Below are 115,343 nucleotides of genomic sequence, written 5' to 3' on the forward strand. Positions count from 1 at the left end.
CTCGTACGAGGCGCGGGTGACCTTGCTGCGGAAGACGTAGTCCTCGAGGAACGTCACGGCCCCGGCGTTCTCCATCGCACCCGCGTTGAACTCCGGCACGAACAGCTGGTCGTACTTGCCGAAGGCATAGGGGACGCCGAAGTTGTTGTGGTAGAAGCCGAATCCCTGCTTCGTCTCGGTGAACAGCCGCTCGGCGTCCATGAACTCGGCCAGCGAGCGGCGGCAGAACAGGCCGAGCGGGATCTCGCCGTGCTCGTCGCGGTACAGGTCGTCCCAGCGTGCGTACGGCCCGGCGATGAGCGCGACCAGATAGGTGCTCATCCGCGGGGTCTGGACGAACACATGCGTCTTGGCGGCGTCGTCCGGACCTGTACCGGTGCGGCTGGCTTCCAGCGCGCCGTTGGACACCACCTCCCAGTGGGCGGGCGCGGTCACGGTCACGTCGAACGTCGCCTTGAGGTCGGGCTGGTCGAAGCAGGCGAACATGCGCTTGGCGTCGGCGGTCTCGAACTGGGAGTAGAGGTACACCTCGTTGTCGACCGGGTCGACGAAGCGGTGCAGCCCCTCGCCGGTGTTCGAGTACCGGCAGTCGGCGTCGACGACGAGTTCGTTGCGCTCGGCCAGGTCGGCCAGCGGGATGCCGGTCGACTCGTCGTAGCCGGACACGTCGATGTCGCGGCCGTTGAGGGTGGCTGTGCGGATGGTGTCCGCCGCGATGTCGATGTAGGTGTCGGCGCCGGCCGTCGCGTCGAACGTGACGGTGGTCTTCGAGCGGAACGTCTTCTCACCGGGTGCGCCGGCACCGTCGGTCAGGTCCAGTTCGATCCGGTAGTTGTCGACGGTGATGAGCGCCGCGCGCTCGACCGCCGCCTCGCGAGTCAGGTTGGGGAGTGCCACACCCCCCAACCTATCGGGCTGCGGGGAACCTCGTCGTCTGCAGCCAATTCAGGAACGTGCCGTTGCCCACCGACGAAACCATCTGCGGGCAGTACATCCGGATCGCGATGCCCGCGAAGAACGCCGCGAGCTCGGGCGGGACACCGTCGTTGCGGACCGTGGCGACCACTTTCGCGAAGTCCTTGCCGGGCTCGACGAGCATCGGGCACACCCGCTTGCCGAGCGCGACGGTGTCGACGGGATTGTCGTAACGCACCCCGGCCCGCTGCAGCGCGGAGAGGAACGCTTTGTCCATGGGGTCGACCGGGTCGGCGCCCGCGGCCGGCGCCGATATCAGGGCGCCGGACATCAGGGTGGCGGCGATGGTGGTGGCGGCCACCATCCACCGGGCTCGAGCTGTAGTGGACATGGTGCTCCTCGTCTGTCCACTGCCACACTGGTTCACTCGTGTCGCAGGAACAACACGGTTCGGTCAAGGTTGTCCCACAGCCGTGTGCCGCGGAGCCCGCGTGGGCGACGGCGTGTTGGGGAACACCAGACCCGACTCCGAAGTTGTGCCGCATGGAACTGTGTCCTCGTCACCGAAAGGATCCCGCTGATGGCTGAGAAGTCGAAGGCCGATTTCTGGTTCGACCCGCTGTGCCCGTGGTGCTGGATCACCTCCCGCTGGATCCTCGAGGTCGAGAAGGTCCGCGACATCGAGGTGAATTTCCACGTCATGAGCCTCGCCGTCCTCAACGAGGGTCGCGACCTTCCCGAGCAGTACCAGGAGGCGATGAAGCGGGCCTGGGGCCCGGTGCGCGTCGCGATCGCCGCCGAGCAGGCGAAGGGTCCGGAGATCCTGGCGCCGCTCTACACCGCAATGGGCACCCGCATCCACAATCAGGGCTACGGCGAATCCGACCCCGAGTTCACCGCGGTCATCGCCGAATCGCTGGCGGAAGTGGGCCTGCCTGCAGATCTGGCGAACGCCGCGACCTCCGACGCGTACGACGACGCGCTGCGCAAGAGCCACCACGCGGGCATGGACCCGGTCGGCGAGGACGTCGGCACTCCCACCATCCACGTCAACGGCGTGGCGTTCTTCGGGCCTGTGCTCTCGAAGATCCCGCGCGGTGAAGAGGCCGGCAAGCTCTGGGACGCGTCGGTGATCTTCGCGTCGTATCCGCACTTCTGGGAGCTCAAGCGCACCCGCACCGAGCGGCCGTCGTTCGACTGAGGGCCGTCGCCGGGGCTGCGCATCGAAACGGCTCCGACCGGGTATGAATGTGGAACCATCGGTACCGCCCCGCCAGGGGCGGTACCGAAACCCGCCTCGAGCCCCCGGAGACGACGATGTCCATCGACAGCACAGAGCGGCCCGGCACGACGTCAGCGAATGTCGCCACGATGTTCTTCGACCGTGTCGAGAAGTCGGCGCAACACGAAGCATTTCGCAGACTCGAGAACGACAAGTGGGTCTCGCTGACCTGGCAGGAGGCCGCCGACCAGGTCGAGGCGCTGGCCGCAGGCCTGCTGGCGCTGGGTATCGAACCCGAGCAGCGGGTGGGCATCGCCTCGGGCACCCGCTACGAGTGGATCCTGGCCGACCTGGCGATCATGTGCGCCGCCGCCGCCACCACCACGGTGTATCCGACGACCAACGCCGCCGACACGGCCTACATCCTCAGTGACTCCGACTCCCGGTTCGTGTTCGCCGAAGACGAGACCCAGCTGGAGAAGCTGCGGGAGAAGCGCGACGAACTGCCCGACCTCGAGAAGGTGGTGCTGTTCGACGGCGCCGGTGACGGCGACTGGGTGCTGAGCCTGGACGACGTCATCGAGCTGGGCCGCAAGCACCTCGACGAGCACCCGTCCGCGGTGCGCGAGCGCTCGGCGGGAATCGCCTCCGACCAGCTGGCCACGCTCATCTACACCTCGGGCACCACCGGAAAACCCAAGGGCGTCAGGCTGGCTCACCGGGCCTGGGTGTACGAGGGCGACACCATCGCCGGCTTCGGCATCCTCGACGAGAAGGATCTGCAGCTGCTGTGGCTGCCGCTGGCGCACGCCTTCGGCAAGGTGCTGATCTCCGCGCAGCTGGCGTGCGGCTTCGCCAGTGCCATCGACGGCCGGGTGGACAAGATCGTCGAGAACATGGGGACCGTGAAGCCCACCTTCATGGGTGCCGCGCCGCGCATCTTCGAGAAGGCCCACGCCAAGGTGGTCAGGTCGCAGCACGGCGTGAAGGAGAAGTTGTTCGACGCGGCGTTCGCGGTCGGCCGCGACGTGAGCCGGCGACGGCGGGCCGGGAAGTCGGTGCCGCCGCACCTGGCGTTGGCGCACAGCCTGTTCGACCGTCTGGTCTTCAGCAAGGTGCGGGACGTGTTCGGCGGCCGCATCCGCTTCATGATCTCCGGTTCGGCACCGCTCAACCGGGACATCGCCGAGTGGTTCCACGCCGCCGGGCTGCTGATCCTCGAAGGCTACGGGCTCACCGAGACCGCCGCGGGCGCGTTCATCAACCGCTTGGAGAACTACCGGCTCGGCACGGTCGGCCAGGTCTTCGACGGCAGCGAGGTGCGGATCAGCGAGGACGGCGAGGTCCAGGTGAAGGGCCCGTGCGTGATGGACGGCTACCACAACCTGCCCGACAAGACGGCCGAGACGCTCACCGAGGACGGGTGGCTGCACACCGGTGATCAAGGCCGGCTGGACGACGACGGCTTCCTCACGATCACCGGTCGGATCAAGGAGCTGTTCAAGACCTCCGGCGGCAAATACGTTGCGCCGCCTGCCATCGAAGGCAGGTTCATGGCGCTGTGCCCGTACGCCGGTCACATGCTGGTGTTCGGCGAGTCCCGCAACTACTGCGTGGCGTTGGTGACCCTGGACCCCGACTCGATCTCCGGCTGGGCCGACGAGAACGGCCTGGGCGGCAAGTCCTATGGCGACCTGGTGAAGTCCGATCAGGTCCGCGAACTGATCGGCGGGTACATCGACCGGCTGAACTCCGAGCTCAACCGGTGGGAGACCATCAAGAAGTGGGCGATCCTCGACCACGACCTGTCCATCGAGAACAACGAGCTGACGCCGTCGTTGAAGGTGAAGCGTTCGGTCGTCGAGGAGAAGCAGAAGGACCTGCTCGACTCGTTCTACGAGTGAACGGCGCCGTCCCACACGCGGTTCGAGCGCGCGGTGTCGATCCGGTAGTCGGTGACGCGGATGGCGAACAACCTGGCACCGAGGTCGCGCGCGCGGGCTAGCGGGTCGCTGGGATCGTGGACGATCTCGCCGCGGCTGTTGGCGTTGCCGACCACGACGCCGACCAGGTTCTGGTTGAGGTACCGGGTCAGCTCCTGGAACTGGGCGGCCACGCCCTGGGTGGCGCCGACGTAGCTCTCCTCGCAGGAGATCAGCACGCCGACGTTCTTGCCCGTGATGCCGTCGACGACGACGTCCTGCTCCGGTGCGCTGTTGGCGGTGTAGCAGAACAAGCGGTCGAACACGGTTTTCAACCGGCCGGGCATCCCGTAGAAGTACAGCGGCATCGCGAACACGATCCCGTCGGCGGGCAGGATCTTGTCCAGCAGCAGTTCTGCGTACCGGTCGTCGAGAGAACACCGGCCGTCCTGCGGGCGCCGGCACATCCGGCAGTTGCCGAGCATCTGCTGCACGTAATCGTCGAGGAAGACGTGTTCGACGTCGTGGCCGGCGTCGCGGGCGCCGTCGATCGCCGAGCGGGCGAGCGCATGGGAGTTGCCGTCGGCGCGCGGGCTGGCGCTGATCACGAGAATCTTCACGACAACGTTCAATGCCGCTGCGCGCCGGTTTGTTTCCGCCGGGTGGCTACCGGGCGACAATCGCTCACCCGGCCCCGCGGAATCGCAGGTGTTATTTTGGGCTGTGCCAAGTTCAGATCCGGTGACCAGCGTCGCCGACATGCTCGACGTTGCCTATGCCGAAGCCCGAAAAGGGCTGTCGGAGGGCGGTATTCCGATCGGGGCCGCGCTCTTCGACGCTGACGGCGTCCTGCTGGGCAGCGGCCACAACCGCCGGGTGCAGGACGACGATCCGTCGGTGCACGCCGAGACCGACGCGTTCCGCAACGCAGGCCGGCAGCGCGACTACCGGTCCACCGTGATGGTGACGACCCTGTCGCCGTGCTGGTACTGCAGCGGACTGGTACGGCAGTTCAACATCGGTGCGGTGATCGTGGGGGAGAGCCGCACCTTCACCGGCGGGCACGAATGGTTGGCCGACCTCGGTGTGAAGGTCACCGTCGTCGACGACGAGCGGTGCGTGTCGATGATGTCCGAGTTCATCGAGGCCCATCCGGAACTGTGGAACGAGGACATCGGCCGATGAGCGCTTGCGCGAAGAGCATCAGCGGAGTCGCCGCGTGATCGCGACGATCGATCTGTCCCGCTGGTACGCCGGGGGAGCCGAAGCCGACGCGCTGGCGGCCGAGGTCGACGAAGGACTGCAGCGCGCCGGCTTTATTCTCGTCACCGGCCACGGCGTGGACCCGGCGCTCGCCGCGGACGTCCGCGCGGCGTCCCGCGCGTTCTTCGCGCAACCGCACGAGGTCAAGCAGCGTTACTCGGTGCCCGTCGGCGGGCACGGCTGGATCGGTCCGGGTGCCGAGGCCAACGCCTACGCCGAGGGCACCGAGACACCGCCGGACCTCAAGGAGAGCTTCAGCCTGGGCGCCGACACCGCCACCGGTGACCCGGAGGTCGACCGGATCTGGTTCGCGCCCAACGTCTGGCCCGACGAGGTGCCCGTGCTGCGCGAGCTGGTCACCGCCTACACCGCGGAGATGCGTCGTGTCGCCGACGATCTGCTCGCCCTCTTCGCCCACGCGCTGCGGATACCGGCCAACCCGTTCGTCCAGCTGGCGAGCCGGCCCACGTGGACGATGAACATCAACCACTACCCGCCGGTCAGCGTCGTCGGCGAACCCGAACCGGGCCAGTTCCGCATCGGGCCGCACACCGACTTCGGCACCGTGACGATCCTGGACCGGGAGCCGGGTGCCGGTGGGCTGCAGGTGTTCTCGGACGCCGACGGATGGGCCGACGCGCCGTACCGGGCGGATGCGCTGACCGTCAACATCGGCGATCTGCTGGAGTACTGGAGCGGGCGGCGCTGGCCGTCGGGCCGGCACCGGGTGTTGCCGCCGCAGCCCGACGCCCCCGAAGAGGATCTGGTCTCGCTGATCTACTTCTACGAGGCCAACCACGACGCTGTCGTCACCCCACTCGGCCCGCCGATCGGCAAGGTGTCCGGGCTGGACCCCGTCACGTCGTCGGACTTCATCAAGGAGCGCCTCGACGCGATCACCGTCGGCTGAACCTGTCACAATGGCCGCCATGCGCGTCTACCTGGGAGCCGATCACGCGGGCTACGAGCTGAAGCAGGTCATCATCGACCATCTCCGCGACACCGGTCACGAACCGGTGGACTGCGGCGCGTTCGGCTACGACGCCGACGACGACTACCCGGCGTTCTGCATCGCGGCCGCCGAGAAGACGGTGGCCGACCCGGGCAGCCTCGGCATCGTGCTGGGCGGTTCCGGCAACGGTGAGCAGATCGCGGCCAACAAGGTGCCCGGCGCCCGCTGCGCGCTGGCCTGGAGCGTCGAGACGGCCAAGCTGGCGCGTGAGCACAACAACGCCCAGCTCATCGGCATCGGCGGCCGCATGCACTCCGAGGCCGACGCGCTCGCGATCGTCGACGCGTTCCTGTCCACCCCGTGGTCGGAAGCGCAACGCCACCAACGCCGTATCGACATCCTCGCCGAGTACGAGCGCACCCACGATGCGCCTGCGGTGCCCGGAGCGCCGGCGTAGCGGATGCCCGAGGGCCACACCCTGCACCGGCTCGCCCGGCTGCACCAGAAGCGGTACAAGGGCGCGCGGGTACGGGTGAGCAGTCCGCAGGGCCGCTTCGCCGACGGCGCCGCGATGGTCGACGGCCGCACCTTCACCGGTGCCAGCGCGTGGGGTAAGCACCTCTTCCACCACTACCGCGGTGGCCGCATCATCCACGTGCACCTCGGGCTGTACGGACGGTTCGACGAGTTCGTGTTGCCGGCCGACGAGCCGCCGCCCGATCCGGTCGGACAGGTGCGGATGCGCATCGTCGGATCGGAGTACGGCACCGACCTGCGCGGCCCCACCGCCTGCGAGGTCGTCGACGAGGCGCAGGTGTCGGAGATCCTGGCCCGCCTCGGACCAGACCCGCTGCGGCGCGATGCGGATCCCGCGCCGGCGTGGACCAGGCTGAACCGCTCGCGCAGGCCCGTCGGTGCGCTGCTGATGGACCAGGCGGTCATCGCCGGGGTCGGCAACGTCTACCGCAACGAACTGCTCTACCGCCACCGCATCGACCCCTACCGGTTGGGCACCAACATCGAACCCGGCGAATTCGACGCGATGTGGACCGACCTGATCGACCTGATGAAAGTCGGTGTGCGGCGCGGTCAGATCATCACCGTGCGGCCCGAGGACGACCACGGCGCCCCCTCGTACCGCACCGGCCGGCCCCGCACCTACGTCTACCGCCGTCCCGGCGAGCCGTGCCGGATCTGCGGCACCCCGATCAGCACCGCCGTGCTGGAGGGCCGCAACCTGTTCTGGTGCCCGACCTGCCAGCGCTGAGGTAACGCGGCGCCGCTCGCCGTTTGCGGCGACAATCTCCCGGTGGAACTGATCCTCGTCGTCGTCGGCGCCATCGTGGTCACGGCCATCGCTCACCGCCGCGGTCTGGAACCCGCCCTCGTCCTAGTAGTCGTCGGGTTCGTGGTGTCGTTCGCCCCCGACTTCAACGGCGTCGAACTCGATTCCGAGGTGCTGCTGTCGGTGGTGCTGCCCCCGCTGCTGTATTCGGCGGCGCTGAACTTCTCGTTCCCAACGTTCCTGCGCAACATCAAACCGATCCTGGGCCTGGGTGTCGGGCTGGTGGTGATCACGACGTTCGCGGTCGCCGGCCTGGCGTCCTGGCTGGTGCCGTCGCTGACGTTCGGTGTCGCTCTGATCCTCGGTGCGGTGGTGGCGCCGCCGGACGCGGTGACCGCGGTCGCGGTGGGCCGCCGGCTGGGCCTGCCGAAGAAGGTGATGGCGATCCTGACCGGCGAGAGCCTGGTCAACGACGCGGCGGCACTGTCGCTGTTCTCGATCGCGGTGGCCCAGGTGGCGGGCAGCCGGGCGTTCATCGAGAACCCGGTGCTGCTGTTCAGCTACAGCGCACTGCTCGGTCCGCTCGTCGGGGCCGCGCTGGGCTTCGTCACGCTGTGGATCCGGCGCCGGCTGGCCAACCCCGGCCTGGAGACGATCCAGGGTCTGGTGGTGCCGTTCGCGGCGTTCATCTCCGCCGAGCACCTGCACGCCTCGGGGGTGCTGGCCGTCGTGGTCGCGGGATTCGTGGTCGGCCACGGTTCGCTCGACGCGGGTTATCAGACCCGGCTGCAGGAGCGTTACGTGTGGAACTCGGTCGACGTGATGCTCGAGGCATTCGTGTTCGCCTACATCGGATTACAGCTGCGGTTCGTGATCGAAGACCTCAACACCGCGCACGAGTCGCTGGCCGAGGTGGCGGTTGCGTCCGGCGTGGTGCTGCTCGTCGTCCTACTGATCCGGCCGGTCTGCGTGTTCCTGATGTTCGGCCGCGGGGTGCTCTCGCGCAAGGTCGAGTCCAGGCTCAGCGTGCCGATACCCGAGGGCGGTCGCGGGGCGCTGGGAGTACGCCGACGAGGCCGGCCCGGCCGGCTGTCCGCACTGGGCGACCGGCGCTCGCTGACGTGGCAGGAGAACGTCGTCGTCTCGTGGACCGGGATGCGGGGCGTGGTGACGCTGGCCGCCGCGTCGGGCCTGCCGTTGATGACGGTCGATGGTGAGCCGTTCCCCGAGCGCGCCACCATCCAGGCGATCGCGTTCGTGGTCAGCGTCAGCACGCTGCTGTTGCAGGGGTGGACGCTGCCACTGCTGATCCGTTGGCTGCAACCGTCATTCGCCGAAGACCGGCATTCCGACGAGAAAGAGACGCGCAAGGCCGAACAGGTGGTGCACACCGCGGCCGACGAAGTGCTGAACCGGTTCGCCGACGCGCCGCCGCCCGGACTGGACGACGCGACGCTGGCCAACATCCGGCAGACGATCGCCCGGCACTCCCAAGACGCCGACGAGATGCCCGATCCGGAATCCCACACGCCCCGCGCGGAGGTGTTCTCCAAGCTCTACCGCGACGTGCTGTGCGCGCAGCGCAATGCATTGATCGCCGAACGCGACGCCGGCCGCATCGAAGACGAGGCGGTGCGCGCCATGCTGGAGCGGCTCGACCTGCAGGAGGCGGGGGTGTCGGCCCGGCTCGAGAGCCGGATCTGAGCGCGGCGGCTAGAACCCGCCGAAGTCGCCACCGCCGAAGTCGCCGCCGCCGAAATCGCCCCAGCCGCCGCCGCCGTCCCAGCCAGCGTCGCCGCCGCCACCGTCGTCGAATCCGGGGTCCTGGCCCTGATCGAAGCCCTGGTCATAGCCCTGGGCGAAACCCTGCTCGTAGCCGCTGCCGTGCATCCCGGAGAACAACGCGTCGAACAGCAGCACCGAGCCGAGGCCCCACGCGCCGGCGACCAGCGCCGGCTTCCACCACGGTTCGGAGTACCACCCGGCCGGCACCGGACGGCCCGCGACCCGGCCGCCCGGGTAGTAGTTCGGGGTGCGCTGCGACGGAACCGGGGACGCCTCGATCTCCCTGCCGTCGAACTGCACCCGGCGGTCCTCGGTGACCGCGCCCGCGGAGCGCTGCCCGGCGAGCGTCTCGAGTTCGGGACCGGGATCCATGCCCATGGCCGTGCGCGCCGCGCGGACGTAGTAGAGGCCTTCGATCGCACTCTCCTTGGCCAGTTCGGCCTGCCGGGCCGACGTGGCCTGGTCGATCTGTGATGAGGCGGCGGTGTAGCGCTCCGAGGCGTCGGCCAACGCCTGCTTCGACGCCTCGTCGGTGCCGCTGAGATTGAGCACCTGTCCGCCGAGCCGCTCGATCACCCGGCGGGCGTCGGCCTTCGCGTCGGCCAGCGACTGGGCGGTGCGCCGGCCCGACGCCTTCGATGAGCTGTAGACCGCCAGCGCGAGCGCGGCGACGACCACGATGATCAGGACGAGCAGGACGCCGTTCATGTGTCCAGCGTACCGACGCGCGGTCCACGTTCGCGGTGCGCGAAAACCGCGCACGCCCGCACCGGTCACAGCAGCTTAATGCGCGTGCAATTGCCGGGCCACAAACCTCGTCCTAACTGGTAGCACCACCGCAGCCCAGGAGGACCCCCGTGAAGGAACTCACCATCGTGCGCGGCGCCTGCCCGCACGACTGCCCGGACACGTGCGCGATGCTCTACCACGTCGAGGACGGCAAACTCGTTGACGTCCAGGGTGATCCGAACCATCCGATGACCAAGGGCAACCTCTGCGTCAAGGTCAAGAACTTCCACGAACACCATTACCAGTCCGACCGGCTGCTCTACCCGATGCGCCGGGTGGGACCGAAGGGCTCCGGTGCCTTCGAGAGGATCTCCTGGGACGACGCGCTCGCGGAGATCAAGCAGCGCTGGACGGCGATCATCGAGGAGTACGGCAGTCAGGCGATCATGCCGCACGCCTATCTCGGTCACCAGGGCGTGCTCAACGGATTGACCGCGGGTGACGCGTTCTTCAACCGGCTGGGGTCGACGGTGGCGGAGAAGACGTACTGCGAATCGGGTTCCTCGACCGCATGGCACATGACCGTCGGCGGATCCGGTGGCCTCGACGTCGAATCGATGGCCCACTCGAAGTACATCATCGTGTGGGGCATGAACATGACCAGCACGAACCTGCACGGCTGGCCGTTCCTGCTCGAGGCGCGCAAGAAGAACGGCGCGAAGATCGTCGTGATCGATCCGGTGCGCAACCGCACTGCGCGGCAAGCGGATTGGCACATCCGCGTCCGCCCGGGCACCGACGGCGCCCTCGCGATGGGGATGATCCACGAGACCATCGCCCAGGGGCTCACCGACACCGATTACGTCGAGAAGTACACGGTGGGCTTCGAGGAACTGGCCGCCCGCGCCGCGCAGTACCCACCCGAACGAGTCGAGGAGATCACCGGTGTGCCCGCCGACGACGTTCGCACGCTGGCGCGCGAATATGCGACCAGCCAGCCCGCGGCGATCCGCCAGGGTGTGGCTCTGGAGCGCAGCCGCGGTGGGGGACAGGCGATCCGGGCCATCACGTGCCTGCCCGCACTGGTCGGCGCGTGGCGACACGTCGGCGGCGGCACGATGGAGATGCCGATCTGGGAGTTCCCGACCAGCTTCGACAAGATCTGTATGCCGGAGTGGATCCCGGAGGGCACGCGTGTGGTCAACGAGCTCGACCTCGGGATGGCGCTCACCGGTGAACTCGAGCTCGACCCGCCGATCAAATCGTTGTTCGTCTACAACTCGAATCCGGTGTCCCAGGGCCCCGCGCAGGAGAAGACGATGCGCGGGTTGATGCGCGACGACCTGTTCACGGTCGTCAGCGAACATTTCATCACCGACACCGCCAAGTACGCCGATCTGGTGCTGCCGGCCACCATGCAGGCCGAACAACTCGACATCATGGTGACCTGGGGACACCTGTACATATCGCTCAACCAGCCGGCGATCGCACCGCCCGGTGAAGCCATCCCCAACGTCGAACTGTTCCGGCGGTTGGCCAAGACGATGGAGTTCGACGAGGAGTCGATGGCCTACTGGAACCGCACCGACCGCGAGATGCTCATCGACTTCCACGACTGGGACGCGCCTGCGCTGCAGGGCATCACGTACGAGAAGCTCGAAGAGGTCGGCTGGATGCGGTTGAACGTCGGCACGCCGGACACCAGGGCGCCGCATGCCGAGGGCAACTTCCCGACCCCGTCGGGGAAGTGCGAGTTCAAGTCCAGCCTCGCCGAGGGCGGCAACTTCGTGGTCCCGGTGTGGCGGTCGATGTACGAGGGGATGCAGCCCGGCGGATATGTGGACCCGGTGCCCGACTATGTCCCGCCGTTTGAATCTGCGCAGTCCAATCCACAACTGGCGCAACGCTATCCGTTGAGCATCATCTCGCCGAAGCCGCATGCGTTCCTCAACAGCCAGTACGGGAACGCGCCGGACAAGCAGCGCGTCCAGGGCGGGCAGCGGGTGTTCATCCATCCCGACGACGCCGGCGCGCGCGGTATCGCCGAGGGGGAGATGGTGCGGGTGTTCAACGACCGTGGGTCATTCGTCGGCCCCGCCGCCGACGAGCCGGACCTGATGCCGGGACTGGTGATGGCCAATGTCGGACACTGGCAGGGCGGCGGATCGGGGACGACGGTCAACGCGATCACCGCCGACCGGCACTGCGGGCTGGGCAACGCCGGCGTGTACGGCGACAACCTCGTCGAGGTGCAGAAGGTGGTGGGGGAGGCGGTCGCCAGCTGAGCATGGCGGCGGCCCGCCCCTCAGGAGGGACGGGCCGCCGCCATTGACTGCTCGTCGGTGCTATCCGCCGGTGCCGGTCCCTGCACCGTCTGTGCTGCCGCCGGTCGTGCCACTACCGGTCTCTCCGCCGTCGGTGTTATCGGATTCGTCGTCAGCTCCACCGGCAGTGCTTCCGCCGGTCCTGTTGCCGCCGCTGGTGATGCGGTCGACGACCCTGTCGATGCTCTTCGAGATCGGGTTGTCCCGGATGGCGCTGGAGATGTCGCTGAGACTCCGCTTACCGCTCGGCTTCGTCGTGGTCGTGACCTCGTCGCCGGTGTCGCCGCCGCCCACCCGCGCGGGGGCGAGGTCTGCGGCGGTCTCAGGCGCGGCAGGGAGACCCACGCCCGAGGGCAGCAAGCCTGTCGGGATCGAGAACGTGGGCCCGTCGAAGCCGGGGACGCTTCCGGGGCCGCCGGGACCGCCGGTCGCGGAGATGGGCGAGATCGCGCCGCCGCCGGGACCACCCGGGCCTGGGATGGGGCCGGGGCCGCCGTCGCCGCCCGCGCCACCGACTGCGGCCAGGAGTGCTTCCGCCCAGCCGCCGAAGCCGCCGGCGCCACCGATCAGGCCGCCGCCTCCGCCGTTGCCGCCGTCGCCGCCGAAGCCCAGGCCGAGGGCGAGAGCGTTCCCGCCGAAGCCGCCGAGGCCGCCGATCAGGCCGCCATCGCCCGCATCTCCGCCCTGGCCGCCCACCGAGAGGATGGAGTTCGGGAGGAACGGGAAGGTCGATCCCAGCGAGCCGGCGTTGCCGCCGCCTCCGCCGAGGCCGCCGATGAGGCTGCCGGGCCCGCCCTGACCGCCCTGACCGCCGGTCTCGATCGTGAAGTTCGCCGGGTCGATGCCAAGGAACCCGAGGTCCAGGCCGCCGAACAGACCACCCGGGTCGGTGCCGCCACCCGTGCCACCGCCCAGAAGACCGCCGAGGCTGAAGACGCCCGTGCCGCCCTGGCCGCCCGCACCGCCGATCAGGCCGCTACCGCCGTTGCCGCCGACGGCGTCGTTGTCGGTATTGATCAGTCCTGCGAGTCCGCCGAGGTCGCTCGGGTCGAGATCACCGATGTCGGCGAGGTCGATGAGGTCGAACGGATTCGAGTAGTACCTGGTGCCACCGGTGCCACCGCCGCCGCCGAAGATGGTTCCGTTGCCGCCGTCGCCACCGTCCCCCGCGTTGGCATGGCCGACGGGGAGGGCAGGAAGGGGAACCAGGGGAACTACCTGGCCGATGATCGGAAGCGAGACCGGCCCGAGGGTGAACTGCGCAGTGCCGTTGCCGCCGGTCGCGTCGCCCCCGTCGCCGCCGCGGCCGCCGAACAGCGTGTTGTTGACGCCGGGCAGGTTGCCCCCGCCGGTTCCACCGTCACCGGCGTTGCCGGTCAGACTGCCGGTCGCGTCGCCGCCACGGCCACCGCCGCCGCCGAGCAGACCGCCGCCGCCCGTTCCGCCCAGGCCGCCGTTACCTGTACCGACGGGAACGTCCGTCGCCTTGATCGGGACATTGATGGTGAGGGGGCCAATCGACAGCGGGAAGGTCGTGTCGACGTCTGCAGTGCCATTCGCAGTCCCGGTGCCCCCGGCGCCGCCCGTGCCGCCAAGGAGGGCTCCCGAGCCGGCATTCCCGCCGTTTCCGCCAGTGCCGATGAGACTGCCGATGCCTTCACCACCCGCACCGCCACCGCCACCGAACAACGCGCCGCCGCCACCGGTTCCGCCTGCCCCGCCGATACCTCGGCCGGCAGCACCGGTCGCCGCAAGCGGAATTGAGTTGGGAAGGTTAATCGGTAGCAGGTCTCCGATAATCGACGGAATCTCGAAATTCACCGTCGTCGGTCCTTCGGCGAGATTGGTGCCGGTGCCACCCGTGCCGCCGGTGCCGCCGAAGCCGAGCAGCGTCGCGAATCCGCCCTTACCGCCGGCGCCGCCGGTAGCAAGATTCGTAAATGAGTTCGCGGTTGCGTCGCCGCCGACGCCGCCGCCGCCGCCATTTCCGACGAGCCCGCTGGTGCCGCCGTCGCCTCCTACACCACCTTCGGCAGGACCGCCCACTAGGGCTGTTCCGAGGTCAGTGGGCCCGGCGGCGAGAGACGTTGTTCTCGGGTTCGTGCCTCCGAGAGCAAGAAGAGCGAGGCCGTCCTGAATTCCGCATGACGAGAACTTGCTGCACCCCGGCGTCCCCACTAGAGAGCCTACGAGTTTTCCGTCTTTCGACCCGCCTGCGTAATAGACGGTCTTGGTTTGTGTACCGGCCGTTGTCAGGGTCGTTGTCTGCTCGGACCCGGTGTTGATACCCGCGCCCCCCGCACCTCCGCTGCCGCCACTGCCAAAGAGGGTTCCGGCCGCGCCGCCTGCGCCGCCGCCGCCGCCCTTGCCCATGCTGAAGGACGAAACCGTCTCTCCGACACCGCCTGCGCCGCCTTCACCGCCCGCGCCGACCAGGCCGCTGGCGCCGCCGGCACCGCCTGCGCCACCGGTCGCGGAACCGGCGGCGACGCCTACTGTGCTGACAGTGGTAGTGCCCACCTTTTGGGTTACGGTCTTGATTCCCGGGATGCTGGTATCGGTGTCGGTCGTGCTGAACGGCACTGGGGTGCCGGGGACCGTAACGTCAACACCGCTGCCGATCGATTCGGCATCGCCACCCAGTCCTCCAGCGCCGCCGCCGCCGAATAAGCCGCCCTGGCCGCCAGCCCCGCCGGCGCCGCCCACTGCGGCGTTGGTCTTCGTCGTGACATCACCGCCGTTGCCGCCGGCCCCGCCCCAGCCTGCGAACAAGCCACCGTTCCCACCCGCGCCGCCGGTATTGCCGGTGACGGTGGTGGCGTTAGCCACACCAACGACGTTGTCGGTCTTCGCAAGGGCATCGCCGCCACGGCCACCATTGCCGAAGAGCCCGGCGTCGCCACCCGTACCGCCGTTCGCGCCTGCGCCGCCGTTTCCGAACAGCAGACCACCGTTACCGCCGTTGCAGGCAGTGCCGGTGCAGTCGGCGGCGGCGTCGACACCGTTTCCGATGAGCATGCCGCCGGGTCCGACCAGATTGAGCGGATCCAGGGCGTCGAAGCTCCCGAACGAGCCGGCCGCTGCACCGACCCCGGCACCGAACAGCGAGCCGTTCCCACCTCCGGTGAACTCGGCCACGGCCTCACCCGCCAGGCACTCGAAATCGTCCGACGCGCAGGGTGCGGCCGCAGCGGTACCCGTGTTGGCTCCCGTCGTCAGGCCGACAGTGAACGCCCCGGCGGCCAGCGCCGCACTGAACAGGGCGCCGGTCGTCAACCGCTTCGCCACGTTGCCGGTGGGTGTCGCGTGCTTCGGTTTGACGGCCCGGAGTGCCGCCGGGATGTCCGTGTGGGTGTGGTCTGTCATGGTGGCCCCCTCGCCCCTCGCTGGTTCGAACGTCGACGAGGCGTGGTCAGACCAGCTCCGTTGGCGCGAATTTAGCAAACTTAAGGGAAGCTGAGAAGGGGGTGTGAATTTATTAGTTGAGGGTGGAAATATCTGATCACGCATCCGGCTGAAATAAGTCCCGCACCTGCTAGCGCGGCTACGATGCCGCCCATGTCGGAGTCTTCTGAACCTGAGCTCCTGGCGCAGGAGCGGCGCCACCGAGTGTTTCTCGACTGGCGTACCGCCGTGTCCTTGGCTTCGGCGGTCGTTGCGGTAGTAGCGCTGTGCCTGGCTGGCTGGTCTTTGCTCAGAAGTGGGGACGACGAGACTGACGCCGGAAGTTTCAGCGATGCGCAGCGCGCAGAGGCCAAGGCCAAGACGTGCGGCGCGATTGAGCTCGTCCGCCGCGGGGTATCGCGCAACACCAACCTCGTCGTACCAGGTGGACCCGCCGATATCGCCGGAAACCTGGCGTCTGCTGCCAACGCGCGGCTGGCGCTCTACGATGGGGGTCAGTACCTCATCGATCGACTTGAGCCGGCGACGCCGTCGGACATCGCCGACGCTGCGCGAGGATTCGCTGACACACTCATGGACATCGCCGCCGCGGCCACCGCGGGATCCCTCGACTCAGACCCCAACCAAGTCGCCCGACGGAAGAGCGCGGACGAGGCGAATACGAAGCTCGGCGAGCTTTGCAAGTAAGTTACGAATGCAAGTGACCCTGCACGTGTCTGTCCTGTTGAGAGAGATTCGACTTCGTTTTGTGAGCAGTTCGCCGGGTAATCAGAGGTTCCCTACGCGGGCACATGACGCATTAGCAAACTATTTGAATTCCCAACAAGATACTTCAAGATCGACGAGCAGTCGGCGACGTGACCAGACATTCCTGAGGAGAGCCGGAGATGGTTGAAGCGGTTGACCGGTTGCGTGCCGACTACGACGCCGTCCCGTACGTGTCGCACGCATTCCCGCAGACTGCTCCCGGGCGCCTGGCTGCGATCGCCCACGTTTTCGGACTGGACGTCCCCAACGTGTCCACCGCCCGCGTACTCGAGATCGGCTGCTCGGCCGGCGGCAATCTGATCCCGTTCGCCGCATGGCATCCCCGTGCGCGAGTCGTGGGTCTCGATCTCTCTGCGGTGCAGATCGACCAGGGGCGCAAGCTCGTCGCGGCGCTCGGCCTTCGCAATGTCGAACTGCGACAAGGAGATATCGCCTCGATCGACCTGACAGCGCTGGGGCAGTTCGATTTCATCATCTGTCACGGTGTGTACAGCTGGGTGCCCCCGAACGTGCAGGACGCAATCCTGTCGGCGTTCAGCCGGTTGTTGGCCCCTGAGGGTGTCGCTCACCTCAGCTACAACGTGTATCCCGGCTGGAAGGCGAAAGAAATCGTTCGTGACGCCATGCTGTTGCGTGGCGGCGACAGAACGACGGCAGAGGAGAAGCTGAGTTACGCCCGCGGCATGATCGACTTCCTTCACGAGGTGGCCCCGGCCGACAGCGTTCTCGCCAAGGCGCTCGATGACTTCAAGGCGGAACGCAGCCACGCGAACGACTACTACGTGCTGCATGAACAGCTTGAGGCGTTCAACGCGCCATGCTATTTTCTCGACCTTGGTAGGCGGGCTGAACCCCATCGCCTCGCCTATCTCGCGGACGTGGAAGTGCAGAGCATGTTCGCCGTCAACTACGGCGACAAGGTCGCGGTGCCGTTGCTCAAGGAGTGCGGACACAGCCAGGTACTGGTCGAGCAGTATCTGGACTTCGTTGTCAACCGCACGTTCCGCCAGTCGCTTCTGGTGCACGGCGAACGCGGACCGCAGATCAGTTACCAGTTGGATCGCCGACGCTTCGATCGTCTGCATTTCGCCGCGCGCTTGCTGCCTGCGGACGGCGAAGTCCGACTCGACGACACCACCCAAGAATTTCGCGATGGCACCAGGAACCTCTTCACTCGAGACCCGGGGGTGAAGGCGGCGATCGACGCGCTCAGCGCGCGCTGGCCGTGGACGCTGTCACGTCGCGAACTCCTGTACGAGGTGCACGCCCACCTGGGTCGTGCGGGAGTCGCGGCTCCCGAGGACCAAGAGGCGAAGATCGATGAGTTGCTGGAGGCCTTGATCATTCGCGGCCTGGCGCGTTTCCGGCTTGATCCGGTATCGCCGGAGCCGGCCCGCACGCCGCTGACGATCGACGAGCCGATCCGCCGCATGGCAGAACTCGCGCGCGGACGCGCCGGCGGGTACTTGGTCAATCGGTGGCACGAAGGGGTGGCCCTTTCCGTGGTCGACAGTTACCTACTCCCGCTCATGGACGGCACACGCGATCGTGACGTGCTGGTCGAGCACTTGTACGCATTCGTCGTCGAGGACGCGATCAGATTCGAGCGAGACGGGAGACGGCTGTCCGGCGCCGACGAGTTGCGCGCCGCCGTGGCCGAGTGGATCGACACGTTGCCGCAGCGGCTGCCCGCACTCTGATCTTCAGCGCGGCAGGGTTGTGGGCCGGTGCGCAATGTCAGACCCGGCTGGCATACTCGAACACATGTTCGACGACCTCGATGACGCGGCCCTGGTGGCGGCCATCGAGGAGCACACGCGCGCCGAGGCGGCCCAGGGTGCCGCTCGGCTGGCGGCGATCGCCGAGTTGACCAGACGCCGCGAGCTCAGTGCCGGAGACGATCGGGTGCTGTGGGCGTGTGATGCATGGTCGGCGGCGTCGGCGGAGGTTTCGGCGGCCATGGGGATCAGTGCGCGGGCGTCGTCACGGGAGATGAGGATCGCGCTGGCGCTGCGCGACCGGTTGCCGAAGGTGGCCGCCCTCTATGCCGACGGCAAGCTCAGTTCCCGGATCGTCTCGACGATCACCTGGCGCACCCGGTTGGTCGAGGACGGCGAAGCACTGGCACGGATCGATGAGCGCGTCGCCGAACACGCCACGAGGTGGGGGACGCTGTCGGGCGAGAAACTCGAGCGCGCCGTGGATCTCTGGGTGGACTGCTATGACCCGGCCGCGGTGATCCGCACCCGCTTGGCGGCCCGCGATCGAGACGTCTCCATCGGTAGCTCCGACGATCCGACAGTGACGACCTCGCTGTGGGGGCGGTTGCTCGCGAGCGACGCGGAGGCGTTGAGGCGCCGCCTGGCGCAGATGGTCGCCGGTGTGTGCGAGACCGACCCCCGCACCCCAGGGCAGCGCCGCGCCGACGCCCTGGGCGCGCTGGGCGCCGGCGCGCAGACATTGGCATGCCAGTGCGGAACCGACTGCCCCAAGGCGGGCAGTGACGGTGGCGGCGATCACGTGGTGATCCATGTCGTGGCCAATCAGGCCGCCGTCGACCACGCCGCCGCAACCGACGATCCCGCGCTGTCCGGGGAAGGGCCGCTGATCACCGAGACCTCGCCGCCACCGCCTGATGCGGCGGCGGTGATCATCGGCGCGGGAGCGATTCCGACGCCGCTGCTCGCCGAATTGCTGCGCCGTGGCGCGAAGGTCACCACCGTCGCCGCGCCCACCGAGTCAGAACCCCGGTATCGGCCATCGACGGCGCTGGACCGGTTCGTGCGGGTGCGGGACGAGGCGTGCCGGTTCCCCGGCTGCACACGCGCGGCGGTGTTCGCCGACATCGACCACACGGTTCCCCACCCGGATGGCGCGACACATGCGTCGAACCTCAAATGCCTGTGTCGCGAACATCATTTACTGAAAACGTTTTGGACCGGTCCCGACGGGTGGGCGGATCACCAGCTGCCCGACGGCACCGTGGTGTGGCGGTCACCGGCCGGGCGTGAGTACCGCACCGCACCGGGTGCCGCGCTGTTCTTCCCGGACTGGGACACCACCACGGCGACGCTGCCCCGGCCCAAGCGCAGGCCGTCGACGGCGCAGCGCAATGTGCGAGTGCCCAAACGGCGTCGCACCCGCGAAGCCGAGCGCCGATCGCGCATCAAGGCTGAGCGCCAACGCAATCAGAACTGCATCGCCCCGCGCAGCCGCGCGCCGGCTCAGTCTTCTTGAGGCGTCGCACCGCGACGCCGCCACAACAAGGCCGCGGCAACAGCGAGGGCGGCGAGGACGACGCCACCGACGGCGATGGCCACCCTGCTCTGCCAGTCAGTGGTGTCCTCGGCAGCGATCGGCGCGGTATCTTCGGCCCCGATCGCCAGATTCGTGACGCGTCCCTCGGCGCCGGCGGCCAGCACATCGCCGGTCAGACTCGACCAGCCCTCAGGCTGCTGATCGATGTATCCGAAGAGCGGTTCGACCAGGGACCACGCGCCGCTGGTGGTCACGAGAACCACCGTGCGGTCGCGCGGCTCGTCGGCGAACGTCTGAATCGACCCCAGCCCGCGATTGATCTGCGCCCGCAATTGGTCACGCAGATCGACCTGGACATCGGAGCTCTCACCGCCGACCGGCGGCCGCATCGAGGTCTGTTCGACCGTCGCCGCATTCGCCACGATCAAGGCGCCCATACGCGCGTCCGCAGCCGCCTTCACGTCCACGACACGCGGCACCAGCACCGCATCGGTCAGCCGCGCGATGTTCGCGACCACCCGGGTCGCATAGTGCAGCTGATTCGGATTGCTGCCGTCGAGCGCGACGAGGAACTCCGGGCTGAACTCCGAAGGCACAGCGCCGAACCCAGCAAGGGGCGGGCCGCCGCGGCGCATCGTCAGCGTCGAACGGGGGTCGATCTGGAAGCTCACCGGCGCGATGGTCGGCGAACACAGCTGGCGCGGGCTGAACGTCAGGCCGAACGCGAAATTGACTCTCTGACCCAGGAACTCGCCCGGTACATCGAAAACGGTGTCGACGCGGCCGTTCTCGCCCAGCGGCGCGGTGTGCAGGGCCTGGCCGTTGACGCTGATGGTCACCGATGCCGAGTCGAGCGGCTGCACCGGCGTGTGTGTGGCCAGCAGGTGCACCTGCAGCCCGTCGACCCGCCCGGCGCCCAAGGCCGCCCGGTCGACCCCGACGGTCAAGGTGGCGGTCCGCAGCACAGAACTCTCGCCGGCGATGTTCACCTCGCCGAAGCTGACCTCGTCGTCATCGGATTCCCCTCGGGCACCGGCCTTCTCGACCCGCGCATCGGGGACCTGCACCAGCGACTGCATCTGGGTGGCGACCACCGACGCCTGAGCGGCGAGCTGGTCACCCCGCCCAGTCAGCTTCAGATACACGTCGCCCCGGTCGGGGTTCACGACGGCCAGCCCGGCGTCACCGTTCTCGACCACGACGGTCCGGGTGAACTGCGGTGCCGGCGGAGGAACGGCACCACGTGGCTGCTTGACCACCGTGACCGCCGTGGCCTGCGGCCGGTACATCCGCGCCACCGCGGAGGCCAGCGTGAGGACGGCCTGCTCTTCGCCGTCATCGGCATCGATCGGCGCGTAGATCGTCAGTCGTTGCAGGACAGCGGGAAAGAACGAGGCGACCGTCGTCGGCGCCGGTTCGATCCCGGCGAACACGGTGGTGAGGTCACTCAACCGGACCTGTTCGCCGAGGCCGCATCGTTCCGCGGCCGGCAACGCGGCCTCTCGCACGGTGAACGACAACCCGAGCTTCGATCCGCTCACCTGCGCCGCAGAGATGTCGACGTCGAACGGCACCACCGCTTGATCGGGCACGACGGCGGGCAGGTTGACCGTTGCGAGGAACCGGCCGGTGGTATCGGAGATCTCGACGAAGCCGGCCCCGAAGTCGACCGGCGCGTGGATCAGCCCGCGCAGCCGGGTGGCGGTGAAGCCGGTGGGAACGGGCACCGCGAAGTCCTGATTCGTATTGGCGCCGACCAGCGTCAAATCACCGGGCAGACCCAGCGTCCGCCACGGCAGCGTCGCCTCGCCAGCGGCGGACGGATCTGCGTTCAGCGGGGCGGCTTGAGCGGCGGCGGGCGCACCCAGTGCCGCCACCAACATCATCGACAGGCACAGACCCGCGAATCGACGGGCAATGGCACCGGTGAACCCAACAGACACGCCGCTCCAGTCTCGAGTCGGTGGGCTTTTGATGTCACCCCCTGGCGCCGGACGTTACCGGCAAAACGTCATCGCAAAAAGGGTGACGCGCCGCTCACCTCATTGAAGGGGCAACGTGTTTACTGGTCTTTCGCCGATACTGTGTCTGGCCCGGCGAATCCCACCGGGCCATTACGATATTGGTCGCATCGAGGGTCAGGATGGAGCGCCGCGGAGTTGTCTGCCAATGTGTCGAGAGTTCCGGCGCCCGCGGTCGGGTTGATTTCTTCGCTGGAATCGCGCCTGGTGAGGGTGAAATTTCTGGTGGCCGCACTCATAGGCATCGGCATCGGTGCGCTGATCGGCGGTGTGGCCTTCGCGGCACTGGGTACCGACACCACCGCGACAGCGTTTGTGCGTCTGCAGCATCCGGCTGATCTGACCGCGATCGCGGCCGGGGCCAGTCAGGTCACCCCCGACAATCAAGGCAATACGAGCAATTTCGTCGGCGGCGAGATCGCCTATCTGTCCGGGGAGGGTTTCGCCCAGGCGGTCGCCAGGAAAATGGCGCTCGACGAGCCGGCGGTGCTCAATGTGGCGCAAGCCAGCGAGTCGTCAGTCGTCACCATCAGCAATAGCAGCAAATCTCGCGACGAAGCCATCAGGACCGTACAGGTCGCGATCGATCTCTACGGCCAAGAGCTCGAGCAGCGGGTCGACGAGCAACTCCGAGGCATCCTCTCCGCACTGACGCAGTGGCAGCAGCGCGACACCGCGGACGTGACGAGGATGCAGGAACTCGCCCGCGTGCGGGAGAGCGTGGAACTCCAAGCAACGGAGGCTTCCACGTTGCTGGTGGTGCAGCCGCCGACACCGAACCACCCCAGTTCGCAGCAGTGGGTCATCGGGGTCTTCCTGGGCGGACTGGTCGGCGGCGCCTGCGCGATCGCCGTGGCGCTCACCCGGCGGCGGCGCTCGGGCCGCGGCGCGATGGCCACGACGCTGACCGACAACGTCGACGGAGTGCTCGTCCCCGCTGTCGATCTCGACATGAAACACCCCGGCGGGCGGCACGACGACGAGCAATTGCGACTCGCCCGCACCCTCTACTCCCAGACACCGTCGGCCGCGCCGGGCGGGGATCTCCTGGTGATCGGCGCGTCACCGTCGTCGGGCAGCGCCGAGGTGGCGGCCCTGCTGGAACTCGGCGCGGCCGACATCCGTTCCGCCGCGCAGCAGGATGCGGTGCGCGTCGTGCACGGCGGAGTCGTCGGCGACCCGGCCCTGACGCCCACGGTCGTCGGCGCGGCGACCGGCATCGTGCTCGTGGCCCGCCTCGACGGCGACAGTGCGGCGCAGGCGGTGGCCCTGCGGGCGGCGACCGCGTCCAGCGCGGCGCCGGTGGTCGCGGTGTTCACCTACCGACGACCCGCTGCTGCGTTCATGCGCAGACGCCGGGAGACCACAGAACCGCCATCACCGAAGAACGACCGCGAGCGGAGCATGCAGTGACGGTCGCGATCGTCCACGAACGATTGACCGAGATCGCCGGCTCCGAACACGTCGTCGCCGAACTCGCCCGGCAGTGGCCGGACGCGCCGATCCACATCCCGATCGTCGACCCGCGCGTCACCGCCGACTTCGTCCCGCGCGTCCAGACCGGTCCGCTGTCCTCGGCCTACCGGGCGGCCAGATACCGCACCTACGCACCCCTGCTGCCGCTCGTGCCGGGCTGGCTGAGACGCCGTGACTTCGGTTCGGCCGAAGCGGTGCTCATCAGTCACCACGCATTCGCCGCCGCCGCCGTCAACGCCGCGGGGACCACGCCGACGATCGTCTACGTGCACTCACCGGCGCGGTGGGCGTGGGACAAGAAGATGCGCCGCGAAGAGGCGCCGTCGCTACCCGGACAGCTGGCCCTGGGGATGCTGTCCCGGTTGGCGATCGCCGTCGAACGCTCGGCGGCACCGAACATTTCGACCATCGTGGCCAACAGCACGACGGTGGCCCAGCGGGTCAAGGACCACTGGAACCGCGAGGCTCAGGTCGTCCACCCACCCGTGAACATCGAGCATTACACGCCGGACCCGGCACAGCAGCGCGGTGACTACTTCCTCCTCGCCGGCCGCCTGGTCGCCTACAAGCGCCCGGACATCGCGATCCGAGCCGCCGTCGAGGCCGGCGTCCGGCTCATCGTCGCGGGCGACGGCCGCGAAGCCGCCCGGTGCCGCAAGCTCGCCGACGGCGGCGACGTCACGTTCGCCGGCCGCGTGTCGAACGAGGAGTTCCGCAACCTGTATCGCGGGGCCAGGGCGATGGTCATGCCGGGGGAGGAGGACTTCGGCATCACGCCCGTCGAGGCGATGGCGTGCGGCACCCCGGTGATCGCCCTCGGTGTCGGCGGCGCGCTCGACAGTGTGGTCGACGGCGTGACCGGTTCGTTCGTCACCGGTCGGACCGACGCCGAGATCGTCAGCAACTTCGCCGAGACCTTCGCCTCCTTCGACAACGGCCGCTTCGATCCGGTCGCGATTCGCGAACGCGCCGAACAGTTCTCGCCGGAGGTGTTCCGCGCCAGGATGGCCGACGTGGTGGCGCAGACGTTGGCGGCCCACCGCCGTGCCTGACAGCAGGCACCTGCACACCCTGGTGCAGGTCGTTGCGGGTCTCGCGCTGAACGTGTTTCCCGCGATCTTCATCGCCATCTACGCGCGCATCGCGCCGATCGAGACCCAGGGCTTCCTCGCGCTGGCGCTCGCCGTCGGCGTCTACGTTGCGCAGTTGTTCAACGCCTTCATCGTCGAAGGCCGGTTGGCGACGCCCGACGCCGAAGGCGAACCGGGCCTGCCCGGCTGGGTGGTCCTGCTCAGCGCCGCCGCGTGCGGGCTGCTCGTGATCGGTCCAGCCGTCGCGTCGTCGGCCGTCCTGATGGCCGGCGCGATCGGCGTGATGACCGGCCTGCTGATGACGCGCTCGATCGGGGTGGTCACCGGCGAGTGGAAGACCGAGGGGTTCGCCGCGTCGGCGTTGATCGTCGCCAGCGTGATCGCGCTCTGGATGGCCGACCAGCACAATCCACACTGTGTGCGGGTGTTGGCGGTGGGGGCGCTGCTCGCGGTGGTGGTGCGGTACCGGCCGCGAAAAGCCATGCCGCGAATGGGATTTCCGCCTGATGTCCGCCGATCGAGCTGGGTCACCGCCGAAACCGCGGTGGTCGGCGCCGTCCAGCCCGCGATCACCTCGATCCTGTTGGTGATGGTCGGTCCGGCGGCCTCGGTCACGTTCCGTGTCATCTCCACGGTGGCGGGAGCGCTGGAGCCGATCCTGGCCTACGGCCGGTATCGCCTTCTCGCGCATGGGCACCGGGGTGAGCTCAAGGCGTTCGTCGCGGTGTTCACGGCCGGCATGGTCGTGGTGCTGGTCGCCGCGTTCGGTGGCGTCGGCAGCCTAATCTTCGGTCCGGCGTGGCAGGGCGTCGGCGTCGCAGCGATGCTGCTGGCCTGTCTGTGGAAAGCCTTCATGCTCGTCTCCACCGTGCCGTTCGCCGCACTGCGCAAGGCGGGTAAGACCGTGCTCGTGTTCTGGATCCGGGGCGCCAGCACGGTGGTCTATCTGGCGATCAGCGTCGGCTTCCTCATGGTGTGGCAGAGCACTGCGGCCATCTTCCTGGCGTTCGCGGTCTCCGAGATGATCACCGCCGTCGTCTACCACTGCGCCGCGGTGCGGGGCGCACCAGACTATGCGGCGGCGTTCGGGATGCGACGGCTACGGCAGCGGCTGGGTCAGTGATGTTCAGCACCGACCGCACCGGACTCGCCGCGCTCAGAGACGATGGGTCGTCCCACCCGCCGGCGTGGTTCACCCCGGCGGTGTTCATCCTCGCGCCGGCCGGCATGTCGTTCCTGGCGTGGTCGGCGCTGTTCGCCCGCCAGCAGGTCGGATCGCCACAGGCCTCGTCCGAGGCGCTGACCGGGTTCTCGACGCCCGCGGAGGTCACCGGGCGCGGTGTCGCACTGCTGGTGCTGTGGTACTGCGCGATCGTGATGGTGTCGATGGTCGGATTCTGGTGGGGGACACAGCACTCGCGGTCGACGGCCGGTGCCGCACGGGCGGCCACCCCCCGGTTCGAACGCCGGTATTTCTTCCTCCTGCTGACCGCCGGCGTCCTCGGGGTCGGTTACTCGTTCTGGAAGGTGGGCGGTATCCCGGCGATCATCGCCTCGCTGAGCGAGCAGACCGCCAACGACTTCAGCAATGCCCTCTCGGGTTTCGCGGGCCCACAGACGTTGCGGTACGCCACGATCCTGGCGGCGCCGATCGGGGTCTACCTGTGGCGCAAGAAGGTCATCGGGTGGCCGTACATGGTCGCGGGTGTGCTGCTGCTGGTGGCCAACGCGATGATCGCCTCGCGGCTGGCGCTGCTGATGGCGTGCGCAGTGTTCCTCGCCGCATGGGTGCGGGGTCGTGAACCACGGCCTGCCACCGGCGGATCCAGCGCGCGCACGTGGATCGCGGTGGGGTTGATCGCGCTCACCGGTTTCGGGGTGCTCACCGCGCTCAACTACTTCCGCAATGCGAACTACTACCGGGAGGCCGGCGTCTCCAATCCGGTGGCGATGAACGTCTATCAGTCCGGTGCCTATCTCGCGGTGCCGGCGCAGGTCTCGCTCGGCGTGTCCGACGCGGTGGTCAGCGGCGCCTGGGAGAACCGGGGCGGCGCGGTGGCCTCGTTGGACGCGATCAAGCCGACGTTCCTGCAATTCAACAAGGTGGCCAAGGACGACAGCTGGAAGCAGTCGTCGGTGTACGGCTACTCGGTGACGTTCGCGGGCAACTTCTTCACCAACTCCGTCTTCGCCGACATCTACTCCGAACACGGCGCCTGGGGGTGGCTGTACACGATCCTGGCGTACGGGTTCGCCGGGTACGTGTTCGCGCGCATGTTCAGTTTCAGCCCGGTCATCGCCGGCTCGGCGGGCGTGGTGGCCTACTGCTTCCTGGAGGTCTGGCGGGTACAGATCCTCAGTTACGGCATCGTCGTCTTCCTGCTGCTGCTGACGGGTGGATGTGCGGTGCTGGCCGCCCGGATGAGCGGGTCGGTCAGGGACGCCGCACCGCGGCAGTCACGACCGGCGGCGTGACCGTCAGACTCGGTATGGCAAGTGGTGCGGACTGGCGCACCGGGATCCAGGAGCTCGGGGCGGCGGGCCAGCCGATGCTCAACTCGTAAATGACCCCGTCGGAACGGTCGACGACCACCACGTGCCCGGGGGCGGTCTCCGGCGGCTCGGACCGGGTGATCGCCACGCTCAGGTGATCGATGGCGAGCTGTCCGGCGTTGTCCGCCCGGAACGCCACCACCGGTTCGGCATGACGAATGGACATGTCCCCGAGGCTGATTCCGCGAGCGTTGGCGATGCCTACGCCGCCGTTGCCGCCCGTGGTCGAGGTGGCGGTGACGCTGCAGTTGTCGATGCGCAGGCCGCTCGTCTGCTGTCCGGTCAGCGACTCGGCCCGCACCGCCCAGGTCGCGCAGTCGTCCAGCTTCGCGTCGTGCACGTGGACGTCGAAGTCGGTGAACCGCTGATCGCCGGAGGCCCCGGGCCGGGCCAGCAGGTGAACGCCCATGTCGCAGTCGGTGGCGGTGACGTCGGCGAGGCGAACCGCCTTGCTGGCCACGTAGTTCCATCCGACGTCGGTGCCGGGTTCGGCGGAGTCGACCAGGAACGCCGAACCGGAGTGCACTCCGACGACGTCGAGGCCCTCGATGCCGACCCCGGTGGCGCCGGCCAGTCGCACACCGTTCGCCCGGCACCCGAACACGTTGACGTTGGAGACGGTGAAGTCCGCGTTGGACCACTCGGTCAGTTCGGGGAACGAAAACGTGTGCGACTCCTTGTCGAATGCGGCACCCGGGGCGAAGTACGTCACCAGCGCGAGTCCGTCGTCGCCGGTGTTGACCGCGCTGAACTCGTCGACCACGGCATGCCGGCATGCGTTGAAGTGCAAACCGTCGGCCCCGCTGTCGGTCACCCGCAGCCCGGTCACCTTGATGCCGGACACGCCCAGCATCACCACCCCGGTCTGTGGGCTCGACCGCACCGTGCACCCTGACACGGCGACCTGATCGACCGGTGTCGGCGGCCCGGACCACCCGTTCGGCGGATCGTCTCCGGCGGTGGGGAAGCCCTCTACCCGGATACCGTCGCCCAGCGACCGCTGAGCACCGTCGGCCCATCGGATGTTGACGTTGCGCAACGCGATTCGTGACCCCGGCCCGCGGACCAGCAGGCCGTGACTGCTGCCGGTGCGCTCGGTCGGGTTGAGGTTGTCCATGTACAGCTCGGCGCCGGGATCGAATTCGACTGCAACATCGGATATTCCAGAGATGACGATCGCTGCGCCACCCGGTGGCCACCGCTTCGCGAACCGGTAGACCCCGCGGGGGAACCGGAGAGTTCCGTTCGCGCGCAACGCCCCCGCGGCGGCCTGGATCGCTTCCGAGTCATCGGTGATGCCGTCGCCCTTGGCGCCGAAGGCGCGGACGTCGACGACAGTGCGCTGATCGCCCAGCGAGCACGCCGCGAGGACGGCGACGGCGCTGACAGCGGGTACGCGCGCCAGCAGTGCGCGCCGCGACAGCGTCACGTCGTCGCGGCGAGGTCGGAACAGATCGCGTCGGCTGCGGCGGTCGCGCGGATGCGCCGCTGGCGTGCCAGCACATGGTCATGGCCGCGTTCGGCCAGCTCGGCTCTCGCCGCGTCGTCCGTGCAGTAGGTGCGCAGCAGCTCGGCCAGCTGGTCGGGCTGGTGCGGATCGAAGAACTCGGCACCGTCACCGCACGTCTCGCGCAGCGCCGGGATGGTCGAGGACAGCACAGCCGTGCGCGACGCCATCGCCTCGAGCGGCGGCAAGCCGGCGCCCTCGTACAGCGAAGGCATGATCAACAGCTCCGCCGAGGCGACCAGCGCCCGCAGCGCCGCGAACTCCAGCTGCCCCGTCACCAGCACCCGGTCCGGATTGTCCTCGGCGAGGCGGCGGACCCTGTCGTCGAGAGTCCGCAGGGACGCACCGCCGCCGGCGATCACCAGCTTGTGGGGAATCTCGTCGCGTAGACCGGCGAACGCCTCGAGCACCAGCGGAAGGTTCTTGTGCCGCTTGGTGTTTCCGACGTAGAGCACATAACGTCCCTGGACGGGGGACAGGTCCGGATCGGCCGGCTGCAGCCAGACCTCGTCGACCGGGATCGGTGTGACCAGCACCCGCGCCGACGGCTCGATCTCCGTCAGGGTGACCTTGGTCGCCTCCGAGACGGTGAAGATCCTGCGACAGCCCTTGGCATCGGCCTTGAGCATCGCGCGGGCGTACGCGCGGCGGGCCCGGCTCTGTCCGCTGATGGCCTCGGGGAGCAGGTGGATGGTGTCGTGCACCGTCACATACAGCGACATCCCGCGCCGGCCGGGCAGAAGACGGGCCAACGGGTACGGGTAGTGCGGCAGCCAGACCGCACGCGGTCGCGTCTCCTCGAACGCATGACGCCACGCCGACTGTTCGGCGGCGGAGTACATCGGCGCCCCCGACGGGCTGGCGATGATGACCTCGGTGCTCGGCCGCAGGGCGGGGCGCGAATCGGGATCCGCAAGCACGGCCAGGCAGAGACCGTTTCGAGCCGCCGCATCCTCCAGGTGGGGAAGCTGCGTGCGGATGTACGTCCCTATGCCGCTCTGCCGGATGTGTCGGGCATCGAACAGCAGATCCACACGGCGGTCATTCCTCCGCGGATCTTTCACACGCCCTCCTGTTTGTTGCATTTCCAATCAAGGTTACGTCTCCGACGGAATGTCCCGGCTTCGTCACACCTGTTCATGCGCATTGCCAGGTGCTTCGGATACCGTTGACCGAATGACCGGCTCTCTGACTGGGTTCGACGAGTGGCTCAATCGTCTACTCGAAGAATGTGCGCGCGACGCGGGTGAGGACGTCGTTTCCTATGTGGCCCGCGCCGTGGGATCCCAGATGGTGGCCGATCTGCGGCGTAGCGGACGGGGCTCGGTCGAGGAGCTGATGGCCCATCTCAACGAGTGCAAGGTGTTTGCCGAAGCCGAGATGCCCAGCGTCGAAGCCGAGATCACCGACCCCGCTCGACTGCAGTCGCTCTATGCCACCGGACTGCTCGACTCACCTCCCGAAGAGGCATACGACCGCATCACCCGAGCGGCCGCTGCCGCCTTGGACGCCCCGTCGGCGGCCATGTCCCTGATCGACGTCGACCGGCAGTTCTTCAAGAGCGCGGTGGGAATGGGTACGTCCGAAGAAGAACGCCAGACCCCCCTCGATCGCTCCGTTTGTCAATACGCGGTGGCAAACGGCGCGGCGTTGCTTCTCGAGGATGCCCGCACGGATCCGGTTTTCCGGAATCACCCCGCGGTGCTCGACGGGACCGTTGTCGCCTATCTCGGCATACCGTTGATCGACCGCGAGGACAACGCGGTCGGAACCTTGTGTGTATTCGACGACAAACCGCGGTTGTGGGGCACCGGCCACGTGCAGATCCTCAGTGATCTCGCGCATCTCGCCGCCGAGCGGATGTTCGGCTCCGGCACTTCGCAATAGTCGCTGAACTCGGCGCCGCCGGTGGGCGGCTTCTGTGCGGCGGGCAAATTCCCACACGCCCGGGCCGTCGATTCCCTTCCGCCGTCGCTGCGGCTAATTTATGGTTGAAGCTGCAAAGGGTGCCGGGGGGAAGTGACACATGCATTCAGAGGCGAGGGCGGAGCGCGGATGACGTCCAGTAGCCAGGCGACGGTTCCGCGGCAGAGGGTCGCGTCGCTGTCGGTCCGCAATCAGGCCGTCACCGCGCCCCGCTGGGTCGAGCGGATGCGCGCGGAGTCGGGGTACATCGCGATCACGGTGGCGCTCGACGTCTGGGGGGCCGCCTGGGCCGTTGTGCTTGCGCACCTGTGGATCGGCAATCAGCAGGACAACCGCAACGTCCTGTTGATCTCGTGGTTGTTCGTGCCGGTCGTCGTGATCGTCTTGGCGACGCGGTCGATGTACAAGCGAAAGCTCAACCGCAGTTTCCTCGACGAGCTCGAACCGGTGGAAACCGCGGTCGCGGTCGCCGCACTCACCACGTTGGCGATCATCACGGTCCTGGTGCCGGCCTGGCAGCCGGGCGAACAGGTCGTGCCGCACGTCCGTCCCAGTGATCTGATGATCCGGATCTGGCTGTGTGCGGCTGTCGTCATGCCGGCGGTCCGGCTGATGCGGTCTATCGCGCAGCGCTACCTGCGGCGCAAGTACCGCTTCGGCACACCGGCACTGATCGTCGGTGGCGGTCCGATCACCAACCAGCTCATCACCAGGATGGCGCAGGTGCCCGATTACGGTCTGCGTCCGGTCGGCGTCCTCGACGAGGTGCGGCCCACCGATGCGGAGCCGCTCGACGTGCCCTACCTCGGGACGATCGACAACTTCGAGGTGGCCGTTCGCGCGACGGGCGCCGAAGACCTCATCGTCGCGCCCTCCGCGGTACCCGGCGAGCAGTTGACGCGCTGCGCACAGGTGGCGCAGAGCCTCGGCATGCGGGTACGGGTGGTGCCGCGGATGATGGACGTGGTCAACGCCCACACCCGGATCGAGCACCTGGGTGGCGTGCCGCTGATGGTCCTCGAACCGGTCGACCCCAAGGGCTGGCAGTTCGCCGTGAAGCACGCTCTCGGCAAGGCGATCGCCGCGGTCGTCCTGCTGCTGATCTCACCGCTCTTCCTCGGACTCGCGCTGCTGGTGAAGCTCAGTTCGCCCGGGCCGATCTTCTTCCGCCAGCCCCGTGTCGGACGCGACGGCAAGGTCTTCGACTGTCTGAAGTTCCGCAGCATGCGACCCGCCGCCCCGGCCGACGCCACCTTCGAGTTGAAGGAGGGGGCCGCGCCGGGCGGCGTGGAGGGCGACGACCGGCGCACACGCATCGGCAAGATCATGCGCAAGACGTCGCTGGACGAATTGCCCCAGCTGCTCAGCGTGGTCAAGGGCGACATGGCCTTGGTCGGGCCGCGTCCCGAGCGGCCGGAGTTCGTCGAACTGTTCGAGATGCATGTGCGGCGGTACGGCGAGCGACACCGGGTCAAGGCCGGTATCACCGGCTGGTCGCAGGTCCACGGATTGCGGGGGCAGACGTCGATCGCCGATCGCGCGGAGTTCGACAATTACTACATCGAGAACTGGTCTCTGCTGCTCGATCTCAAGATCCTGCTGTTGACCGTCTTGGCGGTTCTGCGCCCGACGGAAGATTGATTCGCTCGTTCACAAAGCCGCAATATCGACGGAGCAATTCAGCTAGTATCAATAAGTGGGGTTATTGCCGCGTGGGGGCCCGGCACATGTGGGTTTGATTCCCGATGGACTGCGACGCTGGGCGGACGCCAACGGCACTTCTTTGGCCGACGCTTATCGGCGTGGTGCGGAGAAAGTCGTCGAAATTCTGTCGATTCTGCAGGCGCACGGTGTCGGGACCGTCTCTGTCTACAACCTGAGCCGGGCGAATCTGTCCCGGGCTGATCATGAATTGGCTGCCGTGTACGCGGCCTCGGACCATTTCTTCACCTCATTGATTCCCGCTCATTTCGATCCCGCCGCGTGCAGTGTGAGATTGCACGGAGATCGGACCGCGCTGCCGCCCGGGTACGTGTCGGCCGCCGCCGCCCTCGAGGACACCATGCGCGGTGACGCCTTCCGGATCAACATCCTCGGCGCGTACGACGCGGCCGACGAACTGCGCACCGCCCACCGGCGCGCGCAGCACGACGGCTGTGACATCAACGAGGCCTTCGAGATCGGCGAGGTCGATCTCGTCATCCGCACCACTGCCGAGCCGTTGCTCAGTGGATTCCTGCCACTGCAGTGCCAATACGCTCAACTGGCTTTCCTGACCACCCCGCTCAACGACCTCGACCGTCGCCACATCGACGACCTCGTCGCCGACTATCGGGGCTTCCCGCAGCGTCGCGGACGATAGCCGTGTCGAACCGCAGCCCCATCATCATCGGTGCCGGCCCCGCGGGGCTCACCGCGGGACTCGAACTGGTGAGCAGGGGAGTGGCGCCGCGGCTGTTCGAGGCGTCCGGCCACGTCGGGGGGCTCGCCCGCACCCCGTGCGTCGACGGCTGGCGCGTCGATCCCGGCGGACACCGGTTCTTCACGAGAAGCGAAGCGGTGCTCGATGTCTGGAGGTCCCTGCTGCCGGCCGACCAGTGGGTCGCGGTCGCCCGCCGCTCCGCGATGCTGGTCGACGGTCATCACGTCCGGTATCCCCTCATCGGACGAGACCTGTTGACCCAGCTGGGGTTTCGAAGCGGCCTGTACGGTCTCGGCGCTCTGGGGTGGGCCAGGCTGCGCCGCCGGACGCGCCGCCGTGCCGCACCCGAGAGCTTCCGGGACTGGGGCATCGGCGAATTCGGACGTCACTGGTACGAGATCTTCTTCGAGGGGTACGTCCGCAAGACCTGGCTGGCCGAACCCGACGATCTGACCAGCGACTGGGCGAACCAGCGAATACGGCCGATCCGCTGGCGCGACACCGACGGTGCCGCCGCACGCGACGTGTTCCGGTACCCGCGCCTCGGGCCCGGCCAGCTCTGGGAGGCCGCAGCGGCGGCTCTGACGGACAACGGTGTGGCCCTGTCGCTGAACTCGCCGGTCGTGTCCTTGCGGTCCGGCAGCGGAGGCTGGACGGTGGAACTCGAGAACGGGCAGACCGCGTCCGGTGACGCCGTGTTCTCGAGCATGCCGCTGCGGGTGCTCGTGGAGGCGTTGGAGCCCGAGCCTCCCGAGCACATCCGGGCGGCGGCCGCGGCGCTCAAGCACCGCGCGCTGATCACCGTCGGTGTCGCGCTCGCGACGCGCCATGAGCTCCCCTTCAACTGGGTGTACACGCCGGGTCGCGACGTGCGCGTGGGACGCATCCAGAACTACACCCGGTGGTCGCCACATCTGTCGCCTGCGCATTGGCGCGGCACGCATCTGGGTCTGGAGTACTTCACCAATTCCGACGGCGACCTCTGGGCCGCCGACGACGAGTCCATGGCGCGCATCGTCGAGGCGGACCTCCGTGCGCTCGGGATCGGCGATGCGGTCGAGCGGATCATGTTCGTCCGCTCACCGTTCGCCTACCCCGTCTACGGTCCGGATCGAATGGATAGCGTCGCGCTGATCCGCGAATACCTCCGCACACATCACCCGTCGCTTCGGCCGATGGGCCGAAACGGTATGCACCACTACGACAATCAGGACCACGCGATGCTGAGCGCGATGGGCAGCGTCGCTCGGTACTTCGGCGAGGACGCCGATCCGTGGCGGGTGAACTCGGAGCTGCGCTATCAGGAGTCGGGATTGCTCAAGATGTGAGCGGCGGCGTGGTGTCGCCCCAGAAGCCGGTGCGCCACTGCGGTGAGGCCTCGCCCTGGTGTAGCCAGGTCGCGTTGATGTACCAGTTCACCGGACCGTACGGGCCGCCCTGGACCACGATGTCCGACCCGGCGGCGTCACGGCCACTGACGTACGTGACGTTCTGGATGCGGACACCGTCGCCGGCGATGTCCTCGGCCGGGTTGCCTCCGCCGAGTTCGACTGCCCACCAGGATGATCCGATGTGGTCGTCGGTGGTCACCACGATGTTCGCGACGTCGAGGTCGTACACCTGCAGCAGGCGCACGCCGTAGCCCTCTCCGGTGCCACGGCCGGGCAGGTCCGCCGTGATGGTGTCGAACGACGCGCTCTTCACGCGGAACAGTACGACAGCGCTGCTGTGCGCCCCGTGCGATGCCACGTCGCCGAACTCCACGCCGGCGATGTCCTGGATGAGAATCCGGCCCGGGCCTTCGAGCACGAGATCGTCGATCGTCAGATTCGACGACGGCAGGTCGGCGACGTCGTACTGGTTGCGGATCTGCGATGCGCCGAGCACGTTGATGTCGCTGGCGTGGACCGAGACCAGGTGCACGTTCTCGATCACAGAATCCCGCAGCGAGGCGAACAGGATTCCGCCGTTACCGCCGCCGAGGGGTCCGACGTTCGCGTCGACGTCGGCGTAGACGTTGCGCAGGCTGAGACCGGCGAACTTGCTCGTGGTCGACCCGGGTGTTTCCACCGCGATCGACCAGTTGCGGGCGTTGTGGATGGTGACGTCGGTGATCGTCAGACCGGAGAAGTCCCACCACATCGACGCCTCGGTGCCGTCGATGTTGTTGGTGGCCAGCACGATCCCGGTCTGGACCCCGCTGATGGTCACGTCGGAGATGGTGATGTCGCGCGACGCCAGGCTCGTCCAGTCGCCGGGGCCGGTGGCCTTGGCCGAGTTGACCTGCAGGCCGAACTCCTTGCCGGTGACCGTGACGTCGGTGATCGTGATGTCGTAGCCGCCCTGGACCCGCACACCGCTGGCGGACCCGCCGGTGACGGTGATGTTCGTCGCGACCGAACCGCCGTTGTTCCACTCGCCGAGCCCGGGCTGGTTGAAGGGGCCGTCGCCGGGGCCGTACGTCCAGGGTTGGGTCGGGTCGTAGTAGGTGACGAACGCCAGGCCGTCGTCGCCGGTGTTCTGGGCCACCAGGCCGTTGAGGGTGACCCGGCGATTGGAGTTGAAATGCAGCCCGTCGCCCCGTGTGCCGATGGCGGTGAAATTCGTGACGGTCACGTCCGAGGCGCCCATGAAGATCGCTCCGGTCTGGGGCGCGTTGATCACCTTCGCGTTGACGAGGGAGATGTTCGAGATCGTTCCGGTCGATCCGGTCCAGCCCGGTGGTGGTGGGGTGTTCGACGCCCAGCCGAGGACGGAGAACCCGTCGCCGAAGCTGCGCGCCGATGGTCTGGTCTTCCACTCGATCGTCGCGTTGAGGATCGTCACGTTCGACGCCGCGCCCTCGACGCGGATGCCGTGGCTGGTGCCGTGGCCGTTCGCGTCGAGGTTGTCCATCAGCAACCGGGCTCCGGGTGCGAACTCCACGGTGACGTCGGAGAGCCCCTTGAGCAGGACCGCGGCGTTGCCGGCGGGATTCTGCTGGGCGAACCGGTAACTGCCCTCGGGGAAGTAGAGGCGCTGGCCTGAGGTGAGCGCAGCCTGGGCGGCTTTGATGGCCGCCGAGTCGTCGGTGATGCCGTCGCCGACCGCTCCGTAGTCCTTGACGTTGATGGTCGTGACCGGTGTCGAGGTCGTGGACGACGACGACGTCGAGTGGGTGGCCATGGACGTGGTCGGCGTGGCCGTCGTGCCGAACAACTGGCGGCGTGCCCACGCCAGCACCGCCCACATCGCGGGCGATTCGACCGGTGCGGGTGCGGGTGGGGGTGCCGGCGCGATCACCTCCGGTGCTGCCTGCGGCGACGACGCGGGGAGGTCGTCCTCGGGTTCCTCGACGACGGGCGCGACCGGGTCCTCATCCTCGACGGCCTCCACGGGGATGTCGACGGGGATGTCCACGGGGATGTCCACGGGGATGTCTACGGGGATGTCGTCGACGCCCTCGGCCGGTTCGTCTACAGGTTCCTCGGACGGTTGCGGTGTGGGATCAGCGTCGGCATCGGCGCCGTGGTGGTCCGAGCCCGCGTCGTCGAGTGAGTCGCCCTCGTCCTCGCCCTCGTCCTCGGCTTCGTCATCGGACGTGTCGTCGGTTTCGGGCTCGTCGGTGTCGGTATCGTCGGTGTCGGCATCGCTCTGATCGCTGTCCTCGGCGGGCTCCGTGTCTGCCGGTGTGCCGGCGTCGGCGGAGACGCCCGGCCCCGGCGAATCGGTCACCGGCTCCGCGGTCGCGATGCCGGGGGACAGGAAGATCCCCACACCCACTGCCAACGCTGCACCGCTCACGCGGCGTGCCTGTTCACCCACTGCTACGTCCCCCCGAATTTGCACCGGCGTCAACAGACGCCCTGGACAGGCTATATGCACAAAGCAATATTTGAAACAGCAACTTCTCTCAGCCGTCCAGCGGGCCGAGGCATCGCTCGGATCCGACCGGATCCGCTCGCCGCCGAGCCGGCCCGGCGCTATGGTGTTCGCCGCCGCGCACGGTGACCGGGTGGTGATTTCGCGACGTGAGGAGTTGGGTGTGCAGATCGCTGTGATCGGCGCCGGCGCGTGGGGGTTACCCGCCGCCGCCCGGCTCGCCGAGCGGGGCCACCACGTCATCCTTCTCGACCGCGACGGGGTGCTCAACGAATGGTCGTCGTCGCTGGGGCCGACGCGGCTGTGGCGGATCGCGGATCCGGACCCGTTGCGTGCGAGATTGTCGGCGCGAGCGGTCGAGGCGATGCGCCGTCTCCAGTCGCGCTCGGGGTCTGCGGTCTTCCTGCGCCGCGGCCTGCTCTGGCGCGACAGTGAATCGCTGGAGCCTGTGATCGAGAACTTGCGCGCACTCGACGCCGGTTGCGTCGAAGTGGCTGCGGGCGACGTCGGCCGCTACTTCCCCGGTCTTCGGCCCGATGGTCGCGGGGCGGTGTGGGCCGCTGACGCCGGCATCGTGCTCGCCGAAGCATCGTTGCAGGCCCAGTACCGGCTGTTCGTCCGCGCCGGCGGGGTCCGTGCCTTCGGGCGCACGGTCACTTCGATCACGGTGGAGGACAACACAGTTCGGCTGGTGCTCGACCGCGGTGATGATGCCCTGGCAGTCGACCGCGTTGTCGTGGCCGCCGGCGCCCGTGCGGGCGCACTGCTTCCCGGACTGGGGCTCGAGATCCCGCTGCGCCCCTATCTGGAGCAGGTCGTCCACTTCGGTGCGGTCCGCGACCGGGGAGCCACCAATGAGTTTCCGTGCCTGTTCGATGGGCCGCGGGCGTCCGAGCCCGGCATCTATGCCATGCCGTCTCCCGGTCTCGGCTACAAGGTGGGGATGGATGCGCCGCTGCGGGTGCTCACCGAAGGTGACCGCGACCGCGCCCCGGATCCCGAACGGACGCAGTCGATTCGGCAGCGCGTACAGTGCGATTTCGGTGCCGTCGAGCCGACCGTGCTGGGCGCCCAGGTCTGCAGTTGGACCGACTCCCCGGACGGTAACTTCGTCGTCGACATGGTCGGCGACCGTGTCGTGCTCGCCTGCGGCGACTGCGGCGAGGGGTTCAAGTTCTCCGCGTTGATGGGGGAGATCCTTGCCGATCTGGCCGAGGGGCGCGGCGTCGACGACGACGTTGCCGCGTGGGGGCTGGCCCGCTTCGCCAACGGTGTCCCCGTCTCAACGGGGCCGCATCTCCTCGGCCGGCACTGAGCGACGCTCCATTTCGGAGAATCGAACGAATTTCGCGATTCCGGTTGCGGCCGGGCCACTGCCGCCTTAACGTTGCGTGAAGAGCGAACACTTTGTTCGCTTGTACCGAACCGGATGATTCTTCCAGGCGAACGGGCGGATGTCAGTGCAGGATGTCGGTCAGCGGGACGCGTCGGCGCAGCCGGCCGCGGACGCGGTAACAGGCGCCCGCATCCGCGAATTCCGTCTGGCGCGGAAGATGACACTGCGTGAATTGGCCGCACGCGCGGAGATGTCGCCGGGGTTCCTCAGCCAGTTGGAACGGGGACAGGTCAACGCAAGTGTGGGAAGTCTGCGCCGGCTGGCCGAATCCTTGGGCATCACACTGCCCGACCTGTTCGCCGACAGCAGCGCCAACGGTGCCCGGATACTACGGAAGGCGGCGCGACCGGAGATCCACGTCTCCGACCTGAGTGCCAAATATCTGCTGTCTCCCAAGCCATTACGCAATATCGAGGTCTACGCCGGGGAGTTCGCACCCGGCGCGAGTGCGGGAGAGGCATACGTCCACGGTGACTCCCAGGAGATCCTCGTGGTGATCTCCGGCAGCCCCACGCTCGAACTGGACGGCGTGCGACACCGCCTCGAGCCGGGAGACAGCGCGGAGTACCGCACGTCGATCCCACACACCGTTCACAACGACTGCGACTCACGTGCCGAATTGCTCTGGATCGTGAGCCCGCCGACCGACTGACCACCGAGATTCATTGCAGACCAACGTAATCAGTCTGCGACCGACGGTCGCAGGGTGCGGTCGAGCCCTGCCCGAGAATAGGAGATGTTGTGCGTAGATCGGCAATCCGTGTGCCAGCGCCGACGGTACTGGCCGCGGCTCTACTGACCGTGAGCATCGCCGCCGGCTGCACGTCCGGTGGTTCGGGTCCCGCGGCCGAAATCGACCTCGGCAGTGGACCGCCGAAGGTCGGTACGGTCAAGGCCGGTGCCCTCGACGGTGTCACGCTGACCTTCGTGTCGTACGGCGGCATCTTCCAAGAGGGCCAGACCAAGGCGGCACTCGACCCGTTCGCCGAGGAGTCCGGAGCCAGGATTCTGCAGGACGGTCCGACCGACAACGCGAAGATCAAGGCGCAGGTCGATTCCGGCAATGTCACGTGGGACGTCATCGACTCGACCAACGTGTTCACGGCGGCGAACTGCGGTGAGCTCTTCATGCCGATCGACACCAGCATCGTCGACATCAGCAAGATTCCCCCGGGCACCAAGACCGACGACTGCTCGGTCCCCGCGATGGCCTACGGCTTGATCGTGGTCTACAACACCGACAAGTACGGCGCCAATCCGCCGAAGAGTTGGGCCGACTTCTTCGACACCACGCGTTTCCCGGGTAAGCGCGGCATCCAGGGCATCTCAGGCGACCTCGATCCGGGAATGTTCGAAGGCGCCCTGCTGGCCGACGGTGTGGCGCCCGAGGCGGTGTATCCCATCGACACCGACCGGGCGCTCGCCAAGTTCTCGAGCATTCGTGACGACATCGTGTTCTGGACCAGTGGCGCTCAGTCACAGCAGCAGATCGAAGCGGGTCAGGTCGACATGGCGCTGGTATGGAGCGGGCGCGCCTACAGTGCCGTCAAGAACGGGGCGCCGTTCGCACCCATGTGGAATCAGTGGATGCCCATGGCTGACACCATCGCCGTGCCGGTGGGCGCCAAGAACCCGAAGGCATCCATGGCGCTCATTAACTACTACCTCGGCGCCGAGCAGCAGGCGCGGCTGGCCGAGCTGACGTCCTACAGCCCTGCCAACGTCGATTCCAAGCCGCAGCTCGACGAGCTGGCCGCGAAGTACGTGACGACGACTCCCGAACGGCAGGCGGACAGGTTCCCGACGGATCTCGCCTGGTGGGCGAAGAACCACGATCCCATGGTCGCCACCTACGCGAACTGGCTCGCGGGTTAGGCGGGCGCGCCAGTGTCGATGGTCGACGTTCTGTCGGGCGGACCGCCCGCACCAAGCCGCGCGGATGACGGTGGTGCGGGCGGGAAAGACCGCGCGAGTGCAGGTTTGATCGCGCCGGCTCTGGTCCTGGTCGTCGGAGTGTTCGCGGTCCCACTGGCGATCATGCTCTGGCGCGCCGTCAGCGAGCCGGAGCTGGGATTCGCGAACTTCGGCTGGTACCTGTCGGATGCGGTGCAGCGCGAGGTGCTGGTCCGGACCTTCGGCACCGGCATCGAGGTGACCGCGATCTGCCTGCTGCTGGGGTATCCGTACGCCTACGCCATGGTCGCGGCCGGGCCGAAGCTCCGCATGGTGATGACCTTCGTTGTCCTGGTGCCGTTCTGGACGAGCCTGATGGTCCGGACGTTCGCCTGGGTGATCCTCCTGCAGGACGACGGACCGTTGCACAGTGCGCTGACCGCACTGGGCTTCGACGATGTCCAGCTGATCCGCACGAACCTGGGCGTGGTCATCGGCATGAGTCAGATCCTGCTGCCGTTCATGGTGTTGCCGCTGTACGCCGTGATGTCGGGCATCGACCGGCGGCTGGTGCTCGCCTCATCCAGCCTCGGTGCGCGCCCGATCACCTCGTTCTTCCGCGTGTGGCTGCCACTGTCCCTGCCGGGCGTCGGCGCCGGCTGCCTGATGGTGTTCATCAGCAGCCTCGGGTTCTACGTGACGCCGGCGCTGCTCGGTGCACCCGATGACTCACTGATCAGCCAGCAGATCTACGTACAGGTCAACAGTCTCTTGCAATGGGGACGCGGGGGAGCGATGGGTGTGGTCCTGCTCGTCGTGACCTTCGTCGTACTGGCCGTGCTCATGCTGCTGATGCGGCGAAGCCGAAAGGTGCAGACGGCATGACCGCCCGCATGAAGACCGCCTGGCGTGGGCTACTCCTGCTCTTCTGCGCCCTGGTCGGAATCTGGCTCACCGCACCGTCACTCGTTGTCATACCGCTCAGCTTCGCCGACCGTGCCTCGTTCGTCTTCCCACCCTCGGGCTGGTCGACACAGTGGTACGCCAACTTCTTCGAAGACCCCTCCTGGATGTCGGCGCTGTCCGCCAGCCTGCAGGTCGGTGTTCTGGTGGCGGCCGTGGCGACAACCTTCGGAACCGCTGCCGCGGTGGCGTTGAGCCGCGCCCAGTTCTTCGGCAAGCAGGGGATCAGGGCACTTCTGCTGGCGCCCATGGTCGTTCCCGTGATCGTCGTCGCGATCGGCATCTACGCGATCTTCCTGCAGCTGAACCTGCTGGGCACGACGTTCGGCTTCGTCATCGCGCACAGCGTGCTCGCGCTGCCGTTCGTCATCGTCCCGGTCATGGCCAGCCTCGCCAACTTCGACACCCGGCTGGAGAACGCGGCAGCGATCTGCGGCGCCGGGCGCTGGACCACCTTCCGGACGGTCACCCTGCCGCTGGTGGCGCCCGGTGTGCTGTCCGGCGCGCTGTTCGCATTCGCCACCAGCTTCGACGAGGTGGTGCTGTCGTTGTTCATCCAGAGCCCGTACCTGCAGACCCTGCCGGTGAAGATGTACTCCTCTGTCACACGTGACACCGATCCGACGATCGCTGCGGCGGGCACCCTCATCCTTCTGCTCACCACCGTCTTGACCGTCATAGCCGGCATCTACACGTTCAGGAGAAACCGTGTCCACTGACGGCAACCCGCACGGCGCGTCGATCACCATGCGCCGCCTGACCAAACGCTACGGATCGTTCACCGCCGTCGATGCCGTCGACCTCGATGCGCTGCCCGGCGAGTTCCTCACCCTGCTGGGTCCCAGCGGTTCGGGCAAGACGACGACACTGAACATGATCGCCGGATTCGTCGACGTCACCGAGGGGCAGCTCCTCATCGACCAGCGTCCCGTCGCCGACCTGCCGCCCCACCGGCGCGATATCGGCATGGTGTTCCAGCACTATGCCCTCTTCCCGCACATGACTGTGGCGCAGAACGTCGAGTACCCGCTGCGCCAGCGGTCGATGCCCAAGGCCGAGAGGCGAGCCAAGGTGGCGCAGGCACTGGAGACAGTGGGTTTGGGGCACCTCGGTGGACGCACGCCGAAACAGCTGTCCGGGGGGCAACAGCAGCGGGTGGCACTCGCCAGGGCGATGGTCTACGACCCGAGGGTGCTGCTCATGGACGAGCCACTGGGCGCCCTCGACAAGAAGTTGCGAGATTCCCTGCAACTGGAGATCAAGCGTATCCACGGAGCACTCGGCACCACGTTCGTCTACGTGACACACGATCAGGACGAGGCCCTGGTGCTCTCCGACCGGATCGCGGTCTTCAACAACGGCCGCATCGAGCAGCTCGGTACGCCGAGCGAGCTCTACGAGCGTCCCGGCAGCGTGTTCGTCGCCAAGTTCCTGGGTGAGTCGTCCCTGTTCTACGGGACCGCCGAGGACGGCACGGAAGTCGATGCCGGGGGGCTGCGCCTGATCGCGTCACGCGGAGCGCACCCGCGCGGATCCGCTGTCGCGGTGGTCGTCCGGCCCGAGCGGATCTTCCTCGAGCCCGACGGCCCGCGTCCCGAGGCGACCAACGCGATACCGGGCCGGGTGCTGCAGGAGATCTACTTCGGCAGTTCACGAAAACTCGAGGTGCGCCTCGACGACGGCACGACCGTGCCGGTGCGGGAAAGCGCCGGGGCCATCACACCGATCCGCGCCGGCGACCGGGTGTGGCTGACGTTCGAACCCGAATGTGCGGCCATTCTCCCCGCCGACGACGGTGATCCGGCAGAGCCGAAAGAACCCGCCCCCGTCGCGGCCAGCTGATTTCACGTGTCCAAAATCGAAGGAGCGCAACAAATGTCACCCGCTCACCAGCAGACGGGCGTCCGATCACCAGGTTTCATCAACGGCGGTGTGTCGTTCTGGTACCGGGCGATCGGATGGCCGGAGCCGCGCCCAGCACTTCCGGGTGACCTCGACGCCGACGTGTGCATCGTCGGCGCCGGACTTACCGGGCTGTGGGCGGCGCACTACCTCAGCCAGGCGCAGCCCGACCTGCGCATCGTCGTCCTCGAGCGGGAATTCGCCGGGTTTGGCGCATCCGGGCGCAACGGTGGCTGGCTGTCCGCCGAACTCGCGGGTTCGCGCGACGCGTACGCCGCCACGCACGGGCAGCAAGGTGTGGTGGACCTCATGCGCGCCATGCGCGGCGCCGTCGACGAGGTGATCGCCGTCGCCGCGGCCAACGGCATCGATGCCGACATCGCCAAGGACGGGCTGCTGCACGTGGCGCGGAATCGCGCGCAGATGACCCGGCTGCGGGAATCGGTGGAGTACGAGCGCAGATGGGGCGCCGGGCCGGAGGATTTCGTCGTGCTGAGCCGCGACGAGATGGACGCTCGCATCCGCGTCCGGAATTCGCTGGGCGGCTTGTTCAGCCCGCACTGTGCGCGGGTGCAGCCGGCCAAACTGGTGACCGGCCTGGCCCGCGCCGTGGAGGCCGGCGGTGTCACCATCTACGAACAGACCACCGTCACCGACATCCGGCAGGGCCGGGCAGTGACGGACCGGGGCAGCGTGCGTGCGCCGGTGATCCTGCGCTGTCTCGAGGGCTTCACCGCGACCATTCCCGGACAGCGTCGGAACTGGCTGCCCATGAACTCGTCGATGATCGTCACCCAGCCGTTGCCGAAGGCGGCGCTGGAGAAGATCGGGTGGGAAGGTGCCGAGCTGCTCGGCGACTACGCCCACGGCTACATGTACGCCCAGCGCACAGCCGACAACCGAATCGCGCTGGGCGGGCGGGGGATTCCCTATCGATACGGCTCGGCGATCGACGACCGCGGCGCGACCCAGGAATGGACGGTCAACGCGTTGACCGCGCTCATGCACGACATGTTCCCGGACAGCCGGGACGTTCCGATCGACCATGCCTGGTGCGGTGTGCTGGGGGTGCCGCGGGACTGGACCGCCACCGTCGACTTCGACCGGTCGACCGGAATGGGGACCGCGGGCGGATACGTCGGTAGCGGGCTGACCACCACCAACCTGGCCGGCCACACGCTCGCCGACCTGGTGCTGGGTCGGGACACCGCACTGACCCGTCTGCCGTGGGTGGGCCGACGCGTCCGGCAGTGGGAGCCCGAGCCGCTGCGGTGGCTGGGTGTGCAGGGCATGTACGCGCTGTACCGCACCGCCGACCGGATGGAGAACGAGAAGAACACACCGCGGACCAGTCCGTTGGCGCGCTTGGCCAACGCGATCACCGGCCGCTGACGGCAGACGGGGGGGAGGAACGCAGATGACCGATCGACCCGAGTGCGAGGGCACTCACCTCCGGCACGCCGACACCGCAGGTATCGCGATGCCCGCACCGACGCCGAAACCGACGAGCCGCGACGATCAGATGGAGTCGGCCGCCGGGGTCTGGACGGGCGATTCGACCCAGGTCGGTGTCTGGGAGTGCGGGCCGGGGGAGTTCACCGCCGACCGGCGGGGCAACACCGAAGTCTGCCACATCATCTCCGGCTCGGGGACCGTCGTCGGAGACGACGGGGTGAGCGCGGAGATCGGGCCTGGCTCGCTGCTGGTGTTGCCGAAGGGATGGTGCGGGACCTGGACGGTGCGCGAGACCATCCGCAAGAGCTACGTGACCATCGTCTGAGCGTAGGGGCCGCCGACCTGCGGCAACGGCCCAACCGGGCCGGTCTGTGGAGCGGGCGACGGGAATCGAACCCGCGTAGCTAGTTTGGAAGACTTTCTCGGCGCCCAAACGGGTGAGCGAATAGCCCGAGGTAGCGTCGCCGCACTTCACCGGAAATGCTTCCTAGCAGGGCAAACAGCCGCCTGCGGTAGGCGCCTCAGCCGCTTCCGGTTCGTGTCGGGTACGGGCCGAGTTCGCTGCGGTTGGCGGTACGGACGCGGTACGACGGCTGGTATCGAACGACCGTGCAACCGGGTGCCTCGTTTACCCGCGAGGCGGCGGGGCAACAGGCGAGAATCGGCCTGTTAGTTTGCTGAGGATGGGGGAGAAAACTAATGACGCGACAAATGAAGGTGATGGGCGCGGGATTCGCGGCGCTCGGCGGGATCCTGTTTGCGTTTGCGCCAGCCGCGAACGCCGAGACGATTGACGAGCTATTGGTCGACTCCCCATTCGCCCGCGAACGACCGATTGTGTCGGGTCTGAAAGACCAGGGCTACGGCTACTTGGACTACGAGATTGTAAACATGGCGTGGGACCGCACCTGCTGGTTGTTCGGGGGCGCGCACGGTGCGAGCGAAATCGCTGTTAACGATGCCAAGAGAGAACTGGCCGACTTGCGGTTCACGCCAGCCGAGGCCGACGCGATTATCGGCATAGCTTTGGACGTGCACGGGCAGCGCGGCATCGAGAGCTGCCCGTAATCGCACGCATCGGTAGCGCGGTCAGCCGGGGCGGAGCCTGGAAAGGACGGGCGATGGCAGCGCAACCACTCCGCCCCGGCTGAGTCTCGGGAACGCCGTACCGCACCCCTGCACAGCCGTAGCCGTGTTGCCGCGCTCGCGGCAGCTACGCCGTGGCCGTACAACGTGCTGGTTCACGTCGCCGCGTGGTCCGGTCTGCGGGCGGGAGAGTTGGCCGGGCTGCAGGTGGGCGATGTTGAGCTACCGGCCCCTTCGATCAACCCCAACGTCGCCACGAAACCCGGCGGGCTCCATGTCGCCCGAACGCTGGCGCGGGTCGGCGCTGAGCTGCGGTACCTCCCACCTAAGACCAAGGGCAGCCGTCGCCGGGTGCCGTTGACGGCGACGACGACCGCACTGCTGCGGGACTACGTCGCCGCCCACCCGCGTGCCGACGAGCCGACCGCTCCGCTGTTTCCATCGGTCTCGTTGAAGGCCCAGCGACCGACCGGGGTCAAGAACCCAGTAGGCGCGTCGGCGGCGAACCAAGCGGCAGCCCTGGCCGAACTCACGACAGCCGAGGCCGGGGAGCGGCTTGTGGTCGACTGGTCACAGCCGGTACGCCATGCCACCTTTTACAAGGCGGTGTTCCGGCCTGCGGTAGTGGGGCTATTCGGACCGCGACGGTGTCGGGAGATAAGGCTGCATCACTACCCCCAGGGCTCACGTGGCACGCGCTCCGACACACCTACGCGAGCTTGTGCGTCGCGGCGGGGCTGAGTGCGTTGGAGGTCAGCCGGTTCATGGGCCACTCGAAGCCAACGACGACACTGGCGATCTACACCCACCTCTTCAACACCGACGACCACGCGGACGCGATGGCCGCTTTGGGAGCAATGGTGGCAACGCCGACCCTGCCCGCGAATGTTGTGCCGCTGCACGGTTAGCTGCCGTCTGGAGTCGAGCAGGACAACGTAACTCCGCAAATCCACGAACCCGAGCTCCGACACGCCGGAGCACAAGAGGTTGTGTTCGCGTGCATTGTCGCCAACAAGCTGTAGCGTCATTCCTGCCAGAAACTGGAACAGCCTCACATCGGGGCTACCGGCGTGAGGCTGTTGCCGCGCTCTTGGGGAAGACCGCGTGGCAACCGTACCTCTCGCGGGTCGGCGCGCAACAGGGCGTGCTGACTCCTGCCGGTCGATCAGTTCCCGGCGGGTTGGAGGTGATAGCGATGGCCACCATCAAGAAGACGGTGAGGGTCCTGCCCGGCCAGACCAAGAAGGTCCGGACTGGCAACGTGGTGTGGACGATCAAGCGCGGGCGATAGTCGCCGTGTTTGAGGGCAGCCCCGGTTCTTCGGAGCCGGGGCTGTTCCTTTGCCGGAGTTGTCGGTGGTCGGTCATAGGCTGTTTACATGCCAGCTCTCGACCCCCGCGACCGCCTGCAACGATTTGTTCTGCGCGCAAGAAGGGTACTAGCCCACTCGCTGGTGCGTGACGACCTCGATCTGCTCAACGAAGTTGCAAGAGGCACTTTCAAGATCGCTGTTGAGACGAACCGTGAGACAGGCGAAAGCACCCACCGCCTGAAGATCCAATTGCCTCCCGAGGAAGCCTTTGAGTCGTTGGCCGCTCGGCTACGGCCCTTCACGATCGGGAAAGAGTCGGTCTACTGGTCGTCAGTGCTCGACGCGCTGGAGAAGTTGCTCAGCAAGGAGACGCTCGCCAGCACGGTCGACATTCAGAGTCTCCGTGATTACTGGTCTGAAGTCGTGGAGGGCTCGAAGGTCGCTCAGATCTACTACTTCATGACCGACAACGGCACGCTTACGGATGTCGAATTGGCCGACCGCTGGCTGAACTCCGATTCTCTCCATACGGAGCCCATCAAGTCGGCTATCGGCCAGGACACGACCTTGAACGAGCGCTACCGTGCGGCGGCAGGGGTGTGGTCACGGATCGGCGCATGCATGGAGAACACCTATTGCCTAATCGTGTATCTAGTGAACGAAGGGCTCTTGCACCTGGATGCCAGCGTCTTTACCGAGCCGGTGGTGGCTGATTCGGAAATCGACCAGCCAACCAAGGTTTACTGCACGCCGGTGGGTGCGGCACCCATGCCGACGAGTATGGACGAACTGGACTTCAGTCAGTGGAGGCAAGTCCACGAAGACCCGGAAGTCCTGGCTCGCGTCGGCCCCTACGCGACGGCGGTGCGCGGTACGGACGCGGTACAGGCCCAACCCCTCGAATAGCGCCGACCTGCGGCAACGGCCCAACCGGGCCGGTCTGTGGAGCGGGCGACGGGAATCGAACCCGCGTAGCTAGTTTGGAAGACTAGGGCTCTACCATTGAGCTACGCCCGCATGCTGCGTGCAGGATCGTACCGGCGCGCACCGGATCAACGCCAATTGGCTGCCTCGCGCGCGGCCGCCCGGTGTGTAAGCCGTAGTATCTCGCGTGGTCAGCGCCGCGCGTCAGCGCGCGGTGCGGACCGCGATGGCGCGGGGTGTAGCGCAGCTTGGTAGCGCATCCGCTTTGGGAGCGGAAGGCCGCAGGTTCAAATCCTGTCACCCCGACAACGCAGCATCGACATGACGACCGCACCGATATGACATCAGTACCCAGACATGAGGAGAGACCGCAGTGAAGAGCACCGTCGAGAAGTTGAGCCCCACCCGGGTGCGCATCAACGTGGAGGTGCCCTTCACGGAACTCGAGCCCGATTTCGACCGGGCCTTCAAGGAGCTCGCCAAGCAGGTCCGGCTGCCGGGGTTCCGGCCGGGCAAGGCGCCGCGCAAGCTGCTCGAGGCCCGCGTCGGCCGTGAGGCGATGCTCGACCAGGTCGTCGGCGAGGCCGTGCCCGGCCGCTACACCGAGGCGGTGACCACGCAGGCCGTGCAGCCGCTGGGCCAGCCCGAGATCGAGATCACCAAGAAGGAGTACGGCGAGGACCTGGTGTTCACCGCCGAGGTCGACGTCCGTCCCGAGATCACGCTGCCGGACCTGTCCGCGCTCACCATCACCGTCGACGCGATCGAGGTCGACGACGACGAGGTCGACGCCGAACTGCAGTCGCTGCGCGCCCGGTTCGGCACGCTGACCGGCGTCGACCGCCCGGCCCAGAACGGCGACTTCGTGTCCATCGACCTGTCGGCCACCGTCGACGGGCAGGACGTCCCCGAGGCCAAGACCGAAGGCCTGTCCCATGAGGTCGGCTCCGGCCAGCTCATCGAGGGCCTCGACGACGCGATCGTCGGCCTGTCGGAGGGGGAGAGCAAGGAGTTCACCACCACGCTGGCCGCCGGCGAGCACGCCGGTAAGGAAGCCGTCGTCACCGTCACGGTGAAGTCGATCAAGGAACGCGAACTGCCCGAGCCGGACGACGAGTTCGCCCAGCTCGCCAGCGAGTTCGACACCATCGACGAGCTCCGGGAGAGCCTGGTCGAGCAGGTCCGCCGGGTGAAGCGCGTCCAGCAGGCCGAGCAGATCCGCGACAAGGCGCTGGAGCTGCTGCTCGAGCAGACCGAGGTCCCGCTGCCCGAGAAGATCGTGCAGGCCCAGATCGACGACACGGTGCACAACGCGATCCACGGCCTCGACCACGACGAGGACCGCTTCGCCGAGCAGCTGGCCGAACAGGGCAGCAGCCGCGAGGAATTCGACGCCACCACCCGCACCGAGGCCGAGAAGGCCGTCAAGACCCAGCTGCTGATGGACGCGCTCGCCGATCAGCTCGAGGTCCAGGTGGGCCAGAACGACCTGACCGAGCGGCTGGTGCTGATGTCGCGGCAGTACGGCCTCGAGCCGCAGCAGCTGCTGCAGATCCTGCAGCAGCAGAACCAGCTGCCGGCCATGTTCGCCGACGTGCGACGCGGCCTGACCATCGCGGCCGTGGTGCACGGCGCCACCGTCAAGGACACCGACGGCAACGACATCGACACCACCGAGTTCTTCGGTCCGTCGGGCGGTGCCCAGGCCGAGACGGCGGAGGCCGAGGCGACCGAGTCGGCCGACGAGACCGCTGCGGAATCCGACGACGCCGACGTCGAAGCCGACGTGGAAGCCGACGACGCCAAGTGACGCTGTGAGCGAACGCGCGCCTGTCAGGGAGTGCACGCCCACCCAGGTTGGTTAGTGTCGGTACCGAGACACATCGACGAACACACCGACGACACACCGCGAACTGGCGGACCCAAGACGTAAGAGAAAGCAGGTATCCAGTCGTGACTGTTATGCGTGGCGGGGCGCCGGGCCTCACGCTCCAGGACTCGGTCTACGAGCGGCTGCTCGCCGAGCGCATCATCTTCCTCGGCTCACAGGTGGACGACGACATCGCCAACCGCCTGTGCGCCCAGATCTTGCTGCTCTCGGCGGAGGACCCGACCAAGGACATCCACCTCTACATCAACTCGCCCGGCGGCTCGATCAGCGCCGGCATGGCGATCTACGACACGATGGTGCTGGCGCCGTGCGACGTCGCGACCTACGCGATGGGAATGGCGGCTTCGATGGGTGAGTTCCTGCTCGCCGCGGGCACCAAGGGCAAGCGCTACGCCCTGCCCCACGCACGCATCCTCATGCACCAGCCGCTGGGTGGCATCACCGGTGGCGCGGCCGACATCGCGATCCAGGCCGAGCAGTTCGCGGCGATCAAGAAGGAGATGTTCCGACTCAACGCCGAGTTCACCGGGCAGACGATCGAGCGCATCGAGGCCGATTCCGACCGCGACCGCTGGTTCACGGCGCAGGAAGCTCTGGAGTACGGGTTCGTCGACCACATCATCACCAGCGCCAGCATCAACGACGGAGTTGCCCCCTGATGACCGATCACACCGACCCCCGCCTCCAGCCGCAGGCCCGCTACATCCTGCCGTCGTTCATCGAGCACTCCAGCTTCGGTGTCAAGGAGTCCAACCCGTACAACAAGCTGTTCGAGGAACGCATCATCTTCCTCGGCGTGCAGGTCGACGACGCGTCGGCGAACGACATCATGGCCCAGCTGCTGGTCCTCGAGTCGCTCGATCCCGACCGCGACATCACCATGTACATCAACAGCCCCGGTGGCTCGTTCACCTCGCTGATGGCGATCTACGACACCATGCAGTACGTGCGTGCCGACATCCAGACCGTGTGCCTCGGTCAGGCCGCCTCGGCCGCCGCGGTCCTGCTCGCCGCCGGCACCCCCGGTAAGCGGCTGGCGCTGCCCAACGCGCGCATCCTGATCCACCAGCCCGCGCTGTCCGGTGTCATCCAGGGCCAGTTCTCCGATCTGGAGATCCAGGCCAAGGAGATCGAGCGGATGCGCACGCTGATGGAGATCACGCTGGCCCGGCACACCGGTAAGGACGCCGAGACCATCCGCAAGGACACCGATCGCGACAAGATCCTGACCGCCGACGAGGCCAAGGACTACGGGATCATCGACACCGTGCTCGAGTACCGCAAGCTGTCCGCTCAGACGTCCTAGTCGCCAGCGCTCGCTGATTCGGTCCGAGGCCGACAATGCCGATCCCGGTATTGTCGGCCTCAGCCGCTCGCCGGGTCACGGTGACGACACGCCAGAGACACGGCGGCGCGTGCACGCGGCAACCGGACGAATCAGGCGTTATGTTGGCGCGACAGTTGAATACCACCAGCGCGATTCGGCACTAACGGTCGCACCGCGCGGGAGTTAACGGGTAGCGTCGAGAAGAAGGCCCCACCGGAGTTCGGACAAGGGCCCGAAAGCCACCCACCGAACCGAGTGACCGACGTCGAACAGGAAAGTAGGACCCCACCACCATGGCGCGCATTGGAGACGGCGGTGACCTGCTGAAGTGCTCGTTCTGCGGGAAGAGTCAGAAGCAGGTCAAGAAGCTCATCGCCGGCCCCGGCGTGTACATCTGTGACGAGTGCATCGACCTCTGCAACGAGATCATCGAAGAGGAATTGGCCGACGCCGACGAGGTGAAACTCGACGAGCTGCCCAAGCCTGCGGAGATCCGCGAATTCCTCGAGAGCTACGTCATCGGACAGGACACCGCCAAGCGCACCCTGGCCGTCGCGGTCTACAACCACTACAAGCGCATCCAGGCCGGAGAGAAGAGCCGCGACTCGCGCGCTGAGCCCGTCGAGCTGACGAAGTCCAACATCCTGATGCTCGGCCCCACCGGCTGCGGTAAGACCTACCTCGCGCAGACGCTGGCCAAGATGCTCAACGTGCCGTTCGCGATCGCCGATGCCACCGCGCTGACCGAGGCCGGCTACGTCGGCGAGGACGTCGAGAACATCCTGCTGAAGCTGATCCAGGCCGCCGACTACGACGTCAAGCGCGCCGAGACCGGCATCATCTACATCGACGAGGTCGACAAGATCGCCCGCAAGAGCGAGAACCCGTCGATCACCCGCGACGTCTCCGGTGAGGGCGTCCAGCAGGCGCTGCTGAAGATCCTCGAGGGCACGCAGGCGTCGGTGCCTCCGCAGGGCGGCCGCAAGCATCCGCACCAGGAGTTCATCCAGATCGACACCACCAACGTGCTGTTCATCGTCGCGGGTGCGTTCGCCGGGCTGGAGAAGATCGTCTCCGACCGCGTCGGCAAGCGTGGCCTGGGCTTCGGCGCGGAGGTGCGCTCCAAGGCCGAGATCGACACCCAGGACCACTTCGCCGAGGTCATGCCCGAGGACCTGATCAAGTTCGGCCTGATCCCCGAGTTCATCGGCCGGTTGCCCGTCGTGGCGTCGGTGACGAACCTGGACAAGGAATCGCTGGTCAAGATCCTCTCCGAGCCCAAGAACGCGCTGGTCAAGCAGTACACCCGGCTGTTCGAGATGGACGGGGTGGAACTCGAGTTCACCGGCGACGCGCTCGAGGCCATCGCCGATCAGGCCATCCACCGTGGCACCGGCGCCCGCGGGCTGCGCGCCATCATGGAGGAAGTCCTGCTGCCGGTGATGTACGACATCCCCAGCCGTGACGACGTCGCGAAGGTCGTCGTCACCAAGGAGACCGTGCAGGACAACGTGCTCCCGACGATCGTGCCGCGCAAGCCGGCCCGCCCGGAGCGCCGCGACAAGAGCGCCTAGACGCGCGTCGAGACTGCGCTGAGGGTCGTGAACCGCTGAGGTTCACGACCCTCAGTGCATTCTCGAGACCGCGAAGACTTCAGGAAGCGGTCCGGCAGCGCGTACTTGTGAATGGTGCGGAACGTCTGCCAGTACTGACGGGGCAGCGGACCTGTGGTGTACGGCAGGTCGTACTCCTCGCACAGCGCCCGCACCCGCCGGGCGATCTGCGCCAGCCGGTTGCTCGGCAGGTCGGGGAAAAGATGGTGCTCGATCTGATAGCAGAGGTTGCCGCTCATGAACGCCATCGTGCGGCCGGCGTTGAAGTTCGCACTGCCCAGCATCTGCCGCAGGTACCATTCACCCCGCGTCTCGTCGTCGAGCACGGTGGCGTCGAACTTCTCGGCACCGTCGGGGAAGTGTCCGCAGAAGATGACGACGTACGCCCACAGGTTGCGCAGGATGTTGGCCGTTGCGTTGGCCGCCAGGGTCCGACGCCAGCGGCGTCCACTCAGCGCGGGTAAGGCGACGTAGTCCTTACCCACCTGGCGCGTGACCTTGGCCGCCAGCTCGTGGCCGCCCTTCGATCCGCCGACCTCCAGCGCACGGTCACGAGCGGCATGCAGACCATGCAGGGCGATGCCCCACTCGAAGATCAACGCCAGCAGGAGGTTTCGTAGCGGCGAAATCAGGTAGTCCGGCTTCCACTCCTGATCGGGGGACACCCGCAGCACGCCGAAACCCAGATCGTCGTCCACGCCGATGACGTTGTTGAACATGTGGTGGGTGTAGTTGTGGGAGTAGCGCCACTGCGACGACAGCCCGGCCATATCCCATTCCCACGTGTTCGAGTGGATCTCGGGATCGTTCATCCAGTCCCACTGCCCGTGCCCGACGTTGTGGCCGATCTCCATGTTCTCGATGCTCTTGGCCACGGCCAGCGCGACGGTGCCCAACATCCAGCCCGCCCTTCCGCGGGAGCGGTGGATCACGATCCGCGCGGCCACGTCGAGCAGGCGCTGCGCGCGGATCGTGCGACGGATATACGTGGCGTCACGAACGCCCAGCGATGCCTCGACGTCGGCGCGGATGGCGTCGAGGTCACGGGCGAGTGCGTCGACGTCGGCGTCGCTGAGATGCGCGAAGGCGGCGACCTGTCTGATTGCCAATTGAGTCCTCGGGTCGACGGGGGAGTGCGCGAACGCTCGGTGAGAACCCTTGGTCAGGACCGGCTCCTGCCGCCGAGTCTACGGGCCGAGTGCTCAGCGGACGACGCGGTCGGGGCGGGTGTAGACGTTCATCGAGCTGCCGCGCAGGAACGCGACCAGGGTGAGCCCGGACTGGGCGGCGAGGTCGACGGCCAGCGACGACGGCGCCGATACGGCGGCCAGGATCGGGATGCCCGCCATCACCGCCTTCTGCGTCAGCTCGAACGAGGCGCGGCCGCTGACGAGCAGCACCGTCCCCGTCAACGGGATGCGGTCGGCCTCCAGCGCCCAGCCGATGACCTTGTCGACCGCATTGTGCCTGCCGATGTCCTCCCGCACGACGAGCATCTCGCCGCCGACGGTGAACAGGGCGGCGCCGTGCAGTCCGCCGGTGGTGGCGAACACCTTCTGCGCGGCACGCAGCCGGTCGGGCAGCGCCGAGAGGGTGTCGGCGCCGACCTGTGACGGATCGTCGCCGGGGCCGTGGCGGCTGACCTGGCGCACCGCGTCCAAGGAGGCCTTCCCGCACACGCCGCACGACGAGGTGGTGTAGAAGTTGCGACGCACATCGGTCGACGGCGGGGGGACGTGCGGCGCCAACGCCACGTCGAGCACGTTGTAGGTGTTGACCCCGTCGTCGCCTGCCCCGCGGCAGTACCGGACCGTCAGCAGGTCGTCGCGGTGGCCGATCACCCCTTCGGTGAGCAGAAAGCCTTGTGCCAGTTCGACATCCGAGCCCGGTGTCCGCATGGTGACCGTGAGCGGTTCGCCGCCGAGGCGGATTTCGAGTGGCTCTTCGACCACCAGCGTGTCCGGCCGCGCGACGCTGGTTTCGGCGGTGACGTGGTGAACGCGCCGCCGTGCGGTGACACGACCCATGTGTCCAGCCTAGGCGTCGATGATCTGTACGACGCCTCCGGTCAGACCGGCGACGAACAGTCTGCCGGTCAGGGGATCGACGGCCACGGTGTAGGGGTTCTGCACGGTGGGAAACCGCGCCACCTCGCGCGGCGTCGGCTCGGCCATGTCGTAGCCGACGACCTCGTTCGTGCCCGAGGACGCCACCCACACCCGGTCGCGGGCCGGGTCGTAGGTGATGCCGTAGGGCCCTCCGGGCTGGATCGCCACCCCCACCTCGCGTGGTTGCGGCATCGGGGTGAACACCCGCACGGCGTCACCCCGGGTGTCGGTCACGATCAGCCGCCCGTGTCTGTCGGCGACCTGATGGGTGGGTCCCTCGCCGGCGGGCGTCGCGCCGACGATGCTCAGGCGCTCGGTGTCGTAGACGGTGAGGTCGTTCTTGCGGACGTCGAGCAGGCCCATCGCGTTGCCGACCGGGGCGAGGCCGGCGGGCTGGACACTGTCGGTGAAGACCTTGACGATCGCGTCGCCGCGCAGCACGGTCACGGTTCCGCCGAGTTCGTTGGCCACGAACACCGTCCCGTCGGCGGCCTGCGATGCGTCGTGCGGGAACGTTCCGGTGACGATCTGGGCGCGGGCTTCGCCGCCGGGCAGCGTGACGCGGACGAGCGCGTCGGCGCTCTCCACCGGAACCAGCACCGGGCCGCCGGGACGGGCCAGTTGCAGGTGGCGTCCGAACCCGGGCAGTGCGGTGCGACCGGTGACCTGCGCGGTGTCGGCGTCGAGCAGGACCAGCTCGTTGGGCTCACGGGTGAGCACGGCGACGGTGCGGGTCTGCGCGTCGGCGACGATGCCCTCGGGTTGGGTCCCGACCGCGACGATGCGACCCGGCACGGGGGCCGTCGGTGCCGGCGCTCGTCGCGGTTCGGCGGGTGGCGGCAGGGCGTCGGCAGGCGGGCGGTCGCCCTCGGTCGGCACACCCGCCGGCAGCAGCCCGGTCGTCGTCGGCGTGCCCGGGGGAGTCGCGGGTGCGCCGGGATCGGCGGAGCAGCCACCGATCAGCACGGCGCCGCAGATGGCCGCCGCGGCGGTGAGCGATCGCATGGGTTCGGATACCCCGTACGCCGTGCGCTCAGGTCCTCGCCGGCTGTAGGTAGGTGACGATCGCGTTGGTGAGCCCGCGGCGCGCGAGGTCCAGGTCGTAGTACGAGCCGAGCTGACGCTCGGAGACGAGCCCGCGCATCGCGCCGGGGATGAACGAGGCGACTTCCCGGACGCGCTCGCGGTCGACGTCGACGTCGGCGAACGCGGTCTGGCAGGCCTCGATCCAGCTCTGGCCCCACGACTGCAGTTCGGCCGCGGTCTGCGGGTAGAGCCGTTCCAGGTCGGCGCCGTCGCGTGGCAGCGCCGCGCGCAGCGTCTCGATGGCGCGGGAGTCCGGGGCGGACAGGCCGTCGAACAACACGTCGATGATGGCGGCGACACGGTCGTGCAGGGGCGCCTCGGGCGTGGTGTGCGATCTGCCGATCAGCGCCCGGGCGAAGAGCGACGGCGCGAGCTGTCCGCGGCGTTCGGCGGTGCGCTTGAGCACGGCGGCCCACAGCCCGTCGATGTCGCCGAACTGGTACTTCACCGCACCCCAGGTGGCGCCGGCGTCCTTGGCGATGCGGTTGGCCGACGCCGCGGTGGCGTCGCCGGTGGCCAGCGCGCGCAGCGCCGCGTCGAGCATGCCCTCGCGGGTCGCCTGTCCGCGCCGGTTCGTGCGCCGGGTCACCTCCACCACTTGACGAATCGTAGAGCCCTCTGTGATTCTCGTGCAATGGCGAAGCCGCCGTTGTCGATGAAGCCGACCGGCTGGTTCTGCGTGGCGTGGTCCGACGAGGTCGGTGTCGGCGACGTCCGCGGCATGCACTACTTCGGCGAGGAGATGGTGGCCTGGCGGTCCCGGTCGGGACGCGTCACCGTCATGAACGCCTACTGCGAACACCTCGGGGCACATCTCGGCCACGGCGGCACGGTGGTCGATGAGGTGCTGCAGTGCCCGTTTCACGGCTGGCAGTGGAACGCCGAGGGCCGCAACGTGTGCATCCCGTACCAGGACCGCCCGAACCGGGGCCGCCGCATCCGCACCTATCCGGTGGTCGAGCGCAACGGTGCGATCTACATCTGGCACGACGTCGAAGGGCGCGACCCCTTCTTCGACGCCCCGGACGTCTTCAGCTCGTTCGCCGACGGCAGCAGCGCCGCCGACTACTACCCCCAGCAGCGGTTGTTCCGTCAGGGACTGGAGATGCATCCGCAGTACGTGCTCGAAAACGGCGTCGACTTCGCGCATTTCAAGTACGTCCACCAGACGCCGATCATCCCGGTCTTCACCCGCCACGACTTCGCCGCGCCCGTCTCGTACGTCGCCTTCACCATCACCTTCGAAGGCGACGAGGGGCAGTCCATCGACGACGTGCGCAGCGGCGTCGAGGCGGTCAACGGCGGGCTGGGCATCGCGGTGACCAAGAGCTGGGGCATGGTCGACAACCGGACCATCTCGGCGGTCACCCCCGTCGACGACCGCACCTCCGACGTCCGCTTCATGGTCTACATCGGCCGCACCCCGGGCCGCGACGACCAGCGGGCCGCGGACAAGGCGCGCGGCTTCGGTGAAGAGGTGATCCGGCAGTTCGCCCAGGACATCCACATCTGGAGCCACCAGCGCTACAGCGATCCGCCGGCGCTGGCCACCGCCGAGTACGAGGGGTTCACCGCGATCCGCACGTGGGCCATGCAGTTCTATCCCGACGGCCGCGGCGGCAGCGCGGCCGAACTCGCCTCCACCAACGAGAAGGGCTGACCCCAGATGACCGCACCGATCCGGGTCTTCCAGGTCGCGACCGGCAACGTCGGCAGCGAGATGATCAAGCGCATCGCCGCCCATCCCGACCTCGAGCTGATCGGTTTGCACTGCTACACACCGGAGAAGGTCGGCCGCGACGCCGGTGAGATCGTCGGCCTGCCACCCATCGGGGTGACGGCGACCGGTTCGGTCGAGGAGATCATCGCGGCCAGGCCGGACGTCATGACCTTCCACGGCGTGTTCCCAGACGAGGACCTCTACGTCAAGGTGCTCGAGGCCGGCATTGACATCGTCACCACTGCCGACTGGATCACCGGATGGCACCGCGACCACAACCACCCGCATCCGTCGGGTAAGCCGGTCTCCGACCTGCTCGCGGCCGCGTGCGAGAAGGGCGGTGCGACGTTCTACGGCACCGGCATGAATCCCGGCGTGAACCAGATTCTGGGCGTGGTCTGCTCGGCCGACGTGGCGGAGATCGAGAACGTCACCACCATCGAATCGGTCGACGTGTCGTGCCACCACAGCAGGGACACCTGGATCGAGGTGGGCTACGGCCGGCCCGTCGACGACCCCGAGATCCCCGGCAAGCTGGAGAAGTACACCCGCGTCTTCGCCGACAGCGTGCTGATGATGGCCGACTGCTTCGACCTCGACCTCGACGAGGTGACGTTCTCCTACGAACTCGGCGCCTGCACCAAGGACGTCGACCTGGGCTGGTACCAGCTGCCCAAGGGGTCGCTGGGCGGCAACTACATCAAGTACCAGGGCATGGTCGACGGCGTCCCGCGTGTCGAGACGCACCTGGAGTGGCAGATGACCCCGCACACCGATCCGAGCTGGGACATCAAGGGTTGTTACATCACGCAGATCAAGGGCGACCCCTGCATCTACAACAAGCACATGATCTTCCCCAAGCCCGGAGTCGACCTGTCCGACCCGGCGTCGTTCGCGTCCATCGGCATGACCGTGACCGGACTGCCCGCCCTCAACGCCATCGCCTCGGTGGTGGCCGCACCGCCGGGGCTCCTGACGAGCGCCGATCTGCCGCTGAGGGGTTTCGCGGGCCGATTCAAGACGTGAGGGCGGCGGCGGCTTCCCTACTGCCGGTACTTCGCAACGTAGTCGGTCATGGTGGCGCGCTGATAGCGCGATACCTCGTGGGCGTTCTCGTCCTCCGCGAACACTGACGACACCATCACGGTGTCAGGACGGTCGTAGAAGCCGAGTCCGGCTAGGCCACCGAAGAATTCGTCCCAGTCGACGTCGCCGTCACCGATCTTGAGGTGCTGGTGCACCCGCACCGGGTTACCCGGGGGATTGGTGATGTAGCGCAGGCCGTGGCTGCGATGGTGGTCCATGGTGTCGGCGACGTGCACCAGACGCAGCTTGTCGCCCGCGGCGCGCATGATCTCGGCCATGTTCCCGCCCATGTGGAACGTGTGGCAGGCGACGTACACCATGCCGAGGTTGGGGGAGTTGACGCCGCGGATGATGCGCAGTGCCTCAAGGCCGTCCTCGACGAAATCGTCCGGGTGCGGGTCGATCAGCACGTCGATGCCCTCCCGCTCGAAGATCGGCACCAGCTCCTCCATCGATCGGAAGAACGCCCGCTCGGACTCCTCCGGTTTCTCGGGGCGACCGGAGAACTCGGTGTTGATCACGTTGACCCCGAGGTCGACCGCGATTTGCACGACCCGCTTCCAGTTGCGGACCGCCGCTTCGCGGGCATCCTCGTCCGGCCCGGACCACCGCAGCACCGGCAGCACCGATGCGATGCCCACTCCGGCGTCGGCGCACGCCTTGCGGAAACTTGCCACCAGGTCGTCGTCGGCACGCGGGTGGTTGAAGAACGGGATGAAGTCGCGATGGGGGGTCAGCTGCAGGTACTCGTAGCCCAGATCCGCGACCAGGCGGGGGAATTCGAGCAGCGCGTGGTCATGGTGGAACGGTGTCGGATCCAATGCGATCTTCACAGTCCGCCTCCCCACACCGAGGCACGGTCGACCATCTGCACGTCGACCGGCCGGCCGCTCATGAGCGACGTCACGCCGGCTTCGCACACCGCTGCCGCGGCATAGCCGTCCCATGCGCCCGGTCCGTCGATATACACGCCGGTGTCCGCGCCGCGCCGGACGGCATCGACCCACCGCTGGATCTCGGAATCGTAGGCCTGCCCGAACCGCTCCCGGAAGCTCGGCGTCGACTGCCCACCCCACGTCCCCTGCACCGTCTTGCGCACCAGACCGACATCGAGACCGATCATCGCGCTGCCCTTCTCGCCCACCACTTCAGTGCGCACCTCATAGGCGACGCCGGTGGCGACGAACACCTCGACGTCGACGTGCTTGCCGGACGCGGTGCGGAAGATCGCGATCTGCGGGTCCTGGAGTCCCGGCGGTCCACCCGGATTCGGGGTCGGGCAAAGCACCTGCACCGACGCGATCTCCTCGTCCAGCAGGAAGCGCGTGACGTCCACCTCGTGGACGAGCGAGTCCTTCACGATCATCGAGCTGTCGAAACCGGGCGGCACCGTGGGATTGCGGTGTGCGCAGTGCATCACCAGCGGTTGGCCCAGCCCACCCGCGTCCAGCAGCGCCTTCAGCTCGGCGTACTCGTGGTCGAAACGGCGCATGAAACCGACCTGGATCAGCGTGCGGCCGAGCTCGGCCTCACGCTTGACGATCTCCAGGGACGTCTCGACGTCGGTGGTCAGCGGCTTCTCGCACATCACCGGCTTGCCGTGCTCGAGGCAGGCGAGCAGCTGTTTCTCGTGCGTGGGCCCCGGGGTGGCCAGGACGACGGCGTCCACGTCCGGATCGGCGATCGCGTCGAGCGGGTCACCGATGGCACGGCAACCGGGAACGACCGCGGCGACCTGTTCCGCCTTCTCGGCCAGGTAGTCGTTGACGACGGCCACCCGGGCGCCGGCGATCCTCGAGGTGATCCGTGCGACGTGATCGGCACCCATCATGCCGACGCCGAGGACGGCAATCCGCAGATCTGACATTGACTCGGCTCCTGCTCAGTTGAATCGGACGGACGGAATCCCGCAGGACCCCAGGTAATTACGAGTGCGCTTGGCGATCGGCAGCGGTGCATCGGGTGCGCACGGATACATGTCCTGCTCGACGATTGCGAACACGTCTACGCCGAGGCGCTCCACCGCCGCGAGCAGGGGAGGCATGTCCGGGATGCCACGCGGCGGCTCGGTCATGGCGCCGAGCCGCACCGCTTCGCCGAACGGGAGATCGTCGGCGTCTACCTTCGCCATGACGGCCGGATCGACCTGCTTGAGATGCAGGTAGCCGATCCGCTCGGGGGCCCGCTCGATGATCGCGATGTTGTCACCTCCGCAGTAGCTGATGTGGCCGGTGTCCAGGCACAGGTTCACGGACTCGGCGTCGGTTCCGTCGAGGAAGCGGTACACGTGCTCCTCGGTGTCGACGTGGCTGTCGGCGTGCGGGTGGTATTGCGCCCGGACGCCGTACTGCTCGAACATCGCCTTGCCGAGTCGGTTCATCCCGTCGGTCTTGCGCTTCCACTGCTCGGGGGTCAGGGTGCGGTCCTCGAGGACTGCCCCTGTCGCGGGGTCGCGCCACATTTCGGGGATGACGACGACGTGCCTGCCGCCGACCGCGGCGGTCAACTTCGCCACGTCCTCGATCTGCGACCACACCGCATCCCAGGATTCGTCTTGATGCAGGTGCTCGAAAACCGTTCCCGCCGAGAGCTTCAGGCCGCGCGATGCGAGCTCGTCGGTCAGCCGCTCCGGATCGGTCGGCAGGTATCCGTAGGGTCCCAGTTCGATCCATTGGTATCCGGACGCTGCGACCTCGTCGAGGAACCGGGTGTACGGCGTCTGGCCCGGGTCGTCGGGGAACCAGACACCCCATGAGTCTGGGGCCGAGCCGACGAGAATTCTGCTCATTGTGGTGTTCCGTTCCTGGGGTCGGAGGGGCGCAGAAGGGGGCGCTGGATCTGCTTCCAGTCCGCATAAGTCCGGTAGGCAATCTGCGTGGACGGCAGCGTGGAAGTCTCGGAAACCGGTACGTCCCACCAGGATTCGCTGTCCGGGGCAGCGATCATGGGGTCTGTCTCGACGTGGATCACCGTGGTCCGCTCGCTGGCCTTGGCGACTTTGACCGCGTCGGTGAACTCGGCGGCGGTGGTGACCCGGATGACGTCCGCGCCGAGGCTGGCCGCGTTGGCGGCCAGATCCACCGGCAGTTTGTCCCCGTCGAGGCGGCCGTCGTCGGAGCGGAATCGGTAAGAGGTGCCGAACCGTTGGGAGCCGAGCGCTTCGGACAACGAACCGATCGAAGCGAAACCGTGGTTCTGCACCAGCACCACGATTACCTTGACGTTCTCCTGTACGGCGGTCACCAGTTCGGTGGCCATCATCAGATAGGAGCCGTCGCCGACCATGATGAACACGTCCCGGTCCGGTTCGGCCATCTTCGCGCCGATACCGCCGGCGACCTCGTATCCCATGCAGGAGTAGCCGTATTCGACGTGGTAGCCCTTGCGGTCCCGGGTCCGCCACAGCTTGTGCAGATCACCAGGCATCGATCCGGCCGCGCACACCACCACGTCGTGCGCGTCGGACAGGGAGTTGACCAGCCCTATCACCTGGTTCTGGTTCAGGGCGGTGCCGTCGTCCACCCGGTAGGCGGCGCTCACGGTGTCCTCCCACTGCCTGGCCAGCGCCGCGACGCGCGAACGGAATTCGTCGTCCACCGCGTAGTCGGCCAGCGCCTCGGTCAGTGCTTCGATCGCCTCCCGGGCGTCGGCGACGACGCTGACGCCGCCCTGTTTGACCGCGTCGAGCGATGCGACGTTGATGTTGACGAAGCGGACGTCGGGATCGTTGAACGCGGTCCGCGAAGCGGTCGTGAAATCGCTGTACCGGGTACCGATCCCGATCACCACGTCGGCTTCCGCGGCGAGGGCGTTGGCCGCGGTGGTACCGGTGGATCCGACGGCGCCCACGGACTGGGGATGGTCGTACGGAAGGGCGCCCTTGCCGGCCTGGCTCTGCCCGACGGGGATGCCGGTGCGCTCACAGAGCGCGGCGAGGGCATCGGTGGCGCCGGAGTAGATGACACCGCCACCAGCGACGATCAGAGGCCTGCGGGCCGAACGGATCACCTCGGCCGCGCGGGCGATGACCGAGCGCTCGGGGAGCGGCCGGGCGACGTGCCAGGTGCGTTCGGCGAACAGCGATTCCGGCCAATCGTGGGCCTCGGCCTGGACGTCCTGAGGGATCGACACGGTCGCCGCACCGGTTTCGACCGGGTCGGTGAGCACCCGCATCGCGCCCAGCAGGGCGGCGGGCAACTGCTCGGGCCGCCACACCCGGTCGAAATAGCGCGAGAGCGGTTTGAACGCGTCGTTGACCGTGACATCACCCGCCGACGGAAGCTCGAGCTCCTGCAGCACCGGCGCGCTGGCCCGGGTGGCGAAGGTGTCGGCAGGCAGGAGCAACACCGGCAACCGGTTGATGGTCGCCAGCGCCGCGCCCGTCAGCATGTTGGTCGAACCGGGGCCGACGCTGGCTGTGACAGCCCACGTCTGCAGGCGGTCCTTCTGCCGGGCGTAGGCGACGGCGCTGTGCACCATGGCCTGTTCGTTGCGTCCGAGGACGTAGCGCAGCATCGGCTCGGTGCCTGCCTCGAGGGCCTCCACCTCGTCCTGCAGCAGAGCCTGTCCCAGACCTGCCACGTTCCCGTGGCCGAAGATGCCGAACGCACCCGCGAAGAACTTGACGCGTTCACCGTCGCGTTCGGCGTACTGGTTGCCGAGGAACCGAACGGTGGCCTGCGCGACCGTGAGTCGCACGGTGGGTTCGGTGTCAGGGGTTTTCTCGGCCCGCTTCGGGGCGGTGGAGACCACGGTCACTGTCCTCTCGGGTTATGGAGTGGCAGACGGGGATCGACGCCCTGGTCGCTCCATGTGTCACGCAGCCACGTGTGTTCGGGGTCGTCGACGATCTTCCAGGACCGCTCGGCGCCCGGACCGGCCATGACGTTCAGGTAGTACATGTGGTAGCCCGGCGCGGCGACCGACGGCCCGTGATAGCCGTGCGGCACCAGCACGACGTCGCCGGTGCGGACCTCTTCGAGGACTTCGATCGGACGGTCGGGCGTGCCGTAGACCCGGTGGTAGCCGAAACCGCGGGACCCGTCGGGACCGGCGGCGATCTCGAAGTAGTAGATCTCCTCGAGTTCGCTTTCGGTCGCGGTGTTCTCGTCGTGCTTGTGCGCCGGATAGCTCGACCAGTTACCACCGGGGGTGATGACCTCACAGGCGATCAGCGAGTCCGCCTCGAAGCTGTCGGCGGTGCCGAAGTTGTGTACCTGTCGACTGCAATTGCCCGCACCGCGCAGCTCGACCGGGACGTCGGCGGCGGCCACCCGGCGGTTGGGCAGCGCCCGGCCCGCCCTGGCACCGCAGATTGCGAACCGGCCGGCACCGGCGAGCACATAGGGCTGGTCGATACCCAGGTACACCATGTCGGCCGGTCCGCTGAACACTGAAGTGCGGGGCGACAATTCGAAGCGTTCACCGCCGCACTCGACCGTGCCGCCACCGGTGAGCGGCACGATCATCACCTCGTTGTCGCCGGTGGTCAGGTCGGCGCTATGCGTCTGGTCGAGCTCGATCACCTGCAGTGAGGATTCGGTCCAGCCGGCCGACTTCGGGGTGACGTCGACCGCGAACGGCGGCTCCGCGCTGTGGGCGGCGATGTAGTACTCGCTGCGCACCGGTCACCTCACCATCGAGACGGCGGTGGCCACCGCCGAGCTGACATCGTCGTCCGGGGGGTAGAGCAAGGTGCGGCCCACGATCAGACCGCGCACCGACGGCAGCTCGAGCGCCTTCTCCCAACTGGCGAACGCCTTGTCCGGATCGGCGGGATCGCCTCCGAGCAGCAGCGTCGGCAGGGTGGTGGATTCCATGACGCGGTCCATCTCGTCGACCACCGGCAACTTCATCCAGGTGTGCGACGACGTCGAGCCGAGGCCCTGGCCGATGTGGACGCTCTTGATGACGGCGTCGGGGGAGAGGTCGTTGCGGACCTTGCCGTTGACACGGCTGGACATGAACGGCTCCACCATGGCGATGAGGTCACGGGCGGCGAGTTCGTCGATGGCCTCGGCGCAGGCCGCCATCGTCGCGACCGTACCGGGATCGTCGAGATCGATCCGGCACAGCATCTTTCCGCCGTTCATCTTCGCCGCCGCGGTCGATTCGGCGGTCGCGCCGGTCATCCGGTCGTCCAGCTCGAACGCCGCGCCGGCCAGGCCGCCGCGGTTGAACGAGGAGAACACCACCTTGTCCTCGAGGGCGCCGACGAGCACGAGGTCGTCGAGGATGTCGGCGGTGGCGAGCACGCCGTCCACACCGGGGTCGGCCAGCGCCGCGCGCAGCCGGTCCAGCAGGTCGGTGCGGCTGTTCATCGCCGTCGGCCGCGAACCCACGGCCAGCGCGCCCCGGGCGGGGTGGTCCGCCGCGACGATCATCAGCCGGCCGTTGCCACGGATCAGGGGTCGTGGGGTGCGGGCCTGCCACGCGCGGGCGATGGCGCCCGGATCGCTGGCCCGCAGTTCGGTGAGCTCCGCGTAGTCGGCGCACATGGTTGCCTGCTCAGGCATTGACCGCCTCCGATGCCGTCTGCTCGGCCAGCGCGGCCACCTCGGCGGCGCTGGGCATGGCGGTCGAACACTCGAGTCGCGACGCGACGATCGCGCCCGCGGCGTTGGCATAGCGCAGCGTCTTCTCGAGCGACCAGCCGTGCAACAGTCCGTGGCAGAGGCTGCCGCCGAACGCATCTCCGGCGCCGAGGCCGTTGACCACGTCGACGTCGTTGGGCGCCACGGTGACCGACGAGTGCCTGGTCTTGCCCAGCACGCCGCGCGGTCCCTGCTTGACGATGGCGAGTTCGACACCGAGGTCGAGCAGCGCGTCGGCGGCCCGGTGCGGATTGGTCTCGCCGACGGCGATCTCGCACTCCTCGCGGTTGCCCACCGCCACCGTGACGTGGGGGAGTGCCCGCTGCACCTGCTCGGTCGCCGCAGCGGGGGACTCCCAGAACATCGGCCGATAGTCGAGGTCGAGCACTGTCAGCGGCGCCCGCCCGCGCGCCGTCCAGGCGGCGAAATGGGTGCTGCGGCTCGGCTCTTCGGACAGCCCGGTCGCCGTCGCCCAGAACAGTCGCGCCGTGCCGATGGCCTCGGCGTCGATGTCCTCGGGCCGGATCTGCAGGTCGGGAGCGCTCGGCTCGCGGTAGAAGTAGAGCGGGAAGTGGTCCGGCGGGAAGATCTCGCAGAAGGTGACCGGAGTCGGGTATTCGCAGTAGGTGCCCACGTAGCGGTTGTCGACCCCGAGGCGGCCGAGTTCACTGCGGACGAAGCGCCCGAAGGGGTCGGCTCCGACGCCCGACACGAGTGCGGCCCGGTCGCCCAGGCGCGCCGCGGCCACCGCCACGTTGGCCGCACTGCCGCCGAGGAACTTGCCGAACGATTCGACGTCCTCGAGGCCGCAGCCGACCTGGAGGGGATAGATGTCGACGCCGCAACGCCCGATGGCGAGGACGTCGAATGGCTTCGCGCTGCTCAAAAGTCGGCTCTTTCGATCGATGGGGGACGTTGTCTCGACTGTGCCCGCCGTCACCGCGGCATGTCAATAGTTTGTCCTGACATTCTATCTTTCGAACATTTGGATGTTAGGCTTCGACTATTCTCTGCGGGGTCCACTCGGAGATCGGAGACGACGTGCCACTGACAGTGGAGATCGACAGGTCAAGCCCTGTTCCCCTCTACTTTCAACTCGCCCAGGCGATCGAGTCGGCCATCCGTGACGGCGAACTCGCGCCCGGTGATCGGTTCGAGAACGAGTTGGCGCTCGCCAAGCGGCTGGCTCTCTCACGTCCCACCACCCGGCGCGCCATCCAGGAACTCGTTGACAAAGGTCTGCTGGTGCGCAAGCGAGGGGTCGGCACCCAGGTCGTGCAGAATCCGGTGCACCGACGGGTCGAGCTCACCAGCCTCTTCGACGATCTCGCACGTGCCGGCCAGCAGCCGTCCACCCAACTCCTCGACTATCGGGTTGGCCCGCCGGACGAGGAAGTGGCGCGCGAATTGTCGATCGCCGCCGACTGTGAGGTGGTCTCGATCCAGCGACTCCGGTGCGCCAACGGTGAACCGCTGGCGGTGATGGTCAACCACCTGCCTGCTGAGATCGCCCCGGCACCGGATGAATTGGAGAGCAGCGGGTTGTACCAGTCGTTGCGCGCCCGCGGCGTCCACATCCGGCTGGCCCGCCAGCGCATCGGCGCGAAGGCGGCCACGCGTGCCGAGGCGAGACTGCTGGACGAGAAGCCCAACGCGCCTCTGCTGACCATGGCGCGCACCGCATTCGACGATTCGGGCACCGCCGTCGAGTTCGGAACGCACTGCTATCGCGCCTCTCGCTACTACTTCGACACGACGCTCGTCGACCGCTGACGCGGCGGCGCGGTGGTACCGCGAATCACCAGGCTCGAGTCGAGCACCACGTCGCGCTCGTCCCCGCCGTCGCCATCGAGCATGCTGACCGCCAGGCGGACCGCGTGGTCGGCCAGCGCCGCGGCATCCTGGTGCACGGTCGTCAGATCGATGCGGGGGTTGTCGGACAAGCGGCTGTCGTCGTAGCCGATCAGTGACAGGTCTTTCGGCACGTCGACTCCAGCGCGGGTGAATACGTCGAGCATGCCCAGTGCGCAGCGGTCGTTGCCGGCCAGCACGGCGGTGGGCAGCGACGGGGCCGACAACATCGCGCGGGCCGCGGCGGCGCCGGCGGTCTCGTTGTGCGCGCCCGGCAGCACGACGGCCGACGCCGTCAGCCCGTGCCTGCGCATTGCCGTGCAGTAGCCCCGTTTGCGGTCGGCCGAGCCCGGATCGGTGCCGCCGTCGACATGGTGGATCTCCCGGTGGCCGAGACTCACCAGATAGTCCACCGCCTGCTGGATGCCCTGGACGTCGTCGGTGCGCACGGTTGCCAGCCCCTGGTGCGGCTTGAGCCTGCGGCCAACGACCACCACCGGCACTTTCTCCGCGAGCCCGGTGAGGTAGCGAAAGCCCGACGTCGGCCCGAGCAGGATGAGAGCACCGCACCGGTGGCTCAGCAGTGCATCGATGGGGACCGACTCCGGCCGATCGGGCAGGTTCGCCGACAGCAGCACCTCGTAGCCGAGCCGCTCGGCCGCCGGGTAGATCCCGGTGACGAGTTCAGCCTCGAACAGCTGGTGCACGTCCATCAGGACGCCGAGGGTGCGGCTGCGCCCCCGTGCCAGCAGCCGCGCCGCGGAGTCGGGCCGGTAGCCGAGCTCTTGAGCGACCGCGAGCACCCGCTGTTTGGTCTCCTCGCTCGCCCCGGGTTTGCCGTCGAGGATGAAGGACACCAGCGTGCGTGACACACCGGCCCCGTTGGCGACGTCGGCCATCGTCGGCTTGCGGCCGGGATGGCGTTCGGCGGCCGGACTGGGCGGCATTCGGTGACCTCCTGGATGTGATGGTTGACACAGCGGCGTGCCGCGCTCATAGTAAGCCTAACGCGCGCAACTAACGCGCTTTAGTTTTGAAGGGATTCGGCTCAATGAAGCTCGGGGTGTACACCGCGGTTCTGCACGACAAGCCGCTGCGCGAGGCGCTCTCGATCATCAAGGGCTTGGGACTGAGCGGCGCGGAGGTCAACGCCGGCGGCTTCCTGCCGACCCCCCATCTACCGGTGACGCAGCTCACCAGCGGTGAGCTCGACCCGGCCGAGTACCTCAGTGCGTTCGAGGAGGCCGGAGTCGAGTTGACCGGCCTCAACGTCAACGGCAATCCGCTGCATACCGATCCGGAGGTCGGCCCTCAGGACGCCGACGATCTGCGGCGCGCCATCCCGGTGGCGGCCATGTTGGGTGTGCGGCGGGTGGTCACCATGTCGGGGTTGCCTGAAGCGCATCCTGGCGGACGGTGGCCTGCGTGGCACGTGAACCCCTGGGACAGTGGGTATCTCGACTCGCTGGACTACCAGTGGGATGAAGTCGCCGTTCCGTTCTGGCGCGAAATCGACGCGCTGGCGCGCGATCACGACGTGAAGATCTGCATCGAGATGCACCCGCAGAACCTGGTCTTCAACCCACCGACTCTGCAACGTCTGGTGGAGAAGACGGGCGCCACGCACGTCGGCGCAGAGATGGACCCGAGCCACCTGTTCTGGCAGGGCATCGATCCGGTCGCGGCGATCGACTACCTCGGGGATCTGGTGTTCCACGCCGCAGCCAAGGACACCCGGATCAACCCGGCGTGCGCGGTCTACGGCGTCCTCGATGACCGCTTCACCCGCGCCCCGGCCGCCGAGCACCCGACCTCGCTGGGTGGGCGGCACACCGTCAACCGCTGGCCGCACGACTCCAGCTGGGACTTCGTCGCCGTGGGCCGCGGGCACGACGTCGAGTTCTGGTCGGCCTTCCTGGCCGCGCTCGACCGGGTCGACCCGGACATGGCGGTCAACATCGAACACGAAGATGCCCAACTCGGGCAGCTCGAAGGCCTGCAGGTGGCAGCCGAAACTCTGCGCGCAGCAAGCCGATACGCGGTTCAACCCGCCTGAATCCCGACCCCATCACAGGAAGCCGGACACCATGTCGACGCAGACAGATCAGGACCACGCGTCCTCACGATTCCTCACCAGACTGACAGTGATCGCCACGCTCGGCGGACTCCTGTTCGGCTATGACACCGGGGTCATCTCCGGCGCACTGCTGTACATGAAGGACGACCTGGACCTCAGCTCCTTCGGTGAGGCCACCGTGGTCAGTTCGCTGCTCTTCCCCGGCGCGGCCTTCGGGGCGCTGTTCGGCGGCCGGGTCGCCGACCGCATCGGGCGCAAGCGCAGCCTGCTGGTGTGCGCGGGGCTGTTCCTCGTCGGTGCGCTCGGCTGTGCGATCGCCCCGAACGTGCAGATCATGGTCGCGGCCCGCATCATCCTGGGTCTCGGTGTGGGCGCCGCGGCGGTGACCTGTCCGCTGTACCTCGCGGAGATGGCCCCGGCGGAGCGGCGCGGACGTATGGTCACCATCAACGAGCTGATGATCGTGACCGGCCAGATGCTGGCCTTCGCCACGAACGCGCTGCTGGATCACTTGATCCAGGACCCACACGTCTGGCGCATCATGCTCGGCGTCGCCACCGTGCCCGCGCTCGGGCTGCTCGTCGGGATGATGATCCTGCCGGATTCGCCACGCTGGTACGGGCTGAAGGGCCGGATGACCGAAGCGCGCGACGTACTCGGGCTGAGCCGCCCTCCGAAGGAGGCGGACGCGGAGTTCGCGCTGATCGTCGAACACACCGAACACATGCTCAAGACCAAGAGCACGCCGTTCTCTGTGATCCGCGACGTGCCGTGGATCCGGCGGGTGGTTCTGATCGGTTGTGGTCTGGCGGTCATCCAGCAGGCCACCGGCATCAACACCGTGAACTACTACGCACCCACCATCCTCGAACAGAGTGGGCTGGGCGTCAGTGCGGCGCTGGTCGCCACGATCGCGGTCGGGGTGACCTCGGTGGTCACCACGATCATCGGCATCATCCTGCTCGGCTACATCGGCAGGCGCACCATGCTGCTGATCGGATTCGCCGGCGTTGCGGCCTCCCAACTCGCGCTGTCGCTGACCTTCCTGCTCGATGAATCCACAACCCGTAGCTACGTGATCCTCGCCTGCATGGTGCTGTTCGTCGCCTTCGTGCAGATGTTCATCGGCACGTGCGTGTGGCTGCTGCTGTCCGAGATCTTCCCGCTGAGCATCCGGGGGTTCGCCATGGGCGTTGCGGTGTTCGTCCTGTGGTGCACCAACGCCGTCATCTCCTTCCTCTTCCCCCTGCTCAACTCGGCGTTGGGGTCCACGGGGACGTTCCTGCTCTTCGTCGCGATAAACGTGGCGTCGTGGATCTTCGTCCGCGCCTCCGTGCCGGAAACCAAGGGCACGACGCTCGAGGAGCTCGAGGAACGATTCGAGGCGCAGGAGGGCCGCGGGCTGGCGGCGGTCGCCGCGCCCTGAGGGCGGCGTCGGCCGGCGCGATCAACTGTTCACCGAATCGATGCCGACGTCACATCCGCGCCGACGTGCCGATCGGCCGCCGATCGGCACAATGAACGCATGGACGTCGATTCACGGACGCCGGCCTGGCGTGACCCGTTGTCGATCGGGTGGCGGGCACACCGTCAAATCCTGATGCTGCGCTTCCGCTGGACCGAGCGGCGCCATGCCTCGAGCCGCCACGGCAGGCCGCACTAGACCCGAGCGAGGCGCCCCCGCGGGTGCTAGCGGACAGCTACCGCTGAGTAACATGTTCTTAGGAGAATCCCGTTCTCCAAAAGTGACGAAGACCACACATCGGCGCCGCCGAGGCCGGCTTCACGCCGCTGAGCAGCGAATACTCCGCACCCCACGCCGCGCCATAGCACGCGGTGTGGTATCGCCATACCTAAGAACAGTGCAATAATCGGTACTGGGAGTGACATCAACTTCTATCGGAACGTATGTGGGTCGTCCACCCGGCGGCGCGCCGTAGCGGCCGCGACACCGGTGGGCCCGCTGCGGACAGTGGGAAAGGCAGGGGATGGGGCTGAACGGCAACGGCGCCGCACCGCGGCAGAAGCTCGAGAAGGTCGTCATCCGATTCGCCGGTGACTCCGGTGACGGTATGCAGCTCACCGGTGACCGGTTCACCTCCGAAGCGGCGCTCTTCGGCAACGACCTGGCGACCCAGCCGAACTACCCCGCGGAGATCCGCGCACCTCAGGGCACACTGCCGGGCGTCTCGTCCTTCCAGATCCAGATCGCCGACTACGACATCCTCACCGCGGGCGACCGGCCCGACGTGCTGGTGGCGATGAACCCGGCGGCGCTCAAGGCCAACGTGTCCGACCTGCCCCGCGGCGGCCTGATCATCGCCAACTCCGACGAGTTCACCAAGCGCAACCTGGCCAAGGTCGGCTACGACGCCAACCCGCTGGAGACCGACGAGCTGAGCGACTATGTCGTGCATGCCGTGCCGATGACCACGCTGACCCTCGGTGCCGTCGAGGAGATCGGCGCGTCGAAGAAGGACGGCCAGCGCGCGAAGAACATGTTCGCGCTGGGCCTGCTGTCGTGGATGTACGGCCGCGAACTGCACCAGAGCGAAATCTTCATCCAAGAGAAGTTCGCCCGCAAGCCCGACGTCGCCGCCGCGAACGTCCTGGCGCTCAAGGCCGGCTGGAACTTCGGTGAGACCACCGAGGCGTTCGCCACCACCTACGAGGTGTCGCCGGCGAAGCTGAAGTCGGGCGAGTACCGGCAGATCTCCGGGAACACCGCGCTGGCCTACGGCATCGTGGCGGCCGGTGTGCTGGCCGATACGCAGGTCGTCCTCGGCACCTACCCGATCACCCCTGCCTCGGACATCCTCCACGAGCTGTCCAAGCACAAGAACTTCAACGTGCTGACCTTCCAGGCCGAGGACGAGATCGCCGGTATCGGTGCGGCACTGGGCGCCTCGTACGGCGGCGCACTCGGCGTCACCAGCACGTCCGGTCCCGGTGTGGCGCTCAAGGCCGAGGCGATCGGCCTGGGTGTGATGACCGAACTGCCGCTGGTGATCGTCGACGTGCAGCGCGGCGGCCCCTCGACGGGTCTGCCCACCAAGACCGAACAGGCCGACCTGCTGCAGGCGCTGTACGGACGCAACGGCGAGTCGCCGGTGGCGGTGCTGGCTCCGCGGTCGCCGTCGGACTGCTTCGACATCGCGGTCGACGCCGCGCGGATCGCGCTGACCTACCGCACGCCGGTGATCATCCTGTCCGACGGGGCGATCGCCAACGGCTCCGAGCCGTGGCGCATCCCGGACATCGAGGGCTACGAGCGGATCGACCACACCTTCGCCCAGCCCGGCGAGGAGTTCGCCCCGTACGCACGCGATCCCGAGACGCTCGCGCGCCAGTTCGCCGTCCCGGGCACCGCGGGCCTCGAACACCGGATCGGCGGTCTGGAGAAGGCCAACGGTTCGGGAAACATCAGCTACGAGCCGAAGAACCACGACCTCATGGTCCGGTTGCGGCAGGCCAAGATCGACGGCATCACGGTGCCCGACCTCGAGGTCGACGATCCCACCGGCGACGCCGACCTGCTGCTCATCGGCTGGGGGAGCTCGTACGGACCGATCGGGGAGGCGTGCCGGCGGGCCCGGCGCAAGGGCATCAAGGTCGCCCACGCGCACCTGCGGCACCTCAACCCCTTCCCGGCCAATCTCGGCGAGGTGCTGGCGCGGTACCCGAAGGTCGTCGCGCCGGAAATGAACATGGGGCAGCTGGCGTTGCTTCTTCGGGCCAAGTACCTGGTGGACGTGCAGTCGGTCACCAAGGTCGAGGGCATGGCATTCCTGGCGGACGAGGTCGAGGGCATCATCGATGCGGCGATCGACGGCACTCTGGGAGACAAGGAAAACGAGAAGGCCACGTTCGCGCGGCTGGCTGCGGCCACCGTGGGGACCGGCGTGGGAGCGAGCGCATGACACGAGCGAGAAGCGGAGCGGATCGCGCATGACTGAGCTGATCGGCACGGACCTGAGCCTGACGCCCCTGTCCAAGACGGCGGGGGTGCCCACCACCGACCAGCCGCAGAAGGGCAAGGACTTCACCAGCGACCAGGAGGTGCGCTGGTGCCCCGGCTGCGGTGACTACGTCATCCTCAACACCATCCGCAATTTCCTGCCGGAGCTGGGCCTGCGCCGCGAGAACATCGCGTTCATCAGCGGCATCGGCTGCTCGAGCCGGTTCCCGTACTACCTGGAAACCTACGGTTTCCACTCGATCCACGGCCGCGCGCCGACCATCGCGACCGGTCTGGCGCTGGCCCGTCCAGACCTGTCGGTCTGGGTGGTGACCGGTGACGGTGACTCGCTGTCGATCGGCGGCAACCACCTCATCCACGCGCTGCGCCGCAACATCAACATCACGATCCTGCTGTTCAACAACCGGATCTACGGGCTGACCAAGGGGCAGTACTCGCCGACGTCCGAGGTCGGCAAGGTCACCAAGTCGACGCCGATGGGTTCGCTGGACTACCCGTTCAACCCGGTGTCGCTGGCGCTGGGATCCGAGGCCACCTTCGTGGGCCGCGCGCTGGATTCCGACCGCAAGGGTCTGTCCGAGGTGTTGCGGGCCGCGGCCCAGCACCGCGGCGCCGCGCTGGTGGAGATCCTGCAGGACTGCCCGATCTTCAACGACGGATCCTTCGACGCGCTGCGTAAGGAAGGGGCCGACGAGCGGCTAATCAACGTACGCCACGGGGAGCCGATCACGTTCGGCGCCGACGGCGAGTACTGCGTGGTGAAGTCCGGTTACGGCCTCGAGGTCGCGAAGACCGCCGATGTGTCGGCCGACGAGATCGTCGTGCACAACGCCGAGGTCGACGACCCGGCCTACGCCTTCGCGCTGTCCCGCCTGTCCGAGCAGAACCTCGAGCACATGGTGATGGGCATCTTCCGGCAGGTCAACCGGCCCACCTACGACGACGCCGCCCGCGAGCAGGTTCGTTCGGCACGCGACGCGAGGCCGCACGACACGGCGGCGCTGCAATCGCTGCTTCGCGGCAAGGACACGTGGACTGTCGACTAACGTCACCTAGGTGACCCAGGGGGCGACCTCACCCGTACCGTTGGCCGCGGTCGTGCTGGCGGGCGGGGCGTCGCGCCGTATGGGACGCGACAAGGCGACGGTGCGAATCCAGGGCCCGTCAGGTCCCACCACCCTCGTCGAGCAGGTGGTGGGCACGGTGGCTCGACGCTGTTCGCCGGTGTTCGTCATCGCCGCGCCGGGACAACCACTGCCCGAACTGCCTGCGCAGGTGCTGCGCGACGAGGTGCGAGGCGTCGGCCCGCTGCTGGCCACCGGGCGCGGTCTGCGCGCAGCGGCCGAAGCCGGGCACCGATGGGCGTTCGTGTGCTCCGTCGACCTGCCCTATCTGACGATGGACTTCGTCGACGACCTCGCGGTGCCCGCCGCGCGGCTCGACGTCGACGTCGTGCTGCCGTGGGACGGTCGCGACCACTACCTTGCCGGTGTCTACCGGACGTCCCTCGCCGGGCGGATCTCCACGATGGTGGCCGCCGGCGAGCGCAGCATGCGGGCGCTCGTGGACGCCGTCGACACCCAGCGGATCGTCATGCCCGAACAGCGGGCGCTCACCAACGCGAACACCCCCGCCGAGCTACCTGCCGTCGGCGATCATGCACAGCAAATTGCGACCGGCAGATAGTTAGACGATCTCTTCAGTAATTCGACGGGGTCACCCGCTGAATTCGCCATTTATCACTTCGTGATCTTGGGTGGCTCACTCGCTGAGATTCACCGGTCAATGCGCGATGTTCCGCGCGGAATGGTCCCGAGACCTGTTCGGGCAGTACGGATCTGGGTTGCCGGTGAAGATTTCGCCGAGGCCCCACTATTGCGTCAGATGGCCGCCCATTTCCGAAAAGCTTCGTAGCCGCCCTTTCGCGCGCGTCAGCAGCCCTCGCCGGTGGCGATCGGTGATCTTGGCTGGATCGAGACCGGTTGCCTTGCATAGTCTTTCGTTTTTTAGCTACGGCGGGCGCATCGCGGTCGACTGGTCCGATATCGCCGTATACGTTGCAACGCAACGTGTTTCGCTATGACGATCATCGTCTGCATGGTCGCGTCACATAGCGAACCGCTTCTCCGCGGATCACCGCTGACCCACCCGGCAAGCCCCCGCTGACCACATTTACGCAGGTCAAACCTCCAGTAACGTGGGCCAGCTCACAAAAAGTCCGTGATTTGACTCACGAAAACGCGCGACGGCGCGGGCCCGCGGGCGCTTCGGAGATCGTCGGCTGACCTGCGAATTCGTGGGAAATCGAGGCGTCGTGATCAAGCTGTTATCTGCCGGCGCCGGGCGTCCGGTGGATATGACTTCTCCGCGAGTGCTTTGTACGGTCCTCAACAGCTCCTAACCCGGAGCAAATAATTTCAAACCACGAACCTGCGCGTGAGTGGGGCCGCGGACGGCGTGATCGCCCAGCGGACGTCGGGCCGAGACGCCCGGCGGAGCATGTCGAGCTCCCCCTGTCGCACCTGACCGAGACGGTGCGGCCCAGCTCTCCCTGCCTGTGCCTCAGGCGGCGCGTCCGCATGACGGACGTCGATGGCGCGCGCTTGGCGAAAGGACAGAAGTGAAGAACATCCGCAAGACGTTTGGGCTGGCCACCTTTGCCGGAGCGCTCGCTGTGGCTCCGATGGCGCTGGGCGCCGGCACCGCGAGTGCGGACAGCGGCGTCAACTGGGACGCCGTCGCGGCGTGCGAATCCGGTGGTAACTGGTCGATCAACACCGGCAACGGCTACTACGGCGGCCTGCAGTTCACGATGGGCACCTGGCAGTCGAACGGCGGCTCGGGGTCGCCGCACAACGCGTCGCGTGAAGAGCAGATCCGCGTGGCCGAGAACGTCCTGGACAGCCAGGGCATCGGTGCGTGGCCCGTCTGCGGCGGGCGTGGCTGACATCTGTCGAGCCATCTGAGGGGGCGGCGCCGGTGGGCGCCGCCCCTTTGGTCTTCTCAGAGGCCTCTTACGCCAGATAAGTAACGACTAAAACTTCCGCAACTCTGTTAACGCGTGATGTTGGTCACCCGACAAACCGGACAACCGCACCGGGAGAGCAGTTCTTCCACCGCGGGCCTTGTGTCACACGGTCGGGGAAGGACCGCAACATGACGAACATCCGTAAAGCTCTCATCCGAGGAATCCTGCTCAGTGCCTTCGGCGCGGCGTTCGCGCTCGTGCCGATGTTCATGTCGTCAGCCACCGCCAGTGCCGACACCGTCAACTGGGACGCCATCGCGCAGTGCGAGTCGGGCGGGAACTGGTCGACGAACACCGGTAACGGCCACTTCGGCGGCCTGCAGTTCAAACCGGCCACCTGGGCCTCCCACGGTGGGCGCGGCAACCCGGCCACAGCGTCGCGCGGTGAGCAGATCCGCGTCGCCGAGCGGGTACTGGCCAACCAGGGTCTCAAGGCGTGGCCGAAGTGCGGGCCGCGCGGTGTCGCCGCCAGCGCCGCGGTGTGGAACGCCCCGCAGGCGCCGCGCGCCGCCGTCCCGGCCGCCGCCCCTCGCCCGGCCACCGGGTGCGCCGCGGTCCGTCCCGGCAGCGTCCTCGGAATCGTCGACCTCAAGCAGTTGTGCTCGACGGTGCTCAGCCCGCTGGGCGCGTTCACGCCCCAGCGCTGAAACCAACGCTGAACTGATTGCCCTGCGGATCGAGCAGCGTGCCGTCCGGGAGCCGCGCCGCTCCGGCGGCCAGCAGCGCCTCGACCGGCGTGGTGAGCGACCAGCGCCAGCGGTTCGGTCCGGTACGGACGTCGTCGACGCGGACGAACTTCCAGATCACCTCACCCCAGCCGGGGCAGTCGTGCAGCCAGCGCGGCGTCTGATCCGGTCCCGGACCGATCCGCGCACCCACTCGTGCCGCCCACCAGGCGGCCAGCTCCTCGGGCCGATCGCTGTCGGTGCACACCGCGAACACACGCGCGGGAGAATCGGAGCCGGGCGGCCTGCGGGGAAACGCGCAGAACTCGTTGCCCTCGACATCGGCCAGGGTCAGCCAGTCGGGCAGGTGGTCGGCGAGCACTCGGGCACCGAGCGCCAGCAGCCGCTCGACCGCCCGATCGTCCGCGCCGACCCCGACGTCGAGGTGAACCCGGTTCTTCACCGTCTTCGGGCCCTGCTGAGCGCGAAAGCGCAACAGGCGCCGCTGCTCGCGCTCGCCCAGGGCGGCCGACCAGAACGCCGCGACCGCGGCGGGGTCGGCCGCGTCGACCACCAGCGGTCCCAACGTGGCGGTCATTCGGGCAGCACGAACGCCGAGCGCGCCGCGACCGACGCCAGGTGCCTGCCGACGACTGCTTCGGGGATCAGGACCGTCGCCCTGCTCGCCAGCGCGCTCAGAACGGCCGGACGCAGGTTGACCACGCGTCCGATCAGCATCGACTCCCGCACCAGGGCCCGCACCCTCGCCCGGCGGAACTGCGCGAATCGGGCGAAGGCGGCCGGCAGATCGCCGGACCGCGCCACGAACCGGGCCAGGATGGCGGCGTCCTCGAGACCCTGACATCCGCCCTGGCCCAGGTGCGGCCGCATCGGATGCGCCGCGTCGCCGACCAGGGTCACCGGCCCGCGTGACCACACCCTCACCTGATCGCGGTCATAGAGGTCGTTGCGCAACACGGCGTCAGGGGCTGTCGCGGCCAACAGCGACGGGATCGGTTCGGCCCAGTCGCGGTACTTCCGCTGCAAGTAGTGGAGTTCCCCGTCCGGCGTCGCACCGCCCTCCGCGGTGCGTTCGGTGGCGAACCAGTAGGTGTGGTCGGGTCCGAGCGGGACGTGGCCGACCTCGGTGCCCGCGCCGAGCGTCTGGCCCGCCAATTCCGGATCGAGGCCCAGCGCCGCGATGCCTCGCCACGCCGTGTATCCGGCGTACCGGTGGCGCAGCGGTCCGTTGAGATGGCGGGCCACCACCGAACCGACACCATCGGCGCCGATCACCGCGGCCGCCTCGCTCGTCGACCCGTCCGACAGCGTCACCCGGACCCCGCGTCCGGCCGTCGCGATCTCCCGCGCCCCGACACCGGCGCGCACGGTCCCGGCAGTCAGGGCGCAGGCCAGGATCTCGGTCAGCTCGGCGCGCCGGGTCACCACCAGCGGTTCGCCCAGCGCGCGCACCATCCGGTCGGCCGACGGCCGTCGCAACCACGTGCCGTCACGCCACCGCACCGCGCCGGCGGTGACCCGTCCGCCGGAGGCGCGGACCGCATCGCCGAGGCCCAACTCGTCGAGAGCGGCCAGCGCGTTCGGCCAGATGCTGATGCCCGCACCGGCCGAGGTGTCGGCCTTCTCTTCGACGACGGTGACCGTGAGCCCGAGCCGCTGTAACGCGACCGCGGCGGAGAGGCCGGCGATGCCCGCGCCCACGATCAAGATCTGCTGCGACATCGGTCGAACCTAACGCGATTGTGCTAATCACATGACATGGTCACGCCCTCCTCGCCGTTCGCCGATCTCGACGCCTATGTGGCGCTGCCGCGGGTGTCGGGGCTGGCGGTGTCGCCCGACGGTTCTCGGGTGGTGACCACGATCAGCGAACTCGACGAGACGCGCACCGCATTCGTCAGCGCGATCTGGGAACTGGACCCGGCCGGGAACGGACCCGCCCGCCGCCTGACCCGCGGTGCGAAGGGGGAGCGGGCACCCGCGTTCGTCCCGGGCGGCGATCTGCTGTTCCTCGCCTCGCGGCCCACCAAGGACGACGATTCGCCGCCCGCCGCGGTGTGGCGACTGCCCTCGGGCGGGGGTGAGGCGGTCGAGGAAATCGCGCTTCCCGGCGGTGTGGCCGCGGTCCGCTGCGCCAGGGCCGCCGGGGTGACGGTGGTCAGCGCGCCGATGCTCGCCTCGGCCACCGATATCGACGACGACAAACGCCTTCGGGCGCTGCGCAAGGACAACAAGGTCTCCGCCGTCCTGCACAGGGGCTACCCCGTGCGCTATTGGGACCACGACCTGGGCCCCGACCACCCGCATCTGCTCGACGCCGCCGACGGCCGTGATCTCACGCCGGCGCCGGGAGGCGGTCTGCGCGAAGCCGACGTCGATCTCAGCGACGACGGCCGCTTCCTCGTCACGTCCTGGCACGACCCGGCGCCCGGGGCGGCGATCCGCGGAACGCTGGTCCGGGTCGACGTGCGCAGCGGGGAGCGCGCCACGATCGCCGACGACCCCGGCGCCGACCTGGAATCCCCGGCGATCTCCCCGGACGGCACAGCGGTGGCCTTCACCCGCGAGACGATCTCCACTCCTCTGCGGGCGCCGCGAATCACGCTGTGCAGCATGCGTTTCGGTGAGGACGTTCGGGAATTGACGGCCGACTGGGACCGCTGGCCGACGTCGGTCACCTGGAGCCGCGACGGGTCGACACTGGTGGTCACCGCCGACGAGAACGGCCGCGGACCGATCTTTCTCGTGGACCCGGACACCGGTGCGGTCACCCGGCTGACCGGCGACGACTTCACCTACACCGACGTCACCACCGCCCCCGGCGGCGTCGTCTACGCGATCCGGCACAACTACGCCGCGCCACCGCAACCCGTGCGCATCGACCCGGACGGCACGGTCACGGTCCTGCCCACCGTCGACGCCCCGGTGCTGCCGGGCACCCTGACAGAGGTGACCGCGACCGCCCCCGACGGTGCGGCGGTGCGGTCGTGGCTCGCGCTGCCCGACGGCGCCGACGAGAACGACCCGGCGCCGCTGCTGCTGTGGGTGCACGGCGGACCGCTGGCCAGTTGGAACGCGTGGCACTGGCGATGGAATCCCTGGCTGATGGTGGCGCAGGGCTACGCCGTGCTGCTGCCCGATCCGGCGCTGTCCACCGGGTACGGCCAGGACTTCATCGAGCGTGGCTGGGGTGCCTGGGGCGAAGCGCCCTACACCGACCTGATGGCCGCCACCGACGCCGCGATCGCCGACCCGCGCGTCGACGGCACCCGGACCGCGGTGATGGGCGGGTCGTTCGGGGGATACATGGCCAACTGGATCGCCGGGCACACCGACCGGTTCGACGCGATCGTCACCCACGCCAGCCTGTGGGCGCTCGACCAGTTCGGCGCCACCACCGACGGGGCCTACTGGTGGGCGCGGGAGATGACCCCGGACATGGCCGAACGCAACTCCCCGCACCGGTTCGTCGACAGCATCGCCACGCCGATGCTGGTGATCCACGGCGACAAGGACTACCGGGTGCCGATCGGCGAAGCGCTGCGGCTCTGGTACGAACTGCTCACCAAGTCGCGGCTGCCCGCCGACGACTCGGGGGCCGCCCCGCACCGCTTCCTCTATTTCCCGTCGGAGAATCACTGGGTGCTCGCCCCGCAGCACGCCAAGCTCTGGTACCAGGTCGTCTCCGCGTTCCTGGCCCGCCACGTGCTCGGGCGGGACGTCGAGCTGCCCGAACTGCTCGGGTAGCGTCGGGGCCATGAGCCCCGCAGCGCAGCGTGATTTCGACATCGTCGTCTACGGCGCAACCGGATTCGTCGGGAAATTGACCGCCGACTACCTGGCCAGGGCAGGCGGGGACGCCCGCATCGCATTGGCCGGCCGGTCCCAGGACAAACTGCTCAAGGTCCGCGAGTCGCTGGGGCAGAAGGCGGCCGACTGGGAGCTGATCTCCGCCGACGCCTCACAGCCGTCGACGCTCAACGCGATGGCCGCCCGCACCCGGGTGGTCGTCACCACGGTCGGCCCGTACACCAAATACGGCCTGCCGCTGGTCGCCGCATGCGCCGCAGCGGGCACCGACTACGCCGACCTGACCGGCGAAACCATGTTCATCCGCGACAGCATCGACCAGTACCACAAGCAGGCCGTCGACACCGGTGCGCGCATCGTGCACTCGTGCGGATTCGATTCCATCCCTTCAGATCTCACCGTCTACGCATTGCACCGCAAGGTGGCCGAGGACGGGGAGGGCGAGCTCGGCGACACCAGCCTGGTGGTGCGCACCTTCGCGGGCGGGGTCTCCGGCGGCACCCTCGCGTCGATGCTCGAGGTGCTCAACACCGCCTCGACCGACCCCGAGGCGCGGCGGCAGATGACCGACCCCTACACGCTGTCACCCGACCGCAGTGCCGAACCCGAACTCGGTGCCCAGCCCGACATCCGCTGGCGCCGGGGTGCGGAGATCGCCCCGGAACTGTCCGGGTACTGGACGGCGGCGTTCGCGATGGCCGGCCCGAACACCCGCATCGTCCGGCGCAGTAACGCGCTGCTGGACTACGCCTACGGCCGCAAGCTCGAATACTCCGAGGTGATGAGCACCGGGCGGACGCCGGTCGCCCCCGCGCTGGCCGCGCTGACCACCGCGGGCAACGCCGCCGTGATGGGGCTCGGGTCGCGCTACTTCCACCGGTTGCCGCGAAAGCTCGTCGACCGGGTACTGCCCGCCCCGGGCACCGGGCCCAGCGAACAGGCCCGCGAGAAGGGTCACTACACGGTCGAGACCTACACCACCACGACCACCGGCGCGCGCTACGTGGCTCGGATGTCGCAGCAGGGCGACCCCGGTTACAAAGCCACCTCCGTACTGCTCGGCGAGTGCGCGCTCGCGCTCGCACAGGACCGCGACACGCTGCCCGACCTGCACGGCGTGCTCACCCCGGCGGCCGCGATGGGTGACGCACTGCTCGCGCGGTTCCCCGGCGCGGGGGTGTCGCTGGAGACCACCCGGCTGGCCTGACGGGCACCATTGCCGCCGGTGGGACCCGGGCGGTGGGCAATGGCGCCGCTCCCTAGAATTGACCGGTGACCGCCACCCCTGACGCCGACGCCGAATCCCTGCCCAAGTCGTGGGATCCCGGGGCGGTAGAGGCGGACATCTACCAGGGTTGGGTCGACGCCGGCTATTTCACCGCCGACCCGGCCAGCGACAAGCCCGCGTACTCCATCGTGCTGCCGCCGCCGAACGTGACCGGCAGCCTGCACATGGGCCATGCGCTCGACCACACGCTGATGGACGCGCTCACCCGCCGGAAACGCATGCAGGGCTTCGAGGTGCTGTGGCTGCCCGGGATGGACCATGCCGGCATCGCCACCCAGACGCTGGTGGAAAAACAGCTCGCGGTGGACGGCAAGACCAAAGAGGACTTCGGCCGCGAGCTGTTCATCGACAAGGTGTGGGACTGGAAGCGCGAATCCGGCGGCACCATCGGCGCCCAGATGCGCCGGCTCGGCGACGGAGTCGACTGGAGCCGTGACCGGTTCACCATGGACGACGGCCTGTCGCGCGCCGTGCGCACGATCTTCAAGAAGCTCTACGACGCCGGGTTGATCTACCAGGCCGAACGGCTGGTCAACTGGTCGCCGGTGCTCGAGACGGCGATCAGCGACCTCGAAGTCAAATACGACGACGTCGAAGGCGAGCTGGTCTCGTTCCGCTACGGTTCGCTGTCCGACGACGAACCGCACATCATCGTCGCCACCACCCGCGTCGAGACCATGCTCGGCGACACCGCGATCGCCGTGCACCCCGACGACGACCGCTACCGCCACCTCGTCGGCGCCACCCTGCCGCACCCGTTCCTCGACACCGAGGTCGTGATCGTCGCCGACACCCACGTCGACCCCGAATTCGGCACGGGCGCAGTAAAAGTCACCCCGGCGCACGATCCCAATGACTTCGAGATCGGTCTGCGTCACGCGCTGCCGATGCCCTCGATCATGGACACCAAGGGCCGGATCAGCGGCACCGGCACGCAGTTCGACGGCATGGACCGTTTCGAGGCGCGGGTCAAGGTCCGTGAGGCGCTCGCCGAGCAGGGCCGCATCGTCGCCGAGAAACGCCCCTACGTGCACAGCGTGGGACACTCCGAGCGCAGCGGTGAGCCGATCGAACCCCGGCTCTCGCTGCAGTGGTGGGTCAAGGTCGAAGCGCTGGCCAAGGCTGCCGGTGACGCGGTCCGCAACGGGCACACCGTGATCCACCCGCCCAGCCTCGAACCCCGCTGGTTCGCCTGGGTGGACAACATGCACGACTGGTGCATCTCCCGGCAGCTGTGGTGGGGCCATCGGATCCCGATCTGGCACGGCCCCAACGGCGAGACCGTCTGCGTCGGCCCGGACGAGACTCCGCCGGAGGGCTGGGAGCAGGACCCCGACGTCCTCGACACGTGGTTCTCCTCTGCGCTGTGGCCGTTCTCCACCATGGGGTGGCCGGACCGCACCCCCGAGCTGGCGACGTTCTATCCGACCACCGTGCTGGTGACCGGCTACGACATCCTGTTCTTCTGGGTGGCCCGGATGATGATGTTCGGCACCTTCGTCGCCGACGACCCCGCCATCACCCTCGACGGTGAGCGCACGGCGAACGTGCCCTTCGAGAACGTATTCCTGCACGGGCTGATCCGCGACGAACACGGCCGCAAGATGAGCAAGTCCCGCGGCAACGGCATCGACCCGCTCGACTGGGTGGAGTCGTTCGGCGCCGACGCGCTGCGCTTCACCCTGGCCCGCGGGGCCAGCCCCGGCGGCGACCTGGCCATCGGCGAGGACCACGCCCGCGCGTCGCGCAACTTCGCCACGAAGCTGTTCAACGCCACCCGGTTCGCGTTGATGAACGGTGCCAGCCCGGCGCCGCTGCCGGACGTCGCGACGCTCACCGACGCCGACCGCTGGATCCTCGGCCGGCTCGAAGAAGTGCGCGCGGAGGTCGACACCGCACTCGACGCGTACGAGTTCAGCCGGGCCTGCGAAGCGCTGTACCACTTCGCGTGGGACGAATTCTGCGACTGGTACGTCGAACTCGCCAAAGTGCAGCTGGGGCAAGAGGAGCACACCGCTCACACGACAGGGGTGCTCGCCGCGGTGCTGGACACCCTGCTGAAACTGCTGCACCCGGTGATGCCCTTCGTCACCGAGGTGCTGTGGAAGACGCTGACCGGCGGGGAGTCGCTGGTGGTCGCCGACTGGCCGGAGCCGTCCGGCATATCGCTGGACACCGCTGCCGCGCAACGGATCTCCGACACGCAGAAGCTGATCACCGAGGTGCGCCGGTTCCGCAGCGACCAGGGCCTCGCCGACCGCCAGCGGGTGCCGGCCCGGCTGTCCGGCATCGGCTCCGCCGGCCTGGACGACCATGTGCCTGCCGTGCGGGCACTGGCCTGGCTGACCGATGCGGGCGAGGGCTTCACCCCGTCGGCGTCGGTGGAGGTGCGGCTGTCGGACGGGACGGTGGTCGTCGAGGTGGACACCTCCGGCACGGTCGACGTCGCCGCCGAACGCCGCCGGCTCGAGAAGGACCTGGCCGCCGCGCAGAAGGAACTGGCGGGCACCACGGCGAAACTCGGCAACGACAAATTCCTCGCCAAGGCGCCCGAAGAGGTCGTCGACAAGATCCGGTCCCGCCAGCAGGTGGCGCGCGAGGAGGTCGACCGGATCAACGCCCGCCTCGCCGGACTGCCGTCCTGATGACACGACCCGAGCCCACCCCCGACGAGATCGCGGCACTCCTGCAGGTCGAGCACCTGCTCGACACGCGGTGGCCGGAGACCAAGATCGAGCCGAGCACCGCGCGCATCAGCGCGCTGCTCGAGATGCTCGGATCCCCGCAGCGCGGCTACCCCTCGATCCACATCGCCGGCACCAACGGCAAGACCTCGGTCGCCCGGATGGTCGACGCTCTGCTGACGGCGATGAGCCGGCGGACCGGCCGCACCACGAGCCCGCACCTGCAGTCGGCGGTCGAGCGCATCGCGATCGACGGGGAGCCGATATCGCCGGCCCGCTACGTCGAGGTCTACCGCGAGATCGAACCGTTCGTCCTGATGGTCGACGAACAGTCCGAGGCCGCGGGCGGACCGCGGCTGAGCAAATTCGAGGTGCTGACCGCCATGGCCTTCGCGGCGTTCGCCGACGCCCCCGTCGACGTCGCCGTCGTCGAGGTCGGGCTGGGCGGCCGGTGGGACGCCACCAACGTGGTCAACGCGCCGGTCGCGGTGATCACCCCGATCGGCATCGACCACGCCGACTACCTCGGGGACACGCTCGGCGAGATCGCGGGGGAGAAGGCGGGCATCATCACCCGGCAACCCGACGACCTCGTGCCCACCGACACCGTCGCGGTGATCGGACGGCAGGCGCCCGAAGCGATGGAGGTGCTGCTCGCCCAGGCGGTGCGCGCGGACGCCGCGGTGGCTCGGGAGGACTCCGAATTCGCCGTGCTGTCCCGGCAGGTCGCCATCGGCGGCCAGCTGCTCGAACTGCAGGGCCTCGGCGGGGTCTATCCGGAGATCTTCCTGCCGCTGCACGGTGAACACCAGGCCCACAACGCGGTGGTCGCGCTGGCGGCGGTCGAGGCGTTCTTCGGCGCGGGCGCCGACCGGCAACTCGACCTCGACGCGGTGCGCGCCGGTTTCGCCGCGGCCGCCAGCCCGGGCCGGCTCGAGCGGATGCGCAGCGCGCCGACGGTGTTCCTCGACGCCGCGCACAACCCGGCGGGCGCCGCCGCCCTGGCCGACGCGCTGCAGTCCGAATTCGACTTCCGCTTCCTCGTGGGGGTGGTGTCGGTGATGGGGGACAAGGACGTCGACGGCATCCTCGCCGCACTGGAACCGGCGTTCGACCAGATCGTGGTCACCCACAACGGCTCGCCCCGCGCGCTGGAGGTGGAGGCGCTCGCCGTGCGGGCCGAGGAACGGTTCGGTCCCGAGCGGGTCATCCGGGCGGCCACCCTGCCCGACGCCATCGAAACCGCGACCGCGGTGGTCGAGGACTCCGGCGGCGACGGCGAGGGACTCTCCGGCGCCGGCATCGTCATCACCGGCTCGGTCGTCACCGCGGGAGCCGCCCGCACGCTGTTCGGACGGGATCCGCAATGACGGGTCAACCGGCCGAGCCTTCCACCCCGCAGGGGCCCGACCCCTGGCGCAGCTTCCGCGGCGTGATGGCGGGGACATTGATCCTGGAAGCCATCGTGGTGCTGCTGGCGCTGCCGGTGGTGTCGTTCTCCGACGGCGGCCTGACCGCGTCGAGCGGCGGCTTCCTGATCGGCTTCGCGGTCGTGCTGATCCTGCTGTGCGGCGTCCAGGGGCGGCCGTGGGCGCTGAAGGTGAACTTCGCGCTGCAGTTCGTGTTGATCGCCGGCTTCCTGCTCGACGCGGCGATCGGCTTCATCGGGGTGGTGTTCGCCGCCGTCTGGGGCCTGATCGCCTACCTTCGCGCCGAGGTCAAGCGGCGTGAGGAGCGCGGGCTGCTACCTGGTCAGCAGGGCACGGAGGAATGAGCGCGCCCCGTTCTGCAGTACTGTGTGCGCCGTGACTGAGCGGACCCTGGTGTTGATCAAGCCCGACGGCGTGCAACGGCGCCTGGTCGGGGAAATCCTCGGCCGGATCGAGCGGAGGGGTCTGACCATCGCGGCTCTCGAGCTCAAGACGGTCAGCGACGATCTGGCGCGCCGCCACTACGCCGAGCACGAGGACAAGCCGTTCTTCGGTTCGCTGCTGGAATTCATCACCTCCGGCCCCCTGGTGGCCGCGATCGTCGAGGGCCCGCGCGCCGTGGCCGCGTTCCGCCAGATCGCCGGCGGCACCGATCCCGTCGAGAAGGCCACCCCCGGCACCATCCGCGGGGACCTGGCCCTGGTGACCCAGGACAACCTGGTGCACGGCTCCGATTCGCCGGAGTCCGCGGCCCGCGAAATCGAGCTTTGGTTCCCCGGGGTCTGACGCTGTTCGCGGCGCCTGGTCGGTAGGCGCCGCGTCGTGTGGGATACTGGTCGCGGGTAGCCGGACTTCAACCAGAGTTCGTCGCCCGAATGAAGACTTCGACGTGCGCGACCACCGTGAACGCGGTGCGGCGCCGACCGTCCAGCCGTCATTCAGCCAGGCACTGAGTGGGTTCTTACCTGGGGCCGCTCGGAGCGAGACCACAACAAGCCCGGGGAACGCCTTACCGGGTACAACAGCGGAAGCCCTCGCGTGGCCGCGTCGTATGACGCGCCCGGGGGCTTGAGGAGAATACGTGGCCGACAGTGAAAATACTCAAGCCCAAGACTCACCGGACTCTTCAGACGAGGCCTCACCTCGGGAAAGACTTCCCGAACGCCTGAGGGTGCATTCGCTGGCCCGGGTGCTGGGCACCACCAGCAGGCGGGTCCTCGACGCGTTGGCCGAACTCGACGGGCGCGCGCGCAGTGCGCATTCGACCGTCGACAAGAGCCAGGCCGAGCGCGTGCGCGAGGTGCTCGCCGGTGACGGTGCGGCCGAAGCGCCCACTGAAGCGCTCACCGAGGCCCAGGCCGCCGAGGCCCCGGCTGTCGAAGCCGTCGCCGACGCCCCCGAGCCCGAGGTCCGGGAGATCTCCGAGGTGACCGTCGAGACCGTCGACGTCTCGGTCGAGATCGACGCGACCGACGGGTCCGCGCCGCAGTCCGGCGCGGCCGCCACCGAAGCATCCGACGAAGAGCCCGAATCGCGGCTGATCCTCGAGACGGCCACCGTCGAGCGTGCGGACTACCTGCCGCTGTTCGTCGCACCGCAGCCGGTTCGCTTCGAACCCGCCGACGAGGACGACGACGAGGACGAGGACGACGACACCGGCGCAGCGGCCGACTCGGACTCCGAAGACGACGATGACGACCAGTCCGAGCGGCCCGCCGCTCGCCGCCGTCGGCGCGGACGCCGTGGCCGTGGCCGCGGCCGCGGCGAGCAGAGCGACGACAACGGTGACGGCGACGGCGCCGAGGGGGCCGACGCCGGCACCGACGGCCAGGCACCCGCCGATCAGGACACCGGCGACGACGCCGAAGACGACGGCGCCGACGACGACACCGCGGGTGGCGACGGCAGTTCACGCAGGCGCCGCCGCAGGCGCAGGCGCAAGTCCGGATCCTCCGAGGACTCGGACAACGGCTCACCCGACGACCCGCCCAACACCGTCGTGCACGAACGCCCGCCGCGTGAGCGTGGCGCCAAGTCGGGCGACAGCGACGACAACGAGATCCAGGGCATCAGCGGTTCGACGCGACTGGAGGCCAAACGGCAGCGCCGCCGCGACGGCCGGGACGCCGGCAGGCGCCGCCCGCCGATCCTGTCCGAGGCCGAGTTCCTCGCCCGCCGCGAAGCCGTCGAACGCGTCATGGTGGTGCGCGACAAGGTCCGCACCGAACCGCCGCACGAAGGTGCGCGGTACACGCAGATCGCCGTGCTCGAGGACGGCGTCGTCGTCGAGCACTTCGTGACCTCGCCGGCATCGGCCTCGCTGGTCGGCAACATCTACCTCGGCATCGTGCAGAACGTGCTGCCGTCGATGGAGGCCGCGTTCGTCGACATCGGCCGCGGCCGCAACGGTGTGCTCTACGCCGGTGAGGTGAACTGGGAGGCCGCCGGCCTCGGTGGCCAGAACCGCAAGATCGAGCAGGCCCTCAAGCCCGGTGACTACGTCGTCGTGCAGGTCAGTAAGGATCCGGTCGGACACAAGGGCGCGCGCCTGACGACGCAGGTGTCGCTGGCCGGCCGCTACCTCGTCTACGTGCCGGGCGCCTCGTCGACCGGGATCAGCCGCAAGCTGCCCGACACCGAGCGTCAGCGGCTCAAGGAGATCCTGCGCGAGGTGGTGCCCGCGGACGCCGGCGTCATCATCCGCACCGCGTCGGAGGGTGTGAAGGAAGACGACATCCGCTCGGACGTCAACCGCCTGCAGGAGCGGTGGACGCAGATCGAGGCCAAGGCCGCCGAGATCACCGCGAAGAAGGCCGGTGCGGCCGTCGCGCTCTACGAAGAGCCCGACGTGCTGGTCAAGGTGATCCGCGACCTGTTCAACGAGGACTTCTCCGGGCTGATCGTCTCCGGCGACGAGGCGTGGAACACCATCAACTCCTATGTCGAGTCCGTCGCGCCCGACCTCATGCCGCGGCTGGCCAAGTACGAGCCGGCCGGGGGCGACGGGCCCGACGTGTTCGCGGTGCACCGCATCGACGAGCAGCTCGCCAAGGCGATGGACCGCAAGGTGTGGCTGCCCTCGGGCGGCACGCTGGTCATCGACCGCACCGAGGCGATGACGGTCGTCGACGTCAACACCGGCAAGTTCACCGGTTCGGGCGGCAACCTCGAGCAGACCGTCACCCGCAACAACCTCGAGGCCGCCGAGGAGATCGTGCGCCAGCTGCGGTTGCGCGACATCGGCGGCATCATCGTCATCGACTTCATCGACATGGTGCTCGAGTCGAACCGCGATCTGGTGCTGCGCAGGCTGACCGAGGCGCTGGCCCGAGACCGCACCCGCCACCAGGTGTCGGAGGTGACGTCGCTGGGCCTGGTCCAGCTGACGCGTAAACGCCTCGGCACCGGGCTGATCGAGGCGTTCTCCACCCCGTGTCCGCACTGTGCGGGTCGCGGCATCGTGCTGCACGGCGATCCGATCGACAACGCCTCGGGCAACGGGCGCAAGGCCGAGCCCGGGACCGGCAGGCGCAGCAAGCGCGGCAAGAAGGGCGCCAAGCCCGAAGAGGTGCCCGTGGCGAAGGTGCCACCGCATCCGGCCGGGGAGCATCCGATGTTCAAGGCGATGGCCGCCGCGAACGGTGGCCACGACGAGGACGACGACACAGACGACGAGTCGACCGACGACATCCAACGGGGCGAGGACGCGACCGCGGAGAAGGTCCACGACGCCGTCGGCGAAGAACTCGAGGACGAGGATTTCGAGGAGTCGGACGCCGACGACGACTCGGACGACGACTCGGACGAGGACGACTCCGACGAGGACGAGATCGATCTCGACAACGATGACGACGAAGAGGACGACGACATCGAAGTCCTCGACGACGACTCCGACGACTCCGACGACTCGGACGACTCCGAATCCAACTCTGACGAGGATGAAGACGAGGACGAGGAAGAACCCGACGAACCCGAGGTGATCGCGGCGCCCGTGCGGCGTCCGCGGCGGCGTGCCGCGGCGCGTCCGGCGGGTCCGCCCAGCGGCGAGTAGGCGGTTTGACCCTCTACCTGCTGGTCACGTACCCTTGACCAGTTGCCGCCAGGCTGACTGCCGGCGGCGGTGGGATCGAATCGACACCCGCACCCAGACCCGCGCACGCAACCTCCGGGTAAGGCAGTGCGCGCAACGGCTACGGAAGAGGACTAGGACACGATGGCGAGCTACGCAATCGTCAAGACCGGCGGCAAGCAGTACAAGGTCGCCGTGGGCGATATCGTCAAGGTCGAGAAGTTGGAGGCCGACGCGGGCGCATCCGTCTCGCTGCCCGTTGCGCTCGTGGTCGACGGTGCCAACGTCACCACCAAGGCCGAGGATCTGGCCAAGGTCGCGGTCACCGGTGAGGTGCTCGAGCACACCAAGGGCCCCAAGATCCGTATCCACAAGTTCAAGAACAAGACCGGCTACCACAAGCGTCAGGGTCACCGTCAGCAGTTGACGGTCCTGAAGGTCACCGGAATCAAGTAGCGGAGGCGAAGACATGGCACACAAGAAGGGCGCGTCCAGCTCGCGCAACGGTCGTGACTCCAATGCCCAGCGCCTCGGCGTCAAGCGCTTCGGCGGCCAGGTCGTCAAGGCCGGCGAGATCATCGTCCGCCAGCGCGGCACCCACTTCCACCCGGGCGTGAACGTCGGCCGCGGCGGCGACGACACCCTGTTCGCCACCGCTCCCGGCTCGGTCGAGTTCGGCAGCCGGCGCGGTCGCAAGACCGTCAACATCGTTCCGGTCGCTCGGGACTGACACCACCCGGGACTTACGCCAATGTGAAGCTGCTGCGAATTTCCCCAGGGATTCTCGCAGCAGCTTCACGTTCGTTTGAGAGGTAAGTCCAATGCCCCGGTTCGTCGACCGCGTCGTCATTCACGCGAAGGCGGGCAACGGTGGCAACGGCTGTGCCTCCGTGCACCGCGAGAAGTTCAAACCGCTGGGCGGTCCGGACGGCGGTAACGGCGGTCGCGGCGGCAGCATCGTGCTGGTCGTCGATCCGCAGGTGCACACGCTGCTCGACTTCCACTTCCATCCGCACGTGGTGGCCCCGTCCGGTAAGCAGGGCGCGGGCAGCAACCGCGACGGCGCGGCAGGCTCCGATCTCGAGGTCAGGGTTCCCGACGGCACCGTCGTCCTCGACGAGGAAGGCCGCGTCCTGGCCGACCTCGTCGGTGCGGGCACCCGGTTCGAAGCCGCGGCGGGCGGCCGCGGCGGCCTCGGCAATGCGGCGCTGGCGTCCCGATCCCGCAAGGCGCCCGGGTTCGCACTGCTCGGGGAGAAGGGGCAGGAGCGCGAGCTCACCCTCGAGCTCAAGACGGTCGCCGACGTCGGTCTGATCGGTTTCCCGTCGGCGGGCAAATCCTCACTCGTCTCGACCATCTCGGCGGCCAAACCGAAGATCGCCGACTACCCGTTCACCACGCTGGTGCCCAACCTCGGTGTCGTGTCGGCGGGGGACAACACGTTCACCGTGGCCGACGTGCCCGGTCTGATCCCGGGCGCCTCCGAGGGACGCGGGCTCGGCCTGGAATTCCTCCGCCACATCGAACGCTGCGCGGTGCTGGTGCACGTCGTCGACTGCGCGACCATGGAACCGGGCCGCGACCCCGTCTCCGACATAGAGGCGCTCGAAGCCGAACTCGCCGCCTACCGTCCCACGCTGCAGGGCGATACGACGCTGGGCGACCTGGCTGAACGGCCACGCGCGGTGGTGCTCAACAAGATCGACGTGCCCGACGCCAGGGAACTGGCCGAATTCGTCCGCGAAGACGTCTCCGAGCGGTTCGGCTGGCCGGTGTTCGAGGTCTCGACCGCAACCCGAGAAGGACTGCGGCCCTTCACGTTCGCGCTGTGGGAGATGGTCAGCGCCTACCGCGAGGCGCAACCGCCGATCGTGCCGCGCCGCCCCGTCATCCGGCCCATACCCGTCGACGAGACCGGGTTCTCGGTCGACCCGGACGGGCAGGGCGGCTTCGTGGTGCGCGGTACGCGTCCCGAGCGGTGGATCAGCCAAACGGATTTCGACAACGACGAGGCCGTCGGCTACCTGGGCGACCGGTTGGCGCGTCTGGGCGTCGAGGACGAGCTGCTGCGGCTCGGTGCGCGGCCCGGGTGTGCGGTCACGATCGGGGACATGACGTTCGACTGGGAACCGCAGACACCGGCGGGCGTGGACATGCAGATGTCCGGACGCGGCACCGACACCCGGCTCGAGCAGACCGACCGCGTCTCGGCCGCCGACCGCAAGATCGCCCGGCGGGAGCGCCGCCAGTCCGGCGACGAGCCCGGCGGTGAGGAATGACGGCCGCCACCAACAGCGCGTCGGCGCACCGCGAAGCCATCCGCACCGCGCGCAGCGTCGTCGTCAAGATCGGCACCACCGCGCTGACCACGCCGAGCGGTGTGTTCGACGCCACCCGCCTCGCCACCCTGGTCGAGGCGATCGAGAAGCGGATGAAGGCCGGCTCCGACGTGGTGATCGTGTCGTCGGGGGCGATCGCGGCCGGTATCGAACCGTTGCGGCTGTCCAAGCGGCCGACCGACCTGGCCACCAAACAGGCGGCCGCGAGTGTTGGGCAGGTCGCGCTCATCAACTCGTGGAGCACCGCGTTCGCGCGGTACGAGCGCACCGTCGGCCAGGTCCTGCTCACCGCCCACGACATCTCGATGCGCGCGCAGCACACCAACGCCCAACGCACCCTGGACCGGCTGCGGGCCCTGCACGCCGTGGCGATCGTCAACGAGAACGACACCGTGGCCACCAACGAGATCCGGTTCGGTGACAACGACCGGCTTTCGGCGCTGGTGGCCCACCTGATCGGCGCGGACGCGCTGGTCCTGCTGTCCGACATCGACGGCCTCTACGATTCCGATCCGCGAAAGTCGAACGCGCGCTTCATCTCCGAGGTGGCCCGTCCCGACGACCTGGACGGGGTGATCGCCGGGCGCGGCAGCAGCCTCGGCACTGGTGGGATGGCGTCGAAGCTGTCGTCGGCGCTGCTGGCCGCCGATGCCGGTGTCCCGGTGCTGCTCGCCGCCGCCGCCGACGCCGCCACCGCACTGTCCGACGCGTCGGTGGGCACCGTGTTCGCCCCTCGCGCCGAACGGATGTCGGCGCGCCGGTTCTGGGTGCGGTACGCCGCCGAGTCGGCGGGATCACTCACCCTCGATCAGGGGGCGGTCAATGCCGTTGTGCGGCAACGGCGATCGCTGCTGCCCGCGGGAATCACGGCGGTCTCGGGGCGGTTCTACGGCGGCGACGTCGTCGAGTTGCGCGCACCCGACGAGACCGTGGTCGCCCGCGGGGTGGTGGCTTACGAGGCAACCGAACTCGCCACCATGCTGGGCCGGTCGACTTCGGACCTACCGGCCGAGATGCGCAGGCCCGCCGTGCACGCCGACGACCTCGTCGCGGTCTGAGCCCGAGTCGCGCAACACCTTCAGCAGCCCCTTGAGGCGGCGGGCCCGCTGACGCGCGGCGTCGAGGACGTCGTCGTCGGCCGGGCGGACCTCGACTCCGTGCGCCTCGGCCGTCGCGATGAGGGCTTTGCGCACCGCCGGGTCGGCGAGCAGCGCGGTGGCCAGCATCCCGGGGGTGAGCGTCTTCTCGCGCAGCAGGCCGCGATAGTGCACCTCCGCGGGGATCGCCACGTCGAACGCGCCGCGGAACACCCCGTCGACCGTCGCGACGATCAGCGTGAGCACCGCCTGTGACGCGGCGCCGAGCGCGAGACCGCGAAACGGAAACCACGGCACCGGCAGTTTGTCGATCTGCTTGTCGAGCGCGCCGGAGAGCAGATAGCCGGCGAATTTGTGTGTCTCGATCTCCTTGACGTCGGCCCATCGCGCGGAGTCGCCGTCGAACTCCAGCTCGTCGTCGCTGATGGCCAGCCCGCCGAAGTGGTTCAGCAGCCGCACCGTGGCGCGTACCGGGTCGGGGCCGGGTATCAACCGGGCGAGGGTGTCCCCGATTCCGAGCGCCCAGCGTCCGTCGATCGCGCCAGGGGTGGGCCGGAGAGGTCCGAGTAGCGACAGCATCCCGCCATCTAAGGCCATTCAGGCCGACGAGGCGAGCGCGGGCAGCTCATCGGCCAGCAGCGCCAGCATCGGGGAGCAGCCGTTGTCGAGTTTGACGGTGGCGAGGTCGTCACCGCGGGTGCGGCCGCGGTTGATGATCGCGACCGGCATTCGGCGCGCCGCGGCGTGCCGCACGAAGCGGTAGCCGGAGAACACCGTCAGCGACGATCCCGCCACCAACAGCACGTCGGCGTCGTCGACCATCGCGTAGGCCCGCTCGACCCGCTCCTTGGGGACGCTCTCCCCGAAGTAGACGATGTCGGGTTTGAGCATGCCGCCGCAGACCGGGCAGTCGACGATGCGGAAGGTCTGCGTGTGGTCGATCACTGCGTCGGCGTCCGGGGCGACGGCGATGCTGCCGACGGCCCGGGCGCGCTCGAGGAAGCCGGGGTTGGCGGCCTCGAGCAGTTCGCCGAGCGCGGCGCGCGACATGGTGTGGCCGCAGTCGAGGCAGATCACCTGGGCGTAGGTGCCGTGCAGGTCGATGACGTTGCGGCTGCCGGCCTTGGTGTGCAGCAGGTCGACGTTCTGGGTGATCACGCCGCTGACCACGCCGGACCGCTCCATCGCCGCGAGCGCGCGATGCCCGGCGTTGGGCAGCGTGGCCGCCATGTGCCGCCAGCCGACGTGGTTGCGCGCCCAGTAGCGCTGACGGAACACCGGGTCAGAAGTGAACTGCCTGATGGTCATCGGGTTGCTCGGCGGGGAGTCGGGTCCCCGGTAGTCGGGGATACCGGAGTCCGTCGACATCCCTGCGCCGGTCAAGACCGCGACGCGGCGGCCCGCCAACAGCGTGACCAGTTCCGGTGATTCCACCCTGTCCAGACTACGACGGCGTTTCGGCGGGTCGTCAGTGCAGACAGTCGGCGGCGGCGATCAGTTCGGCGCTCATGTTCTGCTCCATCATCCGCATCGCCGCCTCGCCCAGTTCGGCATCGATGTGCGCGACCCCGTCGCGGGGGATGACCACCGGGAAGTGCCGGACGTAGGCGTCGAGTGCGGTGTAGAGGATGCACTGTTCGGTCACCTGCCCGGTCAGCACGACCCGCTCCGGTTGGAGCTGGGTGAGCAGGTAGGCCAGCGACGTGGCGTAGAACGCGCTGTGGCGCACCTTCGTCATCACCCGGCAGCCCTGTTGCGGGACGATCGGTTTGACGAGGTCGGGGCGTTCACCGTCGAGCGCAGAACGCACGATGTCGCTGAACTCCGCGCTGAAGTCGCCGTAGTTGTCGTTGACGTAGATCAGATCGACGTCGTCGCGGGCGCGGGCATCGCTGACAAGTCGGGCCAGAGGATCGATGATCCCTTCGACGTTCGGGATCAGCTTGTCCGCGTCCTCGTGGTCGTAGGTATTCATCATGTCGATGATCAGCACCGCGGTCTTGGTCATGTCGCTTGCATACCCCGCGGCGATTGCGGGCAACAATGTGGGCATGGATTTTTACTCGGCGTACCGGCACGGGTACGCGCGCATCGCCGCATGCACGCATCATACGTTCATCGCCGACCCGAAGGGCAACGCCGAGTCCGTCCTACGGATGGCACGGGACTGCCATGACGACAACGTCGCGCTCGCGGTCTTCCCCGAGTTGACGCTGACCGGGTATTCGGTCGAGGACATCGTGATGCAGGACGCGCTGCTCGAAGCCGTCGAGGCCGCGCTGCAGGAGATCGTGGCCGCATCCGAGGAGCTGCTGCCGGTGCTGGTGGTGGGTGCGCCGCTGCGCTACCGCCACCGGGTCTACAACACCGCGGTGGTGATCCACCGGGGGGAGATCCTGGGCGTGGTGCCGAAGTCCTACATCCCCAATTACCGCGAGTTCTACGAGAAGCGTCAGATCGCCTCCGGCGTCGACGAGCGGGGCGAGATCCGGCTCGGCGGCCGGGACGTCCCCTTCGGTCCCGATCTGCTTTTCGAAGCCACGGATCTGCCCGGCTTCGTGCTGCACATCGAGATCTGCGAGGACATGTGGGTGCCGGTGCCGCCCAGCGCCGAGGCCGCGCTGGCCGGTGCGACGGTGCTGGCCAACCTGTCCGGCAGCCCGATCACGATCGGTCGGGCCGAGGACCGGTGCCTGCTGGCGCGCTCGACGTCGTCGCGGTGTCTGGCCGCCTACGTGTACGCGGCGGCGGGACAAGGGGAGTCGACGACCGACCTGTCCTGGGACGGCCAGACGATGATCTGGGAGAACGGGGTGTGTCTGGCGCAGTCGGAGCGGTTCCCGAAGGGGGAGCGCCGCTCGGTCGCCGACGTCGACCTCCAACTGCTGCGCAACGAGCGGCTCCGGATGGGCACCTTCGACGACAACCGGCGCCACCAGCTGATCGACGAGGATTCCTTCCGGCACATCGAATTCACGCTCGACCCGCCGACCGGGGACATCGGGTTGTACCGGGAGGTGGAGCGGTTCCCTTTCGTGCCCGCGGATCCCGCACGGCTGGAACAGGACTGCTACGAGGCCTACAACATTCAGGTGGCCGGCCTCGAGCAGCGGCTGCGCGCTCTGGACTATCCGAAGATCGTGCTCGGCCTGTCGGGCGGTCTGGACTCCACCCACGCGCTGATCGTGGCGGCGCGGGCGATGGACCGCGAGGAGCGGCCACGCAGCGACATCCTCGCGTTCACGCTGCCGGGCTTCGCCACCGGTGAGCGCACGAAGAACAACGCGACCCGGTTGGCCGAGGCGCTCGGGGTGACGTTCGAGACGATCGACATCAAGTCGACCGCCGAGCTGATGCTCAAGGAGATGGATCACCCGTTCTCCCGCGGCGAGAAGGTCTACGACGTCACGTTCGAGAACGTCCAGGCCGGTCTGCGCACGGATTACCTGTTCCGCCTTGCCAATCAGCGCGGCGGAATCGTGCTGGGCACCGGAGACCTGTCCGAGCTGGCGCTGGGCTGGTCCACCTACGGGGTGGGCGATCAGATGTCGCACTACAACGTCAACGGCGGTGTGCCGAAGACGTTGATCCAGCACCTCATCCGCTGGGTCATCTCGTCGAAGCAGTTCGACGAGACGGTCAACGAGGTGCTGCAGTCGGTGCTCGACACCGAGATCAGCCCGGAGCTGGTGCCCGCCGGCGAGGACGAGGAGATCCAGAGCAGCGAGGGCAAGGTGGGACCCTATGTCCTACAGGATTTCTCACTGTTCCAGGTGCTGCGCTACGGGTTCCGGCCGTCGAAGGTGGCGTTCCTGGCGTGGCACGCGTGGAGCGACGCCGACCACGGCGACTGGCCGGCCGGATACCCGGAGAACAAACGACCCACCTACTCACTCGGCGAGATCCGGCACTGGTTGCAGGTGTTCGCCCAGCGGTTCTACTCGTTCAGCCAGTTCAAGCGGTCGGCTCTGCCCAACGGCCCCAAGGTTTCTGCGGGCGGCTCACTGTCGCCGCGCGGTGACTGGCGCGCGCCGTCGGACATGTCCGCGCGGGTGTGGCTCGACGAAATCGAGAACTCGATACCCCTGAGCTGATCGCCGAGACTGCGGCGAGGGCGAGATTCCCCGGCGTGTCACCGCCCTCACCGCAGTGTCGACGACGCGTCCGCTCAGCGATCTCCATGGTGTCGTCATCAGCAGCACGGGTCTCCGCGCCAGGCGTTCATCCCCTCGCGCACCGCGATCGCCGCGATGCCCAGGGCGGCCACCGGATCCGCCCACTCCCAGCCGAGCGTGCTGTTGAGCACCAGCCCGGCCAGCAGTACCGCGGACAGGTATGTGCACAACAGCGTCTGTTTGGAATCGGCCACTGCGGAGCGCGATCCGAGCTCACGGCCGGCGCGACGCTGCGTCAGCGACAGCACCGGCATGATCACCAGGCTCGCGACGGCCAGGATGATCCCGATCAGCGACGGCTGCGGCTCGCGCATGCCGAGCAGCGACAGCGCGGCGTCGACGGTGACGTAGGCGGCGAGCGCGAAGAACGAGAACGCGATGAAGCGCAGCGCGGCCTTCTCGCGGGTCTCCGGATCGCGAGCGGCGAACTGCCACGCGACCGCGGCCGCCGACGACACCTCGATCACCGAGTCGAGGCCGAACCCGATCAGCGCCGACGACGACACCCGCACGCCTTCTGTCAGTGCGACCAGCGCCTCGACGACGTTGTAGGTGATCGTGGCGGCGACCAGTAGACGCACGCGGCGGCTGAGCACGGCGCGACGTGCCGCCGAGGTGGTCATCGGCAGCATGCCTCGCCGTCGGCGGCGGGGCAGCACGCAGGGTCGACGGTCAGCACGAGCCCGATCAGGTCGTCGAGTGCATGCGCGATCCGCGGGTCGGCCAGTTCGTAGCGGCTGCGACGGCCCTCCGGGGTGGCGCTGACCAGACCGCAGCCGCGGAGGCAGGCGAGGTGGTTGGAGAGGATCTGGCGGGAGACGCCGATGCGGTCGGCCAGTTCGGACGGGTAGCTGGGCCCCGCCCGGAGGGACAGCAGGATCTCGACGCGGGTGGCATCCGACAGCGCGGCGCCGAAGCGGGACAGCGCATCGCTGTGGGTGAGTGTCTGCATGATCGGATAGTACATCTGTGGCTGAATTCAGCAAGCGGTGAACTCAAACTGCCTGCTGGCGGTAAGCCGGGGATGGAGGTCACCCTCGATGACACCGCGACCTGTACCGAGGACTCTGAACACCGGGGATACGAAGGACAGGAGTCAGCCATGCGCACCAGCAAACTGATCAGGACGTCGGTGGTGTCGGTCGGCGTTGCGATGTCGATCGCCGCGGCGCCGATCGCCCACGCCGCACCCAGTGGACCGACGTGCTCGGCGACCGAACTCTCCACACTGTGTCAGTCACCGGGCAACGCCCAGATCGTCTCGACGCCACCACCGGTGGACTACCAGGCGCAGCTGCCGTACTACGGCGGGTTCGGGTTCTATCCGTTCGGATTCGGCGGAATCGGCCGGTGAGGCCGGCTCGCTAGAGTCGCCCGTCGACCCGCAGTTCGGGGTGCACCCAGTCCGGCGAGCGCCGCTCCTTGAACGAGCGGAAACCCTCCATCGCCTCGGGTGAGGAGTAGCTGGCCTGCATGCCGATCCGGTCGAACAGTCCGAGGTAGTTGTCGATGCTCGACTTGACCACGGCGCGCGCGTGCGGCGCGGTCCGGCAGCACTGGGCCAGCACCTCTTTCGCGGCGCCGAGTAACTCGTCATGGGGGACGAGCCGGGCCACCATGCCCCAGTCGTAGGCCTCCTGTGCGCTCAGCGTGCGGCCGGTCAGCATGAGGTCACGCGTGCGGACCGGGCCGATGAGCCGGGTCAGCATCTGGCTGTAATAGGTGTCGGCGATGCCGCGGAACAGTTCGGGCACCCGGAAGGTGGCGCGGTCGCTGACCACGGCCATATCGCTGCACAGGGCGATCTGCAGGCCACCGCCCTGGCACAGCCCGTTGACCGCGGACACCACGGGTTTGACCGACTGGCGCAGCGTCTCGAACGGCGTCACGTCCATGCCGAGCGCGGACCCGAACGTCAGCCAGTTGTCCGTGCCGTCGCCGCCGCCCAGATCACCGCCGGGCGCGAACACGTCTCCGGCGCCGGTGATCAGCAGGCCCGCGAGGTCGGGATCGGCGTCGACGTGGCGGACCGCGTAGCGGATGCCGAAATACATCGCGGGAGTCATCGCGTTACGCGCCGCGGGCCGGTCGAGGGTGCACACACCGAACGCGCCCTCCCGGGTGAACCGCAGATACGGCGTGCCCAGCCAGTCGCCGTCCGGCGGGCGTGGCGTCGCGTGCTCCGACCCCTTCTCAGACGTCGTCATTGCTCTCCTGTCATTGCAGTGCATCGTCGATCGCTTCAGCGGTGGGTGCGCAGTCACCCGCTCCGGGCACCAGCGTGGCCAGTGCGCCCGCCGTGCACGCGCGGCGCAGGGCGTCCTCGTGCTGCCCGGCGCGCCAGTGCGCGGCGAGCACCCCGGCGAACACGTCGCCGGCACCGGTGGTGTCGACGGCCTCGACCGCCGGGGCCGGGACGTCGAACCGCTCACCGTCCCCGAGGTAGCTCGCGCCGCGCGCACCGCGGGTGATCACGAGATGCGGGACGGGCCAATGCCATTCGCCGGCCTCGTCCTGATTGACCACGACCACGTCGGTGGCCTCGGCGAGTCGCAGCAGCTCGTGCGGCGCGGCGCCGGCGGGGGAGGCGTTCACCATGACGACCGCGCCCGCAGCACGCGCCACCCGCGCCGCGTCGTTCGCCGTGGCGAGGGGAATCTCGAGTTGCAGCAGCATTACGTCTGCTTCGGAGATCACCGCCCGCACCGCGGCGGAATTCACGCTGAGATGGGCGTTGGCGCCCGGCGCGACGACGATCGCGTTCTCGGCGGCGGGGTCCACCATCACGACGGCCGATCCGCTGGGGCCGGGCACCGTGACGACACCGTCGAGGCTGACGCCGTTCTCGCTGAGGTGACGGCGCAACTGGCCGGCCGCCGGGTCGTCTCCCAGTGCGGCCACCAGGTGGACGTCGGCCCCTGCCCGCGCGGCGGCGACAGCCTGGTTCCCGCCCTTGCCGCCGGGCGAGGACGACATCGACGAGGCGAGGATGGTCTGGCCCGGCCGCGGCAGCGCCGGCACGGAGAAACGCAGATCGGCGTTGACACTGCCCACCACGCAGACTCGCGCCGCCGCCATGGGCGTAACGCTAGACCAGCGGGCGGCCTGACAGGCGTCGAGTCGGCGTGTCGGTTTCGATACGCTGGACTGATGAGTGTGCACGCCCCCGCAGCCCCCGACCTGCGCACCGAGGTCCACGACGCCGCCCGACGGGCCCGGGTGGCCTCGCGCGCGCTGGCGACGCTGTCCACCGAGACGAAGAACCGTGCCCTGCGCGCGGCCGCCGACCGGGTGCTCATGGACGCTCACCTCATCATCGCGGCGAACCAACGCGACCTCGAGAAGGCCAAGGCGGCGGGCACTGCGGACGCGATGCTCGACCGGCTGGCGCTCGACCCCCAGCGGATCGACGGCGTCGCGGCAGGGCTACGTCAGGTCGCGAGCCTGCCTGATCCGGTGGGTGAGGTGCTGCGCGGCAACACGCTGGTCAACGGGCTGCAGCTGCGTCAGCAGCGGGTCCCGCTCGGCGTGGTCGGCATCGTCTACGAGGGCAGGCCCAACGTCACGGTCGACGCGTTCGGGCTGACGCTGAAGTCCGGCAACGCGGTGCTGCTGCGGGGCAGTTCGTCGGCGGCGCACTCCAACGCCGCACTCGTCGACTCGCTGCGCGCCGCGCTGATCGCCGAAGGCCTCGAGGCCGACGCGGTGCAGCTGCTGCCCAGCCACGACCGGGCCAGCGTCACCCACCTCATCCAGGCCCGCGGCCTGGTCGACGTGGTGATCCCGCGCGGCGGCGCCGGCCTGATCGACGCCGTCGTGCGCGACGCCCAGGTGCCCACGATCGAGACCGGCGTCGGCAACTGCCACGTCTACGTGCACTCCGCCGCTGACCTCGACATGGCGGAGAAGATCCTGCTCAACGCCAAGACCCGGCGGCCCAGCGTCTGCAACGCCGCCGAATCTGTGCTGATCGACGCCGCCATCGCCGAGCACGCCGTACCGCGGCTCACCACGGCGCTGCAGGACGCGGGGGTCACCGTGCATGCCGATCCGACCGACGAGGAACTGCGCGCCGAGTTCCTCTCCATGGACATCGCGCTGGCGGTCGTCGACGGCGTCGACGCCGCGATCGCCCACGTCAACGAATACGGCTCCGGCCACACCGAAGCCATCGTCACCACGGATCTCGCTGCCGCACAACGCTTCACAGAGCGCGTCGATGCGGCTGCGGTGATGGTCAACGCGTCGACCGCGTTCACCGACGGTGAGCAGTTCGGTTTCGGCGCCGAGATCGGGATCTCCACCCAGAAGCTGCACGCCCGCGGTCCGATGGGTCTGCCAGAATTGACGTCAACCAAGTGGATTGTGTGGGGAGACGGCCACACCCGCCCTGCCTAGATCGGAGCCATATTCCGTGAGCGTCCCCGCACGTCCCGCGCCGCTGTTCGCCGACATCGACGATGTCGCGCGCCGGCTGGCCGAGACCGGATACCTGCCCGACACCGCGACGGCCACCGCGGTGTTCCTCGCCGACCGGCTGGGCAAACCGCTGCTGGTCGAAGGGCCCGCGGGGGTCGGCAAGACCGAACTCGCCCGAGCGGTGGCGCAGGCCACCGGGTCGGGGCTCGTCCGCCTGCAGTGCTACGAGGGTGTCGACGAGGCGCGCGCACTCTACGAGTGGAACCACGCCAAGCAGATCCTGCGCATCCAGGCCGGCAACGCCGCCGATGTGGGCGACTGGGACCGGACGAAGCTCGACGTGTTCAGCGAGGAGTTCCTGCTGTCGCGGCCGCTGCTGACCGCAATCCGGCGCACCGAGCCGACGGTGCTGCTGGTCGACGAGACCGACAAGGCCGACATCGAGATCGAGGGTCTGCTGCTCGAGGTGCTCTCCGACTTCGCGGTGACCGTGCCTGAACTGGGCACCATCAAGGCCGAACGCACGCCGTTCGTGGTGCTCACTTCGAACGCCACCCGGGAACTGTCCGAGGCGCTCAAGCGCCGCTGCCTGTTCCTGCACATCGACTTCCCCGATCCGGACCTCGAGCGGCGCATCCTGCTCTCTCGGGTGCCCGAACTGCCGGAGAACCTGGCGTCCGAACTGGTCCGCATCATCGGCGTGCTGCGCGGTATGCAGCTCAAGAAGCTGCCGTCGGTGGCGGAGACCATCGACTGGGGCCGAACGGTTCTCGCGCTGGGCATGGACACCATCGACGATGCGATGATCGCGGCCACGCTCGGTGTGGTGCTCAAACACCAGTCCGATCAGCAGCGCGCGGCCGGAGAGTTAAGGCTCAACTGATGGCTGCGCGCCGCGTCCGACCGCCACAGCCGCTGGCTCCGCACGGGTTGCCGGGCCACCTGGTCGAGTTCGTCGAAGCGCTGCGCGGACAAGGTATTACGGTCGGTCCCTCGGAGACGGTCGACGCCGGCCGGGTGATGGGCGTTCTCGGTCTCGGCGACCGCGAGGTGCTGCGGGAGGGTCTGGCGTGTGCGGTGCTGCGGCGTCCGGACCACCGCGACACCTACGACGCGATGTTCGACCTGTTCTTCCCGGCGGCACTCGGCGGAAAGACGGTGCTGGCCGACGAGGACAATGACGGCGACGAGCAGGACCTGCCGCCGGAGGACGTCGAGGCGATGCGCGAGGCGCTGGTCAAGTTGCTCACCGACAACCCGGACCTGGCCGAGATGGACGAACGGCTGACGGCGATGATCGCCCAGATCGTCGAGTCCTACGGCCGCTACAACTCCAGCCGCGGGCCGTCGTACTCGTCGTATCAGGCGCTCAAGGCGATGAGCCTCGACGATCTGGAGGGCCGGTTGCTGGCCGGGCTGCTGGCACCCTACGGCGACGAGCCCACCCCGACTCAGGAGCAGATCGCCAAAGCGGTTGCCGCGCGACGGATCTCGCAGCTGCGCAAGATGGTCGAGGGCGAGACGAAACGGCGGACCGCCGAACAGCTCGGCCGCGAACACGTGCAGATGTACGGGGTGCCGCAGCTGTCGGAGAACGTCGAGTTCCTGCGCGCCTCCGGTGAGCAGCTGCGCCAGATGCGGCGGGTGGTCGCGCCGTTGGCGCGCACGCTCGCCACGCGGCTGGCGGCGCGCCGGCGCCGGGCCCGAGCCGGCGAGATCGACATGCGCAAGACGCTGCGCAAGTCGATGTCGACCGGGGGAGTGCCGATCGACGTGGTGCTCAAGAAGCCGCATCCGGCCCGGCCGGAACTCGTCGTGCTGTGCGACGTGTCGGGATCGGTCGCCGGGTTCAGCCACTTCACGCTGATGCTCGTGCACGCGCTGCGCCAACAGTTCTCGCGCGTCCGGGTCTTCGCGTTCATCGACACCACCGACGAGGTGACCCAGCTGTTCGGCCCGGACGCCGACCTCGCGGTCGCCGTGCAGCGCATCACCCGCGAGGCCGGCGTGTACACCCGCGACGGGCACTCCGACTACGGCAACGCGTTCGTGTCGTTCCTGCACAAATATCCGTCAGCGCTCTCGCCGCGCAGCTCGCTGCTCGTGCTCGGCGACGGCCGCAACAACTACCGGAACCCGGAGACCGAGCTGCTCGCGCGCATGGTCAACGCCAGCCGCCACGCGCACTGGCTCAACCCGGAGCCCAAACACCTCTGGGGCAGCGGTGATTCGGCAACGCCGCGGTACGAGGACGTCATCACCATGCACGAGTGCCGCTCGGCCAAACAGCTGGCCGCGGTGATCGACCAGTTGCTGCCCGTCTGATTCAGGCGAACGACACCGTCACGTCACCGCCGTGCGGATCCGCCCGCGCGACCAGTGACCACGGCGCGCGGTAGACGCGTCCCGGCGCGGCGGGCCACGGCGTGCGCGCCGTCCCCAGCACCCGCCCGTCCTGCACCGCGCGCAGCTTCGGCACCCGGCGGTACTCGTCCACCCAGAACAACAGGTCGTCGCGGGACGCGGACCCGCCGTTCGGCGTGATGAGCTGCGGCGCAACCCATCTGAACGGGCCGTCGGTGCGGATGCGCAGCCCGGCCTCGGGGGCGTCGCGGCGTCGCAGCCAGTTCCGCACCGCGGGGGCCACATGCCGGCCGTCGAGCGCCGCGCCGTCGGCGGTGTCGACCGGGTGCAGCAGGTTGCCCACCGCGAAAACGCCAGGGGCGCTGGTGCGTAGCGCGGCGTCGACGACGGGTCCGCGGGTCCCGGCGTCCATCGCCAGACCGGCGGTGCGGGCCAGTTCGTGGTCGGGGATCCAGTCGCCGGTGAACACGACGGTGTCGCATTCGACGGTGGTGCGTGCACCGGTGTCGAGGTTCTCGACCACCGCGGCCCGGACCCGGTCCTTGCCGTGGATGCTGACCAGCCGGCTGCGCGTGAGCACCGGACCGTCCATCAACGTCCGGCCCGGAATGCGGAACGCCGCATAGGATTCCGAGCGCGGCTGGTCGGTGACCATCGCGACCGTCGCGCAGTGCGCCTCACGCAGCGTGAGCACCGCCGACCAGCTGACGAGCTCGCCGCCGACGATCAGCGCGCGGGTGCCGACCTCGGCGTGGTGCAGATGAACGAGGTTCTGAAGTTGTCCGGTCGTGTACACGCCGTCGGGCCGGTCACCCGGGATGAGGCGGGCCGGCCGCGGCCGTTCGCGCGCGCCGGTGGCCAGCACCACCGCGTCGGCCGCCACCGTCCGCACGCCGCGCGGCGAGGTGACCTGCAGGAGGCGCTCGCCGACCCAGCCCGTCACCATCGCCTCGGTCTCGAGAATCGCGCCCGCGTCGAGTGCCGTCACGGTCAGCCGCCGCGCGTACGCCGGTCCGGACATGAACCGGCGCAGGTCGCGCATCCCGTAGCCGGGATGGTCGCTGTGGCGGGGGATGCCGCCGAGTTCGGCTTCCCGCTCCAGGACCAGGACGTCGACGTCGGGGGCGAGCGCCGCCGCGGCGGTCAGTCCCGAGGGGCCGCCGCCGATGATCGCCACGGCGACATTCTGGGTCGGTACGGTCATCGCACAGCCGCCACTTCTTCGGTGTCTTCGGCGCCGTGCGACTCGAGCAGTGCGCGGGTGTGCGCCCCGCAGTAGAACCCCTGGCAGCGCCCGTTCATCACCCGGGTGCGTCGTCGCAGCCCGTCGAGATCGGCGGGCGGGATCGTCGAGTCGAACGCGTCGCGGATCTCCCCGGCGGTCACGCGTTCGCAGAAGCACACGATGCGCCCGTAGGCGGGGTCGGCGGCGATGCGGCCGGCATCCTGGTATGGACGCACGCCGACCTCGCCGATGTTCGGCATCCGCGGTGGGTCGGGCAGGTCGGCACGGGGGGTGACGTCGAGGTCGGTGTCGGCCAGCAGGCCCGTCACGTGCTCGGCGATCGCCATTCCCGACGTCAGGCCGGTGGAGCGGATTCCGCCGACCAGGACGTAGCGCTGGGCCGCGTCGACGTCGATCAGGTAGTCCTCGGAGTCGATCGCGGCGCGCAGCCCCGCATAGCTGGCGGTGACCTCCTCGTCGAACAGCTTGGGCATCAGCGCACGTCCCTTGGACAGCAGGAAGTCGAAGCCTTCCTCGCTGGTGTTGGTGGCGGTGCGGTCGGTCAGGTTCTCCGAGGTCGGACCGACCATCACGTTGCCGTAGATCGTGGGGCTGACGAGCACGCCCTTCCCGCGCGACGACGGCACCGCGAGCACGATGAGGGGCACCATCGGCCTGGTCAGCTTGTCGAACACCAGGAGTTCGCCGCGGCGCGGGGTGACCGTGAAGCGGTGATGACCGAACACGGCGTCGAGGTGGTCGGCGCCCAGTCCGGCGGCGTTGACGATCCAGCGGCCGTGCACGTCGCCTGCCGTGGTGCGCAGCGTGGTGTGGCCGTCTGCGGGTTCGGCGCCCAGCACACGCGCATCCCGGATCAGCCGTGCGCCGCGCTGCACGGCGTCGGTGGCCAGCGCCAGGTTGGTGGTCCAGGTGCAGATGAGCGACTCACCGGGCACGGTCAATCCGGCCAGCGCACCGGGGCCGAGGTCGGGCGCCATCTCGTATACCGTTGCAGCGTCGACGATTTCGCATTCGTGGTAGCCGTTGCGCACGGCCTTGTCCTGCAGGCCCGGCAACGCGTCGCGTTCCTCGTCGGTCCATGCGACCAGCAGGGCGCCGGTGCGTTCGACGGGAATGCCGGTCTGCTCGGCGTAGGCGCCCAGGAGGTCGTAGCCGCGGGCCACCAGCCGCGACTCCAGTGTTCCGGGTTTGGCGTCGAATCCGGTGTGCAGCAACGCCGTATTGGCCTTGCTCGTGCCGTCGCCGACGTCGCTGCGGGCTTCGAGCAGCGTCACCGACGACGTGGTGCCGGCCAGGGCGCGCGCGATGGCGCTGCCCACGATGCCCGCACCGACCACGACGACGTCGCTGACGTCGGGGGAACTCATCAGGTATCTCCTCGGTTCTGCAGGGTCGATTCCGCAGCCTGCCGCCACCGGTGCAGGTAGTCGGCGGCGCGGTCGGCGGACCACTGCGGTCGGTAGGTGTGGACGGGCGTCCACGTGCCCACGGCGTCGGCCGGGGCGAGTGCGGGGTCGAGCGCCATGCGCGCGCAGGCGGCGGCACCGAGGGCGGTCGCGTGCAGGGACGGATACACGTCGACGGGGATCTGAGCGAGATCGGCCTGAGCCTGCATGAGCACCGTCGAGCGGGTGAGGCCGCCGTCGACCCGCAGCCGGGTCAGCGGCCGGCCGAGGTCGGTGCCGACCAGATCGGCCAGCGCGGTGACCTGGGCGGCGATCCCCTCCAACAGTGCCCGCACCAGCTGTCCGCGGCCGCTCGACAGCGTCATCCCGGAGAAGGAGGCGGTCGCCCCCGAATCCCACCACGGCGCAGCCAGACCCGCGAGCGCCGGTACGCACAGCACGCCGTCGCTGGAATCGGCGGCGACGGTGTCGAGTCGGTCGGCGGCGGGCACCAGGCCGAGGTCGATCGCCCACCGCACCGCGGACGCCGCCGTGTAGACCTGACCGTCGGCGCAGTACGACGTCTGACCGCGCAGCCGCCATGCCACCGACGTCGTCAGACCCGACGACGACAGCGCCGGGGCGACGCCGAGTTGTGCCAGCAGGAACGCTCCGGTGCCGTAGGTGCATTTGGCGGCGCCCGGATCCAGACAGCTCTCGGCCAGGAGCGCGGCCTGCTGGTCGACGATCAGCCCGGCGACGGGGATGGGCGGCCCGAAGACGTCGGTGTGCCCGACGATCTCGTCGCAGCCGACGATCGCCGGCAGCGACTCGCCGGCGAGCCCGAACAGGTCGAGCAGCTCACCGTCCCAGGACGGAGAGTCGAGTGCGGTGAGCAGCGACCGGCTGGCCGTGGACGCGTCGGTGACGAAGGCGCCGCACAACCGGTGCACCAGCCAGGTGTCGGTGGTGGTGACCACCCCGGCGCGGGCGAGGTTGGCCCGCAGCCACGCCATCTTCGGCGCCGAGAAGTACGGATCGAGCACCAGCCCGGTCCGCTGGGCGACGCGGTCGGCCGAGTCGGCCAACTGTGCGCAGACCGATTCGGCCCGGCGGTCCTGCCACACGATCGCCGGGGTCAGCGGACGGCCGGTCTCGCGGTCCCACGCCAGCACCGTCTCGCCCTGGTTGGCCAGCGCGACGCCCGCGACCGCAACCCCCGCCTGCGCCAACGCCTCTCGACCCGCGCTGACCACCGAATCCCACAGGGCCTCCGGGTCCTGTTCGACGGCGCCGTCGCCAAGGTACTGCGGGCGCAACGCGACCTCGGCGACGGACACCACTCGACCGGGCCCGTCGGCGCCGTAGTCGACGACGATCGCTTTCGTCCCCGACGTGCCCTGGTCGATGGCGAGCAGACAAGTCATCAGTCTTTCGCGGCCTCACGGTCGAGTTCGGCGTCGATCGAGTGCATATCGGGCATCGACAGACCCTGCCGGCCGCGGGTCGCCAGCAGGTAGCCCAGGTACAGCGCACCGATCACGACCATCACGATGACGTAGGACCACGCCTCGGCGAAACTCGAGTCACGGAACAGCGCCAACTCGAAGACCAGCCAGACGACCGCGACCGTGACGACTGGAATCTCCCACGCGCCGAGGTCGAATTTGCCGTTGGCGGGCAACGACTTGCGCTTGATCAGGTACAGCACGACCGTCGCGGCGTAGAGCACCGCGGGCAGCAGGGTGGCGGCGCCGAAGAGCGTGAAGAGTGCCGTCTCCGAACGGTAGAAGGTCACCAGGATGAGCTGGGCGACGACGAAGTAGAGCACCGCGGCCTTGAACGGCGTGCGGAAGCGCGGCGAGATCTGATCGAACTGCTGCCAACCGGGGAAACGCTTGTCGCGCGACATCGCCCAGGTGAGCCGCACGCCGGTGATCATGATGACCAGACCGCACGCGAAGATCGCCAGCACCACCATCAGCAGCAGCAGCGTGGCCACGACCGAACCCAGTGTGTTCTCGATGACGTCGGCGATCGGCGTGCCGGATTCGGCGAGTGCGATCGGGTCACCGGCGGCCAGCGTCACCGCGACCAGGAAAAGGAAGCCCAGCACACCGGAGGCGAGCACGGCCTGGCACATCGCCCGGGGCACCACCCGCTCGGGGTCGTGGGTCTCCTCGGCGAGGTTGGCGGCCGACTCGAAGCCCACGATCGTGAAGGCGCCGAGCAGGAACCCGAGCATCCACGGGCCGGCCGACGTCCAGTCACCGAAACTCCAGAACCCCTCGTCCGGGACGGCGCCGTGGCTGAACAGGTTGCCGAACTCCATGTCCCCGCGGATCGCGGCGACCACCAGCAGGAGCACGGTCAGTGCGACCATGCCGATCAGTTCCAGGGTGACGAAGCTGTTGTTGACCCGTTCGGCCCATGGCGTCGAGAACGCGACGAGCAGGAACTGCGCCGCCAGGACGAGCGCCGTCACCAGCCAGGCGATGGTCGCCGTCCCCTCGTAGTTCAACAGCACCGGCAGGATCGTCGAGGCGATCGTGTAGTCGACCGCGACGACCACGATGGCCAGGAAGGTGAACGAGATCCAGCCGATGATCCAGCCCAGCACGGGGTTCGCCAGCCGCGACATCCACTGATAGTGGTAGCCGGTCACCGGGATGCGTGAGGCCAGCGCGCCGAGGACGAAGGCGACCGCCAACTGACCGACGACCGCGATCGGCCACGTCCAGATCCCGATCGGGCCGGACGTGTTGAGCACCGACCCGTAGGTGGTGAACAGGCCGGTCGCAATGGAGACGAACGCGAACGCCACCGCGAACGACGCGAACTTGCCGGTGCGCCGCTCCAGCGATTGGGAGTAGCCGAACTGCGCGAGGTCGGCGGCGTCACCGCCGCCGGAAACGGGACCGGACATAGCTCCTCCAAGTTGGTATAGACCATGTGGTTGAACCGTAGTATGGGTGTGAGCCACGTCATCGTCAACCCGGTAACGAAACGTTTACCCAGCCGCGTGGCCTAGACCATGTGGTCGGCGGCCCGACTACGCTGCAGACATGCCGGCCGCCGCGAGGAAGAGCCCGCCGACGGGCGGGGGCGACCCGCCGCGTTACCTCGCGATCGCGGCGGTGGTGCGCGACAGAATCGTCACCGAACAGCTCGGACCGCACACGCTACTGCCCTCTGAACGCGAGCTCGCCGAACAGCACGGCGTCAGCCGGATGACCGCCCGCCAGGCGCTGTCGTTGCTCGAGAGCGAAGGCGTGGTCTACCGCAGGCCACCGCGCGGCACCTTCGTCGCCGAACCGCGGGTGCGGTTCCACATCGGCAGTTTCTCCGAGGAGGTCTCGCGCCTCGGCCGCCGGCCCGCCGCACGCCTGCTGTGGGCCGAACTGCAGCAGCCCACGCCCGCGGTGCGGCTGGCACTCGGCCTCGCCGACGGCGCGGCCGTGCACGTGTTCCACCGGCTGCGCAGCGTCGACGACGCGCCGGTCGCGCTCGAGACCACGTTCCTGCCCGCCGCTCTGACGCCCGGCATCCTCGACGCACCGGAAGAGGGTTCGCTGTGGGCGGTGCTGCGCGACCGGTACGGGATCCGGCTCGCCCGGTCCACCGCGGTGCTCGAGTCGATCGTCCTCGACGACGCATCGAGCTCCGCGCTCGCCGTGCGCGCGGGATCGGCGGGCACCCTGCTGACCCGCCGCACCGACGACGACACCGGTCGCTGCGTGGAGTTCGCGCGCGACGTCTACCGCGCCGACCGTGCCGCATTCGAGGTCTCTGAGGTGCTGGGGTCCGACCGCGCACCGGCCTGACCGGCCGCGCGCTGCCGTAAGCTCGCTGTTCGTGCAAACCCGTCCGATGAGCCGCTCGCGCGAAGAGATTCGTACGCGCAGGCTGGGCGTGATGGGCGGGACGTTCGATCCCATCCACCACGGGCACCTGGTCGCCGCGAGTGAGGTCGCCGACCTGTTCGGACTCGACGAGGTCGTGTTCGTCCCGACCGGACAGCCCTGGCAGAAGCACGACCGGCGGGTCACCGCCCCCGAGGACCGCTACCTGATGACGGTGATCGCCACGGCGTCCAATCCTCGGTTCTCCGTCAGCCGGGTGGACATCGACCGCGGCGGCCCGACCTACACCAAGGACACGCTGCGCGATCTGCACGAGCTCAACCCCGATGCCGACCTGTACTTCATCACCGGCGCCGACGCGCTGGGCTCGATCCTGTCGTGGCAGAACTGGGAGGAGATGTTCTCCATCGCCCGGTTCGTCGGGGTCAGCAGGCCCGGCTACGAACTGGACGGCAGCCACATCTCGGCGGCCCTTCGGGAACTTCCGCCCGACGCCCTGTCGTTGGTGGAAGTGCCCGCACTGGCCATCTCGTCGAGTGACTGCCGTAAACGTGCCGGCCAGGGCCGGCCCATCTGGTATCTGGTGCCCGACGGGGTGGTGCAGTACGTCACCAAGCGCAGGCTCTATCTCCCCGAACCGCTCGAAAGCTGAGGACATCCCCATGACCGCCTCCGACGAAGCCATCCAGATGGCGACCGTCGCCGCCCGCGCGGCGTCGTCGAAACTCGCCGACGACGTCGTCGTCATCGACGTCTCCGGCCAACTCGTCATCACCGACTGCTTCGTCATCGCCTCGGCGAGCAACGAGCGTCAGGTCAACGCGATCGTCGACGAGGTGGAGGAGAAGATGCGGGTGGCCGGTCACAAGCCGGCGCGCCGCGAGGGCACCCGCGAGGGGCGCTGGACCCTGCTCGACTACGTCGACATCGTCGTCCACATCCAGCACCAGGACGAGCGAAATTTCTACGCGCTCGACCGGCTGTGGCGGGACTGCCCGCTGGTGCCGGTCGACCTGGACGGCGATGAGCCGCTTGCGCGAAGAGAATCGGACGGCGACGCGTGAGGGTGCGCCGGCTGGTGCTGCTGCGGCACGGCCAGACCGAGTTCAACGCCGGCCGGCGCATGCAGGGCCAACTCGACACCGAACTGTCCGAACTCGGCCGCGAACAGGCGGTCATCGCCGCGGAGGCGCTCGCCAAGCGCCAGCCCCTGCTGATCGTGTCCTCTGATCTGCGCCGCGCGCTGGACACCGCGCTCGCGCTCGGCGAGCGGTCGGGTCTGCCGGTGTCGGTCGACACCCGGCTGCGGGAAACCCACCTGGGGGACTGGCAGGGCATGACGCATCTGGAGGTCGACGCCGTCGCCCCCGGTGCGCGGCTGGCGTGGCGCGACGACGCCCGCTGGGCGCCGCACGGCGGGGAGAGCCGCGTCGACGTGGCGGCCCGCAGCCGTCCGCTGGTCGCCGAACTGGTTGCCGGACAACCGGACTGGGGATCGGACTGCGACGGTCACGCCGACCGTCCGGTCGTGCTGGTGGCCCACGGTGGGCTCATCGCGGCGCTGACCGCGGACCTGCTCGGCCTGCCGGTGGACACCTGGCCGGTGCTCGGCGGGATGGGCAACGCCAGTTGGGTGCAGCTGTCCGGGCATTCGCAGGACGACGCCGCGTTCGACGACATCCGGTGGCGGCTGGACGTGTGGAACGCCTCGGCGCAGGTCGGCCATGACGTCCTCTAGGCGGACCCTGCTGGTGTTCGCCGATTCGCTGGCCTACTACGGACCGACCGGCGGACTGCCGTCGGACGATCCGCGCATCTGGCCCAATCTCGTTGCGGAGCAGCTGGGTTGGGACCTCGAACTGATCGGGCGCATCGGCTGGACGTGCCGCGACGTGTGGTGGGCGGCGACGCAGGATCCGCGGGCGTGGGCCGCGCTGCCGCGCGCCGGTGCTGTCGTGTTCGCCACCGGCGGGATGGATTCGCTGCCCTCGCCGCTGCCCACCGCGCTGCGGGAGCTCATCCGGTACGTCCGGCCGCCGTGGTTGCGGCGCTGGGTGCGCGACGGGTACGGCTGGGTCCAGCCGCGGCTGTCGCCGGTCGCGCGGGCCGCGCTGCCGCCGCATCTGAGTGCGGAGTACCTCGAGATGACCCGCGCCGCCATCGATTTCAACCGGCCGGGGATCCCGATCGTGGCGTCGCTGCCGTCGGTGCACATCGCCGAGACCTACGGCAAGGCGCACCACGGCAGAGCCGGCACGGTGCGGGCGATCACCGAATGGGCGGCAGAACACGACGTTCCGCTGGTGGACCTCAAGGCTGCCGTCGCCGAGCAGGTGCTCGGCGGGCACGGCAACCCCGACGGGATCCACTGGAACTTCGAGGCCCATCGGGCCGTGGCGGAGTTGATGCTCGAGGCGCTCGCCGAAGCCGGTGTGCCCCAGACGGTCACGGGTACCTGACCGATGGCGGTGGTGGTGGTGACCGATGCGTCGTCGCGGTTGCCGGCCGAGGAGCTGACGCGCTGGAACATCCGGCAGGTGCCTCTGCACGTGCTGGTCGACGAACTCGATCTGCGCGACGGGGTCGACACGATCCCCTACGACATCCACGAGCGGGCCCATGTGACGACGTCCGGGGCCACGCCGGGGGAACTGGGCAAGGCCTACCGGCGCGCACTGGCCGACAGCGGCGGCGACGGTGTGGTCGCGGTGCATCTGTCGGCGGCGCTGTCGGGCACGTTCAGCTCCGCGGTGACCGCGGCGCGTGAGTTCGGGCCGCTGGTGCGCGTGGTCAACACACGTTCGGCGGCGATGGGTGTCGGGTTCGTCGCGTCGGCGGCGGCGCGGTGCGCGGCCGAGGGCGGCGACCTCGACGCGGTCGAGGCGGTCGCCCGGTCGGTGGTGCCGCGCGGGTCGGCGTTCATCGTCGTGCAGCGGCTCGACAACCTGCGGCGCAGCGGGCGGATCGGCGCGACCGCGTCGTGGCTGGGCACCGCGCTGTCGCTGAAACCGCTGCTGCGCGTGGACGTCGACGGCCGTCTCGTGCTCGCCCAGCGCATCCGGACCACGTCGAAGGCGCACGCCGCGCTCGTCGACCAGGTCGTGGAGGTGGTCGGGGACCGGCGCGCCGCGGTCGCTGTGCACCACGTCGACAATCACGACGCCGCGGACGCGATCGGCGCCGCGCTGACCGAACGCCTGCCGCAGATCGAGGCGCTCACCGTCACCGACATGGGGCCGGTGCTGGCGATCCACGTCGGCGCGGGCGCGGTCGGGGTGTGCGTCAGCCTCTCGGACTGAGTAGGGCCGGGCCGCCGGGCCGCCGACACTACGGTTGCTGGCGCCGTCACCCGCGGTTCCCGTCCCCAACCGTCGTCTCGGCGACCTCTCGACGCCTGGCATTGGTAAGTGGTAACTTACGGTTCGTGGTCACTTACCAAGAGGATGCATGGGTGGCGATGGCCGATCGCACCCGGCGCTCGATCGTCGAACGGCTCGCTCTGGGGCCGTGTGCGGTCGGCGAATTGGCACGTGACCTGCCCGTCAGCCGACCGGCGGTGTCTCAGCACCTCAAGGTGCTCAAGCGAGCCGGACTGGTGCACGACCGGGCCGACGGGACGCGCCGCGTCTACCAGTTGGATCCTTCCGGGCTGGCGGCCATGCGGGCCGACCTCGACCGGTTCTGGGCGCGGGCACTGGCCGATTTCAAGCAGCTCGTCGAGCAGGGAGAAGGGAAAGACCCATGACGCAGGCTCAGTCCCACACCGTCCGCCACGAGGTGGCGGTCGCCGCACCCGTTGAACGTGCATTTCAGGTGTTCACCGAGCGGTTCGGCGACTTCAAACCGCGTGAGCACAATCTGCTGCACGCGCCGATCGCCGAGACGGTGCTCGAACCGCGCGTCGGCGGCGACATCTACGACCGGGCGGTCGACGGCACCGAATGCCGGTGGGCCCGCATCGTGGCCTACGAGCCCCCGCATCGCCTCGTGTTCACCTGGAAGATCGGCCCGACGTGGCAGGTCGAAACCGATCCCGAGCGGGTCAGCGAGGTGGAGGTGCGTTTCCTCGCCGAAGGCGACGAGCGCACCCGCGTCGTCCTGGAGCACCACCATCTCGAACGGCACGGCGACGGTTGGGAATCCGTGGCGTCGGGCGTGGACGGCGACGCCGGATGGCCGCTGTACCTCCGGCGATACCAAGGGCTGCTGGGGTGACGGCACGACCGCCGCTGACGGAGTTGGCGCGCGCCGAACGGACGGATCTCGCCGAGTTCCTGGCCACGCTGACCCCCGCGCAGTGGCAGGCGCAGAGCCTGTGCGACAGGTGGACCGTCAAAGACGTTGTAGCCCATGTCGTCAGCTACGAGGAGTTGAGCTTCGGTGGCCTCGTCGGGCGCTTCGTCAAGGGCCGGATCGCACACGCGAACCAGGTCGGGGTTGACGAGTTCTCGCACCTGTCCACGTTCGAACTGCTCGACTACCTCAACCGGCATCTCGACCCCTCGGGGCTGAC

General features: G+C 68.4%; 103 protein-coding genes and 2 tRNA genes (2 of these 105 only partly in view). 70 read left to right on the top strand and 35 right to left on the bottom strand.

What is annotated here, in order from left to right; translation table 11 throughout:
• Together pepN and G6N30_RS03285 are read right to left on the bottom strand one after the other, a co-directional pair.
• Nucleotides 1-897, bottom strand: partial view of an aminopeptidase N gene (gene pepN, locus G6N30_RS03280; RefSeq protein WP_134059948.1) — the beginning only. Its footprint begins 1,701 nt before the window's first position; the window shows 897 of its 2,598 coding nt (coding positions 1-897); its start codon is at nt 895-897; the stop codon falls past the left edge of the window.
• Nucleotides 898-907: 10 nt separating this feature from the next.
• On the bottom strand, nt 908-1,306 hold the full coding sequence (locus G6N30_RS03285; RefSeq protein WP_134059950.1) for a DUF732 domain-containing protein: 399 nt from the start codon (nt 1,304-1,306) through the stop codon (nt 908-910).
• A gap of 189 nt (nt 1,307-1,495) precedes the next feature.
• Here G6N30_RS03285 and G6N30_RS03290 point away from each other — a divergent pair, with 189 nt between their 5' ends.
• Both G6N30_RS03290 and G6N30_RS03295 read left to right on the top strand, forming a co-directional pair.
• Nucleotides 1,496-2,116 (top strand): mycothiol-dependent nitroreductase Rv2466c family protein, encoded by a 621-nt coding sequence (locus G6N30_RS03290; protein WP_134059952.1) that lies wholly within the window; start codon nt 1,496-1,498, stop codon nt 2,114-2,116.
• Between the two features lie 116 nt (nt 2,117-2,232).
• Nucleotides 2,233-4,041: an AMP-dependent synthetase/ligase gene (locus G6N30_RS03295; RefSeq protein ID WP_134059954.1), complete on the top strand. Its 1,809-nt coding sequence runs from the start codon at nt 2,233-2,235 to the stop codon at nt 4,039-4,041.
• Here G6N30_RS03295 and G6N30_RS03300 read toward each other — a convergent pair.
• The gene (locus tag G6N30_RS03300) at nt 4,032-4,679 is read right to left on the bottom strand and encodes a flavodoxin family protein (RefSeq protein ID WP_134059956.1); all 648 of its coding nucleotides are present in this window, start codon (nt 4,677-4,679) and stop codon (nt 4,032-4,034) included. The genes G6N30_RS03295 and G6N30_RS03300 overlap by 10 nt on opposite strands.
• A gap of 139 nt (nt 4,680-4,818) precedes the next feature.
• Between G6N30_RS03300 and G6N30_RS03305 the strand changes: the two genes are divergently transcribed.
• From G6N30_RS03305 to G6N30_RS03325, 5 genes are read left to right on the top strand one after another with little or no spacing between them, the layout of a single operon-like run.
• Complete coding sequence (locus tag G6N30_RS03305; RefSeq protein WP_134060336.1) at nt 4,819-5,244, top strand: nucleoside deaminase; 426 nt, start codon at nt 4,819-4,821, stop codon at nt 5,242-5,244.
• A 34-nt stretch (nt 5,245-5,278) separates the two neighbouring features.
• Nucleotides 5,279-6,232: an isopenicillin N synthase family dioxygenase gene (locus G6N30_RS03310; RefSeq protein WP_134059958.1), complete on the top strand. Its 954-nt coding sequence runs from the start codon at nt 5,279-5,281 to the stop codon at nt 6,230-6,232.
• Between the two features lie 19 nt (nt 6,233-6,251).
• Nucleotides 6,252-6,731 carry a ribose-5-phosphate isomerase gene (locus G6N30_RS03315; RefSeq protein ID WP_179965545.1) on the top strand — a complete coding sequence of 160 codons (480 nt, stop codon included), beginning with the start codon at nt 6,252-6,254 and terminating at the stop codon, nt 6,729-6,731.
• Between the two features lie 3 nt (nt 6,732-6,734).
• Nucleotides 6,735-7,541, top strand: coding sequence for an Fpg/Nei family DNA glycosylase (locus G6N30_RS03320; protein WP_134059962.1), 807 nt, complete (start codon nt 6,735-6,737; stop codon nt 7,539-7,541).
• A gap of 42 nt (nt 7,542-7,583) precedes the next feature.
• Nucleotides 7,584-9,263, top strand: a complete 1,680-nt coding sequence (locus G6N30_RS03325) for a cation:proton antiporter (protein WP_134059964.1) — start codon at nt 7,584-7,586, stop codon at nt 9,261-9,263.
• Between the two features lie 9 nt (nt 9,264-9,272).
• Here the strand turns inward: G6N30_RS03325 and G6N30_RS03330 are convergent, their stop codons facing one another.
• Nucleotides 9,273-10,052, bottom strand: coding sequence for a DUF1542 domain-containing protein (locus tag G6N30_RS03330; protein ID WP_134059966.1), 780 nt, complete (start codon nt 10,050-10,052; stop codon nt 9,273-9,275).
• A 149-nt stretch (nt 10,053-10,201) separates the two neighbouring features.
• On the opposite strand from G6N30_RS03330, the gene G6N30_RS03335 reads away from it, so the two are divergent.
• Nucleotides 10,202-12,358, top strand: coding sequence for a molybdopterin-containing oxidoreductase family protein (locus G6N30_RS03335; RefSeq protein ID WP_134059968.1), 2,157 nt, complete (start codon nt 10,202-10,204; stop codon nt 12,356-12,358).
• A 60-nt stretch (nt 12,359-12,418) separates the two neighbouring features.
• On the opposite strand, the gene G6N30_RS27325 is transcribed toward G6N30_RS03335, so the two are convergent.
• The gene (locus G6N30_RS27325) at nt 12,419-15,763 is read right to left on the bottom strand and encodes a hypothetical protein (protein WP_163687378.1); all 3,345 of its coding nucleotides are present in this window, start codon (nt 15,761-15,763) and stop codon (nt 12,419-12,421) included.
• A gap of 192 nt (nt 15,764-15,955) precedes the next feature.
• Between G6N30_RS27325 and G6N30_RS03345 the strand changes: the two genes are divergently transcribed.
• The 3 genes from G6N30_RS03345 to G6N30_RS03355 all read left to right on the top strand — a co-directional run bounded on the left by G6N30_RS03345 (nt 15,956) and on the right by G6N30_RS03355 (nt 19,807).
• Nucleotides 15,956-16,489: a hypothetical protein gene (locus G6N30_RS03345; protein ID WP_234880315.1), complete on the top strand. Its 534-nt coding sequence runs from the start codon at nt 15,956-15,958 to the stop codon at nt 16,487-16,489.
• Between the two features lie 200 nt (nt 16,490-16,689).
• Nucleotides 16,690-18,270, top strand: coding sequence for a methyltransferase regulatory domain-containing protein (locus G6N30_RS03350; protein WP_134059976.1), 1,581 nt, complete (start codon nt 16,690-16,692; stop codon nt 18,268-18,270).
• A 64-nt stretch (nt 18,271-18,334) separates the two neighbouring features.
• Nucleotides 18,335-19,807 (top strand): HNH endonuclease signature motif containing protein, encoded by a 1,473-nt coding sequence (locus G6N30_RS03355; RefSeq protein WP_134059978.1) that lies wholly within the window; start codon nt 18,335-18,337, stop codon nt 19,805-19,807.
• Here G6N30_RS03355 and G6N30_RS03360 read toward each other — a convergent pair.
• Nucleotides 19,795-21,771: a cellulose biosynthesis cyclic di-GMP-binding regulatory protein BcsB gene (locus G6N30_RS03360; protein WP_134059980.1), complete on the bottom strand. Its 1,977-nt coding sequence runs from the start codon at nt 21,769-21,771 to the stop codon at nt 19,795-19,797. The genes G6N30_RS03355 and G6N30_RS03360 overlap by 13 nt on opposite strands.
• A 303-nt stretch (nt 21,772-22,074) precedes the next feature.
• Between G6N30_RS03360 and G6N30_RS03365 the strand changes: the two genes are divergently transcribed.
• The 4 genes from G6N30_RS03365 to G6N30_RS03380 are packed head-to-tail and all read left to right on the top strand — an operon-like array spanning nt 22,075 to nt 26,891.
• Nucleotides 22,075-23,262: a hypothetical protein gene (locus G6N30_RS03365; RefSeq protein ID WP_234880316.1), complete on the top strand. Its 1,188-nt coding sequence runs from the start codon at nt 22,075-22,077 to the stop codon at nt 23,260-23,262.
• Nucleotides 23,259-24,377: a glycosyltransferase gene (locus G6N30_RS03370; protein WP_134059982.1), complete on the top strand. Its 1,119-nt coding sequence runs from the start codon at nt 23,259-23,261 to the stop codon at nt 24,375-24,377. The genes G6N30_RS03365 and G6N30_RS03370 overlap by 4 nt, the downstream gene beginning before the upstream one ends.
• Nucleotides 24,370-25,539: a hypothetical protein gene (locus G6N30_RS03375; RefSeq protein WP_134059985.1), complete on the top strand. Its 1,170-nt coding sequence runs from the start codon at nt 24,370-24,372 to the stop codon at nt 25,537-25,539. The genes G6N30_RS03370 and G6N30_RS03375 overlap by 8 nt, the downstream gene beginning before the upstream one ends.
• Nucleotides 25,539-26,891: an O-antigen polymerase gene (locus tag G6N30_RS03380; RefSeq protein ID WP_134059987.1), complete on the top strand. Its 1,353-nt coding sequence runs from the start codon at nt 25,539-25,541 to the stop codon at nt 26,889-26,891. Before G6N30_RS03375 ends, G6N30_RS03380 begins: the two co-directional genes overlap by 1 nt.
• Here G6N30_RS03380 and G6N30_RS03385 read toward each other — a convergent pair.
• The gene (locus G6N30_RS03385) at nt 26,851-28,398 is read right to left on the bottom strand and encodes a glycosyl hydrolase family 28-related protein (protein ID WP_134059989.1); all 1,548 of its coding nucleotides are present in this window, start codon (nt 28,396-28,398) and stop codon (nt 26,851-26,853) included. The genes G6N30_RS03380 and G6N30_RS03385 overlap by 41 nt on opposite strands.
• A complete protein-coding gene (locus G6N30_RS03390; protein WP_234880317.1) occupies nt 28,395-29,510 on the bottom strand; it encodes a glycosyltransferase family 4 protein in 1,116 nt (371 codons plus the stop codon). The genes G6N30_RS03385 and G6N30_RS03390 overlap by 4 nt, the downstream gene beginning before the upstream one ends.
• A 142-nt stretch (nt 29,511-29,652) precedes the next feature.
• Here G6N30_RS03390 and G6N30_RS03395 point away from each other — a divergent pair, with 142 nt between their 5' ends.
• The 4 genes from G6N30_RS03395 (at nt 29,653) to G6N30_RS03410 (ending at nt 34,152) form a co-directional block, all read left to right on the top strand.
• A complete protein-coding gene (locus G6N30_RS03395; RefSeq protein ID WP_234880318.1) occupies nt 29,653-30,363 on the top strand; it encodes a GAF domain-containing protein in 711 nt (236 codons plus the stop codon).
• Between the two features lie 168 nt (nt 30,364-30,531).
• On the top strand, nt 30,532-32,043 hold the full coding sequence (locus tag G6N30_RS03400) for a sugar transferase (RefSeq protein WP_134059993.1): 1,512 nt from the start codon (nt 30,532-30,534) through the stop codon (nt 32,041-32,043).
• Between the two features lie 88 nt (nt 32,044-32,131).
• Nucleotides 32,132-32,764 (top strand): undecaprenyl diphosphate synthase family protein, encoded by a 633-nt coding sequence (locus G6N30_RS03405; protein ID WP_134060340.1) that lies wholly within the window; start codon nt 32,132-32,134, stop codon nt 32,762-32,764.
• A gap of 2 nt (nt 32,765-32,766) precedes the next feature.
• Complete coding sequence (locus G6N30_RS03410; RefSeq protein WP_134059995.1) at nt 32,767-34,152, top strand: FAD-dependent oxidoreductase; 1,386 nt, start codon at nt 32,767-32,769, stop codon at nt 34,150-34,152.
• On the opposite strand, the gene G6N30_RS03415 is transcribed toward G6N30_RS03410, so the two are convergent.
• The gene (locus G6N30_RS03415; RefSeq protein WP_234880319.1) at nt 34,142-36,607 is read right to left on the bottom strand and encodes a glycosyl hydrolase family 28-related protein; all 2,466 of its coding nucleotides are present in this window, start codon (nt 36,605-36,607) and stop codon (nt 34,142-34,144) included. The two genes, G6N30_RS03410 and G6N30_RS03415, sit on opposite strands and share 11 nt — an antisense overlap.
• Before the next feature lie 241 nt (nt 36,608-36,848).
• Here G6N30_RS03415 and G6N30_RS03420 point away from each other — a divergent pair, with 241 nt between their 5' ends.
• From G6N30_RS03420 to G6N30_RS03470, 10 genes are all read left to right on the top strand, one after another.
• Complete coding sequence (locus G6N30_RS03420; protein WP_234880320.1) at nt 36,849-38,000, top strand: FAD-dependent oxidoreductase; 1,152 nt, start codon at nt 36,849-36,851, stop codon at nt 37,998-38,000.
• Nucleotides 38,001-38,139: 139 nt separating this feature from the next.
• A complete protein-coding gene (locus tag G6N30_RS03425) occupies nt 38,140-38,733 on the top strand; it encodes a type II toxin-antitoxin system RelB family anti-toxin (RefSeq protein ID WP_134059999.1) in 594 nt (197 codons plus the stop codon).
• Nucleotides 38,734-38,882: 149 nt separating this feature from the next.
• Complete coding sequence (locus tag G6N30_RS03430) at nt 38,883-39,956, top strand: ABC transporter substrate-binding protein (RefSeq protein ID WP_234880321.1); 1,074 nt, start codon at nt 38,883-38,885, stop codon at nt 39,954-39,956.
• Nucleotides 39,957-40,061: 105 nt separating this feature from the next.
• On the top strand, nt 40,062-40,859 hold the full coding sequence (locus tag G6N30_RS03435) for an ABC transporter permease (RefSeq protein ID WP_234880322.1): 798 nt from the start codon (nt 40,062-40,064) through the stop codon (nt 40,857-40,859).
• Nucleotides 40,856-41,656, top strand: coding sequence for an ABC transporter permease (locus G6N30_RS03440; protein ID WP_234880323.1), 801 nt, complete (start codon nt 40,856-40,858; stop codon nt 41,654-41,656). The genes G6N30_RS03435 and G6N30_RS03440 overlap by 4 nt, the downstream gene beginning before the upstream one ends.
• On the top strand, nt 41,646-42,779 hold the full coding sequence (locus tag G6N30_RS03445) for an ABC transporter ATP-binding protein (protein ID WP_134060005.1): 1,134 nt from the start codon (nt 41,646-41,648) through the stop codon (nt 42,777-42,779). Before G6N30_RS03440 ends, G6N30_RS03445 begins: the two co-directional genes overlap by 11 nt.
• A 33-nt stretch (nt 42,780-42,812) precedes the next feature.
• Nucleotides 42,813-44,231 (top strand): NAD(P)/FAD-dependent oxidoreductase, encoded by a 1,419-nt coding sequence (locus G6N30_RS03450; RefSeq protein ID WP_134060008.1) that lies wholly within the window; start codon nt 42,813-42,815, stop codon nt 44,229-44,231.
• Between the two features lie 25 nt (nt 44,232-44,256).
• Nucleotides 44,257-44,619, top strand: coding sequence for a cupin domain-containing protein (locus G6N30_RS03455; RefSeq protein ID WP_234880324.1), 363 nt, complete (start codon nt 44,257-44,259; stop codon nt 44,617-44,619).
• A gap of 386 nt (nt 44,620-45,005) precedes the next feature.
• Nucleotides 45,006-45,362: a hypothetical protein gene (locus tag G6N30_RS03460; RefSeq protein WP_134060010.1), complete on the top strand. Its 357-nt coding sequence runs from the start codon at nt 45,006-45,008 to the stop codon at nt 45,360-45,362.
• Between the two features lie 1,396 nt (nt 45,363-46,758).
• Nucleotides 46,759-47,598 (top strand): hypothetical protein, encoded by an 840-nt coding sequence (locus G6N30_RS03470; RefSeq protein WP_234880325.1) that lies wholly within the window; start codon nt 46,759-46,761, stop codon nt 47,596-47,598.
• Nucleotides 47,599-47,635: 37 nt separating this feature from the next.
• On the opposite strand, the gene G6N30_RS03475 is transcribed toward G6N30_RS03470, so the two are convergent.
• Nucleotides 47,636-47,709, bottom strand: a tRNA-Gly gene (locus tag G6N30_RS03475).
• Between the two features lie 139 nt (nt 47,710-47,848).
• On the opposite strand from G6N30_RS03475, the gene G6N30_RS03480 reads away from it, so the two are divergent.
• The 5 genes from G6N30_RS03480 to clpX all read left to right on the top strand — a co-directional run bounded on the left by G6N30_RS03480 (nt 47,849) and on the right by clpX (nt 52,408).
• Nucleotides 47,849-47,922, top strand: a tRNA-Pro gene (locus G6N30_RS03480).
• Between the two features lie 67 nt (nt 47,923-47,989).
• On the top strand, nt 47,990-49,426 hold the full coding sequence (gene tig / locus G6N30_RS03485; protein ID WP_134060012.1) for a trigger factor: 1,437 nt from the start codon (nt 47,990-47,992) through the stop codon (nt 49,424-49,426).
• 152 nt (nt 49,427-49,578) lie between these two features.
• Entirely contained in the window at nt 49,579-50,166 is a 588-nt protein-coding gene (locus tag G6N30_RS03490; protein WP_011560960.1) for an ATP-dependent Clp protease proteolytic subunit, read from the top strand.
• On the top strand, nt 50,166-50,813 hold the full coding sequence (gene clpP2 / locus G6N30_RS03495; protein ID WP_134060014.1) for an ATP-dependent CLP protease proteolytic subunit ClpP2: 648 nt from the start codon (nt 50,166-50,168) through the stop codon (nt 50,811-50,813). Before G6N30_RS03490 ends, clpP2 begins: the two co-directional genes overlap by 1 nt.
• A 314-nt stretch (nt 50,814-51,127) precedes the next feature.
• The gene (gene clpX, locus G6N30_RS03500) at nt 51,128-52,408 is read left to right on the top strand and encodes an ATP-dependent Clp protease ATP-binding subunit ClpX (RefSeq protein ID WP_134060016.1); all 1,281 of its coding nucleotides are present in this window, start codon (nt 51,128-51,130) and stop codon (nt 52,406-52,408) included.
• On the opposite strand, the gene G6N30_RS03505 is transcribed toward clpX, so the two are convergent.
• The 4 genes from G6N30_RS03505 to G6N30_RS03520 all read right to left on the bottom strand — a co-directional run bounded on the left by G6N30_RS03505 (nt 52,405) and on the right by G6N30_RS03520 (nt 56,230).
• Nucleotides 52,405-53,556 (bottom strand): fatty acid desaturase family protein, encoded by a 1,152-nt coding sequence (locus tag G6N30_RS03505; RefSeq protein ID WP_134060018.1) that lies wholly within the window; start codon nt 53,554-53,556, stop codon nt 52,405-52,407. The two genes, clpX and G6N30_RS03505, sit on opposite strands and share 4 nt — an antisense overlap.
• 93 nt (nt 53,557-53,649) lie before the next feature.
• On the bottom strand, nt 53,650-54,474 hold the full coding sequence (gene fdhD, locus G6N30_RS03510; RefSeq protein WP_134060020.1) for a formate dehydrogenase accessory sulfurtransferase FdhD: 825 nt from the start codon (nt 54,472-54,474) through the stop codon (nt 53,650-53,652).
• 9 nt (nt 54,475-54,483) lie between these two features.
• Nucleotides 54,484-55,560, bottom strand: a complete 1,077-nt coding sequence (locus G6N30_RS03515) for a YncE family protein (RefSeq protein WP_134060022.1) — start codon at nt 55,558-55,560, stop codon at nt 54,484-54,486.
• A gap of 28 nt (nt 55,561-55,588) precedes the next feature.
• Entirely contained in the window at nt 55,589-56,230 is a 642-nt protein-coding gene (locus G6N30_RS03520; protein WP_134060344.1) for a TetR/AcrR family transcriptional regulator, read from the bottom strand.
• 45 nt (nt 56,231-56,275) lie between these two features.
• Between G6N30_RS03520 and G6N30_RS03525 the strand changes: the two genes are divergently transcribed.
• Together G6N30_RS03525 and G6N30_RS03530 are read left to right on the top strand one after the other, a co-directional pair.
• Nucleotides 56,276-57,301 (top strand): Rieske 2Fe-2S domain-containing protein, encoded by a 1,026-nt coding sequence (locus G6N30_RS03525; RefSeq protein ID WP_134060024.1) that lies wholly within the window; start codon nt 56,276-56,278, stop codon nt 57,299-57,301.
• Between the two features lie 6 nt (nt 57,302-57,307).
• Nucleotides 57,308-58,387 (top strand): NAD(P)H-dependent amine dehydrogenase family protein, encoded by a 1,080-nt coding sequence (locus G6N30_RS03530; RefSeq protein WP_134060026.1) that lies wholly within the window; start codon nt 57,308-57,310, stop codon nt 58,385-58,387.
• Nucleotides 58,388-58,404: 17 nt separating this feature from the next.
• On the opposite strand, the gene G6N30_RS03535 is transcribed toward G6N30_RS03530, so the two are convergent.
• The 7 genes from G6N30_RS03535 to iolC are packed head-to-tail and all read right to left on the bottom strand — an operon-like array spanning nt 58,405 to nt 65,926.
• The gene (locus G6N30_RS03535) at nt 58,405-59,280 is read right to left on the bottom strand and encodes a sugar phosphate isomerase/epimerase family protein (protein ID WP_134060028.1); all 876 of its coding nucleotides are present in this window, start codon (nt 59,278-59,280) and stop codon (nt 58,405-58,407) included.
• Nucleotides 59,277-60,314: a Gfo/Idh/MocA family protein gene (locus G6N30_RS03540; protein WP_134060030.1), complete on the bottom strand. Its 1,038-nt coding sequence runs from the start codon at nt 60,312-60,314 to the stop codon at nt 59,277-59,279. The genes G6N30_RS03535 and G6N30_RS03540 overlap by 4 nt, the downstream gene beginning before the upstream one ends.
• Nucleotides 60,315-60,329: 15 nt before the next feature.
• On the bottom strand, nt 60,330-61,235 hold the full coding sequence (locus G6N30_RS03545) for a sugar phosphate isomerase/epimerase family protein (protein WP_134060032.1): 906 nt from the start codon (nt 61,233-61,235) through the stop codon (nt 60,330-60,332).
• A complete protein-coding gene (gene iolD, locus G6N30_RS03550; RefSeq protein WP_134060034.1) occupies nt 61,232-63,199 on the bottom strand; it encodes a 3D-(3,5/4)-trihydroxycyclohexane-1,2-dione acylhydrolase (decyclizing) in 1,968 nt (655 codons plus the stop codon). The genes G6N30_RS03545 and iolD overlap by 4 nt, the downstream gene beginning before the upstream one ends.
• A gap of 2 nt (nt 63,200-63,201) precedes the next feature.
• A complete protein-coding gene (gene iolB / locus G6N30_RS03555; RefSeq protein ID WP_134060036.1) occupies nt 63,202-64,071 on the bottom strand; it encodes a 5-deoxy-glucuronate isomerase in 870 nt (289 codons plus the stop codon).
• A 3-nt stretch (nt 64,072-64,074) separates the two neighbouring features.
• Nucleotides 64,075-64,962, bottom strand: coding sequence for a Cgl0159 family (beta/alpha)8-fold protein (locus G6N30_RS03560; RefSeq protein WP_179965546.1), 888 nt, complete (start codon nt 64,960-64,962; stop codon nt 64,075-64,077).
• Nucleotides 64,955-65,926 carry a 5-dehydro-2-deoxygluconokinase gene (iolC, locus tag G6N30_RS03565; RefSeq protein ID WP_134060038.1) on the bottom strand — a complete coding sequence of 324 codons (972 nt, stop codon included), beginning with the start codon at nt 65,924-65,926 and terminating at the stop codon, nt 64,955-64,957. The genes G6N30_RS03560 and iolC overlap by 8 nt, the downstream gene beginning before the upstream one ends.
• A 155-nt stretch (nt 65,927-66,081) precedes the next feature.
• Here iolC and G6N30_RS03570 point away from each other — a divergent pair, with 155 nt between their 5' ends.
• Nucleotides 66,082-66,813 carry a GntR family transcriptional regulator gene (locus G6N30_RS03570; protein ID WP_134060040.1) on the top strand — a complete coding sequence of 244 codons (732 nt, stop codon included), beginning with the start codon at nt 66,082-66,084 and terminating at the stop codon, nt 66,811-66,813.
• On the opposite strand, the gene G6N30_RS03575 is transcribed toward G6N30_RS03570, so the two are convergent.
• A complete protein-coding gene (locus tag G6N30_RS03575) occupies nt 66,783-67,838 on the bottom strand; it encodes a LacI family DNA-binding transcriptional regulator (protein WP_234880326.1) in 1,056 nt (351 codons plus the stop codon). The genes G6N30_RS03570 and G6N30_RS03575 overlap by 31 nt on opposite strands.
• 104 nt (nt 67,839-67,942) lie before the next feature.
• Between G6N30_RS03575 and G6N30_RS03580 the strand changes: the two genes are divergently transcribed.
• The 8 genes from G6N30_RS03580 to G6N30_RS03615 all read left to right on the top strand — a co-directional run bounded on the left by G6N30_RS03580 (nt 67,943) and on the right by G6N30_RS03615 (nt 76,622).
• A complete protein-coding gene (locus G6N30_RS03580; RefSeq protein WP_134060042.1) occupies nt 67,943-68,947 on the top strand; it encodes a sugar phosphate isomerase/epimerase family protein in 1,005 nt (334 codons plus the stop codon).
• Nucleotides 68,948-68,978: 31 nt separating this feature from the next.
• Nucleotides 68,979-70,394 (top strand): sugar porter family MFS transporter, encoded by a 1,416-nt coding sequence (locus G6N30_RS03585; RefSeq protein WP_134060044.1) that lies wholly within the window; start codon nt 68,979-68,981, stop codon nt 70,392-70,394.
• A 99-nt stretch (nt 70,395-70,493) separates the two neighbouring features.
• Nucleotides 70,494-70,631, top strand: a complete 138-nt coding sequence (locus G6N30_RS03590; RefSeq protein ID WP_163687381.1) for a hypothetical protein — start codon at nt 70,494-70,496, stop codon at nt 70,629-70,631.
• 325 nt (nt 70,632-70,956) lie between these two features.
• Nucleotides 70,957-72,888 (top strand): 2-oxoacid:acceptor oxidoreductase subunit alpha, encoded by a 1,932-nt coding sequence (locus tag G6N30_RS03595; RefSeq protein WP_134060046.1) that lies wholly within the window; start codon nt 70,957-70,959, stop codon nt 72,886-72,888.
• Between the two features lie 28 nt (nt 72,889-72,916).
• The gene (locus tag G6N30_RS03600) at nt 72,917-73,993 is read left to right on the top strand and encodes a 2-oxoacid:ferredoxin oxidoreductase subunit beta (protein WP_134060048.1); all 1,077 of its coding nucleotides are present in this window, start codon (nt 72,917-72,919) and stop codon (nt 73,991-73,993) included.
• Nucleotides 73,994-74,003: 10 nt separating this feature from the next.
• Nucleotides 74,004-74,633 (top strand): molybdenum cofactor guanylyltransferase, encoded by a 630-nt coding sequence (mobA, locus tag G6N30_RS03605; RefSeq protein ID WP_134060050.1) that lies wholly within the window; start codon nt 74,004-74,006, stop codon nt 74,631-74,633.
• Nucleotides 74,634-75,567: 934 nt separating this feature from the next.
• Nucleotides 75,568-75,894: a transglycosylase family protein gene (locus G6N30_RS03610; RefSeq protein ID WP_134060052.1), complete on the top strand. Its 327-nt coding sequence runs from the start codon at nt 75,568-75,570 to the stop codon at nt 75,892-75,894.
• A gap of 209 nt (nt 75,895-76,103) precedes the next feature.
• Nucleotides 76,104-76,622 (top strand): transglycosylase family protein, encoded by a 519-nt coding sequence (locus G6N30_RS03615; RefSeq protein ID WP_134060054.1) that lies wholly within the window; start codon nt 76,104-76,106, stop codon nt 76,620-76,622.
• Here G6N30_RS03615 and G6N30_RS03620 read toward each other — a convergent pair.
• Both G6N30_RS03620 and G6N30_RS03625 read right to left on the bottom strand, forming a co-directional pair.
• Nucleotides 76,606-77,238, bottom strand: coding sequence for a VOC family protein (locus G6N30_RS03620; RefSeq protein ID WP_134060056.1), 633 nt, complete (start codon nt 77,236-77,238; stop codon nt 76,606-76,608). The two genes, G6N30_RS03615 and G6N30_RS03620, sit on opposite strands and share 17 nt — an antisense overlap.
• Nucleotides 77,235-78,383, bottom strand: coding sequence for an FAD-dependent oxidoreductase (locus G6N30_RS03625; RefSeq protein WP_134060058.1), 1,149 nt, complete (start codon nt 78,381-78,383; stop codon nt 77,235-77,237). The genes G6N30_RS03620 and G6N30_RS03625 overlap by 4 nt, the downstream gene beginning before the upstream one ends.
• A 36-nt stretch (nt 78,384-78,419) precedes the next feature.
• On the opposite strand from G6N30_RS03625, the gene G6N30_RS03630 reads away from it, so the two are divergent.
• The 11 genes from G6N30_RS03630 to proB all read left to right on the top strand — a co-directional run bounded on the left by G6N30_RS03630 (nt 78,420) and on the right by proB (nt 93,339).
• Nucleotides 78,420-80,408 carry a S9 family peptidase gene (locus tag G6N30_RS03630; protein WP_134060060.1) on the top strand — a complete coding sequence of 663 codons (1,989 nt, stop codon included), beginning with the start codon at nt 78,420-78,422 and terminating at the stop codon, nt 80,406-80,408.
• Nucleotides 80,409-80,418: 10 nt separating this feature from the next.
• A complete protein-coding gene (locus G6N30_RS03635) occupies nt 80,419-81,678 on the top strand; it encodes a saccharopine dehydrogenase family protein (protein ID WP_134060062.1) in 1,260 nt (419 codons plus the stop codon).
• 65 nt (nt 81,679-81,743) lie between these two features.
• Nucleotides 81,744-84,404 (top strand): valine--tRNA ligase, encoded by a 2,661-nt coding sequence (locus G6N30_RS03640; protein ID WP_134060064.1) that lies wholly within the window; start codon nt 81,744-81,746, stop codon nt 84,402-84,404.
• Complete coding sequence (gene folC, locus G6N30_RS03645) at nt 84,404-85,813, top strand: bifunctional tetrahydrofolate synthase/dihydrofolate synthase (RefSeq protein ID WP_134060066.1); 1,410 nt, start codon at nt 84,404-84,406, stop codon at nt 85,811-85,813. The genes G6N30_RS03640 and folC overlap by 1 nt, the downstream gene beginning before the upstream one ends.
• Nucleotides 85,810-86,217 carry a DUF4233 domain-containing protein gene (locus G6N30_RS03650; RefSeq protein ID WP_134060068.1) on the top strand — a complete coding sequence of 136 codons (408 nt, stop codon included), beginning with the start codon at nt 85,810-85,812 and terminating at the stop codon, nt 86,215-86,217. Before folC ends, G6N30_RS03650 begins: the two co-directional genes overlap by 4 nt.
• A gap of 31 nt (nt 86,218-86,248) precedes the next feature.
• Entirely contained in the window at nt 86,249-86,659 is a 411-nt protein-coding gene (gene ndk, locus G6N30_RS03655; RefSeq protein WP_134060070.1) for a nucleoside-diphosphate kinase, read from the top strand.
• 295 nt (nt 86,660-86,954) lie between these two features.
• Nucleotides 86,955-89,924 (top strand): ribonuclease E, encoded by a 2,970-nt coding sequence (locus G6N30_RS03660; RefSeq protein WP_134060072.1) that lies wholly within the window; start codon nt 86,955-86,957, stop codon nt 89,922-89,924.
• A gap of 162 nt (nt 89,925-90,086) precedes the next feature.
• Nucleotides 90,087-90,398: a 50S ribosomal protein L21 gene (rplU, locus tag G6N30_RS03665; protein ID WP_134060074.1), complete on the top strand. Its 312-nt coding sequence runs from the start codon at nt 90,087-90,089 to the stop codon at nt 90,396-90,398.
• A gap of 13 nt (nt 90,399-90,411) precedes the next feature.
• Complete coding sequence (rpmA, locus tag G6N30_RS03670) at nt 90,412-90,672, top strand: 50S ribosomal protein L27 (RefSeq protein ID WP_134060076.1); 261 nt, start codon at nt 90,412-90,414, stop codon at nt 90,670-90,672.
• A 91-nt stretch (nt 90,673-90,763) separates the two neighbouring features.
• Nucleotides 90,764-92,221: a GTPase ObgE gene (gene obgE / locus G6N30_RS03675; RefSeq protein ID WP_134060078.1), complete on the top strand. Its 1,458-nt coding sequence runs from the start codon at nt 90,764-90,766 to the stop codon at nt 92,219-92,221.
• Nucleotides 92,218-93,339, top strand: coding sequence for a glutamate 5-kinase (gene proB, locus G6N30_RS03680; protein WP_134060080.1), 1,122 nt, complete (start codon nt 92,218-92,220; stop codon nt 93,337-93,339). The genes obgE and proB overlap by 4 nt, the downstream gene beginning before the upstream one ends.
• On the opposite strand, the gene G6N30_RS03685 is transcribed toward proB, so the two are convergent.
• The 3 genes from G6N30_RS03685 to G6N30_RS03695 are packed head-to-tail and all read right to left on the bottom strand — an operon-like array spanning nt 93,283 to nt 95,386.
• The gene (locus tag G6N30_RS03685) at nt 93,283-93,957 is read right to left on the bottom strand and encodes a hypothetical protein (RefSeq protein WP_234880327.1); all 675 of its coding nucleotides are present in this window, start codon (nt 93,955-93,957) and stop codon (nt 93,283-93,285) included. The genes proB and G6N30_RS03685 overlap by 57 nt on opposite strands.
• A gap of 18 nt (nt 93,958-93,975) precedes the next feature.
• Complete coding sequence (locus tag G6N30_RS03690) at nt 93,976-94,812, bottom strand: NAD-dependent protein deacetylase (protein ID WP_134060084.1); 837 nt, start codon at nt 94,810-94,812, stop codon at nt 93,976-93,978.
• A 34-nt stretch (nt 94,813-94,846) separates the two neighbouring features.
• Nucleotides 94,847-95,386, bottom strand: a complete 540-nt coding sequence (locus G6N30_RS03695; protein WP_134060086.1) for a cysteine hydrolase family protein — start codon at nt 95,384-95,386, stop codon at nt 94,847-94,849.
• A 43-nt stretch (nt 95,387-95,429) separates the two neighbouring features.
• On the opposite strand from G6N30_RS03695, the gene G6N30_RS03700 reads away from it, so the two are divergent.
• Nucleotides 95,430-97,472 (top strand): NAD(+) synthase, encoded by a 2,043-nt coding sequence (locus G6N30_RS03700; RefSeq protein ID WP_134060087.1) that lies wholly within the window; start codon nt 95,430-95,432, stop codon nt 97,470-97,472.
• Between the two features lie 98 nt (nt 97,473-97,570).
• Here G6N30_RS03700 and G6N30_RS03705 read toward each other — a convergent pair whose 3' ends face one another.
• Together G6N30_RS03705 and G6N30_RS03710 are read right to left on the bottom strand one after the other, a co-directional pair.
• A complete protein-coding gene (locus G6N30_RS03705) occupies nt 97,571-98,176 on the bottom strand; it encodes a cation efflux transmembrane domain-containing protein (protein ID WP_134060089.1) in 606 nt (201 codons plus the stop codon).
• Entirely contained in the window at nt 98,173-98,505 is a 333-nt protein-coding gene (locus G6N30_RS03710; protein WP_134060091.1) for an ArsR/SmtB family transcription factor, read from the bottom strand. The genes G6N30_RS03705 and G6N30_RS03710 overlap by 4 nt, the downstream gene beginning before the upstream one ends.
• 150 nt (nt 98,506-98,655) lie before the next feature.
• On the opposite strand from G6N30_RS03710, the gene G6N30_RS03715 reads away from it, so the two are divergent.
• Nucleotides 98,656-98,907 (top strand): hypothetical protein, encoded by a 252-nt coding sequence (locus G6N30_RS03715; RefSeq protein WP_134060093.1) that lies wholly within the window; start codon nt 98,656-98,658, stop codon nt 98,905-98,907.
• A 10-nt stretch (nt 98,908-98,917) separates the two neighbouring features.
• Here G6N30_RS03715 and G6N30_RS03720 read toward each other — a convergent pair whose 3' ends face one another.
• Both G6N30_RS03720 and G6N30_RS03725 read right to left on the bottom strand, forming a co-directional pair.
• Nucleotides 98,918-99,760 (bottom strand): enoyl-CoA hydratase/isomerase family protein, encoded by an 843-nt coding sequence (locus G6N30_RS03720; RefSeq protein WP_134060095.1) that lies wholly within the window; start codon nt 99,758-99,760, stop codon nt 98,918-98,920.
• Nucleotides 99,761-99,770: 10 nt separating this feature from the next.
• Entirely contained in the window at nt 99,771-100,631 is an 861-nt protein-coding gene (locus G6N30_RS03725) for a ribokinase (protein ID WP_134060098.1), read from the bottom strand.
• Nucleotides 100,632-100,703: 72 nt separating this feature from the next.
• Here G6N30_RS03725 and G6N30_RS03730 point away from each other — a divergent pair, with 72 nt between their 5' ends.
• From G6N30_RS03730 to G6N30_RS03740, 3 genes are read left to right on the top strand one after another with little or no spacing between them, the layout of a single operon-like run.
• Complete coding sequence (locus G6N30_RS03730; RefSeq protein ID WP_134060100.1) at nt 100,704-101,951, top strand: glutamate-5-semialdehyde dehydrogenase; 1,248 nt, start codon at nt 100,704-100,706, stop codon at nt 101,949-101,951.
• Nucleotides 101,952-101,967: 16 nt separating this feature from the next.
• A complete protein-coding gene (locus G6N30_RS03735) occupies nt 101,968-102,855 on the top strand; it encodes an AAA family ATPase (RefSeq protein WP_134060102.1) in 888 nt (295 codons plus the stop codon).
• On the top strand, nt 102,855-104,297 hold the full coding sequence (locus G6N30_RS03740; RefSeq protein ID WP_134060104.1) for a vWA domain-containing protein: 1,443 nt from the start codon (nt 102,855-102,857) through the stop codon (nt 104,295-104,297). The genes G6N30_RS03735 and G6N30_RS03740 overlap by 1 nt, the downstream gene beginning before the upstream one ends.
• Nucleotide 104,298: 1 nt before the next feature.
• Here G6N30_RS03740 and G6N30_RS03745 read toward each other — a convergent pair whose 3' ends face one another.
• The 4 genes from G6N30_RS03745 to G6N30_RS03760 are packed head-to-tail and all read right to left on the bottom strand — an operon-like array spanning nt 104,299 to nt 109,893.
• Nucleotides 104,299-105,540 carry an NAD(P)/FAD-dependent oxidoreductase gene (locus G6N30_RS03745; protein ID WP_134060106.1) on the bottom strand — a complete coding sequence of 414 codons (1,242 nt, stop codon included), beginning with the start codon at nt 105,538-105,540 and terminating at the stop codon, nt 104,299-104,301.
• Nucleotides 105,537-106,949 carry an NAD(P)/FAD-dependent oxidoreductase gene (locus G6N30_RS03750; protein ID WP_134060108.1) on the bottom strand — a complete coding sequence of 471 codons (1,413 nt, stop codon included), beginning with the start codon at nt 106,947-106,949 and terminating at the stop codon, nt 105,537-105,539. The genes G6N30_RS03745 and G6N30_RS03750 overlap by 4 nt, the downstream gene beginning before the upstream one ends.
• The gene (locus G6N30_RS03755) at nt 106,949-108,394 is read right to left on the bottom strand and encodes an FGGY family carbohydrate kinase (protein WP_134060109.1); all 1,446 of its coding nucleotides are present in this window, start codon (nt 108,392-108,394) and stop codon (nt 106,949-106,951) included. The genes G6N30_RS03750 and G6N30_RS03755 overlap by 1 nt, the downstream gene beginning before the upstream one ends.
• Nucleotides 108,394-109,893, bottom strand: coding sequence for an amino acid permease (locus tag G6N30_RS03760; protein ID WP_134060111.1), 1,500 nt, complete (start codon nt 109,891-109,893; stop codon nt 108,394-108,396). The genes G6N30_RS03755 and G6N30_RS03760 overlap by 1 nt, the downstream gene beginning before the upstream one ends.
• Before the next feature lie 139 nt (nt 109,894-110,032).
• Between G6N30_RS03760 and G6N30_RS03765 the strand changes: the two genes are divergently transcribed.
• The 9 genes from G6N30_RS03765 to G6N30_RS03805 form a co-directional block, all read left to right on the top strand.
• Nucleotides 110,033-110,791 carry a GntR family transcriptional regulator gene (locus G6N30_RS03765; protein WP_134060113.1) on the top strand — a complete coding sequence of 253 codons (759 nt, stop codon included), beginning with the start codon at nt 110,033-110,035 and terminating at the stop codon, nt 110,789-110,791.
• Nucleotides 110,792-110,882: 91 nt separating this feature from the next.
• On the top strand, nt 110,883-111,482 hold the full coding sequence (gene nadD, locus G6N30_RS03770) for a nicotinate-nucleotide adenylyltransferase (RefSeq protein ID WP_234880337.1): 600 nt from the start codon (nt 110,883-110,885) through the stop codon (nt 111,480-111,482).
• Nucleotides 111,483-111,492: 10 nt separating this feature from the next.
• Nucleotides 111,493-111,894, top strand: coding sequence for a ribosome silencing factor (gene rsfS, locus G6N30_RS03775; protein ID WP_134060115.1), 402 nt, complete (start codon nt 111,493-111,495; stop codon nt 111,892-111,894).
• Nucleotides 111,891-112,568 carry a glucosyl-3-phosphoglycerate phosphatase gene (gpgP, locus tag G6N30_RS03780; protein ID WP_134060117.1) on the top strand — a complete coding sequence of 226 codons (678 nt, stop codon included), beginning with the start codon at nt 111,891-111,893 and terminating at the stop codon, nt 112,566-112,568. The genes rsfS and gpgP overlap by 4 nt, the downstream gene beginning before the upstream one ends.
• A complete protein-coding gene (gene octT, locus G6N30_RS03785; RefSeq protein ID WP_134060119.1) occupies nt 112,555-113,289 on the top strand; it encodes a diglucosylglycerate octanoyltransferase in 735 nt (244 codons plus the stop codon). The genes gpgP and octT overlap by 14 nt, the downstream gene beginning before the upstream one ends.
• A gap of 3 nt (nt 113,290-113,292) precedes the next feature.
• Nucleotides 113,293-114,129: a DegV family protein gene (locus G6N30_RS03790; RefSeq protein ID WP_134060121.1), complete on the top strand. Its 837-nt coding sequence runs from the start codon at nt 113,293-113,295 to the stop codon at nt 114,127-114,129.
• A 125-nt stretch (nt 114,130-114,254) separates the two neighbouring features.
• Entirely contained in the window at nt 114,255-114,575 is a 321-nt protein-coding gene (locus G6N30_RS03795; RefSeq protein WP_134060123.1) for an ArsR/SmtB family transcription factor, read from the top strand.
• Nucleotides 114,572-115,045 carry an SRPBCC family protein gene (locus G6N30_RS03800; RefSeq protein WP_134060126.1) on the top strand — a complete coding sequence of 158 codons (474 nt, stop codon included), beginning with the start codon at nt 114,572-114,574 and terminating at the stop codon, nt 115,043-115,045. The genes G6N30_RS03795 and G6N30_RS03800 overlap by 4 nt, the downstream gene beginning before the upstream one ends.
• Nucleotides 115,003-115,343, top strand: partial view of a maleylpyruvate isomerase family mycothiol-dependent enzyme gene (locus G6N30_RS03805; RefSeq protein ID WP_166674619.1) — the 5' portion only. Its footprint extends 322 nt past the window's final position; only the first 341 of its 663 coding nucleotides appear in the window; it begins with the start codon at nt 115,003-115,005; its stop codon lies off the right edge, out of view. Before G6N30_RS03800 ends, G6N30_RS03805 begins: the two co-directional genes overlap by 43 nt.

It is taken from the genome of Mycolicibacterium litorale, assembly GCF_010731695.1.
Lineage (GTDB): Bacteria > Actinomycetota > Actinomycetes > Mycobacteriales > Mycobacteriaceae > Mycobacterium > Mycobacterium litorale.

Bases quoted from the DNA above. Each gene is read 5' to 3' on its own strand.
- G6N30_RS03285 (WP_134059950.1), bottom strand. From the start codon at position 1,306: ATGTCCACTACAGCTCGAGCCCGGTGGATGGTGGCCGCCACCACCATC.
- G6N30_RS03290 (WP_134059952.1), top strand. From the start codon at position 1,496: ATGGCTGAGAAGTCGAAGGCCGATTTCTGGTTCGACCCGCTGTGCCCG.
- G6N30_RS03295 (WP_134059954.1), top strand. From the start codon at position 2,233: ATGTCCATCGACAGCACAGAGCGGCCCGGCACGACGTCAGCGAATGTC.
- G6N30_RS03305 (WP_134060336.1), top strand. From the start codon at position 4,819: ATGCTCGACGTTGCCTATGCCGAAGCCCGAAAAGGGCTGTCGGAGGGC.
- G6N30_RS03315 (WP_179965545.1), top strand. From the start codon at position 6,252: ATGCGCGTCTACCTGGGAGCCGATCACGCGGGCTACGAGCTGAAGCAG.
- G6N30_RS03320 (WP_134059962.1), top strand. From the start codon at position 6,735: ATGCCCGAGGGCCACACCCTGCACCGGCTCGCCCGGCTGCACCAGAAG.
- G6N30_RS03330 (WP_134059966.1), bottom strand. From the start codon at position 10,052: ATGAACGGCGTCCTGCTCGTCCTGATCATCGTGGTCGTCGCCGCGCTC.
- G6N30_RS27325 (WP_163687378.1), bottom strand. From the start codon at position 15,763: ATGACAGACCACACCCACACGGACATCCCGGCGGCACTCCGGGCCGTC.
- G6N30_RS03345 (WP_234880315.1), top strand. From the start codon at position 15,956: ATGTCGGAGTCTTCTGAACCTGAGCTCCTGGCGCAGGAGCGGCGCCAC.
- G6N30_RS03350 (WP_134059976.1), top strand. From the start codon at position 16,690: ATGGTTGAAGCGGTTGACCGGTTGCGTGCCGACTACGACGCCGTCCCG.
- G6N30_RS03355 (WP_134059978.1), top strand. From the start codon at position 18,335: ATGTTCGACGACCTCGATGACGCGGCCCTGGTGGCGGCCATCGAGGAG.
- G6N30_RS03380 (WP_134059987.1), top strand. From the start codon at position 25,539: ATGTTCAGCACCGACCGCACCGGACTCGCCGCGCTCAGAGACGATGGG.
- G6N30_RS03395 (WP_234880318.1), top strand. From the start codon at position 29,653: ATGACCGGCTCTCTGACTGGGTTCGACGAGTGGCTCAATCGTCTACTC.
- G6N30_RS03400 (WP_134059993.1), top strand. From the start codon at position 30,532: ATGACGTCCAGTAGCCAGGCGACGGTTCCGCGGCAGAGGGTCGCGTCG.
- G6N30_RS03425 (WP_134059999.1), top strand. From the start codon at position 38,140: ATGTCAGTGCAGGATGTCGGTCAGCGGGACGCGTCGGCGCAGCCGGCC.
- G6N30_RS03440 (WP_234880323.1), top strand. From the start codon at position 40,856: ATGACCGCCCGCATGAAGACCGCCTGGCGTGGGCTACTCCTGCTCTTC.
- G6N30_RS03450 (WP_134060008.1), top strand. From the start codon at position 42,813: ATGTCACCCGCTCACCAGCAGACGGGCGTCCGATCACCAGGTTTCATC.
- G6N30_RS03455 (WP_234880324.1), top strand. From the start codon at position 44,257: ATGACCGATCGACCCGAGTGCGAGGGCACTCACCTCCGGCACGCCGAC.
- G6N30_RS03460 (WP_134060010.1), top strand. From the start codon at position 45,006: ATGAAGGTGATGGGCGCGGGATTCGCGGCGCTCGGCGGGATCCTGTTT.
- G6N30_RS03470 (WP_234880325.1), top strand. From the start codon at position 46,759: ATGCCAGCTCTCGACCCCCGCGACCGCCTGCAACGATTTGTTCTGCGC.
- G6N30_RS03490 (WP_011560960.1), top strand. From the start codon at position 49,579: ATGCGTGGCGGGGCGCCGGGCCTCACGCTCCAGGACTCGGTCTACGAG.
- clpP2 (WP_134060014.1), top strand. From the start codon at position 50,166: ATGACCGATCACACCGACCCCCGCCTCCAGCCGCAGGCCCGCTACATC.
- clpX (WP_134060016.1), top strand. From the start codon at position 51,128: ATGGCGCGCATTGGAGACGGCGGTGACCTGCTGAAGTGCTCGTTCTGC.
- fdhD (WP_134060020.1), bottom strand. From the start codon at position 54,474: ATGGGTCGTGTCACCGCACGGCGGCGCGTTCACCACGTCACCGCCGAA.
- G6N30_RS03515 (WP_134060022.1), bottom strand. From the start codon at position 55,560: ATGCGATCGCTCACCGCCGCGGCGGCCATCTGCGGCGCCGTGCTGATC.
- G6N30_RS03525 (WP_134060024.1), top strand. From the start codon at position 56,276: ATGGCGAAGCCGCCGTTGTCGATGAAGCCGACCGGCTGGTTCTGCGTG.
- G6N30_RS03530 (WP_134060026.1), top strand. From the start codon at position 57,308: ATGACCGCACCGATCCGGGTCTTCCAGGTCGCGACCGGCAACGTCGGC.
- G6N30_RS03540 (WP_134060030.1), bottom strand. From the start codon at position 60,314: ATGTCAGATCTGCGGATTGCCGTCCTCGGCGTCGGCATGATGGGTGCC.
- G6N30_RS03545 (WP_134060032.1), bottom strand. From the start codon at position 61,235: ATGAGCAGAATTCTCGTCGGCTCGGCCCCAGACTCATGGGGTGTCTGG.
- G6N30_RS03560 (WP_179965546.1), bottom strand. From the start codon at position 64,962: ATGCCTGAGCAGGCAACCATGTGCGCCGACTACGCGGAGCTCACCGAA.
- G6N30_RS03575 (WP_234880326.1), bottom strand. From the start codon at position 67,838: ATGCCGCCCAGTCCGGCCGCCGAACGCCATCCCGGCCGCAAGCCGACG.
- G6N30_RS03580 (WP_134060042.1), top strand. From the start codon at position 67,943: ATGAAGCTCGGGGTGTACACCGCGGTTCTGCACGACAAGCCGCTGCGC.
- G6N30_RS03585 (WP_134060044.1), top strand. From the start codon at position 68,979: ATGTCGACGCAGACAGATCAGGACCACGCGTCCTCACGATTCCTCACC.
- G6N30_RS03590 (WP_163687381.1), top strand. From the start codon at position 70,494: ATGGACGTCGATTCACGGACGCCGGCCTGGCGTGACCCGTTGTCGATC.
- G6N30_RS03595 (WP_134060046.1), top strand. From the start codon at position 70,957: ATGGGGCTGAACGGCAACGGCGCCGCACCGCGGCAGAAGCTCGAGAAG.
- G6N30_RS03600 (WP_134060048.1), top strand. From the start codon at position 72,917: ATGACTGAGCTGATCGGCACGGACCTGAGCCTGACGCCCCTGTCCAAG.
- G6N30_RS03615 (WP_134060054.1), top strand. From the start codon at position 76,104: ATGACGAACATCCGTAAAGCTCTCATCCGAGGAATCCTGCTCAGTGCC.
- G6N30_RS03620 (WP_134060056.1), bottom strand. From the start codon at position 77,238: ATGACCGCCACGTTGGGACCGCTGGTGGTCGACGCGGCCGACCCCGCC.
- G6N30_RS03625 (WP_134060058.1), bottom strand. From the start codon at position 78,383: ATGTCGCAGCAGATCTTGATCGTGGGCGCGGGCATCGCCGGCCTCTCC.
- G6N30_RS03630 (WP_134060060.1), top strand. From the start codon at position 78,420: ATGGTCACGCCCTCCTCGCCGTTCGCCGATCTCGACGCCTATGTGGCG.
- G6N30_RS03635 (WP_134060062.1), top strand. From the start codon at position 80,419: ATGAGCCCCGCAGCGCAGCGTGATTTCGACATCGTCGTCTACGGCGCA.
- folC (WP_134060066.1), top strand. From the start codon at position 84,404: ATGACACGACCCGAGCCCACCCCCGACGAGATCGCGGCACTCCTGCAG.
- G6N30_RS03650 (WP_134060068.1), top strand. From the start codon at position 85,810: ATGACGGGTCAACCGGCCGAGCCTTCCACCCCGCAGGGGCCCGACCCC.
- rplU (WP_134060074.1), top strand. From the start codon at position 90,087: ATGGCGAGCTACGCAATCGTCAAGACCGGCGGCAAGCAGTACAAGGTC.
- rpmA (WP_134060076.1), top strand. From the start codon at position 90,412: ATGGCACACAAGAAGGGCGCGTCCAGCTCGCGCAACGGTCGTGACTCC.
- obgE (WP_134060078.1), top strand. From the start codon at position 90,764: ATGCCCCGGTTCGTCGACCGCGTCGTCATTCACGCGAAGGCGGGCAAC.
- proB (WP_134060080.1), top strand. From the start codon at position 92,218: ATGACGGCCGCCACCAACAGCGCGTCGGCGCACCGCGAAGCCATCCGC.
- G6N30_RS03685 (WP_234880327.1), bottom strand. From the start codon at position 93,957: ATGCTGTCGCTACTCGGACCTCTCCGGCCCACCCCTGGCGCGATCGAC.
- G6N30_RS03695 (WP_134060086.1), bottom strand. From the start codon at position 95,386: ATGACCAAGACCGCGGTGCTGATCATCGACATGATGAATACCTACGAC.
- G6N30_RS03700 (WP_134060087.1), top strand. From the start codon at position 95,430: ATGGATTTTTACTCGGCGTACCGGCACGGGTACGCGCGCATCGCCGCA.
- G6N30_RS03705 (WP_134060089.1), bottom strand. From the start codon at position 98,176: ATGACCACCTCGGCGGCACGTCGCGCCGTGCTCAGCCGCCGCGTGCGT.
- G6N30_RS03710 (WP_134060091.1), bottom strand. From the start codon at position 98,505: ATGCAGACACTCACCCACAGCGATGCGCTGTCCCGCTTCGGCGCCGCG.
- G6N30_RS03715 (WP_134060093.1), top strand. From the start codon at position 98,656: ATGCGCACCAGCAAACTGATCAGGACGTCGGTGGTGTCGGTCGGCGTT.
- G6N30_RS03720 (WP_134060095.1), bottom strand. From the start codon at position 99,760: ATGACGACGTCTGAGAAGGGGTCGGAGCACGCGACGCCACGCCCGCCG.
- G6N30_RS03725 (WP_134060098.1), bottom strand. From the start codon at position 100,631: ATGGCGGCGGCGCGAGTCTGCGTGGTGGGCAGTGTCAACGCCGATCTG.
- G6N30_RS03730 (WP_134060100.1), top strand. From the start codon at position 100,704: ATGAGTGTGCACGCCCCCGCAGCCCCCGACCTGCGCACCGAGGTCCAC.
- G6N30_RS03740 (WP_134060104.1), top strand. From the start codon at position 102,855: ATGGCTGCGCGCCGCGTCCGACCGCCACAGCCGCTGGCTCCGCACGGG.
- G6N30_RS03745 (WP_134060106.1), bottom strand. From the start codon at position 105,540: ATGACCGTACCGACCCAGAATGTCGCCGTGGCGATCATCGGCGGCGGC.
- G6N30_RS03750 (WP_134060108.1), bottom strand. From the start codon at position 106,949: ATGAGTTCCCCCGACGTCAGCGACGTCGTCGTGGTCGGTGCGGGCATC.
- G6N30_RS03755 (WP_134060109.1), bottom strand. From the start codon at position 108,394: ATGACTTGTCTGCTCGCCATCGACCAGGGCACGTCGGGGACGAAAGCG.
- G6N30_RS03760 (WP_134060111.1), bottom strand. From the start codon at position 109,893: ATGTCCGGTCCCGTTTCCGGCGGCGGTGACGCCGCCGACCTCGCGCAG.
- G6N30_RS03765 (WP_134060113.1), top strand. From the start codon at position 110,033: ATGCCGGCCGCCGCGAGGAAGAGCCCGCCGACGGGCGGGGGCGACCCG.
- nadD (WP_234880337.1), top strand. From the start codon at position 110,883: ATGGGCGGGACGTTCGATCCCATCCACCACGGGCACCTGGTCGCCGCG.
- rsfS (WP_134060115.1), top strand. From the start codon at position 111,493: ATGACCGCCTCCGACGAAGCCATCCAGATGGCGACCGTCGCCGCCCGC.
- octT (WP_134060119.1), top strand. From the start codon at position 112,555: ATGACGTCCTCTAGGCGGACCCTGCTGGTGTTCGCCGATTCGCTGGCC.
- G6N30_RS03790 (WP_134060121.1), top strand. From the start codon at position 113,293: ATGGCGGTGGTGGTGGTGACCGATGCGTCGTCGCGGTTGCCGGCCGAG.
- G6N30_RS03800 (WP_134060126.1), top strand. From the start codon at position 114,572: ATGACGCAGGCTCAGTCCCACACCGTCCGCCACGAGGTGGCGGTCGCC.